This window comes from Rhodanobacteraceae bacterium, from assembly GCA_024234055.1.
Classification (GTDB): domain Bacteria; phylum Pseudomonadota; class Gammaproteobacteria; order Xanthomonadales; family SZUA-5; genus JADKFD01.
On sequence record JACKOW010000006.1, the window covers coordinates 1 to 115343 of the forward strand.

Here is a 115343-nt window from a genome sequence, read left to right on the forward strand (position 1 = left end):
ACCGACACCTGCTCCGACACCAGCACCTGCTCCGACACCAGCACCAGCACCAGCACCAGCACCCGCTCCGGCGCCAGCACCAACACCGTCTGCTGCACTGCCGGCGACCGCCCAGCTCGGGATGCTCAGCGGGCGCATCGAACTGTCCAGCAGCGGACGCATCAAGGTCGAACCCCGCGATCTCGGCGACACCCTGGTCTATTTCGTTCCCGACCAGGGCAATGTGCGGGCCAAGCCCGGGCGCTACACCATCTACACCCAGGGCAAGGCCTTCGATCCGCCCCTGCTGGTGATCCCGCAGGGCAGCACGGTCTCCTTTCCGAATAATGATCCAGTGCGCCACAACGTGTTTTCGGCCACGCCGGGGGCCAGCTTCGATCTCGGTTTCTACGGCGAAGGCGAGACCCGCGAGCATGTCTTTGACCAGCCCGGGCTGGTAGTCGTGAACTGCAATGTGCACCACGTCATGCAGACCCAGGTGATGGTGCTGCCGACGGCATTCCAGTCCAAGGTGGATGCCCAGGGTCGCTATCAGCTCAAGGATCTTCCGATCGGACGCGGCACCCTGTACGTGTGGAACCCGCGCGCCAATCTGCTGAGCCAGTCGATTGCCGTCACCGAGCGCGGCAATGTCGACCGCAAGCTGCTCCTGACCAAGCCCCGTGTCGGCGGCTGAGGACGATCAGGCATGAAAGGAATTTCCCACTGGTTGATCGGGCTCGCCGGGGCTGCGCTGTTGATGGGTGCCTGCTGGCTGATCGCGGCTCAACTGCAGTCCCTGCAACGGCAGACGGATGAGGACCGCGCAGCGCAGCTTCTGCAGACGGCCCAGGATCAGCTCGAAGTCAACGCCCGCTCGCAGCTGCGACTGCGCGCCGACCTGCTGGCAGCGGATGGTGCGACCATGGCCTATGTGGTCGATGCCCTTCAGCAGGGCTCGATACCGGGCGAGAATGTGGATGCGGCCTCGATCAGCGACGTGCTCGCCGAGCGACGCTCGCAGCTGGGGCTGGATCTGGTGGGTGTCATCGCCGTCGATGGCCGCTGGATCGCCGGCACCCGCCCCTGGACCGACGGCGGCAGCAGCCCGGCCCGCCATCCCTTGTTCCGGCAGGCCCGCGATAGCCACGAGGCAGCCACCGGTCTGGTGCTGGACGAGCGTCGGCTGTACCTGGCGTCAATCCAGCCGATCGTGCGCGCCGGCAATGTCGACGCCTACCTTTTTGCCGCCAACGAAATCGGCGCCGATTTTGTTGCCGCACTGGCAAGGCTGGCCCCGGTGGAAGTCAGCGTCTATGCCAGCAGTGATCCGCAGGGCAGCCTGCTGCAGTCCGCGCCAGAGCTGCTCGGAAAGGCCAGCGAAACCATGGTGCGGCCACTTTTCGCGGATGAAGCCACCGCCGAGCTGCGCTGGGCGCCGCTGATCGTGGGCGAGGACGACAGGGCCACGAACTGGCTGCTGGGCCTCGGTGCCGTGTTGTCCCTGGCCTGGATGGTGCTGGTGATCCTGTTCCGGCAACGGGTACTGGACCCGATGGACAACGCCTGCGATCTGCTCGAACGCGCCGCCCTGGGCGATTTCCACCTGCGCGCACCGGCCTGGCCCCGCGGCCGGCGCGGACGCTTTGCAGCGGCTTTTGACAGCCTGATGTTGCGCCTGGGTGCGCCCTGAGGCGCTCAACCATCCACCCCATCGGAGTTCTTCCATGTACAGATTGAATCGGCGCTGCGGCGCGCTGGCAGCGGCCATGCTGCTGTCTCTGGCCCAAGTGAATGCGGCTTCGGCGCAGAACCCTGACGACGCCTATTCGCCAGGCACCGGCGGCAAATTGCTGCTGACCGGCGGCGTCACCCAGATCGAGGGCGCGGGCGGCGGTGGACTCACGCCGTGGGCGCTGATCGGCGGCTACGGTTCGCGTGACCAGATCGGCGCCAACGCCTTCTACACCCGGGTCGATGTCGACGATTACGCGCTCGACGCCTATGGGGTGATGGTCGGCTTCTATGATCGCCTGGAACTCAGCTACGCCCGACAGTCCTTCGATACCCAGGACGTGGGCGCCGCGCTCGGTCTCGGTCGCGGCTTCCAGTTCGAACAGGACATCTTCGGCGCCAAGCTGAAGCTGGTCGGCGATGCGGTGCTGGAGCAGGACAGCTGGCTGCCGCAGATTGCAATCGGCATTCAGCACAAGCGCAACCAGCAGGGTGCGATCGTGCGCGCCGTCGGCGCAGAAGACGATTCCGGCACCGACGTTTATCTGTCGGCCACGAAGATCTTCCTGGAACAGAGTTTGCTGCTCAGCGGCACGCTGCGCTACACCGAGGCCAACCAGATCGGCATCCTCGGCTTCGGCGGCGATCGCAGTTCCGGCAGTTTCGAATGGGAAGGCTCCGCCGCGTATCTGCTGACCCGACAGCTGGCCCTGGGCGCCGAGTTCCGCACCAAGCCCGATCAGCTGGGCGTCGCCAAGGAAGACCTCTGGTGGGATGTGTTCCTGGCCTGGGCGCCGACGCGCCATGTCTCGGTGACGCTGGCCTACGTCGATCTGGGTAACGTCGTTGTCGCCGACCAGAGCGGTGCCTATCTCTCCGTCCAAGTGGGTTTCTGAGGAAAGATCATGAACATGCACAAGCATCTCCCGACGCTGGCCGCGCTCGTCTTCGCGCTCACGTTCAGCGCGACGCCGAGCTGGGCCGAGAACAGCAGCAGCGCAGAGATTCCGAACCCGGCGCCTGCCCATCCAGAGCTGCGGCCGGTCTTTGAAGCCTTCGGCGGCAAGGCCGGCATCACCGCGCTGATGGATGACTTCATGGTCATCCTGCTTGAGGATCCGCGCATGCGTCCCTTCTTCGAGAACGTCGATCAGCAGCGGGTCAAGGACAAGCTGGCCGAGCAGGTCTGCGTGATACTGGGCGGCGATTGCGAATACACCGGCATGGACATGGTCGAGGCCCATGCGGGCATGGAAGTGCGCCATGCCGATTTCAACATCCTGGTCGAAGACCTGCAGATCGCCATGGACCGCCGCGGCATTGCCACCCGCCACCAGAACAAGCTGCTGGCCAAGCTGGCGCCGATGCACCGGGAAGTGATCAATCGCTGAGACCGCGCACCGGCCATCAACGACCTTGTCAAACCGGAGCGGCTTCGAGGAGGGCCGCGCGCCTGCGCGGCCGCTCTGGTCGCTGGCAGTAGGAGCGCCCTCGCGGCGCGACCGCTGTGACGGACGTACGGCGTGCCGGTCGCGACGCGAGGTCGCTCCTATGGGCTAGCGCAGCTCCACCCGAATCGGCTGCGCGGCCCAGGGGAAGCGCAGATGCAGCTGCCCGCTGGCGCTGTCGTGCCAGGCGGCTGACTTGCCGGATTGCCAATCGGATTCATTGCCCAGCGCCACGGCCTGCTGGTCCACGCTCAGCGCCTGCGGTGCGCTCTTCCAGCCATGCACCACCAGCTCCATCTGCCGAACGGCGGGCTTGCCGGCGTAGTCGCCGCCTTCGCGCTTGAGTTCGATGGTCAGGCCGCCATCCTGCTGCCTGGCCGAAAACTCCAGCACCTCGTTGTGGCCATTGTCCGGCGCCAATCGACTGTGGCCATCGTCATCGTACATCCGGCCGCTGGCGCTGCTGACGCTGGCGTCTGCGTAGTAGTGCAGCTCCAGGCGTTCGGTCGTGTACTGCTCGGTGTGGGCGAAGGGCGCCACCATGGGAATGAAGGCACCGGCCCGTACCAGCACCGGGATGGTGGCCGAGGACACCGCAATGCTTGCGGCCTGCCCGCCCTCGTGGCGCGCGTCCGACCAGAAGTCGAACCACACGCCCTTGGGCAGCTCCACCGTCTTGCTCATCTGTCCCGGATCGGTGATCGGCGCCACCAGAAAGGCGTCGCCCCAGTAGTAGGCATCACTGCGCTCGATCAGGCTGGCATCGGCCTCGTCGCCAAAGAACAACGGACGCATCAGCGGCATGCCGGTGCGGCTGTTCTCCCAGGCCAGCGTGTACAGGTAAGGCAGCAGTCGATAGCGCAGACGGATGGCGTCGCGCGCCAGCGCCACGGTCTGCGGGTCGTGGAATACCGGCTCGGAGGCGATGTGATCCTGCGCGTGCGGTCGGAACACCGGCTGGAACACGCCGTATTGCAGCCAGCGCAGGTAGAGATCGGCGTCGAAACTCTCGCCGCCAGCGAATCCGCCCAGATCCGAATGGGTATAGGCCATGCCGAGCAGGCTCATCTGCAGGGCCAGTTCCACCTGTGGCTTCAGGCCGCCCCAGCTGCGCTCGACATCACCGGTCCACGGAATCATCCCAAAGCGCTGCGAGCCCGGCGCACCGGCACGCATCATGATGAAGGGACGGCGATCGGGATAGGTGGCCACATGGTTCTCGTACAGCAGCTTGGCCCAGGTGTGGCCGTAGGCGTTATGCACTTCCTCGGCGGTGCCGTTGACGTGGATGGTGTCGGCCGGATGCACTTCGGGTTCACCAAGGTCTCCCCACCAGCCAGCCACGCCCTGGCGCATCAAGCCAGCGTAGATGTTCCAGAACCAGCTCGCGGCCTCCGGCTTGAACACATCGATCAGCCCGGTGTTGCCGAAATAGAAATCGTAGGTCTTGGGCTGGCCGGCCACGTTCAGCGCCAGCACCCCGGCCTCGACGGCCTCTTGCCAGCGCGTGGATGTGGTCAGGATGAAAGGCTCGGTGACGAGGATGGTCTTGATGCCCTGCGCGCGTAGGTCAGCCAGCATCTGCTCTGCATTGGGGAAGGTCTCGCGGTCCCAGTCGAGCTTGCCCAGATGGCCCTGGATGTCCTTGCCGAACCAGTACAGATCGATGACCACTGCATCCAGCGGGATATCGGCCTGCTGGAATTTCGCCACCACCTCGCGCACCTCGGCCTCGCTGCGATAGCCAAAACGCGAGGCGTAGTTGCCGAAGGCCCAGCGCGGCGGCAGCGGCTGGGTGCCGGTGACGCGCACATAGTTGTGGATCAGCTCGGGGTAGCTGTCACCGGCAAACACCAGATAGCTGAGGCGCCCGGCCACCGCCTGGAATTCGAGAATGTCCGGATCGGTCTTGCCCAGATCGACCGTGCCGCTGGCGGAGTTGTCGAAGAGCAGCAGGTACTTGTGGCTGGACATCACCGCCGGCAGGCTGAAATACATCTGCTCGGATTCGGTGGTGTAGCCGTAGTGCGGCTTGTTGTAGAGCGGCAGCCGATGGCCGCGCCGGTTCATGCCGAGCACACGCTCGCCGGCGCCCATCAGCTTTTCGTCCGGATCCAGATGGAAACGGAAGCCGCGCACGGTTTCGAAGGCGTAGGCGCCCTGCTCTTCGGCCAGCAGCAGCTGGCCCTTGCGGTAGTAGCGGATGCGCAGCGGTGACTTGTCGATGCGCGCCTCCAGCTCGGTGCTGGCAAAGACCAGCTGGCCGGCGCTCTCGGTCATCGCCGTGGTCAGTGGCGGTGGCGCTGCGGCGATGCTGTAGGACGGCAGCTGCTTGACGCCTTTCGGTTGGTAGTGGGCTTCAATGGCCCCAGCTTGCTGAAAGGTCAGCGTGAGCGCGCCCTCGCTGGTCTGGATGTCGAGGCGGTTGCCGGATTGCTGGTGGCTCAGATAGTCGGCGGCGGCCGCGGAGACCGACAGCAGCAGCAGGAGCAGCGCAGCCACGTAGCGAAGGTGGGACGCCCATCGGGCCAGGTGCTCGCGGCCGATGTCACGTAGTTCCTGCGGGACAACATGATCTACGTCGGCGGTGGCGGAGCCTTGCCATCGGTTTCGTTGGGAGTCGATTGAATGTAGGTCACGTTGGCCGCGCAGCGGGCTACGTGACGTGATCTGGCACGAGGCTTCGATTCGACCGACGTGCCTACGGGCGATCGATGGCCGGCTCATGGCTGCACCTCAAACAGATAGGCCGCCAGCGGCGGCAGGGTGATCGGCAGCGAGGCTCCCGTCGGCGATACCACCAGCGGCACGTTCAATCCGCTGCCCAGTTGTTCGACCAGCGTGTGCGTGCCGCTGTCCAGATGCCAGTTGGCGACGATGTCCAGGGGAATCTCCAGATTGAGCTCGTAGCTGCGATCGCTGCGGAAGTTGGCGATGACCAGCAGGCGCTGCTCGGGGCTCCAGCGGGCAAAGGCGAACAGCCGATCATCGTAGCCCGGCGTCAGCGCACGATTGACCCGGTGGATCTCGGCGTAGGCACCGCGCATGGCCGGGCTGTCGGCCACGAAGCTCAGCAGCCGGGCGTGGTAATCGCGCAGGCTGCGTTCGTCCGGAGTGGACGCGCCACCGTCGAAGGCACCCTGGTTGTTCCAGCGCTGCTGGCTCGGTACGCCCCAGTAATCGAAGATCGTGGTCCGGCTGGCCTTGCCGAAACCGGCATCGCCGGCGCCAGGTTCGCCCAGCTCCTGAGCGAAATAGAGCATCGCCGGGCCACGATTGATGGTGGCCGAAACCAGCATCGCCGGGCGCCCGATCTCGGCGTTGCCGGCGAACTGCGGACTGGCGATGCGCTGCTCGTCATGGTTTTCCAGAAAGTGCAGCAGATGCTGATCGATATCGACGAAACGGTCCTGGATCTCGGCCAGCACATCGGTGCCGCCCCGATCCTGCATGACCAACTTCAGGCTGTCGTAGAAATCGACCTTGTCGTAGAGATAGTCCATGCGCCCCAGGCGCAGATAGTTGCGGTACTCGGCCGGGTTGTAGACCTCGGCCAGCAGGAAGGCCTCGGGATTGCGGCGCTTGATCGCCGAATTCAGATAGCTCCAGAACTCCACCGGCACCATCTCGGCCATGTCATAGCGGAAGCCGTCCACGCCCATGGCCTGCCAGTACTCGGCGATCTGCCGGAACTTGATCCAAGACGAGGGCACCGAGCGCCCTTCCCAGTAGGCGTAATGGTCGGCGATGTCGCGCTGCGCATAGTCGGGCGGCAGCGCATCGAAATCATGGCTGCCATCCGGACGCACGCCGAAGTTGATCTTGACCGTCTCGTACCAGTCATCGAATTTCGGCTGCGCGGCGCGAGAGCCGTTGCCGGTCCATTTGGCCGGATTCTCGTCGAATAGACCATCGACCAGCGGATGGGCCTCGCCGCCGAGCGGGCGATAGTCGGCCGGCCACTCGGGCACACGGAAAGGCTGACCCGGTACATAGTAGAAGTTGTTGTCGCGGGCGTATTCGACGCTGGAATCATCCGCGGCGCCGAAGTCCTCGATGCCCGCCGGCTTGGCGATCGAGCGATAGCCGCGCGCCACGTGGTTGGGCACGATATCGATGACCACGCGCATGCCGGCAGCATGGGTGCGCGCGATCAGCGCCTGGAACTCGGCCAGCCGCCGGGCCGGGTCCGTTGCCAGATCGGGATCGACATCAAAATAGTCGGTGATCGCATACGGCGAGCCGGCGCGGCCCTTGACCACGTCCGGATCGTCGGCCGGAATGCCGTAGTTCGAGTAGTCGCCCACCGAGGCATGCCGCGGCACCCCGGTGAACCACAGATGGGTGGTGCCCAGCGCCTTGATGCTGGCCAGCGCCGTGGCATCGAAATCGGCAAACTTGCCGACGCCGTTGTCAGCAATGGTGCCCCAGGCTTTGTTCCTCGTGATCCGATTGCCATGCAGGCGCGTGAACACCTGATAGACCACCGGCTTGCCGGTGATGGCCGGCAGCTCAATGGGCGCGGTCGGCGCCTGGGGTTCAGGCTCGGCCAGCGCGCTCCGCGGCGGCGGCGCTTGCTGACAACCCGCCAGACCCAGCATCAAGACGCCAGTCAGCGCCCCCCATCGATTGCCCATCATCCATCCTGCCTCCCAGCCGGTTGGCCGATGTTAGGACAGCCGCCGCCCCATCGGGGCACAGCGGCCAGCGATGCAATCGAATGCAGCGCCGCGTAGCCCCGCAAGCGGCACGCGCACCCGGGGAAACTGATCACACGCAGCGCTGCGCACGTGCGCGACCGCTGCTTTCCGTAGGAGCGCCCTTGCGGCGCGACCGCTGCCCTCGGAGCCTTGCGCCGAAACAGGTTCCAGGTCATGCAGGAGAAGATCCTCAACGCGGAGAACGCAGAGAGGCGCTGAGAACACGGAGAAGCGCTGATCGAGAGGGGCTTTTGGACTTTCTCCGCAATCTCTCTGCTTTTCCTTTGCGTTCTCTGCGTCCTGCTCCTGGCATCAGCTCAGCGCAAGTTCCGGTTTTCGCGGTCGCGACACGAGGTCGCTCCTACGAACGGGCGCAACGCACCTGGTCGCGACACGAGGTCGCTCCTACGAACGGGCGCAACGCACCTGGTCGCGACGCGAGGTCGCTCCTACGATCGGGCACGACGCACCCGGGGGGAATCAATTGGCGTGACAGCCGGGTTTGTCGATGCGCTCTGGAGGCGGCGTTTCGTCGAACACCGGATCCTCGCCCAACGCCGACTCGACCGAGGCCGCGGCCTCCGCCTCGACCGCCGGGTCGTAGTCCTCTTCAAGTCGGTGACCATAGATGTCGGCGTCGCGCCACTGTCCTTCGAACCAGACCAGCTTTTCCTCGAAGCTGATCGGCGCGTCGAAGAGGGTCAGGGAGGTGCGCACCAGGGTGGTTCTGGCATCGATAGGCTGCTCAGCCATGCGCACACTGGCCAGGATCTGGTCGGCATCGAGCCCGTAGATGGCCACCGCCTGCTTGGCCGAGCGCAGCGCCATGTCAGCCAGTCGCAAGCGCTTTTCAGGGCCTGACAAGGTCAGTTCCAGCGGGTGCGCGGCGCCGCTGGCCAGCACCCAGTCGCGGGCCAGCGTGAGCACCTGCTCGAAGTGCTTGCGGTCGGAAAAATCGGTGCGGGACATCCAGCCGGTCAGCGCCCACTGCAACTCGGTCAGCTGCATGCGCTCCAGCGGGCTCAGGCTGGTGCTGCTGGCGACGTGTTCACCGAGGGCGACCAGACCCATCTGGGCGCTGGCCAACGCCTGCGGCACGTAGGCTTGCCAGCTCGGATACCACAGCGCGCTGGTGCGAGCGACACCGTCGGGTTGCCGCAACAAAGTCCAGGTATCGATGAATTCCTGTTCACTGTCCGATTGCGGACCTTCGGCAATCTTGTCGGCGACCTCGGCCGGACTCAGGCCCAGGTCCTCGCTCAGCAAGGCCTGCAGCGCGGCGGGATCGATGCTCTCCAGATAGGCGGCGGCATCATTGCGTCGCAGCGCCTCGATCATCTTCAGCCGCGAATCGGTGGGGCGGCTGTCCGGCAGCTCGCTGGCAGCGGTTTCCGGCGTGGGGTGCAAATCCACCGAGGCCAGGGCCCCTATCGGCAGCAGCGATAACGCACACACAGCAGCGATCAGAATCTGGCGCATACCTTCCTCACCTCGTTGGGATCGGGAATCAGCTTGCAGTCTTGATCTGACCACGCCGAGTCTGGCTGCGGGCTGAATCGGGGCGGGCACGAGGCGAGGGCACGAGGGCAGGAGGGCACGGGGCACGGGGCACGGGGCACGGGGCACGGGCACGGGCACGGGCAAGGCTACGGGCTCCTGGCTCTTGTAGGTCCAGACTTGTCTGGACCTACAAGAGCATGGTCTTTCCGTCGCGCCCTCGCGGCTACCCCGCCCGCCGGGTACAGGTGAAGAAGCCGTTCAAGGTCAGTCGGCCAAGGGCGGGGTCGGCGCTGAGGCGTTGCGGTGCGGGAATGTCGCTGCAGTGAAACAGGTTGCCGTCGTAGAAGATCATGCGATTCCAGGCCGGCGCCACGCTCTGAACCTTCTCGAACCAGGCGTTGGACTCGGTCAGATAGCCCGGCGCCACGCCGTACTTGTCGGCGAACGCGGTGGCCGTCAAGGTGCCCGACTCATGCACCAGCAGATCGATCTCGGCCTGCGGTCGCCGCGGCACGAAGAAATTGGTGCCGCCCAGCGCCGGATCCTTGAACAGGTACAGCACCGACGCGCCGATGCGGTAGTGATCGCCCAGACCCATGCGGTCACGGTGGCAGATCCACTGCCGCGGCTGCAACTGCTCGGGCTGGAGCGTGACCAGAGCAAGGCGGCTGTGCACGCGCTCGGTGCGGCGGGCGCCGAGGCGGCTGCGGACATGCTGGGCGAAGTACTCGCCCAGGCGCTCGGAGATCAGATCCGGCATGCGCAGTTCCACGCCCGGGTAGGCGTTGTGGCCGGTCATTTCGAAATCGTCGCGATGCTGACAGGCACGATCGACCCAGGCCTGCGGATCCTGCAACACGTGGTCGATCACGTAACAGCGCTGGCCGGGTGTGATCGGAATCTCGCGGATATCGGGGTCGGGGTTGAACATCGGTGAGTGCTTGGGTGGATGACATCGGGATGCGTGCCGCGTGATTCTGTGGCATCGCGGTGGCGAGCGACAGAGGCGTCGCGCAGGCGCCTTGCTGCGGCGCCGCTTTGCAGGTGCCAAAAATCAGAAGCGTGCGCGCCGGCGCGCGTCCCTCCTCAAAGCCGCTTCGAGCCGGCACCGGGTTCATCGCCCGTGCGTCGTATCGGAGCTACTCCCGCGGCTCGGATGGGGATCACGCACGCAAGGTCTCGTACAATCATCTCGGGCATGTACGGAGGCACAAGCATGAAAGGGTTCTGGCTGCTGATTGGCTGCACCGTCTGGGCCATGGCCGCGGCGCAGCCCTTGCCACAGGTCAGCAGCGGCCGCATCGAGCGCCTCGATCCGATCGAGTCCGATCTGATTCCGTCGCGACCGGTGGACGTCTGGCTGCCGCCGGGCTATCCGTCGGCGGCGCCCTATGCGGTGCTCTACATGCACGATGGCCAGATGCTGTTCGACGGCGCCCACACGTGGAACGGTCAGGAATGGCGGGCCGACGAGGTGGCCAGTGAGCTGATCCGCAGCGGCAAGACCCGGCCTTTCATCATCGTCGGCGTCTGGAACATTCCGGCGATGCGCCACTCGGAGCTGTATCCGGAGAAAGCCTTCGAGCGCCTGAGCGTCGCCAAGCAAGCCGAGCTCTACCGAATCGATCGCGGCGACGAGTTGCTGTTCGGGCGGCCGGTGGATTCGGACGACTATCTGCGCTTCCTGGTCACCGAAGTGAAGCCGCGCATCGATGCCCGCTATGCGGTGGATGGCTCGCCGGCCAACACCGTGGTGATGGGTTCGAGCATGGGTGGCCTGATCTCGCTGTACGCAGTGTCCGAATACCCCGAGGTCTTCGGCGCGGCGGCCTGTCTGTCCACGCATTGGGTGGGCACGCTGGTGGGCGACGATACCGAGGTGCAGCAGGCTTTCTTCGCTTATTTCGACGCGCAGCTACCCTCGCCAGCCACACATCGGATCTATTTCGACCACGGTGATCAGACACTGGACGCCTGGTACCCGCCACTGCAGCAGCGCGCCGATGCCTTGATGCGCCGCCACGGCTACGACCGCAGCAACTGGCTCACGCTGTACTACCCCGGTACCGATCACAGCGAGAATGCCTGGTCGGCACGACTGCAGGTGCCGATGCAGTTTCTGCTGCCGCCGCGTTGACCTGAAACTGCCCATGGGCCATGAACCCTGGCAGGAACGAAGCGGCCTTGAGGAGGGACGGGCGCCTGCGCGGCCGCTCTTGATCTCCGCTCAGCGCAAAGCGGCGCCGCAGCGCGGCGCCCTCCACAGCAGCGACTCGATACCCCGGTGCCCGGCGCTGGAATGCAGTTCATGGAGCGCGTAGCGAAGCAATCCAGTGCTTCTCAGGGCGCGATTCTGGGCTGGGCCCGCTGAACCGCGATCTCTGGCGACATCGCCAGCCGACATCTTCGAGACGCTCTGCTTTGTGTGCTTTGCGGAAGATTTACTGATTCAGGTGCTTGCGGTGTATTTGGCGAAAGCCGCTCCCTGGACACGGCCCGTGATGTGCCACGGCAGGCACCGTTCTGTCGCAGAATGGGGTGTCTGCCGCTAGCCTTGATCTGTCCGATGTCGATCACCTTGACTGCCTTCGCCCGCACCCGCTTGTTTCCGCGCGAGCCGCGCCGCAACACCATTCAGGACTGCAGCGCCGACGAGTTCGAACAGCGGCTCAACGAACTGCAGCCGGTCAAGGTGCTGCCTGGCTACGCGCCCTTCTGCCAGCTTCATGTCTACCGCAACTGGACCTCGACGCGCTGCTTTGCGGTACCGATCACCGAGGACAACCGGCATCTGCTGCGCAGCGCCTACGAGGCCCGGACCCGGGATGAGCTGCCGGTGCTGGTGCGCTGGTTCGAAGGCCTGGAACCCCCGGTGGCGGCGTATCTGATCGTGATCCTCTACGACCGCGAGCAGCTGGCGAAAGAGGGCACCGACATCGACACCGAGTGGGGCGTGGTCGGCTGTCTCTACAGCGCCGAGCCGGAGGAAATTCCGATGGCGCCGATCACGATGATGCGCAATGCCCTCGGGGTGGAAGAGGGCGGCTCGGGCGTGCCGCTGGATCGCGCCGCCTACCGTCGCAGCGTGGAATTCTGGGACAGCCACGCCAATTGGCGCGGGTAGGCTCGAAGCGAGTTTCTTGCTGGGGGACGCGCGGCTGTGCTTGATCATGAGTCCAAGTGGCTCCGCAGCGCGATGCCGGCTTTGTTCACCGGTAGGAGCGCCCTTGCGGCGCGACCGCGGCTGCGGATCTGCGACTTGCCGGTCGCGACGCGAGGTCGCTCCTACAGGCCAGCGCGTGCCGGGCGCCGCATGCTTGCCGTCATCCGGCCCGATCAGTCACGACGGGCGCTGTGCCCTTCTGCGCGACCTCCGCGTCTCCGCGTGAATCCCAAGCATCGGACTCACCCGAATCACAGAGCTACTTTCTCAGCAGAGTCTCGATCATGGTATCGAGCTTGCCGGCATCGGCAGCGAAGGCGCGGATACCTTCGGCCAGTTTTTCGGTAGCCATGGCGTCGGCGTTCAGCGCGTAGCGGAAGCCGGCTTCGTCAAAATGGACTTCGTCCAGCTCAGCGGCACGGGCAGCCTCAACGTCGAGAGCCCGCGGCAACGGGGCCGACAGGGTCTGCAATTGCGCCAGCAGTTCGGGGCTGATGGTCAGCAGATCGCAACCGGCCAGCGCCTGGATCTGGCCGATGTTGCGGAAGCTGGCGCCCATGACCTCGGTGGCGATCCCGAAGCGTTTGAAATAGGTCCAGATCTGCGCCACCGAGCGCACGCCCGGATCGTTGACACCGGCGCTGGCGCTCTCGTCCCAGGCGCTGCCTGCGGACTTCTTGTACCAGTCGTAGATGCGGCCGACGAAGGGTGAGATCAGGCGCACGCCGACGCTGCCGCAGGCGACCGCCTGGCAGAAGGCGAAGAGCAGCGTCAGATTGCAGTGGATGCCCTCGCGTTCCAGTACCTTGGCGGCCTGGATGCCTTCCCAGGTGGCGGCGATCTTGATCAGCACCCGTTCGCGGCCGATGCCGGCCTGCTGGTAAAGGTCAATCAAACGACGCGCTCGGGCAACGGTCGCCAGCGTATCGAAGGACAGGCGGGCATCGACTTCGGTACTGACCCGGCCTGGGACTACCTTGAGTATCTCCAGCCCGAAGCGCACCAGCACCTGATCGACGATGTGCTCGTGGGCCAGACCCGAGTGCGCCGCCACGGTTTCCGCCAGCAGGGGTGCGTATTCGGGCTGCAACACGGCTTTGAGGATCAGGGAGGGATTGGTGGTTGCATCGCGCGGCGCAAACTGCGCCAGCTGTTTGAAATTGCCGGTATCGGCCACCACCACGGTGCAGGCCTTGAGTTGGTCGAGCTGGTTCATGGTTTGGGTTTGAGTCGCTGGGCAAGCCCGCAATGCTAGCGCGCCCGCTGCGGGCAGCGCGTGCTCGCACCAAACATACGGTATCCGATTGATCTATCGACCTAGCAAAGAAGGGGCAGGGGGCAGGGGGGCCAAGCTCGACGCCTGATCTGACCATGCGGCGACGTGGGTCCCCTGCCCCCTGCCCCCTGCTGCCAACCCTCTGTCAGTGGCCATTCGCTGGGGCACTCGTGAATGGCAGCAGGATGGCAGTAAGCTGCATCGGGTCGGAGAGGAGTCAGGTCGATGAAAGGGAAGACACGTTATTCCAACAACAAGGTGTCGGAATTCACCCAGGCGACCCGCTTCGAGGAGTTGCCCAATGTCGGTCCGGCGACCGCCGGCGATCTGCGACTACTTGGGCTTGTTCATCCGCGCGATCTGCGCGGCCGCGATCCCTTGCAGCTGTTTCGGGAACTGGAGCACCGCAGCGGCAGCCGCCAGGATCCGTGTGTGCTCGATGTGCTGATCGGCCTGACCCGCCAGGCCGGCGGCGACCCGCTGCAACCCTGGTGGCACTACACGGCCGAGCGCAAGGCGCTGTACGGCAATGCCGATGACAGCGCCGACGGGCTGCGCTGATGCGCCGCGGCGATCGCCTGTTTCAACTGCTGCTTGAACTCGGTCGCGGCCGCGTGCGTACGGCCAAGCAGCTGGGAGAGCGCCTCGGCGTGTCCGAGCGCACGGTCTATCGCGATGTCGCCGATCTGGCCGCGCAAGGCACGCCGGTGGAAGGTGCTGCCGGCATCGGCTACTCGCTGCGTGCCGGCTATCAGGTGCCGCCGCTGATGTTCGAGCGCGATGAGCTCGAAGCGCTGGCCCTCGGCGCGGCCTGGGTCTCGGCCTACGCGGATGAGGATCTGCGCGCCGCCGCCGATCGGGTGTTGAGCAAGATCGATGCGGTGCTGCCGCAGCGCCTGCGGCCAGAGCTCAAGGCTGCGGGCATGGAAGTCTTGGCTTTCAGCCATGATCCGCGCACCCGTCGAGCGCTGTCGGTGGCGCGCCGCGGCATGAAGGAGCGCCGCCGCATGGCCGCCGAGTATCTGGATGGCAAGGAGGCCGTCACCAGCCGCGTGCTGTGGCCCCTGGGCCTGTTCTACTGGGGCAAGGTCTGGACGCTCGCCGCCTGGTGCGAACTGCGCCAGGACTACCGCAGCTTCCGTATTGATCGCTTCGTGACCCTGGATCTGCTGCGGGATTCCATACCCGACAGCGCGGACATCAGCCTGCAGGGCTTCCTCGCTCATGTCCGTGATGGCGGCGACTGCCGCTAGGCAATCCGGGGGAAGAGCAGGACGCGAAGAAAGAGCAGCAAGGTCGCGAAGGAGAGCCGTTTCTGAATTGCCATCGTCGCCTGGCGCCCATGTCCGTGATGGCGACGACTGTCGCTGGGTATTCCTTGGCAAAGAGCAGGACGCGAAGGACGCGAAGAAGGAGCAGAAAGGTCGCGAAGGAGAGCAGTTTCTGATGTGCCATCGTCGCCTGGCGCCCATGTCCGTGATGGCGACGACTGTCGCCAGGCATTCCGTGGCAAAGAGCAGGACGCGAAGTTCGCCAGGGAAAACCCGAAACCACGCGAAATGGATTGCAGCCCTGACATCTTTCCCTTCGCGACCTTTCTGCTTCTCCTTCGCGTCCTTCGCGTCCCGCTTCTTGTTCCAGACCCAGCCGGGGCGTCGAATTGGGCCCGGCTGCGGGCACTGAACAGGCCCGGTGAGTTCTGCGGCGCCCGCACGCGACGGCATCGGCCAAGACGGCTATCCTCCATGACCCTGGCGCCCTGGGCGCGGTGCCCGCAAGAAATCAATCGGATCATGCACAAGGCTTGGAAGCGAGCACTCGATCGCCTCAGTACCGAACTGGTTGCAGAAGACGTGCAGACCTGGTTGAAGCCCATGCAGGCGCGCATGCGCGGCGGCAATCTGATTCTGCTGGCACCCAATGGCTTCGTCGCTGACCGTGTACGCCGTGATTATTTGCCGCGCCTGCGTGAGTTGATGGCCGAGCTCGATCCGGCCGTCGGCGAAGTGTCCGTGGAGCTCGGAACCGGGGATGCACCGCCAGCGCCGGCCAAGGCGAGCGAACGACCAGCGGAACTCGATGTTCGCTTTGACGGCAAGCTCGATACTCGATACCAGTTCGACAATTTTGTCGAGGGCAAGTCCAACCAGCTGGCGCGTGCCACCGCGCTGCAGGTGGCGCTGAAGCCGGGGCAGGCCTACAACCCCTTCCTGCTCTACGGCGGCACGGGCCTGGGCAAGACCCATCTGTTGCATGCGGCCGGCAACTTGATCCTGCGCAACAATCCGCGGGCCAAGGTGCTCTACGTGCGCTCGGAGGAATTCATCCGGGCCATGATCCATGCGCTGCAGCAGAACAAGATGGACCAGTTCAAGCGCAGTTATCGCTCGGTAGACGCGCTGCTGATCGACGACATCCAGTTTCTGGCCGGAAAGGATCGCACCCAGGAAGAGTTCTTCCATCTGTTCAATGCCCTCTACGACGCCAAGCAGCAGATCATCATGACCTGCGACCGATATCCCAAGGAGGTCGACAAGCTGGAGCCGCGGCTGAAGTCGCGTTTCGGCTGGGGCATCAGCGTGGCCGTGGATCCACCGGATTTCGAAACCCGGGTGGCCATCCTGCTATCCAAGGCCGCGGCGGCCGGCATGGATCTGAACGAGGAAGTGGCGGCCTACATCGGCAGGCGCATGCGCTCCAATGTGCGCGAGCTCGAGGGCGCGCTGAACACGCTGCATGCGCACGCGAATCTGCTCGGCAAGGTCGATGTCGATCTGGCCTTCGCGCAATCGACGCTGCGCGATGTACTGCGTCCGCACGAACAGCAGATCTCGCTGTCGAACATCCAGAAGACGGTGTCCGACTACCATCGCATCCCGCTCAGTGATCTGCTCGGCAAGAAACGCACGCGCTCGCTGGTACGGCCTCGGCAGATGGCGATGGCGCTGGCCAAGGATCTGACTGCCCACAGCCTGCCGGAGATCGGTCAGGCCTTCGGTGGACGCGATCACACCACCGTGCTGCATGCGTGCAAAGTCGTGCGTGAACTGGTAGACACCGATTCACGAATGCGGGATGACTGGGACAAGCTGGTGCGGATGTTGAGCGTATGACAACACGACCAGAAGAAACCGTGCGCAAGCTGTGGACAAGTCCGGGAGTGGCGGGGACAGAAAAGTTATCCACATTTGGTCCCCAGCTCCCAGCCCAGTTCATCCCGACCCAATTGTCAGAAGATTATTCGTAAAAACAAGACGTTGAAAGATTTGCACAGGCAGAACGGCTGATCATCATCATCAACATGTTCTACTGCTTTAAAAAGACTTAGAAGCTTAGGAGCTTGGCATCATGCGATTTAGCGTCCAACGAGAGGCTTTGTTGCGTCCCTTGCAGCAAGTGGTTGGCGTGGTGGAAAGACGGCAAACGCTACCGGTACTCGCCAATGTGCTGATCCGGGTCGAGGGTGACAACGCCAGTTTCACCACGACCGATCTGGAAGTCGAACTGTCGGCAAGAATGGCGGTGGACGGCGCAGAGGCGGGGGAAGTGACGATCCCGGCCCGCAAGCTGTTCGATATTGTCCGCGCGCTGCCAGATGGATCCAAGATCGATCTGAAACAGGAGGGCGAGCGAGTCAAGCTGAGCTCTGGGCGTTCGCGCTATACGCTGGCCACCCTGCCGGCCAGCGAGTTCCCGGCCACCGAATCGGGTGATATCCAGGAACGCATCGAAATCGATCAGGGCGGTTTCAAGAAGCTGCTTGAGCGCAGCGCTTTCGCCATGGCAGTGCAGGATGTGCGCTATTACCTCAATGGCTTGCTGGTCGAGGTTCGCAGCAATGGCTTGCGCACGGTGGCAACCGACGGTCACCGGCTGGCGCTGGCGGAGACGGCTGGCGTGGCCGAGGGCGAGATCCGGCGTCAGGTGATCGTGCCGCGCAAGGGCATTCTGGAGCTGCAGCGTTTGCTGGAGGGTGGCGAGGCGCCACTGGAACTGGCTTTCTCCAAGAATCATATCCGGGCCCGTCTGTCCGACAGCATCGTCGTCTCGAAACTGATCGATGGCCGCTTCCCGGATTACGAGGCGGTGATTCCGCTCGGTGCCGACAAGATCATCCTGGTCGACCGTGATGCGATTCGTCAGGCCTTGTCGCGAGCGGCCATTCTGTCGAACGAGAAATACCGGGGTGTCAAGATTGAGGTATCGCCTGGGGTCCTGCGGGTGATTGCGCACAATCCCGAGCAGGAAGAAGCGATGGAGGAGATTGAAGCCGAGACCACGGTGGACCAGCTCGGCGTCGGTTTCAACGTCAATTATCTGCTGGATGCACTGAGTGCTGTCGATGGTGAGCGGGTTCGGATTCGTTTGCGCGATGGCGCCAGCAGCGCGCTGGTGGAATCGCCGATCGACGACACCACGCGCCATGTGGTGATGCCGCTGCGGCTGTGATCCAGGGGTGAGCGCGATCGTGTCTTCCCGGCGGGGCCGTTTATGCGGCCCCGTTTTCATTGGAGCGTACGGGTGCATCTGACGCGTCTGACCATCGCCGGATTACGTTGTCTGCGGGAGGTCGAACTGGCGCCTGGGCGGGGTCTGAATCTGCTCCTGGGCGGCAATGGCGCCGGCAAGACCAGCGTGCTGGAAGCGCTGTATCTGTTGGGTTCGGGTCGTAGTTTCCGTTTCGGCGGGCATGAGGCGGTCATTGCGCGGGGCAGTGCAGCCTTGCAGGTCTATGCCGAGATCGATACCGATGGCCGTCAGGATCGACTGGGTTTCGAACGGGCACGTTCGAGCTGGCGGGCGCTGCGCAATGGTGAGCGCGTGGCGGACCTGGCGGAACTGGCGACACTGGTACCGGTGGTCTGCTTCAGTCCCGAATCCCATGAACTGATCGGCGGCGGCGCTGAGGTGCGCCGTCGTTTTTATGACTGGATCGTGTTCCACGTGGAACCGGAGTTCACCGAAGCCTACCGACGCTATGCCCGACTGTTGCGCCAGCGCAATGCGGTGCTGAAGCAATCGGCATCGGATGCGGAGTTGCGGGTGTGGACTTCGGATCTGGCTGATGCAGGGGAGAACTTGGCGAAACTTCGGGAGAGGCTGCTACCCGACTTTTCGTCGGCCATGGTGGGCGCCCTGGCATTGACCTTGCCCGAAATGGGTGCGGCCAGCATCAACTACAAGCGGGGTTGGCGCGACGATGTGGAGCTTTACGAGCGCCTGGAATCCCTGAGTGCCAGGGAGCGCGAGGTGGGTCATACCCTGGCCGGACCTCACCGAGCCGACTGGACGGTGTCCTTCGGCGGGCGCGAGATCCGCGAGCAGGGCTCCCGAGGGCAGCAGAAGCTGGTGGCGCTGGCCGCTGTCCTGGTGGCTGCGGGGATCTATCGTATGCGTCGCGGCCACGCGCCCATCGTGGCGCTGGACGATCTGGCCTCGGAGCTGGATGCAGAACACCAGCGGCGGGCGCTGAATTCCTGTGCAGACCTGGGCGCACAGCTCTGGGTGACCGGCACGCAGCACACCGCGGCCTTTTCTGAATGGGCGGGCGAGCAAGCGGTGTTTCACGTGGAACATGGGCAGGTTGCGTGATCGAAAGGTGGGTGGCAGCTCTCGCGGGCGCCGCGCCGCGGCGCCGCTTTCCCGGAGCCACAACATCAGGAGCCGCCGCGAAGGCGCGCGTCCGTCTTCAAGACCGTGTCGACCGCGCCACGTGGTACATGGCCCCTTGGCAGGGTTCGCGTCGACACACGTACTAAGCAATGCCGGCGGGAGGGCACGTCAAGCAAACCCTCAGTGGGTAATTCGCTTGGACTATCGACCTCAGCGGCAGAGCCGCCCTGTGGGCAGACCGACCGTTCGTGACCGGAATCAGAGCCGCCTCTGACCAAACATGTCTCAACCCGGCTGATTGTCTCAAGCAAGAAGGAGCGGGCAGGGATCCGACCTCGATGCATGATCTCACCGTGCCGCAACGTGGGTCCCCTGGGGCTGGTCTATGCGCGAACATGTGCACCTACAGGCCTTGGCGCGAGTACCGACAAACATACGCTGTTCCCATGAGCGTCCGGTTTCACGTGGAACATCACGTTTCCTTCGACTCGCTCCGGAATTGCCAGCCGCTGTCGACTGTACCGTAGGAGCGACTTCAGGTCGCGACCGATTCCCTCGCGACCTTCGCCGCACCCAATCGCGCCACAAGGGCGCTCCTACGCAGCGGCCACCGGACACCGAGATCCCAGCGGAGATAGGGGCGTTTGCCCAGCCTGACCGCGCCCGGCGGCAACGGAAGTGACACTCCCGCCCCTGCTATACTCGTCGGCTTGCGTTCGACGCCTCCCACGGCGCACGCCCCGGACCCAATGCCTGGACCATGAGCGAAGACATCAACGAAAGCCCCGACAGCAGCAAGCCGCAACCCAAGGCTTATGACGCCGACTCGATCAAGGTCCTCAAGGGCCTGGACGCGGTACGCAAGCGTCCAGGCATGTACATCGGCGACACCGATGACGGCACCGGCCTGCACCACATGGTCTTCGAGGTGGTCGACAATTCGGTTGACGAAGCCTTGGCCGGTCATTGCACGCACGTCTATGTCACGATCCACACCGACGGCGCAGTCACGGTCTCGGACAATGGTCGCGGCATTCCGGTGGCCATGCATCCCGAAGGCAAGTCCACCGCGGAAGTGGTGATGACCGTGCTGCACGCCGGCGGCAAGTTCGACGACAACAGCTACAAGGTTTCCGGCGGCCTGCATGGCGTCGGCGTCTCGGTGGTCAACGCGCTCTCGGAAAAGCTGCATCTCAAGATCGAGCGCGATGGCTATCTCTGGGAGCAGGAGTACAGCCTCGGCGATCCGGTCTACCCGTTGCGCCAGGTCAAGCCTTCCAGTGGCCGTGGCACCAGCATTCGTTTCAAGCCCAGCACCGAGATCTTCACTGATGTCGAGTACCACTACGACATTCTCGCCAAGCGCCTGCGCGAACTGGCCTTCCTCAATTCCGGTTTGCGCATCGAGCTCAAGGACGATCGCGCCGGCCGCAGCGACGTCTTCGAATACGAAGGTGGCATCCGATCCTTCGTGCAGCACCTCGCACAACTGAAGACCGCGTTGCATCCCAGCGTCATCAGCATCGACGGTATCAGCAACGAAATCAGCGTCGATCTGGCCATGCAGTGGACCGACGCCTATCAGGAGATGGTCTACGTCTTCACCAACAACATTCCGCAACGCGATGGTGGCACCCATCTGGCCGGCTTCCGCAGCGCGCTCACCCGCACCATCAATCAGTATGTCGAACAGTCCGGCCTGCTGAAGAAGGACAAGCTGGAACTCTCCGGCGACGACAGCCGCGAGGGTCTGATCGCGGTGCTTTCGGTCAAGGTGCCGGATCCGAAGTTCTCGTCGCAGACCAAGGACAAGCTGGTGTCGTCCGAGGTCAAGACGGCAGTCGAGAGCATCGTCGCCCAGAAACTGTCTGAATTCCTCGCCGAACACCCGGGCGATGCCCGTGCCATCACCAGCAAGGTCGTGGAAGCCGCGCGTGCCCGCGATGCCGCGCGTCGCGCCCGCGAGATGACCCGGCGCAAGGGCGCGCTGGACATTGCCGGCCTGCCCGGCAAACTGGCCGACTGCCAGGAGAAGGATCCAGCCAAGTCCGAGCTCTTCATCGTCGAGGGCGATTCCGCCGGTGGCTCGGCCAAACAGGGCCGCAACCGCAAGTTCCAGGCCATCCTGCCGCTCAAGGGCAAGATCCTGAACGTGGAAAAGGCCCGCTTCGACAAGATGCTGCAATCGGCCGAGATCGGGACGCTGATCACGGCCCTTGGCTGCGGCATTGGCCGCGATGAATACAATCCCGACAAGGTCCGCTACCACCGCATCATCCTGATGACCGACGCCGACGTCGACGGCTCGCACATCCGCACACTGCTGCTGACCTTCATCTACCGGCAGATGCCGGAACTGATCGAGCGCGGCTATATCTACATCGGGCTGCCGCCGCTGTACAAGGTCACCCAGGGCAAGCAGATCACCTACATCAAGGACGATGCCGCACTGGCTTCCTTCCTGCTCGCCGGCGCGGTCGATGGCGCCAGCCTGATCCCGGCCGAGGATGTGCCGCCAATCAGCGGTGTTGGCCTGGAACAGTTGATGCAGCGTTACAGCAATGTGCTGGCCCATCTGAAGCGACTGAAGCATCGCTTCGACCCGGCGCTGCTGGAGGCCCTGGTCGAACTGCCGCCGGTGGCGATGACCGCACCGGACAGCCGCGAGCAACTGCAACTGCTGGCCACCGCACTGGAAAAGCGCCTTAGTGGCACGGCTTTGGACCACCCGCGCTATCGCGTGCAGGTGATCGAGGAAGTCGTCACGGTACCGGTGGAAGAGGGCGCCGAAGCTCCGGCGATGCGCTATTCCCTCAGCGTCGAGCGCCTGCATCACGGATTGAGCAGCCACACGCTGCTGTCACCGGCCTTCTTCGAAGGCTCCGACTACGCTCCGCTGGCCGAACTGGCGCAGCAGCTGGGTGGCCTGCTGGGCCCGGGCGCGACCGTGACCAGGGGTGGAAAATCCAAGAACATCAACAACTTCGGTGAGGCACACGAGTGGCTGATGGAGCAGGCCAAGCGCAATCGCGAGATCGGACGCTTCAAGGGCCTGGGTGAAATGAACCCCGATCAGCTGTGGGAAACCACGGTCAATCCGGAAACCCGGCGCATGCTCAAGGTGGGCATCGAAGATGCGATTGCCGCCGACCAGATGTTCAGCATGCTGATGGGCGAAGCGGTGGAGCCCAGGCGCGAGTTCATCGAGGCCAACGCCTTGCGAGTTGCCAATCTTGACGTTTGAGCGACCGGCGCCGCGTGGCGCGCATCGCTGCCGACACGCCGCGCTAGCAGCCACAATCCTCGCCTGACGCCGCGCAGACCCACCCCAGGGTGGAGTTCGATTCCGCTCAACAGCGGAATCGGCCATTGCCTGATTCCGGTCCTTGGGATACCGTTCCAGCACTTTGGGCGTATGGGCGTCCGGTGTGGACAGGAGCGGAGCATGTTGAGGCAAATCGTAGGACTGACTTTGATGGCGGGACTGAGTTGCGGCGCGGCTATGGCTGCCTCGGTTCCAAAAAACGGCGACGCGCCGCTGGCCAGCGGCGTCTATCGGGGCCTGGTGCCGGTCGCGCATTTCGATGTGTCGCCGCCCTTGCGCGACATGAAGCCCACCGGCATTCCCCCGCTGGTGCTGACCCGCGCCAATGGCGAGATCGACGACGACCCGCCGAGCGGTCTGGAGTGGCAGTTCTTGCCGGGCCCCCAGCTTCCTGATCCGATCGTCCAGTCTGCCGTGGGCCCTCTCAATATTCCGGCTCCGAGTGTGTCCTTTGATGGCCAGAACAATATCTCCGGCGTCAACCCGCCGGATCCAGCGGGCGATGTGGGACCCAACCACTATGTGGCAATGAGCAATCTGCACACCGCCATCTTCGACAAGACCGGCAACCTGCTGCTCGGACCGGTGGCCACCAACACCTTCTGGGCCGGTTTCGGTGGCGCCTGCCAGACCGAAAACTCGGGTGATCCGATCGTGCTCTACGATCAGTTCGCCGATCGCTGGATCCTGACCCAGTTCACCTCGGCGGGCCCGACCTATTTCAACTGCGTCGCGATCTCGCAGACGCCGGATCCCACCGGTGCTTACTACCGTTATGCCTTCTCGACCGGCACCAATTTCCCCGATTACCCCAAACTCGGCGTGTGGTCCAACGCCTATCTGATCGCCAATCGGGAATTCGCCGGCAGCAGCTTCGGCGGTATCGGTGCCTACGCCATCAATCGCGCGCAGTTGATTGCGGGTAACCCGACCCCGCAGGTGATTTCCTTCGTCGTGCCGCCGGGCGCCACGCCCTACAACACAGGTGACGGCCTGCAGCCGGCCGATATCGATGGAACAACCCTGCCAGCACCCGGCACGCCTGCCTATTACGTCGGCGCGATGGATAACAACGGGCCCTATGGAGCCCCCCAAGACGCCCTGAACTTCTGGAAGTTCGTGATCGACTTCACGACACCCGCCAATTCCAGCTTCACGCTGACCCATGTGGTGCCCATTTCTCCCTACAACAGCATCTTCAGTGGCTGCTCGGGACGCTCCTGCATTCCCCAGCCGAGCACGACCAACAAGCTCGACCACCAGGGCTACCGCCAGCGCCCCCTGAATCGCCTGGCCTATCGCAACTTCGGCAGCTATGAGGCGCTGGTCACCAATCAATCGGTCGACGCCGGTGCCGGCCCGGGCGGCGCAGTTTCCGGCATCCGCTGGTGGGAACTGCGGGTCACAGGCGGTGTGCCGTCGCTGTTTCAGGAAGGAACCTATGCCCCAGGCGTGACCGATGGCATACACCGCTGGATGGGCTCCATCGCCCAGGACTCGGCCGGCAACATGGCCCTGGGTTACAGCGCATCCAATGAAACTGTCTTCCCCAGCGTGCGCTACACCGGACGCCTGGCGAGTGACCCTGTCGGCACCATGCCTCAGGGTGAGGGCGTGATCGTCGCCGGTACGGGCTCCCTGACCGCAGGTGGCAACCGCTGGGGTGATTACACCTCGATGAACATCGACCCCACTGACGATTGCACCTTCTGGTACGTCAACGAATACGCGCCCACGACCTCGACCACGGGCTGGCGTCTGCGTGTGGGTTCTTTCCGTTTCAATGAATGCGGCACGCCCACCTACACCATGAGCGTCACCCCGCAGGCACAGACGATCTGTGCCAATGGCAGTGCGGAGTACGGCATCAACATCGGCAGCATTTCCGGCTTCAACTCGCAGGTCACGCTGTCAGCCAGCAATGTACCCGCCGGCGCCAGCTCCAGCTTCACCAGCACCCTGGTGACGCCCCCTGGCTCCAGCAGCTTCCAGGTGACGCCGACCGGCGTGGCGGCGGGTACCTACATGATCGACATCAACGGTACCGCCAGTGGCCCGATCAACCGCCTGCAGACGGTTGACCTGACTGTGCAGACCACCGCACCGGCTGCCTCCACGCTGACCACTCCGGCCAACAGCGCCACCAATGTCGCCCCCAATGTGAGCTTCACCTGGGCGGCCGTGCCGAATGTGATCGACTACACCGTGCAGGTCGCAACCGATGCCGCCTTCACCAACATTGTCCGCACGACGACGACCAGCGCCACCACGTGGACGCCATCGCCGCAGCTGGATACCAGCACCAGTTATTTCTGGCGCGTGTTCTCGCGCAACGCCTGCTCCACCGCAGCCGAGTTGTTCGCGGACGGCTTCGAAGGCACGGCGCCGGCTGGCGGCCTGGGTACGGTCTCGGCCACGGGCACCTTCACCACGGCAGCCGCGCCTGGCGATTGCCCGGCGGGTCCGGCACCGACGATCGTGGCCAGTGAAGACTTTGAAGGCGCTGCCACCGGTTGGGTGCAGGAAGCGGGCGGTACCGGCACCAACACCTGGGCGATTACCAGCAACTTCCCCTTCGCCGGAACCAAGGCACTGCAAGGCCTGACCCCGGCTACCGCCTCTGATCAGCGCTTCATCAGCCCGGCCTTCGATCTGCCCACGGTAGGCAACGGCTTGACGCTGTCCTTCCAGAGCCGGCAGTTGATGGAATCGCGCACCGGCGGCGGTTGCTGGGATGGCGGCTTCATCGAAGTTTCGGTCGGTGGCGGGGCGTACTCGCAGATCACGACCGGCTTGTTGACGGATCCCTACGACGGCGCCCTGCAGAGTGGTAATCCAGCCGCGCCGGTCAACGCCTGGTGCGGTGATCCGCAGGCCTATCTGAAGTCGGTGATCGATCTGGCGCCCTATGCGGGTCAGAGCAATGTCCGCTTCCGCTTCCGCGTGACCTCGGACACCTCGGTCAATCGCGCCGAAGGCTGGAACATCGACAACGTCGAGATCAAGCGCTGCAACTGATCTCTGACTGAGTCACCGTAGCTCAAGGCCCCTGGGTGCAGATCCAGGGGCCTTTTTCATGGTTCGCCCCGCAGGGCGCACCCGCGGGGAGGTGAAAGTCCTCTACTCGCCCGACAATGGACGCAGGTAGTGTTGGAGTGGAAGGTGAATGAGTCGCGCCTTGTGGTTTCTGTGCTGGATGATGTCGCCGCTGATGGCCGCTGAGTTGCCGAGCAGTGCCCGGGCGGTGCAGGCTGAGCAGCGTGTGCGGGCGGAGCTGGGTGCGCGGCTGTCGGATCTTGGGGCGTCGTGGGGGGCCCCGGTCTATCTGCGCATTTTCAAGGAGAGCCGGGAGCTGGAGTTGTGGGTGCAGGTGGGCGAGGGCTATCAGCTGTTCCAGACCTGGCCGATCTGTACCTGGTCAGGTACTCTGGGACCGAAGTTGCGGCAGGGTGACTGGCAGGCGCCGGAAGGTTTCTATGCGGTGGCCGCCCGGCAGTTGAATCCGAACAGCCGCTTTCATCTGTCTTTCAATCTCGGCTATCCCAATGCCTACGACCGCGCCCATGGTCGCACTGGCGACTTCCTGATGGTGCACGGCAATTGCGTGTCGGTGGGCTGCTACGCCATGGGCGATGACGCCATCGAACAGATCTACACGCTGGTGGCGGCGGCCTTGGCGCAAGGTCAGGCCTTGGTGCCGCTGCATATCTTCCCCTTCCGCATGGAGGGCGATTGGGCGGCGGCCTACGCGAAGCACGAGTGGCTGCCCTTCTGGCGCGAACTGGAGCCGGCGTATCGCGACTTCGTGGCTGGCGGACAGCCACCCAGGGTGCGGGTGCAGGGAAAACGTTACGTGGTCGAGTGATTCGTAGGGAACCCGCCCAAGATCAGGCCCCGATCCTCGCGCCACGATCCCGCAGGCGGATTCCACCATCGAGGAAACGATGAGGCCATGAGCGGCCAACAGGCGGTGGAAACCGCCGGTGCCGCGGTGTCGCCTCATCAGATTGACTTCGCGGGCGGGTTCCACAACACATGGCCTCGCGGCAGGGCGTTCAATGCAGTCCCACGACAACCAAGCCAAGCAGAAGCAGCGGAGCAAGCTCCGCTCTACGAATGCGCCCCCGTTCGACCCGAGGTTGCGCGAAAATGCTCCGGCTTTCGAGCTTTTCCCTCTTCCTTTTTCCTTTTTCCTTTTTCCTTTTTCCCTTTTCCCGCTCCTGACCGTGCTCATCGCCCTCAACAAGCCTTACGACGTGCTTTGCCAGTTCACCGATCCGCAGGGGCGGGCGACGTTGGCGGACTACGTGTCGGTGCCGGGCGTCTACGCCGCCGGTCGGCTGGATCGCGACAGTGAGGGCTTGTTGCTGCTCAGCGATGAGGGTCCGCTGATCCAGCGCATCAGTCACCCGCGGCACGCACTGGCCAAAGTGTATTGGGCGCAGGTGGAGGGCGTTCCCGATGTGCAGGCACTCCAGCAACTGGCGCGTGGGGTACTGTTGAAGGATGGAATGACTCGACCGGCACAAGCGCGCCTGCTGGTTGCCGAGCCGCCGGACTTGTGGCCGCGTGATCCACCGATCCGCTATCGAGCGCAGATTCCCACGGCCTGGATGGAACTGACGCTGCGTGAGGGCCGCAATCGACAGGTGCGGCGGATGACGGCGGCTGTGGGCCATCCCACCCTGCGTTTGATACGGGCGGCGATTGGCGCCGTCACGCTGGGGGGACTGGCGCCGGGACAGTGGCGGGCGATGGATGAGCGAGTCTTGTTTCGTTGACGACATGGCGTCGCGAAGTCCCCACGGAACCCGATGATCTGCGACACACCGAGAGCCGTCGGTTAAACGGATGTATGCACAGCCTTAACGGAACGTCGACGGCGGTTGCACTCAGTCGCGATCGGCAGGATTCTTGTGACTACGACGACCTTCGTTGGCGGGGCTGCTCATGCGCAATTTGATGAAACTGATGTTGGCATCGGCCTTGGTGACGGCTGCAGCCTGCGCGCTGATCCAGCCGCAGCTGGGCCTGCAGGCCATACCCAAGCCACAGCACGAGCGCCCGGATGCGCCGGGTCAGCGGGCGGCCTTCGACAACGCCCGCCGCTTGCCGCCGGGAGCCAGCGCGATCAATCCGGCCTGGTATGCGGCGGCCGAGGCACAGGCTCGCCGCTTGCCCAGCTTCAGCACCGAAGCCGGTCGTTTTGTCACCGGTGAGAAGACCTCGCCGCGCTGGCAATGGCTGGGCCCCAGCAATGTCGGCGGACGCACGCGTACGCTGGTGTTTGACCCGCGTGATCCACAGCGCATGCTGGCCGGTGGAGTTTCCGGGGGCATCTTCGAAACCACCAATGGTGGCGTGTTCTGGAACTCTCTGAACGACGATGCCGCCAACATCAATATCGGTGCCCTGGTCTTCGACCCGGTGACGCCCGATACCATCTATGCCGGCACCGGCGAACTCTATCGCAACAACGAACGCCCCTTTGCGGCGATGTGGGGGCAGGGCATCCTGCGATCCACCGACAACGGCCAGAGCTTCCGCCAACTGGTCGCCACCGCCAATGACAATTTCCGCTACGTCTCCGATCTGGTGATCAGTCCGCTCGATCATCGGCGCATCTACGCCGCGACCAACACCGGCGTCTGGCGCTCGGACGATGGCGGCAACAACTTTGTGCAGATCCTGAGGCCGGTCGATGCCGGCGGCGGGCTGCTGTACGAGGGCTGCACCGATCTGCAACTGCTGCCGGGCAGCGACGCTTTGCTCGCCAGCTGTGCCTCGCGTTCAGAGGACGACCGCTACTGGCTGCCCAACACCGTCGTGCCGCCGGCCTGCAACGGTCCCTGCCCGGCCACGGTTTTCCGCACTGATGACGCCACCGGCACGCCGGGTTGGCAGGTGGTGCTGAGCGAGAACGGCATGGGTCGCACCTCGCTGGCGCTGGCGCCATCGAATCCGAACATCCTGTACGCACTGGCTGCCAGCACCGTGCCGGGCCCGGATCGCAACAATGATGGTCGCGGCGATTACGACAACGGTCTGCACGCCGTGTTCCGTTCCAACGATGGCGGGCGCACCTGGGAAGCGCGCGTGCGCAACAGCTCGGCCGATGTGCTCTCCACCTATCTGCTCAGCTACGCCGATGGTTTCGAGGCCGTGCGCTGCAATTTCGGCAGTTTCGATGCCTACAGCGCGGGCTGGTACAACCAGGCCATCGCCGTCAATCCACTCAATCCAGACAGCGTGTGGGTGGCCGGCATGGAACTGTATCGCTCCGACGACGGCGGTCGCAGCTTCGGCAAGGCCTCGTACTGGTGGCTGGATGGCGTTCATCCCGGCGGCGTCCACGCCGATCAGCACTCGCTGCACTTTCATCCCAACTACGGGCAGGGCACGCGCCGACTGTACACCACCAACGACGGCGGCGTGGCTTACACCAACGCTGATACGGCACCGGTCAATCGCGCCGCCAACGCAGCTTGTACGCCCAACAACGGCGGCGTGAGCTGGACCACGATCGAGGAAGGTCTGGGCTCCGTGCAGTTCTATACCGGCACCGTCAATGATCAGGGTACGGTCTGGATGGGCGGTGCCCAGGACAACGGCACCTTGCTGCAGAGCACCTTCTCCAGCGGCAACATCTTCAGCGAGATCTTCGGTGGCGACGGTGCCAGCGTGGCCATCGATCCGCGCAGCGAGAACACGCTGTACGTGAGCTATCAGAACGTCAACATCCATCGCTCGATCAACGGTGGGAACTTCGTCAGGGCCACCAACGGCATCGTCGACAACACCGTGTTCATCATGCCTTTCGTGCTCGACACGGCGAATCCTGATCGACTCTATGCCGGCGGTTCGCGGCTCTGGCGCACCAACGACCAGGGCCGCAACTGGGTGCCCGCCAGCGTATCGCTGGGCGGCTTGTTCACCGACTGGATCTCGGCCATCGGCCTGTCACCCACCGATCCCAATCGCATCCTGATCGGCAACCAGCACGCCATCTATCGCAGCAGCAATGCCGCCAGCAGCAACGGCAGCAGCGTCTTCGCCAGTGTCTCCCCGCGGATCGGTTGGGTGTCATCGCTGGGCTTCGATCCGGTCGATGCCAATATCGCCTACGCCACCTATTCCACCTTTGGCGGTCACCACGTGTGGCGCAGCAACGACGCCGGCGCCAGTTGGACGGCCATCGACGGCGAAGGCGACGGCGCCCTGCCGGACGTGCCGGTGCACCATCTGGTGGTCGATCCCAACGACCGCCAGCGCCTCTATATCGGCACCGACATCGGTGTGTTCGTCACCCTCGATGGCGGCGCCAACTGGGCCCGCGAGAACGGCGGCTTCGCCAATGTCATCGTCGAGCGCCTGGCCATCGCCAAACAGCCACAAAGCGGTGTGCCCGAGCTCTATGCCTTCACCTACGGACGCGGCGCCTGGCGCGCGCCGCTGGTGGATTTCGATGGTGTGCCTGACTATGAAATCGGCGCCGACATCTCCGGCGCCTTCTTCGATCCGACCCAGGACGGCCACGGCTGGTTCATCGAAGCCACCAGCATCGACGGCGTGCCCGGCGTGGTGGCCACCTGGTACACCTACCTCAATGGCGAGCTGGTGTGGATGGTCGGCACCGCGCCGGTGGATGGCCATAGCGCGCGGGTGCCGCTGGCGATCACCCAGGGTGGCGGATTCCCACCCAATCACGATCCAGCCCAGGTGCAACTACAGCCCTGGGGCGAAGTGCTGCTGGATTTCAGCAGCCGCGATCAGGGCACGGCCACGTGGACCACGAACATGCCCGGCTTCAGCAACGGCAGCATGGCGCTGAGCCGCATCAGCCGACTCAGTGGCAGCGTCAGCTCCGCCAGCGCCGGGCTCTCGGCCTGCCACAGCGGCACCTGGTACAACGCTGGCCAGAATGGCCACGGCCTGCAAGTGCAGATGATCGGTGCCCCTGGCAGCCAGCAGCTGGTGGTGATCTGGTTTGCCTATCTCAACGGCCAGCAGCGCTGGCTGCTGGGCGTGGGGCCGGTGGTCGGCGATCAGGCCAATCTGGCCATGACCATCACCCGCGGCGCCCAGTTTCCGCCGAATTTCTCAGCTGGGGATGTGATCCGTGAGCCCTGGGGCACACTGAGTTTCCGCAGCCTCGACGGCCAGAACGCCCGCATTGAGTGGAACAGCAGCTTGCCGGGCTACGGCAGCGGCGGCCTGAATCTGACCCGGCTGACGACCTTGCTGGGGAAGAGCTGTCCCTAGCACGGGGTGCGGGGCAGGGGGCAGGGGGCAGGGGGCAGGGGCCAACCTCGACGCATGATCTGACCATGCCGCGACGTGGGTCCCCTGCCCCTTTTTGATGCGCGAATAAGCACACCGCCAGGGGCGACCGGGACTTTAACAGAACATGCCGTAACATATTGATTTGCATAATAACAAAACAGCGGTTTGGGGCAGAAGTCCGGCATTCCCGGGCGGTCCGATTGTGCAGCAAGGCTGGGCCCCCGCCCCCCGCCCCCGTTGCCCCGTGCCCTCTCGTTCGATGCGCGAATCAGAGCTCCGCAGTCGCCACTCCGATCACGCGCCCATGGCCACGCCCGCCACCCCAAGCCACGTCGCGGCAGTTCAGGCCTTATGATCGGACGCACGCGCCGAGACTGATCCGGCCCGTGCTTCCTGCAGCCCGAAGGCCTGACCACCCGATGACTCTGCCGCAACTGCCACTGCCCTGGTTGATGACCGCTGCCGTGGTCCTTGGCGTGGGCGCCCAATGGCTGGCCTGGCGTATGCGCCTGCCAGCCATCGTGCTGCTGCTTGGCATCGGCATCATCGTCGGGCCGGTCTTGGGCCTGCTCAATCCGGACCATCTACTGGGTGAAGCCCTGTTTCCGATCGCCTCGCTGGCGGTGGCGATCATCCTCTTCGAGGGCGCGCTGACATTGCGTATCGAGGAAATCCATGGTCTGCGCGGACCGATCTGGAATCTGGTCAGCATCGGCGCGCTGCTCAACCTGGTGCTGATCGCGGCGGCTGCGCATCTGTTCCTGAAGGCACCGGTGCCGATGGCCCTGCTGATCGGCGCCATCTGCAGCGTCACCGGACCGACCGTGGTCGGACCGATGCTGCGCGCCATCCGGCCACGGCCCAGCGTCGACAAGGTGCTGCGCTGGGAGGGCATCATCATCGACCCGATCGGCGCGGTGCTGGCGGTGCTGGCGCTGGAACTGGCGCTGAGCGGCTACGGCGACACCATCTGGTGGCAGCTGGGACGGCTGATGCTGGTCGGCAGCGCTTTCGGCTTTGCCTTTGCCTGGGCCATTGGCATCTGTCTGCGCAGGCACTGGATACCCTGGTATCTGCGCAGCGCGGTGATCCTGGCGGCGGTGCTGCTGGCCTTCACCTGTTCCAATGAGATCGCCCACGAATCCGGGCTGCTGACCGTGACCATCATGGGGGTGGTGCTGGCCAACCTGCGCGACGTCGATCTCGAGGACGTGCTGCACGTCAAGGAAACCCTGACGGTGATGCTGGTCTCGCTGCTGTTCATCCTGCTGGCGGCGCGACTGGATGTGTCCAGCTTCGAGCGTCTGGGCTGGGGTCTGCCGCTGTTTCTGCTGGTGGTGCTGTTCATCGCCCGCACCGTCGCCGTCTTTCTGAGCACGCTGGGCTCCAGGCTGGACTGGAAGGAAAGGACACTGATCGCCTGGATGGGTCCGCGCGGCATCGTCGCCGCGGCCGTCGGTTCGCTGTTCGCCCTGCGCCTGGAAAGCGAGCAGGTGCCCGGCGGCGAGCTTCTGGTGCCGGCCGTGTTCAGCGTGATCATCGCCAGCGTGCTGCTGCAGAGCTTCACCGCGCGGCGCCTGGCACTGCGTCTGGGCTTGGCCGAAGCCGTTCCCAAGGGCGTGCTGCTGGTCGGCTCCTCACACTTCGCCTGCGCCTTCGGTCTGGCCCTGAAGGCTCGTGGCTTCCGAGTGCTGATGGCCGACGTCAACTGGGATTCCCTGCGCAAGGCGCGGATGCAGGGGCTGGATACCTATTTCGGGCGGATCGTCTCCGAACATGCAGACAAGCATCTGGATACCAGCGGCGTCGCCAAACTGTTTGCGCTGGCCAGCCGGCCCAACCAGAACGCGCTGGCCTGCCTGCATTTCAAGAGCGAATTGGGCACCGATGGCGTGCTGGCCTTGCGTACGGCCGAAGACAAGGGTCACAGCAAGGGCACGCTGGCCGGCAATTTGCGATCACCGTGGTTGTTTCGCAAGGATGTCACCCATGCCTCGCTGGAAGAGCTGATCGACCAGGGCGCGCGCATCCGCGGCCACAAGATCAAGGAAAACTTCGGATTGAAGGAATTCCGAATCCGCTTTCCCGACGCGCTTGGCCTGCTCGCCATCAGTCCCAGGCAGCAGCTGCTGGCCTTCACGCACCAGGGAGCACCGCCACTCAAGCCAGGTTGGGAATTGCTGGCCCTGCATCCCAAACCCGCCGACACCGATACCGCCATCGAAGTCGAAGCGTCAACGCCCTTCGACCCGGGCAAGGAACTGGTGGGGGATGAGCTGCTGCTGCCCAGGGAGGCCGCGGCGGACCATTAATACACGCCCCGCCCCTGCTGCGAGCGCAAGCTGCAGCTTTGGTCTACTTGAATTCGCCCGTGGCTTGACTCGGTGGAGTCGATTCCTGTTCCCAATCATTGGCATCGGTGGGCGCTGCTTTCGAAACCAGCCCAGACGCGTGTGGATGTGTCCGCCTGACTACCGTCGCCAGGACCGCGCTCGATTCCCTGATCTCCCACCAGCGCCAGACTCGGTACGCCAAACGACCCACCAGTACAATCAGCGCGATATAGCCTGCGCCGCTGCTGCCGAAAAAGGCCAGCCAGGAAAACGCGGCAATACCGAAATAGGTGTCGAGGACATCATCGGAGTCCAGAAACAGATCGACAGATCCTGGTGTGGTGGCTCGGGCGGCGATGATCTCCTGCGCCGTGGTGACCAGCCGCCAGCCCGTCACGAAAATCATGGTCAACGGCAGGAACCACTGTTCGAATATGGTCTTGCGAACGATGATCTCCATCGACTCCAGCGTCAGCCAGGTGGCAGGCAACAACACCAGCGTGCAAACCAGGGCGGCAATCAGGGTCCACAGGGGCTGCGGTCTGGGAAGCAGCAGACGGCGCCACGAACGACCACGCTCGATCTGGGTACAGGTGTCCAACAAGACCATCGCCCGATATTGGCGCGAATGACAGTAATGAATGGGGCGCTTCGCAAATGCATAGCGAAGCACGTCCAGCAACACCGTCAAGACGGCCAGAAAAACCAGGGCAGCCAGCAAAGCGCCCGGCGACCAGCCCATCCATGATCCGAAGGCCAGAAACAGAAATCCGCGCAATACCGCAAAGACCTTTCCACGGGCGCGTTTGAGACCCCGACCAAGGACATAGTTGAGTGCGCGCGGGCCATTGGTCGCGATGGAATCCCGGTCATCTTCGGTGATCGCCACCGTCGGGCGCGGTACCAACAGAGAGAGTGCACCCAATATCATTGGTATGGCTGTCGTTCTCGGCGAAAAGAGCTGGGACCGCTGAGTTTACAATACAGAACGCTCCCCGCCCGAACGATAAACCATTGCGAGCCGAGCATGCGATCGAAATCCGCCAGGGATGGGGCTCTATCGTCGATGGCCTCCGGCCTGCCGCCGCGTTGACCCTCTGCAGTCGCTGCGCCATGATGACCCGAAATCGCTGATCATCAGGCTGGAGGTATGGGTGCAAATCGGCAAGTTCGAGCGCAGCCGCCTGGTCATGTTCCTGTCGGCGGACGTGGTGGGTTCCACTGCCTTCAAGGCCGCGGCGCAGAGCGAAACCGGTCCGGACTCGTGGCTAGGGGCTTTTGAGACACTGTTTCGCGAACTACCGCTGATCTTTATCGGTCATCTGGCCCGGCAATTCATCGAGGAGGATGACCTGCCCGAGAGTGGCGTCTGGAAAGTCATGGGTGACGAAGTGGTATTTGCCGCCATGCCGCAGTCACTGGCACACGCGCAACTGATCACGGCGGCCTTCTGCGGCGCTGTGTCCAGCTACGACCAGCGGATCGCCGAGCGCTGGCCCTTGCGGATACGCGGCTGCTGCTGGGGCGCAGAAATCGGCGAACGCAACCGCGCCATCGAGATCCCGGAGATGCTCGGTGGCTCAGAGGACAGCCCCTATCTGGACTTCCTCGGTCCGGATATTGACATCGGCTTCAGACTGAGCGGGCACTCGCGTCCCGGCGAAGTCATCCTGTCGCCGAATCTGGCAGAAGCCTTTGCCGAGGAGCCTGATCAGCGCGATCTGCGCTTTCATTTCGTCGGTGAAGCCCCGCTCAAGGGCGTTTGCGCCGGTCAGCCTTTCCCCTTGGTACTGGTGTCGCTTGAATCGGCCGGTCAGACCGAATTCGCCATCACGGCAGCCCCGGATCTGGCCGCCAGATTGGCGGCCACACGCATCCGCATGCGGGATGAGCACGGCGCTTTCCCGGCACCGCCGGTCAGGCTCGATCAGGGCTGAGCGGCGCCGGACCTTCGCGGGTGCTTGGGTCAGACCGGTGCTTTGTGTCAAAGTGCGGTCTGGTCTGCATTTCGAGCGTTCTACGCCGGAGATGTCAGCTGAACAGAGGAAGTCAGCATGCAAATTGATCTGGTGCAGGAAGGCAATGTCACGGTGGTGGTGCCCATCGGGCGGATCGATTCGAACACCGCAGCGGAACTGGAGCGCGTCTGTGATGAGCAGATCGCTGCAGGACGGCGCAAGATCCTGCTGGATCTGGCCGGCATCGATTACGTCAGCTCGGCCGGACTGCGGGTGTTTCTGGTGGTTGGCAAGAAATTGCAACGCGAAGGTGGACGCGTTGCCCTGTGCTGCCTGACTCCGATGGTCAGCGAGGTGCTGGCGATAGCCGGCTTCGATCGCATTCTGACCACCGCCGGCAATCGCGGCGAAGGCCTGGCCAAACTGATCTAGTGCGGGCTAGCGCCTGCCGATCAGCACGCTGATGCCAGGTTGTGGATGCGCCAGCGACCACTGTCCGAGTGGTGCGGCGGATTGCGCGATGACCGCGTGGGGAAGAACCCCGTAGTTGAGAATGATGGTCGAGTCCCAGCCGCGTTCCACCACGCTGCGGATCAGACGATCATGAATGCCAGTGCGCTCGCCGCCGGGTGGAAAGGCGGAAAGCTGCGGCATCTGCAGGTAGTAGTTCTCATCGCGCTCGCCATCGTACAGATCCTCGGCACCGCCCCAGGGCGGATCGCCGAAGATGAGGTCCGGCGCCCGACGGGTGGCCGGCCAGGCGCTCAGATAGTCGCTCTGGACCAGGCCAATGTCGACGCCATGCAGTCGGGCGTTCTCGACGGCCAGCTCCAGCGCTGCCGCATCGATATCAATGCCGCTGACCGACCAATCCGGGTGCGCCAGCTTCACGGTGATGGCCAGGGTGCCAGCGCCCACACCGAATTCCAGGATCTGCGGCACCCGACCCTGCGCCGCAAACCCGCGCCCCTGCTCCAGGACCACTTCAGTCAGCCACCAGGTTTCCGGATCGGTGATGAAGGCCCGCGGGTCGATGTGAAAACGGCGACCACCGAAGCTCAGGAAACCGGCCGCGTAGGCCGGTGCCTCGCCTGCCTCCACTCGTCGGCGCAAGCTATCCAGCTGATCCGGATCACCGCGGGCCGCCAGCTGCAGCAGTTCATCGCCGACCGGATCGGCTGGCCGACTCATGTCTTCCCGGGCAGGATGCGCAGTGCCATCACGGTGATGTCATCCGCCTGATGGTGGCCCTCGGCGAAGTCGAAGACACTCTGCATGCTGGTTTCCACCCAGACCATCGCCCGCTCATTGGCATCGATCGCGCTCAACACCCGTTCCAGGCGCTCGTCGGTATAGAAGCTCTGGTCGGCTGCAATGGCCTCGGTAACGCCATCGGTATAGAGGAACAGCACATCGCCCGCTGCCAGCGTGGTCCGATAGATCGGGTAACTGGCGCCGGACATGATGCCCAGAGCCACGCCGCCGTCGAAGGCCATCATCTCTGGCTTGCCGCCAGCCCGGCGCAGGAAGGGGTGATTGTGGCCGCCATCGGAATAGACCAGTTCACCGGTGCGCACGTTGAGGATGCCGAGGAACAGAGTCACGAACTGACACATGGCATTCTGCGGAATCAGCAACTCGTTGGTCTGCCGCAGGATCTCGTCCGGCCGGCCGATATGCTCTGCCGTTGAGCGCGCACGCAGCACCGAAATCACGACGGTCATGAACAGCGCTGCCGGCATGCCCTTGTCGGAGACATCGCCGATGGCGAAGCAGAGATGGTCGTCATCGAGGTAGAAGTAGTCGTAGAGATCGCCGCCGGCTTCCTTGGTCGGCTTGATGGCTGCCGACAGATCCACGCCCAGGCGGCCGTCGTCATGCAATCGTGGCTTGAAGCCCTGCGGCAGCATGCTCAGTTGGATGTCGCCGGCGATGCGCAGCTCGTTGTGCAGACGTTCCTTGGTGGCCGTGGTCTCGGTCAGCTCGCGCAGATAGGTATTGAGCCGCGACTCCATGGAAATGAAGGAGCTGGCCAATTGTGCGATCTCGTCGCGACTCTGCGCTGGCATGGCACCAATCTGCCGGCGCAGCGGCAGGTCCTCCACCGGCTGAAAATCGGTGGCCGCCAGTTCCCGGGTGTAGTCCGCCAGCAGCGAGATCTTGGACGATAGTTTGGTGCCAATGTAGAAGCTGAACAGGAAAACCACGAAGAAGCTCAGGAAGCCGATGAGGATCGATTTGCGCAACGATTTGTCGAGTTTTGCGATCAATGCATCGATGGCCAGATCGGCACCGACGATGTAGCGAGTGCCCTTGGCCGTGATCCCTGGCTTGAACAGCGAATAGACCCGCCCCCACTCGTCGTTGACTTCGTCATAGATCGGCTGCTGGGTGTTCCAGGCCAGCTCGAGCTTGGGCTGTATGTACTCCTGCCAGTAGGCGGCATAGCTGTTGTCCTTCAGCTCCTCGGGCGTGGCATTGGAGGAGGTGGTGAAGAACACGCCATCGCGATAGGTATAACTGTAGAGGTACTTGAGACCGATATCGGAGCAGTACCTGGAGAGTTGATCCACCAGCTTCCGATATTCCTCCGGAGACACCGCAGTGGAACTCACGGCGCGATCGAAATAGCCGGGCGGCAGCATGTCCGGCAATGCCCGCGCGGCAGCCGCCAGTTTCTGCTCGACACCGGCAATGATGCTCTGCTTTTCCGCCAGATAATGGTTGGCGGCAAAGATCGCCGTGCCCAGGATGTTGAAGATCGTCAGGCCGACGATGATCTTGAAGCGCAGTCCGAATCGGATGCGTTCGGCTGCGGCAGTGGCGGGCGTAGGCTTGTCGGTCGCACTCATGAACTTCGCTCGCTTGCAGGGGCGCTCTTGAGATCGCACAGCACCAGTATGCCGCTGAATCGCGCTGCCATGAGTCCGGCGAGCTCATCGGCCACCTGTTCCAGCATCCGATCCGGAAACTGCTGGGAATAGGCGAGCGCCATGCTGGCGGCGTTGTCATCCAGCGTACCAAATATCAACCGTCCCCGGACCGAAGTCCACGGTCCCAATGAGGCCCCGTCGGGCGCCAGTTCGGCCAGGCGGGCACTGTCGCCATCGGCCGCAATTTCCACGATCTGCAGGCGATCGCAGGGAAAATCGGCCAATGCCTGTTCCCAACTCAGGTTGTGCATGGGATCTACAGCGGCGCCCAGCAAGTAGTCGCGGGCGGCATCGGCGTGGATCAGTTCCTGCAGCGGCGAGGGCAGCGTCGCATTGTTGCGAGTACGACCGAGCACCAGCACCCAGCCACTCGCACTCTCGCGCCAGCCACAGAAATCCGAAATTCCGGTGGCACCCAGGCGCCGGAAGGCGTAGCTGGCGGGCCCCAATTGCGCTGGCAGCGGATGCTCCAGATAGTTGCGATAACCCAGCGCCAGCTCACTCTGGCCGGGCAGCAACTCGGCTCTGAAGAAGGCGCGGCGGGTTTGATGACTTTCGTCGGCAAGCAGACTGGTCATCGTCAGCAAGGTACCACCCAGATCGTTCAATTCGCGGATGCGTCCCGGCGGCAATTGGGTTCTATAGCGGCCATGGGTGGCCTCCTCGGCCGCTGCGGTGAGTGCGCCCAGTTCACGGCGGGCCACGCGGGTGATCAGTTCGGCGGCGCCAATGCCCGCCAGCAGCAGCGCCAGCAGCAGGCCGATGAGGCGCAAGCGCAACGATGCCATGGCTTCGCGGAAACCGGTTTCACGTTCCGAGACGGCGACAACAGCGCGCACGCTGCCATCTGCAGCACGCACCGGGGCATAGCCCACGATCAGATCCCAGCTCTCCTCGCGCTGCGGAACAAAAGTCCAATCGAGCTCACCCTGCAAAAGTTGGCGGCTGATCTCTGCCGTTGGTGGTGGCGGCTGCGGCACGAACACCACCTGCGCGGAGAACAGATCGCGCGGGCGCCATTGGTCCTGCCCCTCCGGATCGAACCAGCGTACGCTCAGTCCGCCCAGGCGCTGGCTGTAGCGCTTGAGCAGGGCTGGGCGCTGGTCCTCGGGGCCCATCACATCCCAGAAGCCGGCCACACTGGCGGCCACGCCCTGGGCCCGTTCGCGCAGCCCCCAGCGCAACTCGTTGCGCTCCATCGTGTACACCAGCAGGCTGTTGACCAGCCCGAGGCCCACGAACAGCGGCAAGATGGCCAGGTAGTAGCGGATACGCAGCGTCATGAGCGGGCTTCGCCCGAATAGTCGACGCCCAGCAGCGGCATGCGGAAGAACCCGGCCAGCAGCAGCGGACATTCGTTGATCACCGTGAAGAACTTGCCGCGCGGCAGCGATAGCGCCAGATAGCCTTCAGGGCCAGCGGTGATGGCAAACGGGGCAGCCTTGCCGGTGAGCAGGATGGTGGTGCCGACGACCGGCTGCATTTCGGTGCCGTCCGGCCCCACGGCTGATCCTGACACCCTCACATACAGGCGGTTGATCACCCCGCCCTCCTCGCAGATCAGGTGGCCAGGCTTGAAGCGGTGTACGGCCATGGCCGCGGCGATGGTCAGCAGCTCTTCCGAGCGCAGCGCCGAGAACGGCGGCACCGCGTGCAGGGCCAGCAATTTTTCCGCCAGGGTCATCATGCGGTTGCTCCTGCGGTGGCCATGGTCCCACCAATCACGCAGTAGTCGTGCCAGTACAGGCGCTGACCGGGCGCCAGCAGCAGGCTCATCGAATCGGTGCAGTCCAGCCAGCGCTCGCTCCCGTCGGCTTCCAGCAGGCGCAGGCGGAATGGCCCGTGGCAACGGATGGCGAGGCTGCGCCGCACAGGTTCCCAGCAGGCGGCACGGGCCAGGCTGGGGGTGTTGGTGAACAGCAGATCCAGGCCCCGCTCCGCCGTGTGATTCGTCAGCAGCACGCGGCTCTTCTCCTGCGTCAATACGCGTTGATGGCGCAGTTCGATGCTGTCCTTGCCCGCGTCGTCGACCAGCCACAACAAGGCTGCGTCACCCAAACCCACGCGGCCGGACTCGACCGGTTCACGCGAGCACTCGATGTCCAGGTTGGCATCGGCACCGCATTCGTTGCCGATATCGATCAGGGCATGCTCCAGGGCGATCAACTCGCGCCCACGGGTCAGCGCTCGCTGATAGGTCTCCGACTGCCGCGCCTGCGCCGCCAGACGGCTGCTGAGCTCGTTCAGGCCCTGTGCCAGCTTGCCGATCTCGTCGCCGGCGGGATAGTCCACATGGGTGTCGTGATAGCCGGCGGCAATGCGCAAGGCCGAATCCTTGATGTTGCGCAAGGGGCGCATCAGGCTCTGCGACACCCGGTACGACACCGATCCTGCCAGCAGCAGCAGGCCGGCGCCGACAAAGAGCACCGCAAACAGCGCAAATCGGGTCTTGTCGCGAATCACGCCGATATCCACATCGGCCCCGGCCAGCGCCACGATCTTGCCACTGCTGCTGTAGATGGGTTCGGCCGAGACCTTGATCAGCCCCCATTCCTCCCACTCGCGGATATCGGATACGAAGGACTGTCCTCGGCTCTGTGCCAGGGTGACATCGGCGACCGAGTCTTCCGGAACCACATCCAGATAGCCCGGCGGCGAATGGTCATCACCGACCGAGCCATCGAGGATGTAGCGGATCTGGTCGGCGCCCAGATGCACTTCGGTGTAAAGGAAGGTCAGACCAGCTGCGACCCGGGTGTTCTGGTAGGCCGACACATAGCGCTGGAAGAAGGGGTGAGCTTCGCTGTAGTAGCCGGGTGCGAAGTTCTCGGTGAGGATGCCACTGTCTGGATTGACCGACAGCAGCGATTCGGCTGCCGCGTACAGCGTCCCGTCCACCCAGGCCAGCCCGCTCAGCTCGTAGCCGGCCGGGTTCAACGGCTGGCGCTGCAGCAACTTGCCCTGGGCATCGAACAGCAACAGGGCCTGCTCGTCGACCGCCAGGCCTGCAAACCGAGCCGGCGCAGGTGCCGGTGCCAGCGTGGCCACTTCCTGCGCCAGCGTCAGCGCCGGCACGTCGATGTCGACCCCCGACAGGGTCTGTCCATGGCGCGCCCACAAGGTTCCATCCAGATAGATCAGCTGATCGGCCGCCTCCGACATGGCCCGCAGCTCGGGGGCGGTCTGCTCCTCGGTCAGCGTCCATTCGTTGATCAGCTTGCCGTCGCTCGCCAGCAGCCAGACTCGGGGCTGTTCGCTGTCGCAGGCGATCGAAAGCCAATCGTTGTTGGCGAGTCGACGTTCCTCGATGGCGCCGCCATCCTCGGGATTGATGCGCAGCAACAGACCGCGCTCGGTGTCGAGCCCGTAGAGCTGGCCGTCGACGCCCGCGCAGATGGCCCCAACCTTGTAGGGACGCTGGAACTGGGCGTGGCCATCGCCGTCGGTGAACTCCGCCGCCCCGGCGCTCAGAGCTTCGAGCTTGCGGTCGAATCCGCGCAGGATGATGTCGTAGATCACCTGATAGACCGCCGCGCCCCAGATGGCGGTGGCAACGGCCAGAATGACCGTCATCGTCAGCAGGATCAGGGTCTGGAAATTGAAGGTCAGTTTCATGAGACCGCCGAGATGGTCTTGAACTGATACAGGCTGACGCCCATGGCCGGGAAGATTTCCAGCGCGCGCATGACCACGGCACCGGGCAACACCAACGCCCGACAACCGGCAGAGACGGCCCGCTCCTTGCGCGTCAGATCCCCCATCAACACGCGTTCGCCGAAAGTGGCACCGGCCGTGGCCTGGCGGACCACGCCGTTGCGGTGCACTTCGACTTCGCCTTCGGCGATGACGAACAACTCCTCGGTGGGGGTGTCCGTGTCGTAAACGATCTCACCCGGCGCCCAGCTGCGTTCGCTGGCGTGGGCCGCGAGATAGTCCAGCGCCAGGATGCGGGCATCACTGAAGAAACGTGCCCGCACCAGCGCCGCCACCCGGTCCACCGGATGTGCCTCCAGCTCCAGATTGATCGTGGACTGCGCGAAGCGCGGCAACAGGGCAACCAGCCAGTCGTTGATCCGGCCACCGTCGGGCTCGTCCAGACGCTGACGCAGCAGGCTCAGGCCACCCTCGATGTTGCGCTCCTGAAAGGCAATCAGCGCAGCCGAGGCCTCCAGCGCGATATTGCTGCGTGCGGCTCGCCGCAACACCGAATCGATCGGCTCGGCGCCGGCAACGCTCTCCTGCAGCCCCGACTCTGGCACCGTGGCCTCGATCAGCGCGCAGATGCGGCGGAACATCGCCCGCGAACAGCTCTGCTGGATGGTCTCGATGGCGTTGGCACGATCGCGTGGATTGGCAAAGGACAGCGAGGCCCGGATCAAATCGAAATCCGACAGCCGTCCGACCAGACTCAGCACTTCCAGCACAAACTCCAGCCCCTCGGCGGCGGCATCGCGATAGAAACGCGTGAGTACCGTCTGCCCGACGCCGGCGCCCGGATCCGCCATCAGCGCGCGATGCGAGATCACGGCCTGCTGGGCCCGGGTGAGCTCCTCCTCGATCAACTCATCGGTGATCAGCAGCAGCTGCGGCATCGCCAGGCGGCTGAGCGCGCGTACCGCGACACTGCGCGAATGGAAGGGCGCGGAAATATTGCGCAACAGGTGGATCACGCCGGGGATGGCTTTCAGACCCATGCCACAGATCAGCGCTTCCAGTCGGCGACTCTCGGAGGCCGAGAAATGCTCGGCCGCCCACAGCAAGGCCGGTATCGACGAGGTGTCGCTGATCTTCTCGGCAATCGCCAGGATCAACATGCGCTCTTCCGAGGAGGCTTCGGCCACCAGCGGCAACACGTGCGGCATCATGGCAGCTGTATCCGGCGATGCCAGCTTGCGCAGACTGCGCAAGGCCTCCAGACGCAGCGCCTCGTTGCCGTCGCTCAGAAAGGGCAACAGTTCCTTGGCGTGACGCGGCTGGTGGCAATCTCCAATCGCACGAATACCGAGGCGGCGGGATTCGTCGTCGCCCTCCAGCAGGCTGCCCACCTGTTCGATGGCCAGCGCCACCTCGTTGATGCGACTGCCATTCCAGCGAGCCACGGCAATGGCCGCCAGATGCGCCGGGTGGTCGGAGCGGCGCCAGTCCTGCAGACGCCGCATCGGGAAGGCGCCGGTCGAGGTGAACTCGTCGAGCACTTCCGGTTCATTCGGGCCATGGTCGCTTTCCAGCCACAGCAGGGTTTCGGCCAGGGCATCGGTGTTGCCGTGGGAGAGCAGCTCGGAAATGGCTGGCCGCAGCCGCTCGGCCTCCTCGGCGCTGGCAGTGGACAGGAAATTCAGCAGGGCCGCGCGGGCCGAGCTGTCCTGCAGACGCCAGAGCAGCTCCACCGCCAGCAGTTGCTCGCTGCGTCGGGCAGAAAAAGCCATCTTGCGCAGCTGGATGAAATCGGCATTGCTGAGGTGCAGCCGCCAGGCCTGTTCCGGATTGGCGAAATCGAGCCAGTCGGCGCGCAGGTTCACCGCCAGCGCGTGCACGTAGTTCTGGCGGATGAATGCGGCAATCACCAGCGCGCCGCAGGCGACCAGCAAACCGGCCAGCGCCAGATTGTCGGGATCGATGTGCGTGGCCGAATAGAACAGCAGCAGACCAGCGGTGGCACTGGCGGCGGGCTCGGCCAGGGCTTCGATGAAGGTTCGCAGCTGCCGTTTCACGCCGCCCGGCAGGGCGTTGTAAAGCAGGTTGATGTTGTTGAATTCAATCGCCACGAACAGGCTCTGATAGGCATAGAAAGCCACCAGCGCGGCGCCGAAGCCGTTGTGCAGATAGAAGAAGACGAAGGAGCCGAGATAAGCGAAGGGCACCACCAGTGCGGTACTGCCCACGCCCAGGCGGCCGACGATGCGGTTGAAGAAGAACAGATTGATCACCAGCGTCAGCGCGCCGGCCAGGGCATACAGACCACCCAGCAGCGAGGCCAGACCGTCGGCAGAGCGGTTCTCGGCAAACACCCCGAGCGTCAGGTATTCCAGACTGCTGGTCAGCGCCACCATGACGAAACAGATCATCGCCAGCGCCAGCGCAAAGCGTGAGCTTCTGAAGGTCTTGATGATGAAGGTGAGCAGTTCCGGCAGCGACAGCACTTCGTCGGACTGGGCGTCATCGGCGGAGATCGCGCGGAAGCGCCGCAGGATCACCAGCAGCACCGGGAAGGTCACCATGGCCACGATGGCCCAGACCAGGAACAGCTTGGGCGCCGGGACGATGCCGGACAGTCCCGTCACCAACCCGCCACCGAACATGGATCCGGCCGAACTGCCGGCGGCAATCAATCCGTACAGGCGCTTGCCGTCGAGGATCGAGAAATAGTCGTCGGCAAAGTTCCAGAACAGGGTGTACAGGGCAATGAACCACAGGCCCACGTAGAACTTGATGGCAAAGGGGAACCACCCGGTCTGACCGAAGTAGTCGCCGCCGAAACCGATCAGCAAGCCGCCGCCGACAATCACCGTCAGCGTGACCCGGAACAGCGCCCGGGTGCCGAGCTTGGCAATCAGCACCGAATACACCGGTGCGTACACCATCATGACCACCGGCATGAAGATGAACACCAGCGGCAACTTCTCGATGCCAAGCTGCGACAGGAACACCGAGTCTGCGGCAACGGTACCGATGGCCACGCCGGCTTGCAGCAGCCCCGCCAGCAGCGCGAACCACAACACCTTGCTGCCCTCATCGGGCAAGATCTGAAACAGACGGCGAAACTTGGACAGCATGCAGTTTCCGATTCTAGCCGCGGTGCTGCGGCGGTCTGCGCACGAGCAGCACATGGCTCACGTGCGTGTGTTCTTCGTCGCGGAAGCCCGGGTGCGGGGCCTCGCGCCACTCGCGGCGACCCGAGTGCACCACTTCAAAACCGGCATTCTCCAGCAGCAGCTGCGCGGCCTCGGGTTCGATGAAACGATAATAGTAAGTGCTCTGATAGAGAAAACTGTCGTCACCGATCTCGCGCATGTCCTGCCCGGCCACACCATCGTCATGACCCGGGATATTGCAGAGCAGCAGTCCGCCGGGTTTGAGCACATGGTAGAGCTCGGCCAGCACCGCCTCGGCATTGGGCAGGGTTTCGAACACGTCCAGCAGGGTGATGGCATCGAAGTGCTCACCCGGAAAGCCGGTGGCGGCCAGATCGCCCACGCGCAGCTGCAGCTGCGATCTCAGCGACGCCGGAATCTTCTCCAGCGCATGCGTGGACGCGTCCATGGCGTGCACTTCATCGGCTCCACAATCGAGCAGGAAGTGCAGGTTGCGGCCCTCGCCGACGCCGGCATCCAGCAGGCGCGAAGGTGATTTCAGGACCTGCCGGAATGCCTCGGCGAAACCGGCCAGGAAAGGCAGCGGCTCATGACCCCAGACCAGTTCGGCGGTCGAGGCGTAGAGCTCGTCCCAGGCACGCTGATTGGCGTCACTGATCTGCTCGACGTCGAAACCACCAGGTTGGATAGGGGGCAAGAGGTGCTCGGTCATTTCGTTCCGCAGGCAGTGCGCGCTGGCCATCGAGGCGCCGTAGCCGCCGGCGTTGAGGAAGCACAAGGTATCACCCTCACGCACCGCAGGCAGCGATTCATCCTCGGCCCACAGGTCCAGGGCCTCGTTGATGTTGCCGGCGATGGTGACACATTGCGGTGGCTCGGGTCGCAGCGTGGCCGGCGCAGGGATCAGAGGAAGGCGGTAATGCGCCGGTTCCGGATGGACGTTGAATCCGGCATTGACGCCGACGAAGAGTCGATCACCCTTGCGCTCCACCTGGGTGACTTCGGTCAGCAGGGCACCGGCATCCTTGACCAGATAGTCGCCCGGCTCAAAGCACAGCTTCAGCTTGCGATGGCCGAAGTAGCGGCGCACCAGCGCTGCCCACGCGGTCAGATCGAGTTCTTCGTCTGCCGCCACCAGGGGAATGCCGAGGCCGCCGCCCAGGTTGAGGGTCTTGATTTGCGGCGCCACCTCCAGAAACTCGCAGATGCGGGCAAAGACGCGCTCGACGGAGCCCAGTTGGGGCGTCAGGAATCCGCAACCGGCGTGGCAGTGCAGCCCGGTCAGATTCAGGCCAGAGCCGGCCGCCAGCTCGAGTGCCTCCTCGAAGCGATCGCGATAGACGCCGAACTTGCTGGCCTTGCTGCCGGAATAGCTGACCAGCTCGTTGTAGCCCAGCGCCGAGGCCGGATTGATGCGCAGCCCCAGCTCCCGCCCGGGGGACACTTCAGCGATTCGGCGCAGCTGGGTCAGCGAATCGGCATTGATCCAGATCTCCGGCCAGCCGGCGAGCGCCGCATAGTCTGCGCGGCTGAGGCAGCCGGCGGTAAAGGACAGCTGTCGGACCTCGAAGCCGTTGTTCAGGGCATGGCGGACCTCGCCCGGCGAGGTCACGTCCAGATCCAGTCCGAGTGCACGCAGGTGGGCCAGCAAGGGCGGGTAGCGATTGGACTTCATCGCGTACATCAGCCGCGTTGGCGCGCCGATGCTCTTCAGCGCCGTGCGCAGTCGGGCCACATTCTGGCTGACCCTGGCAGCACAATAGACATAGGCGGGTGTGCCGGTCGTCGCCACCAGCTCAGCCACCGGCCGCCCGGCCAGCCAGAGCTGGCCGGTCTGATCGTAGTGGCGATCAGGTCGCTCCCACCATGCCGTGACGCGTGTCTGGTTACCGTCCGCTTGCGGGTTTGCGCTAATGGCCTTGTGCCCTGTGCTTGGTTTCGCTGGGGTGCGTCGCCAGAATACTTGCGAGCACGTCTCAATCGACATTGTCGAGCGCTCTTTCAGCATAGGAAATACCGCACCGCTTGCGTCATTTTTTAGCCAAATCGACGCCTGCAGATCATCATCGTTGCAATTTGTCATCGGGGATAAGGAGGTAGGCACCAAGCGTGGGCCGCTGGCGGCCTTCGGCAAGTGATCGTCAGCGCACCCGTCCAGCCGCAGGACACACCGGCCTGGGCGACTAGGAGCTGCAGGAGAGCATCGAACATCCAGCGCGCGATCTGGCCCACTCCGGGCGCCGCGCGGCGTGGTGCTCGCGCCCGGGCTGCAGCGTGTAGGGCTGACGCAGGCTGTCCATCCATTTGTGCAGCACCGACAGATCACCGTTCTCTGCGGCGTCGATGGCCAGCTGCGCCAGATAGTTGCGCGGCACGTACAGCGGGTTGACAGCGTTCATGGCGGCGACCCGGGCGCTGGCGGGCCGGGGGTCGGCGAGACTGCGACGGGCATACCCGCCCAGCCATTGGTTCCAGCGCCCTGCTTCGGCAGCAACCCGATCGGGCTGGTAGAAGGCTGGTGCCAGGGTTTGCAGCTCGGGCGCCGCCAGATCCAGATCAGCGAGGTGGCGAAAGGCCAGCGTCAGATCGATCTCGTGATCGAACATCAAGGCGTGAAATTCGCGCACCAGCGGCAGATCGTCCTGGTCCAGCTGGGTCCAGCCGAAGCGCGCGGCAGTCAGTCGCGCATGCTCGGCACCGAAGACTTCGGCGTAACGCTGCAACCCCTGGTGCAGCGGCGCCTGATCCGGAAACAGACTCACCAGCGCGCCAGCCAGAGCCGACAGATTCCATTGGCCGATCTCCGGCTGGCGCCCAAAGGCATAGCGTCGGCCCTGGAAATCGGTGGTGTTGGGTGTCCAATCGGGGTCATAGGGTTCGAGCCAGCCATAGGGGCCGTAGTCGATGGTCAGGCCGAGGATGGACAGGTTGTCGGTGTTCATGACGCCGTGAACGAAGCCCACCCGCATCCACTGCGCAATCAGTCGCGCGGTGCGTTCGCAGATCTGGATGAACCAGTCCGCGCGCCGCTGATCCGGACTGCCGGTCATCTCCGGATAGTCCCGCGAGATCGTGAAATCGACCAGCCTGGTCAGCAGTTCGGGGTCCTTGCGCGCGGCTGGCAATTCAAAATGGCCGAAACGGAGAAAGGACGGAGCCACGCGGCAGACGATGGCACCGGGTTCGGCCTGCGGATGGCCATCGTAGAACATGTCCCGCACCACCTCATCGCCGCTGCCGATCAGCGACAACGCCCGCGTGGTCGGCACACCCAGGTGGTGCATGGCCTCGGAGCAGACAAACTCGCGCAAGGAGGAGCGCAGCACGGCGCGGCCATCGGCATGGCGGGAATAGGGTGTTGGGCCCGCCCCCTTGAGCTGCAGCTCGTGGCGACCGCCGTCAGCGCCGATGACCTCGCCCAGACTGATGGCCCGGCCGTCCCCAAGTTGCCCGGCCCAGTGCCCGAACTGATGGCCGCCGTAGTTGCTGGCCCAGGGCTGCATGCCCGGCCAGAGACGGTTGCCGGCAAACACTTCGGCGAAATCCGCAGACTCGACCTGCGCTGCGGTCAGTCCGATTGCAGCCGCCACCTCCGGTGACCAGGCCAGCAGGCGCGGTGCCGACACCGGCGTCGTTTGTACCCGCGAATACAGCGCGCCGTGCACCTGACGCGTGCGCGGACTGTCCTCGGGATCACCGGGAAGTTCGGCCAGAAAACGATTGTCGAAGTGCAGATCGGTCAAGCAGGGCTCCGATGCCGGGTCAGGACTGCAAGCTGGGGACGCCGCCAGCTTAGGGCAAGAGTGATGCCCGCGGCGTGAGCTTTCCGGTGGGAGTCCCGGAAGCCCCGTTCGGTGCGCATGTTCGCGAAACAAAGGGCCGGCGATCTCGGGGGCAATATTTCTTGTCCGCAAAGGACGCAAAGGACGCGAAGATTCAAAGGATGTCCGGCTGAACGCGATCCCTGGGGGCACCGCCAGCTGACATTTTCGAGTCGCTCTACTTTGCGTCCTTCGCGTCCTTTGCGGAAAATTTCTTGATCCAGGTGCTTGCGAGATGTTGGGTGCGCGCGGATTCAGTCGCGACCGGTAATCATCGTGACAGGCGCAACAACGATCGCGGACAGAGTCCGCTCCCACAGCGCCAGGCGGCCGCACAGGCTAGAATCCGCCCCTGTTTTTGAATCGGCTCCGCCATGCCCTCCTTTGATGTGGTTTCCGAACTGGACAAGCACGAAGTCCGCAATGCGGTCGACCAGGCCAATCGCGAGCTCGGCAATCGATTCGATTTCCGCGGTACCGGCTGCGCTTTCGAACTCGACGAGTTCGTGGTCACGCTCAAGGCCGAGGGTGAATTCCAGCTCAAGCAGATGCTGGAGATCCTGAAGCCACGGCTGGTGGCGCGCGGCATCGACATCCGCTGCATGGACGTGGCTGATCCGGAATCCAATCTGGCCGCGGCCAGACAGAAGGTGACGCTGAAACAGGGCATCGATCAGAAGAACGCCAAGGACATCATCCGCCAGTTTAAGGACGCCAAGATCAAGGTCGAGGCCCAGATCAACGGCGAGAAGCTGCGTGTCAGCGGCAAGAAGCGTGACGATCTCCAGGCCGCCATCGCCCTGCTGCGCGGCCTGGAGCTGGATCTGCCGCTGCAGTTCGAGAACTTCCGCGATTGAACGCACCGTCCGACACGCTTGAAGTCATTCCCGGTATCCATCTGTCGGAGGACGAGCTGGTCGAGCGTTTCGTGCGCTCGTCCGGCCCCGGTGGTCAGAACGTCAACAAGGTGTCGAGCGCCGTGGAGCTGCGCTTCGACGTCAAGCAGTCGCCCAATCTGCCCGAATGGCTGCGCCTGCGAGTGCTGGCGGCGCGTGATCGACGCCTGACCAACGAGGGTGTGCTGGTGCTGCAGGCGCAGCGTTTCCGCACCCTGGAGCGCAACCGCGTCGATGCCCGCGAGCGCCTGCTGGCGCTGTTGCGCACGCATACGATCGAGCAGAAAAAGCGCATCGCCACCGCACCCACACGCGCTTCCGAGCGTCGTCGCATCGAGGCCAAGAAAGCCCGCGCCAGCACCAAGCAGCTGCGCGGCAAGCGGGGATTCGACGAATGAGCTTCGGATTGACCGGCAAGCTGCTCGAACTCAATCCCTCCGTGCCGCGCATCCGCGGTCAGGGTTGGGCGCGGGCATTGGGACGCGCCCTGGTGGCCTGCAGTTCCTGGCGGGTGGTCGGCGAATTTCCGAAGATTCCGAAACTGGTGGCCATCGCGGCGCCGCACAGCTCCAACTGGGATGGCATCTACGGCATCGCGGCGGCCTACGCGATGGGTGTGCGCGCCACCTGGATGGGCAAGAACAGCCTGTTCCGCTTTGGACTGCGTCCGCTGATGCGCGGCCTCGGTGGTATCGAGACCGACCGCAGCAATCCGCGCGGCGCCGTCGGACAGATGGTCGAACTGTTCCGCAGCAGCGAGCAACTGTGGCTGTTCCTGGCTCCGGAAGGCACCCGCAAGCCGGTCCCGAAATGGCGTACCGGCTTCTGGCATATCGCCCACGAGGCTGGCGTGCCGATCCTGCTGGTACATGTGGATTTTGCCCAGCGCTGCATTGCGGTCGGGCCTCTGTTCCATCCGACCGGCGACAAGGAACGCGATCTGCAGTCCCTTTACGACTACTACCGCCCCTTCAAGGGCAAGGGCGGCAAGAGTGGCTTGCCGACCAGCGAGATCGGCAAGCCCGAATAGCCTCAGGCTGCGAAGCCGCGATCAGGGACAGAGGTAGGCGCGGAAGTGTTGCTCACCGGCCACGGCCTCGGTCTGCGGCTGCAGCGTATTGGCGCCCAGACCCGCAGCCTCGTTGCGCGCCAGCGTTTCCAGCTCGTCAGCCACCTTGATCGAATTGCGCTCAACGCCAACCACGCGATTGGTCACGGTGGTGGTGATGTCGCCCTTGAAAGTGCAGCCGGCCAGGGACTGCTGGGCGCTGACCACCCGCACCTGAGCGCCCGGTTTTTCCAGCTTGACCCAGGTGCAGGCGCCGAGCGTGGCCAGGCCACAGGCAATGACAAGAGACGGAAATTTCATGCGCAGACCCTGTAGTGCGTGATCCCGGCACGTTAGCAGTTTCCGGCGCCGGCGGGCAGCCGGGGGCGGGACTCGGGACTCGGGACTCGGGACTCGGGACTCGGGACTCGGGACTCGGGACTCGGGACTCGGGACTCGGGACTCGGGACTCGGGACTCGGGACTCGGGACTCGGGACTCGGGACTCGGGACTCGGGACTCGGGACTCGGGACTCGGGACTCGGGACTCGGGACAAGCGTGGCCTGCCTTTTCCGACACCCACAACCGACACCCGCTCTTGTGGGTCCAGACTTGTCTGGACGCTCTTGGCGGCGTGATGGAGAAGCGTCCAGACAAGTCTGGACCCACAAGAGCCCGAAGCCCGTAGCCTTTTCCCGTGCCCCGTGCCCCGTGCCCCGTGCCCCTCTAAACCACGCGCGAGAACCGTGCCGGCGCTGCTGCGGCCTGCTTGTCGCCGCTGACATAGGCGTCGAAGGCCATTGCCACCACTCGCAGCAGCATGGCGCCGGCGGCGGTGACCTGGAGCGCGTCTGCGCCCAGTTCGACCAGACCGTCCTGCTCGGCCTGCTGCAGCCGGGTCAGGGCCTGGCGGAAGTAGTCGCGGGTGTCGATGCCGTGCTCCTCGCCGAAACTGGTGTAATCGAGTCGGCCGAAACACATGATCCGGCCGATGGCATCGCGCCGCAGGCGGTCGTCGGCATCGGTGGCCAGCCCGCGCTGGATCGGCAAGCGGCCCTGATCGATGGCATTCAGATAGGGAATTTCGTTCTTTTCATTCTGGGCATAGACCTCGCCGACCTGGCCGATGGCGCTCATGCCGAAGGCCACCAGATCGCAACCGCCGTGGGTGGTGTAGCCCTGAAAATTACGCTGCAGGCTGCCGTCGATCTGTGCCCGCGCCAACTCGTCTTCGGGCAGCGCGAAATGATCCATGCCGATGTGCACATAACCCGCTTGAGCCAAACGGGCGATGGTCAGTTCCAGCAGTGCCATCTTGGTGTCGGCGTCCGGCAGCGTGGCTGGATCCATGACCGCCTGGGATTTGAACAGCTCGGGCAGATGGGCATAGCTGTAGGCGGCAATGCGGTCCGGGCGCAGTGTGACCACGGTGTCCAGCGTGCGCGCGAAGCTGTCGACATTCTGATGCGGCAGCCCGTAGATCAGGTCGAAGTTGATCGAGCGGATGCCAACGCTGCGGGCCTCGCTGACCAGACGCTCGGTTTCCTCCACCGATTGCACCCGGTTGACCGCCAGCTGCACCTGCGGATCGAAGTCCTGCACGCCCAGGCTGATGCGATTGATGCCGAGGTCGAACATGGCCCGCAACGAGGTCGGATCCGCCGTGCGCGGATCGATCTCGATGCCGTAGTCGCGCCCGGCGCCGCGATGCAGGCCGAAGCCGCGGTCGAGCTCGGCAAAGATCAGACCGAGTTCCTCGGGGTTGTAGTAGGTCGGTGTGCCACCGCCGAAGTGCATCTGGTTCACCGGTCGGCTGCGGTCGAAGAGCTCGGCCTGCATGCGAATCTCGCTCAGCAGGCGCTGCAGATAGGCTGCGCCGCGCTCGCGATTGCGGGTGATGATGCGATTGCAGCCGCAGTAGTAGCAGCTCGATCGGCAGTAGGGCACGTGCAGATACAGCGACAACGGTCTGGCGGCGACATTGCTGCGCCTGGCCTCGGCCGCGTAGTCCTCGGCGGCAAAGCCGGCATGGAACTGCGGTGCGGTCGGGTACGAGGTGTAGCGCGGGCCCGGCCGGTCGTAGCGGCGGATCAGTTCGGCATCGAATCGAGTGTCCATGGCGCCAGTCTAGCGGGGCTTTGCCCGCCAGCGCTTGATCGCAGTCAGCAGCAGCGCCCTGCCGCCACCGGAAAACAGTGAACAAGCGCAGCTTCTGGGCGCGCCTTCGAGCCCGGCGCTGATGGCGCGGGTGGGTCCGAGTTATGCTGGGGGTCCGCAGCCACAGAGCGACCGCCCATGGCCAAGCGCCCCTCGCGCCGGCTACCACGCGCTGAGCGCGCATCCGGGATACCGCTGGGACTCAAGATCGTCGGCGCCGTGGTCGGCGCGTTGATCGGCATGCATTTCTACCTGATGCATCAGATCAACCAGTTCGCCGACAGCCTGGTTCGAACGGCCGAAATGGTGTCCAACGCCAGCCATCGTGGCGGCTATTACACCTGGGACGGCAATCTCGGCATACGCCGCCTGCGCTTCGAAAGCCCGGATGGCGGCGCCCTGTTCACTGCAGCCGAGATCGAACTTGACACGCCCGGCTGGTGGTGGGTGCTGCAGCTGGCCAATCCTCTGGAAAGTCGCACGGACCGTCTGCGTCGCGCCTTCAGTGCCTTCGGCGGCAGCGAAGGCAGGAGCGATCTCTTGCCCGCCACCGACCAGCTCTACGTGCGCCTGCGCGGACTGGAGCTGGAGGTGAACACGCTGTTGCCGACCGGCTTGCCCGATATCAGTTTCGCCTCGGCGGCGCCCTTCGAAACCGCCGGATGCAGCAATGTCCGTTATTTCGTGCCACTGAACCTGGAGCGCGATCTCGGCCTGGCCTACAGCCGAACGGATCTGAGCCTGGGATACCGCACGGCAGGCCCCGATCGGGTCGTCGTCGACATGGACCTGAATGCGCCGGGCTCGATGAGTACCCGTTTTGAGATGGACTGGCGCAGCAGCCGCCCGAACCACTTTCTCGACAGCAGCGATGCCAACGACAGACCGCTGACGATGCGCTGGATCCTGGAGGATCAAGGATTCATCGGTGCACGCAATCGCTGGTGTGCCCAGCAGGCCGATATCGATGCCGACGAGTTTCAGCGCCGCCATATCACCACGGTGCGGCGCTTGCTCGAGGTCTTTGGCGTACAGCTGAGCCCGGAGAGCGAGGCCGTGTACTCGGGTTTCGCCGCCAAGGGCGGCAAACTGACCCTGGAGTTGACCCTGCCCGCACCCGCCGACGCCAAACAGTTTGCGGCCTATTCGGCAGCAGAGCGATGGGCTGCCATGGATCCGAAGATCTGGCACAACAACGAGCCCCGCTCAAGCTTCAGCGTGGACCTTGTTCGGGCTCGACCCTTGCCCAAGGCCTATGGCGGTAGCGTCTACGATCTGCTGGCACGTCAGGAGGACAACGCTGCAGCGGCCGCCGGATTTTCACCGATCGCCAGCATAGGCGCCCAACTCAGCCATCTGTCGCAACCGCCGTCCGCTGCTGCGGGACCGCCAGCGGCCGCCGAAGCCAGCGAAAAGCCCAAACCCTTTGCGGCCCGGCCGCCGCCGCCCAAGCCCACGCCCATTGCGCTCGACAGCGCCAGCCTGATCGCCGCCATCGGTGAACGCGTCGCTGTCGAGACCATCGACGGTCGTTCCCGGATCGGCGTGCTCACCGAGGTCGACCCCAAGGTGCTGACCATCCAGATGAATGTCAGCGGCGGCAAGGCCAGCCTGAACTTCACCCGCTCACGCATTCGCGCGGTGACTGCCAATCCGGATGGGCGCTGAGCGCGCCTGTGTCCTGGGTTTTCTTCTCGCCAAGCATGCCGCAAGTATTTGAATCAAAAGATTTTCCGCAAAGGACGCAAAGGTCGCAAAGTGGAGCGACGCCAAGATGTCAGCTGGCGATATCGCCACCGATCGCGCTCAGCCGGCCAAGCTTTGAAATCTTCGCGTCCTTTGCGTCCTTTGCGGACAAAAAACGAAACCCCGAGATCGCCGACAGTTTGCTAGCCATAGTCCAGCGCCCGGGCCTTGCCCCAGAACACGCGGTAGGCGAAGACGCTGTATCCAATGATCGCTGGCAGCGTGATCAAGGTGCCGATCAGGATGATCTTCAGTGATTCGGGCGCGCTGGCGGCATCGAAGATGCTGATGCGGTCGATCACCAGATAGGGGTACAGACTGTAGGCCAGACCGAAGAAGGCCAGCACGAACACGCCCACGGCACAGGCGAAGGGCGCCCAGGACCAGCGATCCAGTCCGCGCTGGTTGGTGCTGGCGCTGTCGTGCTGCAAGCGCCGCAGAAACAGCCAGGCCAGCGCGAACAGCGCCAGCGTGGCCAGCGGAATTGGCGCCAGGGCGATCACTTCCGGCAGCGAAAACCATTTGTCGTAGATGCGCTGGCTGACCACCGGCGTGGCCAATGACACCGCGGCAATGCCGATGGCCGTCAGCAGCAGACTGGTGCGAGCCCAGCGCACCGCCCGGTGCTGCAGCTCGCCCTCGGTCTTCATCAGCAGCCAACCTGATCCAAGCAGCACATAACCGGCGGTCAGGCAGGGGGCGATCAGCAGGGCAAAGGCGTAGCCAGCCAGGCTGTTGTCGAAGCCGACGATGTAATGGCCGAGCATGTAGCCCTGCGACATCGAGGCCAGCAGCGAACCGCCGTAGAAACAGCGATCCCACATCGGCTTTGAGCTCGCCGCAGCCTTGGCCCGAAGCTCGAAGGCGACGCCGCGCAGCATCAGACCGATGAGCATCAGCGTCACCGGCAGATAGAGCGCGCCCAGGATCACGCCATGGGCCTTGGGAAAGGCCACCAGCAACAGGCCCACACCCAGCACCAGCCAGGTCTCATTGGCGTCCCAGAAGGGGCCGATCGACGCGATCATGGTGTCGCGCTGCTCGGGCGTTGCCCGCCGCAGCAACACGCCAACGCCGAGGTCATAGCCGTCCAGCACCACATAGGCCAGCATGGCCACGCCCATCAGGGCCAGAAAGATGATGGGTAGTGCTTCGTTCATGGTCGTGCTTGCTCCAGACATTTCGAGATTCCCTGAGTTTCGGCCTGATCGAGCGGGGGCAGGGGGCAGGGGGCCAGGCATGAGGCATGATCCAACGCTGCGGCGAGGTGGGTCCCGCGGCGCTGGATGGATGCGCAACCAGGCGCATCGCGAGGAGGCGACCTGGAATCTCAGCAATCATCAGTCCTCCTGCGGGTTTCCGAGCGATCAACAAAGGCTGGTGAGGCTGGGGCCCGGTCTTCAAGTACGCCGCATCCTCCGATCGTGCAGCAAGGTCGGTCCCCTGCCCCCTGCCCCCTGCCCCCTGCCCCCTGCCCCCTGCCCCCTGCCCCCTTGTCCGTTCATCGAACCGCCGCACCGCCCAGGCCTGCAGGCACCGTTGCGACCCCGACAGCGCCATCGACAGATGCCGCCCCCGCCTTGCCCGCCAGCAGGAACAGTACCCGCACATAGGCCAGCAGCAGCAGCGCATAGATGCCGAGGTAGAGCAGCAGGCTGCCGCCGATCATCGGCGCCGGCACCGCCGAGGCCGCGTCTGCGGTACGCAGCACACCATGGACCAGCCAGGGCTGGCGGCCGATCTCGGTCACGTACCAGCCTGCCAGCGTGGCCACCCAGCCGGAGAAACTCATCGCCACCAGCGCCCGCAGGGTCCACACCGGCAGCTCGCCGTGATGGCGTCGCCACAGCCAGACGCTGGTCCAGGACAACGCCAGCATCAACAGGCCGACACCGACCATCAGCCTGAAGCCATAGAACAAGGGCGCCACCGGCGGATAGGCACCGACAAATTCGTCCAGACCGCGAATCTCGCCGTCCAGGGAATGGGTCAGGATCAGGCTGCCGAGTTTGGGAATCTCCAGCTCCAGATGGTTGCTGCGGCTGTCCTCGTCAGGAATGGCGAACAGGCGCAGGCCGGCACCGCGCTCGGTTTGCCAGATACCCTCCATCGCCGCAATCTTGGCCGGCTGGTGCTGCAGCGTGTTCAATCCATGCAAATCTCCGGCCAGGATCTGCAGCGGAATCAGCAGCGCCGCCATGACCGTACCGGTGCGCAGCGCATGGCGCACGTCGGCGCCGCGATCACCGCGCAGCCAGCGCCAGGCCGACAGACCGGCAATCAGGAAGGCCACGGTCAGGCCCGAAGCCAGCAGCATGTGCGTCAATCGGTAGGGAAAGGACGGGTTGAAGACGATCGCCGACCAGTCCAGCGCATGGGCCACGCCCTCGCGCATCTCGAATCCCGCCGGCGTCTGCATCCACGAGTTCAGCGCCAGTATCCAGAAGGCCGAGAGCGTGGTGCCAATCGCCACCAGCAGCGTCGCCAGCGTGTGTACGCGGTCCGATACCCGACCGGCGCCGAAGAGCATGACGCCTAGGAAGGCCGCTTCCAGGAAGAAGGCCGTCAGCACCTCATACGCCAGCAGCGGCCCGGCGATATTGCCCACGGTTTCCATGTAGCCGGGCCAGTTGGTGCCGAACTGGAAACTCATGACAATGCCGCTGACCACGCCCATGGCGAAGCTCAGCGCATAGACCTTGACCCACAATCGATAAGCCTGCATCCAGGCCTGATCGCCACTGCGCCGAAAGCGCCACTTGAAATACAGCAGCACCCAGGCCAGAGCGATGGTGATGGTCGGAAACAGGATGTGGAAACTGATGTTGGCCGCAAACTGGATGCGGGCGAGGATCAGGGCGTCCATGGTTCAGCGCCTTTGCTTGCAGAGAGATTCGGGAAAGGATCGGCCGGGGTGGCAGTCTCGGCTCGAGCGCCGCTGAAGCGATCCTTCAGTTCCAGCAGGCGCACCACGGCGCCACCCATCTTCAGCAGCTGCTGCTGGGTGCCGGGCGTGAGCTTGCGCACCTCGGCAAACCAGTCGGTCAACAGTTCGATGAGATCGTGCATCTGGCGCATGCGCGCCTGGGCGTGGCGCTCTTCGGGCGAGCCCGGTGTTTCCAGGATGGCGTCGCGCAGCACGCTCAGCGTGGGCTCGATCTCGCGTCGCTGTCGCTCTTCCGCCAAGGTTCGGAAGATCGCCCAGACGTCCTCGGGGGCCGAATAGTATTCGCGCCGGTCACCCGGCAGGTGCGACAGCCGCACCAATCGCCATGACTCCAGCTCCTTCAGGCCCATCGACACATTCGAGCGCGACACACCCAGCCTGGCTACCAACTCGTCGGCATTCAGCGGCTGCTCGGAGACGAACAACAGGGCATAGATCTGGCCCACGGTGCGGTTGATGCCCCAACGCCCACCCATCTCGCCGAAGTGCAGGACGAAGTTCTGGATCAAGGGCGATAGTTCCATGCTGAACCTTCAGAAATTTCTGAAAACAGAGCATACGCAGGCGCCGTGAGACGGATGTGCAGGATGGATTAACGCCAGATGGACAAATGGTTAGTGCGTGGAATCGGCACATTGACGGCCCATTCAGGCGGGCGTACACAGGAAGTGCCTCTGCCGTAGACCCGCATCGAGGAGATCACCATGAACAATCGAGTCGTTTTCGTTCTGGCCGGCGCAGCGCTGGCCTTGGCCGGATGCGCCAGCACCGGCAGCTATACCACTCAAAGCACGCGCTACGGACCGCCGCCGCTGGAGAACGACATGGCTTATGTCTATGCCGTCGAAACCGCGGCCAAGCGTCAGGGCGTGGATGTGCACTGGGTGCATCCGCCGCGCAAGGTCGCTGAGCCGGACGGCAAGTAACTGGCCCACGCTCGCACCTGATCCGCAGCGACGATTGAGCCGCAATGTCGCGGCCGGTTTCAGCGCCGGTCGGTGGTATCGGTCAGCGCCAGCAGCTGCTGCGCGTGAAAGCGCCGAGCGCCCTCGCCGTCCTCGGTGCCGTCATGCCGGCCGAGATCACTGGCCAGCACAAAGAAGCCGGGCGCCGGCAGGCCGCCGCGGGCTCGGCTGATCACTCGCGCAGCGATGAACGGCCGCCCCTGTGAATGATCCTCGCGCATGGTCCATTCCAGCGCCAGAATCAGGCGGTGGATGGTGTACGGCGGCTTTACGGCAAGTGCCCTCGCCAGCGCCTGGTAAGTCAGGGGTATCGCCGCAGTCGGCAGTGCCGACAGGTATGCCCGCACCCGCGCCGCGAGTGCAGCGGTGTCCTCGGCGGAGATGGATTCGAGTTGGACCGTCATGGACGGATGCTAGCAAGCCGGCACCAGCGGCTTCTGCAGGAACAGCAGCTCGTCGATGCGGCGCGCCAGGTACTCGAAGTAGCGCGCCAGATAGCTGATGCCGTTCTCGCGATCGATGAGGTAGGGATTCATCAGCGTATGCCGCAGGATCACCAGGCGGTCGGCACCCGGGTCATCGGGATTGATGCTGGCCGGGTCCAGACCCAGCTCGGCCAGCACCCGGGCCATATCCTGTTCGCCCAGCATTTCCGGTTGCAGCGTGGTCATCGAGGCGAAGAACTCGTGCACCTGCAGCGGCGTTGCGGGATCGGACTTCAGGCATTGGTACAGGCGCCGCACGAAACGGTTCATCGCGGCAATATCGCGGTTGCCGACCGGGTTCAGCGCCATGCACACCAGATTGCTGTCCGGCGCAAAAGGCACACTCACCCGTACCAGCGCGCTTTCGGATTCGGCAAAACGCCGAAGCGCGGCGACAAAGGCCTCGGTGCTGTGGATGGTCTGTTTCTGCAGCAGCCCGAAATGGGCGTAGTCCAGCGGGAGCACTTGATGGGTCACATAGACCGCCGCCGCCGCCGCACCGGGCTTGGAGCCCTCCGGCACATAGCGACCGAGCGCCCGGTAGCGCTGGAAGAAGTCGCCGGAATCGCTGTCGCTGAACACATAATCGGCCGCCTCGTCGAGCAGACCGATGGCACGGTGATCACGGCAGATGAAGGCGCCGGCACCAAAGGCGATGTAGCCGAGCTTGTGCGGATCGATGGTCACCGAATCGGTCTGCGCCAGCGCCGCGAAGGCCGCATGCACCGCGGGCGCCGGAAAATCGGCGAAGTCGGCGCGCATGTCAGCCAGCCCGCGCAATCCGCCATCCGGCTCGCGGAACAAGGTGCTCAGATAGCCGCCCCAGGCGGCATCGACGTGGACCGCGAAATCCAGGCCCAGCGCCCGGAAGCGTTCGCGCGCAGCCACCAGCCCGTCGATGGGATCGATGGTGCCGAACTCGGTACTGCCCAGTACGCCCACCGCCATCAGCACCGGTTGGCGCTCCGCCAGCGCTCGCTGCAGCATGGCGTCCAGCGCCTCAAGATCGGTGCGCATGCCCGATTCGGGCACCAGATGCAGCGCTTTGCGGCCCAGACCGATCAGCTTCAGACCCTTGCTCCAGGAATAGTGAGCCGTGACCGGCGCCAGCACGATCGGCGGTTTCAGCTGCGGGTGACGTTCGAAGAAGGCGTTCAGACCCAGCGTTTCCAAGCGCTCGGCCTCGATGCGTTTGCGCCACTGCCGCGCCTGCCCCGGCGAAAGGCTGCGCAGCCAGCGATCACAGTCGCCGATCAGCGCGATACGAGCGTCATGGCCGAGGTTGAAGGCCTGCCAGTCGTCGCAGCCGTAATCCAGCGCCGGGACGCCCGCAGCCCGCAGCGCCAATGGCCAGGCCTTCAGCGACAGCGCCAGCCGCAGCGCCTGATAGTTGGCCAGCGTACCGCCACTGGTCAGATGTCCGAAGGCGCAGTCCGGCGCCGCCGGATCGCTGCGATAGCCGAGCATGCGTGCCAGCTGCAGTCCGACCTTGAGCTCCAGATCGATGGTGATCGGCGCCGCCTCCTCGCTGACGTTGTTGGGGTTGTAGGGCAGCGTCAGGATCTGTGCGGCCAGGCCCGGAATCAGCAGATCCGAAACCATGTGGCCGAGATAGCGCGGACTGTGGAAGGGCACCGAGCGCTTCAGCGCCGCTGACAGGCTGTGCAGCTCGCGCCGCAGCCGTGCCTCGAAAGCCATGAACGCCGGCGTTTGCGCCGCGTGCGTGGGAACAGCTGGTGGATCCTCCGGATGGAAGTTGCGCCGCCAGTAGACGTGGTCGCGCAGGAACTCGACCACCAGACGCTCCAGCAGCGCGTCGTTCTCGCCGTAGGGTCCGAGGAAACAGGGGTAAAGGGCCGGGTCGCTCATGGGGCCAATGTTGGGCGCGTTTGGCTCCAGTCACCTTGACCTGGCTCAGGAACGGGAAAGGGGGAAGGGGGCACGGGGCACGGGAAGAGCCATGGGCATTTGTGGGTCCAGACAAGTCTGGACCTACAAAAGCGCCGAGTCGGGTAGCCTTTCCCCGTGCCCCGTGCCCCGTGCCCCGTGCCCCGTGCCCCGTGCCCCGTGCCCCCTGCCCCCTGCCCCCGCCTTCTCCCCCGATCCACCCCGAGCGCACCCCGCTGCCGCTATGCTCCAACGCCCCTGACTGACGGAGCCGGCCGACGCCCATGGCTTTGCCCTCGATCGAATCGCGTATTGCGACTGAAATCAACGCCCACAGCGCCCAGGTGCTGGCGGCCATCCAGTTGCTGGATGAAGGCGCCACCGTGCCCTTCATTGCCCGCTACCGCAAGGAAGTCACCGGCGGGCTGGATGACACCCAGCTGCGTAACCTGGAGGAGCGCCTGGGCTATCTGCGCGAGCTGGAAGAGCGTCGCGAGGCGGTGCTGAGCAGCATCGAGGAGCAGGGCAAGCTCAGCGATGCGCTGCGCGAGGAGATCGTCCACGCCGACACCAAGGCTCGGCTGGAGGATCTCTACCTGCCGTACAAGCCGCGCCGCCGGACCAAGGCGCAGATTGCGCGCGAAGCAGGTCTGGAACCCCTGGCCGACGCGCTGCTGGCCGATCCCACGCTCAGACCCGAACAAGCCGCACTGGACTACGTGAATGCCGAGCAGGGCGTGGCCGATGCCAGCGCCGCGCTCGATGGCGCGCGCGCCATTCTCTCGGAACGCTTCAGCGAAGATCCGGCCCTGGTCGGCGAGCTGCGCGAATGGCTGTACGAGCAGGGCCGGATCCACGCCAAGGTGATTCCCGGCAAGGAAAACGAGGGCGCCAAGTTCCGCGATTACTTCGATTTCGTCGACAGCCTCACCCAGATTCCCTCGCATCGCACGCTGGCGCTGTTCCGCGCCCGTGCCGAGGGTGTGCTCGATCTGGATCTGGAACCGGTGCCAGTCAAGCGCAACGACGCCCGCGGCGGGCAGGACGAGGCCGAGGCCATCGACAATGGCCATCGCCGCGCCGAGGGTCGGGTGGCCCATCGCGCCGGTGTCAGCGATCAGGGCCGACCCGCCGATGCCTGGCTGGTCGAAACCTGCCGCCAGACCTGGCGCTACAAGCTGCATGTGCGGATGACCCTGGATCTGTTCTCGCGCATCCGCGAGCGCGCCGAGGAGGAGGCCATCCGCATCTTCGGCGACAACCTCAAGGACCTGCTGCTGGCGCCGCCGGCTGGCCCGAAGGCCGTGATCGGGCTGGATCCGGGGCTGCGCACCGGGGTCAAGGTGGCGGTGGTGGACGCCACCGGCAAGCTGCTGGCTACCGAGACCATCTATCCGCTGCAGCCGAAGAATCAGCACGAGGCCTCGGCGGCGGTGATCGCTCGACTGGCCGAAACCCATGGCGCGCGCCTGATCGCCATCGGCAACGGCACCGGCTCACGCGAGACCGAGGCCTTTGTCGGCGAGTTGGCGCTGGCCCGGCCCGAGCTGAAGCTGACCCGGATCGTCGTCAGCGAAGCCGGGGCCTCGGTGTACTCGGCCTCGGAGCTGGCCTCGCGAGAATTTCCCGGCATCGACGTGTCTTTGCGCGGCGCGGTGTCGATCGCCCGCCGGCTGCAGGATCCGCTCGCCGAGCTGGTCAAGATCGAGCCCAAGGCGATCGGTGTCGGCCAGTATCAGCATGACGTCAACCAGGTGAAGCTCGGCGCCCGTCTGGACAATATCGTCGAGGACTGCGTCAACGCCGTCGGCGTCGATCTGAATACCGCCTCGGCGCCGCTGTTGGCGCGGGTATCCGGACTGTCGGTCGGCACCGCCGAGTCGGTGGTGCGTTACCGCGACGAACATGGCGCCTTCACCTCCAGGCGCAAGCTGCTGGAAGTGCCGCGTCTGGGCCCCAAGACCTTCGAACAGGCGGCCGGCTTCCTGCGCATCCGTGGCAGCGATGAGCCGCTGGATGCCTCGGCGGTACATCCGGAGGCCTATCCGGTGGTCGACCGCATCGCCCGCCACACCGGGCTGGCCGTGGATCAGCTGATCGGCAATGGCGCGGTGCTCGCCAAACTGGATGCCTCGGCTTTTGTCGATGAACGCTTTGGTCTGCCCACCGTGCAGGACATCCTGCGCGAGCTGGAAAAGCCGGGGCGCGATCCGCGACCGGAATTCAAGACCGCCCAGTTCTCGGCCGATGTGCACAAGATCAGTGATCTGGTACCCGGCATGGTGCTGGAAGGCGTGGTGACCAATGTCGCGGCTTTTGGCGCCTTCATCGATATCGGTGTGCACCAGGATGGACTCGCGCACGTTTCCGAGTTGTCCGATCGTTACATCAAGGATCCGCGCGAGGTGGTCAAGACCGGTCAGATCGTCAAGGTTCGGGTGCTGGAGGTCGATGCGCCGCGCAAGCGCATCGGTCTCAGCCTCAAGCTGAGCGCGCCCAAGGATGCGTCAGCGCCCACCGAGCGCCGCGGGGCACAGCCGGCTGGCCCGAATCGCGGCCAGGATCGCGGCAAGCCGAGGGCAAAGCCTGCAGCCGACACGCAGAAGTCACCGGCGATGGGTACACTCGGCGACTTGTTGAGTGCCGCCATGAAAGGAAAGCGTTGAGTGAGTCAGCGTCGCGCCAGCGCCAGTCGCAAGACCCGCTCCCGGGCGAGCATCCTCGGCGCGCAATACTCGAATGTGGAACGCTTCACGGTGCGCGCGCGGAACTCGCGGGCAAGCTCGCAGTCCAAGCCTGCACTGACGGAAGAGACTCCGATGCGCGCTTTCCGACTCCCGCGGATACTGGCTGGTGACACCGCTGCACCCTTGATGCTGGTGGCAGGCACCCGACTGGAAGCCCTGCGCTTGTTGCCGCTGTTGCGCCTGCTGCGGGCTCAGGGTCGCGGCGACGGTGCCTTGCTGGTCGACACCGGCGAGTCCGGCGCCGAGGTCCGCGAAGCGCTGCGCGAACATGGGCTCGCTCCCGATCTGCGATTGCCCGGTGCCAGCGGTACCAGTGCGGCGGCTTTTGCACTGCTGCGTCTGGCACTGCGTCTGCGTCCGGCGCTGATCGTTGCCGGTGGTGCCTCGCGCAGCGGACTGGCGGCGGCCATCGGCGCTCGCGGGGCCGGCATCGGCAGCGCCCTGATCGCCTCCAGTGCCGACAGTGCGCCGCGTTTGCGCTGGCGCCTGCTGGCTGGTCTGTGCACCTGGTTTTACGTCGGTCAGGAAGCGCCGCCGATGGAGCTTCCGCGCGGTCGCGCGCTGCAGACCGGCGATCCGCTGTTCGATCTGTGCCGGGAACAATGCGAAGCGGTAGCCAGCGGCCCGGAATCCACGCTGCCACGCGCGGTGCTGGCCAGCAGTCTGCCCGCGGCAGACGGCCAACGCCTGGTGGAAACCCTGCTCGCCCGCGATGCCGAACTGCGCGTCGACTGGGTGGCGGCTCCGAGTCTGGGCGAACAGCCGATCGATCAGCGCCTGCGCCGCCTCGGCCAGCTGCCGCACTGGCGCCGGCTGGCCCTGCTGCGCCGCAGTCGCGCCCTGGTCACCGATGATGCCCTGCTGGCGCTGGAAGCCCGCTGGCTGGGTCGTCACGTCTTGTGGATCGGCGCCAGCCCGGCCCCGCGCGGCTGCATCGAGTGCAAGCTTGGCGAGGTTGCCGAGCGCCTGCACCACGCCATCGACCAGACCCTGAGCCCCAAACCCCTGAGCGAGGACGGCCGCGCCGCCGCGCGCCTGGCCGCACACCTGCTCGACCGCATCGACCAACGCGCCTTCGCCGGCCTGCTGACCCGCGTACGGCCGCGCTGATCGTAATCCAGCGGACGTAGGTCACGTTGGCCGCGCAGCGGGCTACGTGGCAGTGGCAGCCCAGGCCAACAGCAGGACGCGAAGGTCACGAAGGAAAAGCAGCAAGGACACGAAGAAGGGCTGTTGAGACAAACAGCTTTCCTTGGCGACCTTTCTGCTTTTCCTTTTGCGTCCTTCGCGTCCCGCTTTTTCTGTCCGGCCCTCATTGACAGCCATGGTCGCGAGCGACGTCACGTAGCCCGCTGCGCGGACAACGTGACCTACAACAGCGGCGTAGCGCGGCTCCGGCGCGCGGTGGATGGGGGCTGGCCGCACGGCCGTTCGCGCCGGCGGCCGCGGCTTGGCTACAACAGCGGCGGGAGCTAGTGCGCCTCATCCCAGTTGGCGCCGATGCCGACATCCACCACCAGCGGTACTGCCAGTTCGGCGGCGGCGCTCATGCGTTCGGCGATGCCGTCGCGGTAGTGCGACAGCCGATCCTCGCGGATCTCGAACACCAGTTCGTCGTGCACCTGCATCAGCATGCGGATCTCGTCCTCGTGGGGTGACAGCCACCGGTCCATCTCGATCATCGCGCGCTTGATGATGTCGGCGGCGGTGCCCTGCATGGGCGCGTTGATGGCGGCGCGTTCGGCGCCCTGGCGGGCGGCAAAGCTCTTGGCGCGGATGTCGGGCAGATACAGCCGACGGCCGAACACGGTTTCAACATAGCCCTGCTCGCGAACCTTGCGGCGGGTGGTGTCCATGTACTCGCGCACGCCGGGATAGCGCGAGAAATACAGGTCGACGTAGTCCTGGGCCTCGCCGCGACCGATGCCGAGCTGGCGGCCGAGGCCAAAGGCGCTCATGCCGTAGATCAGGCCGAAGTTGATGGCCTTGGCGGCGCGGCGCTCATTGCTGCTGACCTCGTCCGGGGTCTTGCCGAAGACTTCGGCCGCGGTGGCGCGATGGATGTCCTGACCTTGCTTGAAGGCTCGCAACAGACCGGCATCACCCGACAGGTGCGCCATGATCCGCAGCTCGATCTGGGAATAGTCGGCCGCCAGCACCAGCCAGCCCTTGGGGGCGACGAAAGCCTGGCGGATGCGCCGGCCCTCGGGCGTGCGGATCGGGATGTTCTGCAAATTGGGATCGGATGACGACAAGCGACCGGTGGCAGCCACGGCCTGATGGAAGCTGCTGTGGACGCGGCCGGTGTCGGGATTGATCAGCTCGGGCAGCTTGTCGGTGTAGGTGCTCTTGAGCTTGGCCAGCGAGCGGTAGTCGAGAATCTTGCGCGGCAGCTCGTCGGCCTCGGCCAGCTCTTCCAGCGCCTCTTCATTGGTCGACGGTTGCCCGCCGGGCGTGCGCACCTTCACCGGCAGCCCGCGTTCCTCGTACAGCACCTGGGCCAGCTGCTTGGGCGAATCCAGGCTGAAGGGCCGGCCGGCAATGGCGTGAGCTTCTTCCTGCAATCTGATCATGGCATGGCCAAGCTCGCTGCTCTGCGTACGCAGCAGCGCGCCATCGATCAGTACGCCGGTGCGTTCCATCCGCGCCAGCACCGGCGCCAGCGGCATCTCGATCTCCGTGAATACCCGCGCCAGCGTCGGCTCGGCCTGCAGCCGCGGCCACAGCGTCTGGTGCAGGCGCAGGGTGACGTCGGCATCCTCGGCGGCGTAGGCGCAGGCCTCGTCCAGCCCGACCTGCGAGAAGCTGATCTGCCGCGCACCCTTGCCGGCCACATCGGCGTAGTGGATGGTGTCCACGCCCAGATACTTCTTCGCCAGCGCGTCCATGTTGTGCTGACTGGCGGTCGAGTTCAGCACGTAGGATTCGAGCATGGTGTCGTACCGGAAGCCGGCGACGTTGATGCCGTAGCGCATCAGCACGTTGATGTCGTACTTGCCGTTCTGGGCGATCTTGGCGCGGTCCGGATCCTCCAGCAGTGGCTTGAGCGCGGCCAGCACCTGATCCAGCAGTAGTTGCTGCGGCGCGCCGGCATAGTCGTGACCCACCGGGATGTAGCAGGCCGTGCCGGCCTCGATGGCGAAAGACAGCCCGACCAGCAGCGCCTGCTGAGCGTCGACGCTGGTGGTCTCGGTATCGAAGGCGAATTCGCTGGCCGCCGCAAGGGCTTTGACCCAGCGCGCCAGATCGGCCTCGGTCACAATCAACTCGCGCTTGAGTTCGGTGGGTGCTTTCGGCAGCTCGGCCGGCGCAGCCGGCGCCGATGATCCTGCCTCCGGCGCGGCGCCACCCAGTTCAGTCAGTGCCTGCTTGAAGCCGTAGCGCGCGTAGAGTTCCTTGAGCGGCTCGACCGCCGGCTCGGCGACCTTGAGGTCGTCGATGGTGACCGGCAGGGCGCAATCGGTCTTGACCGTGACCAGTTCGCGATTCAAGGGCAATCGCGGCAGTGCCGCGCGCAGGTTCTCGCCGAGCTTGCCGCCGAAATCGTCGGCGTGATCGATGACGCCCTGCAGGGTGTCGTACTGCCCCAGCCATTTGGCGGCGGTCTTCGGACCGCATTTGTCGACGCCGGGAATGTTGTCGACGCTGTCGCCCATCAGCGCCAGCAGATCGATGATGCGCTCGGGCGGCACGCCGAACTTGGCCTGCACGCCGGCACTGTCCAGACGCTCGCCACTCATGGTGTTGAGCCAGATGATGCCGGGCTCGACCAGCTGAGTCAGATCCTTGTCGCTGGTCGAGATCACCACATCCAGACCCGCAGCGCGACCCTGTCTGGCCAGCGTGCCGATGACGTCATCGGCCTCGACCCCGGGCTCGCGCAGGATCGGCACGCCCATGGCCTCGACGATCTTCAGCAGCGGCTCGATCTGCAGCCGCAGATCCTCCGGCATCGGCGGCCGGTTGGCCTTGTAGTCGGCGTACATCTCGTCGCGAAAGGTGGGCCCCGAGGCATCGAAGACGAAAGCCAGGTGTTCCGGCCGATCCTCCCGGAGGATCTTGCGCAGCATGTTGACCACGCCAAACAGCGCCCCGGTGGGCTCGCCGGCAGCATTGGTCAGCGGCGGCAGCGCGTGAAAGGCCCGGAACATGAAACTGGAACCGTCGATCAGATAGAGCGTGGACATGGCATTGGACGCTGGAGACCAGCCACAAGACTACGAGCATTTGCGCCGCTTCGCCCGCAGGCGCGGGGACCGGGCATTGGCGCGGGATGTTGGCAGAAGCGGGCCGCGAAGGACGCGAAGGAAGAGCAGAAAGGGCGCGAAGTAGAGCGATGGAAGGATGCGCTTGGCGCGGACGTGGTCCCGGCTTGCGCCATACCTGTGGGAGCGGACTCTGTCCGCGATCGAGGCTGCGGTCTACCGATGACTGTTTTCGCGGGCAGAGCCCGCTCCCACAAAGGCCCACGATCGCGATGGCGGCTGCATCGCTGGGCACGAAGTGCACCGACCCAATCAGAACGTTTTTCTTCGCGACCTTTCTGCTTTTCCTTTGCGTCCTTTGCGGCCGGCTCTTTCTCCAAACAGCGCGCCGCCCCGCCCCTCACCCAAAGGGCGCAATGCCAATCAGCCAGCGATGTGCCCAGAGTGCCATCAGCAGGTACACACCGATGCCGAGCACCACGGCGATGGCGTCGTTCCAGGCCGATGGCGGTGCCCCGGGCAAGGCTCGCGCCGGACGGGTGCGTGCCGAGGCCCAGTCGGCCAGGGCCCAGCCCAGGAAGCTGCCGAACAGCAGCAGATCGGCGCGGGTGGTGGTGCCGAGCAGATGGGCGCCGGCCCAGAGCACCGTGGCGATCAGCATGGGATGTCCGACGGCACGGCGGATGCGGCCGGGAAAATAGGTGGCGATCAACAGCGGGAACACCGGCAACAACAGCAAGGCTGCCAGATGGCGGGTCCACAGCGGCGGGCTGTAGACCAGCTGCGGACTCTGCCGCGCGGCGCTGTAGCCGATCAGGATCAACGCGAAACCGGCGATCGAGATCAGCGAATACAGGCCTTTCCAGCCCTTTTCACCCAGGCGCCGAAGCATGCGCTCGCGCCAACCCGGGGCCACGATCGAGATCGAATGCACGCCCAGGAAGATCAGCAGGCCGACGAACAGCAGATTCATGGCGTACTCCGCTTTGGGTACATCGGCGCCTAGGATAAGCTCAAGCCTCCGTCGCTGCTGGGATCTTGATGAGGAGGTCCAATTGAAAGTCGAACTCAAGTCCGATCATCCAGTCGGCGAAGGCAGCTGCAAGGCCGCTACCGGCAAAACACTGAGCGAATGGTTCGCGCTGATCGATGCCCGTGGCGGCCCCGGCCTGGGGCGACGTGAGATCGGTCAGTGGTTGTACCAGGAGATGAAGGTGGATCCCTGGTGGCCGGCCACCATCAACTGCGAATACGAGATCGCCCGTGGACAGCTGGAAAAGGATGGCAAGCCCAAGGGTTACACCATCTGCGCGACCAAATCGATCAAGGCCGATCCCGCCCGCTGCCATGCCAGCTTTGCCAGCGCAGCGGAACTGGATCGCTGGTTCGGATCCGGCAACCAGATCGAGCTCAAGGACGGCGGCAGCCTGACGAATGCCGATGGCAATCGCGCGACCGTCAGGAAGGTCAATCCCGGCAAGGTCATCCGCCTGATCTGGGAAGATCCGGATTTGACGGCGCCGACCCCCGTGGAGATCAAGTTCGCGCCGACCGGCGCCAAGACCACGGTGATGGTGACCATCGACCGATTGCAGACCCGCGCCGAGGCCGATGGCTACCGGCGCGCCTGGGGCGAAGCTCTGGACCGGCTCAAGGCGGTGCTGGAGGCGTAGCGGGCCCCTGTGGGAGCGGATTCATCCGCGATTGGCATGGCTCATCATTGAACCGACATCGCGGGCAGAGCCCGCTCCCACCGAGCTCCGCCCCCTGTGGGAGCGGATTCATCCACGATCGAGCATCTGTCAGCAACCAGCAACCAGCAACCAGCAACCAGCAACCAGCTACACGCCACCTGCAAGCCTCATCCGCTAAGCTTGGCGCCATCCACAAGCATGAGGAGCCCGCCATGTTGCAGATTGGTGACGCAGTACCGGATTTCAGCCTGGAGTCGGACAGCGCCGGCACGATCAGCTCGAAGAAGCTGCGCGGTCAGCGCTATGTGATCTATTTCTATCCCAAGGACGACACGCCGGGGTGCACCAAGGAAGCCTGTTCCTTCCGCGACAACATTCCCAGGTTCAAGGATCTGGGTGTGCCGGTCTTTGGGGCCAGCCCGGATGACGCCAAGGCCCACGGCAAGTTCGTGACCAAGTACCAGCTCAACTTCCCGCTGTTGATCGATCCGGAAAAGAAGCTGCTGGAGGCCTTTGGCGTCTGGGTCGAGAAGAGCATGTACGGGCGCACCTATTTCGGCGTGCAGCGGGCCACTTTCGTCATCGACGCCAAAGGCAAGGTCGAGCACGTCTGGCCCAAGGTCAAGGCCGAAGGCCATGCCGCGCAGGTGCTGGAGTACTTGCAGGGGGGCTGATCCGGGCTCGCCACACGGACCATCGCTGCGGGATCATCAGGGGACAGGGCGCCGCAGTTCGGCGCCGGGGAAATCCGTGTCGAATACAGCTTCGAATTCACGCTGGTCCCGTTGGCGTCGACTTCCAGTGGACGAGCGCAGCGTGGCGATCAAGCTGGCCATGTTGCTGCCCTTGCTTGACCTGTGCCTGCGCACCGTCGGCTTTCAGCGCACCTGGGCCTACCTGGGGCGCCGTTTGCCGGAGACGCCGCTGCGGAGTGAAGTCGGCTCGTCGCTGCCGTCGCCGGGGCGCATCGCCGATCTGGCCCGCGCGGTCGGTGCACATAGCCCGTGGCGCACCACTTGTCTGCGGCAGTCCCTGGCCGTGTGGTGGCTGTTGCGCCGTCGCGGGCTGGCGGCCGAGCTCAAGATCGGCATCGATCGCAAGGGCCCGCCCTTGCAGGCGCATGCCTGGGTGGAGCTGTCCGGCCAGGCGCTGGATCCGGATGCCGGCAGATACACGGCCTTCCCCCAAGTGCCCTCGAACTTGACGTCGATGCCCTGATGGGGCCTGCTACCGCCGTGCCCACGACCCCAATGGCCCATGGAAATTTCCGCTTCCCGACGTTTCCCCGACTGGCTGGCTGAGCTCGACATCAGCGTAGCTCTGAGTACCTATGAAGCCGGCAAGATCATTCTGGTCGGGCGCCGCAAGGATGGCGCGCTGGCTGCCAATGAGCGCAATTTTTCGCGTGCGATGGGCTTGTGGAGCGACGGTCAGACCCTGTGGGCGGCGACCGCCTTCCAGATCTGGCGTTTCGAGAATCTGTTGGCGCCGGGATATCTGGAAAAGGATGTCGACCGCATCTACGTGCCACGGTGCGGCCATACCACCGGCGATATCGATGTTCACGATGTCGCGATCGCACAGGGCCAGCTGCATTTCGTCAGCACCTTGTTCTCCACCATTGGCACCTTGTCGACGACCGCCAGCTTCAAGCCGTACTGGACTCCACCCTTCGTGAGTCAGCTTGCGGCCGAGGATCGCTGTCATCTCAACGGCCTGGCGGTGCGGGACGATCAGGTTCGTTACGCCACCGCGGTGTCGCCCAGCGACAGCGCCGAGGCCTGGCGTGATTTTCGCCGTGACGGCGGCATCGTGATGGATATCCAGTCCAACGAAATCATCGCCCGCGGTTTTTCGATGCCGCATTCGCCGCGCTGGTATCAGGATCGCTTGTGGCTGCTGGATTCGGGCAACGGCCGCTTCGGCTATCTGGATCAGCAACAGCGATTCGAGACGGTAGCCTTCTGCCCTGGCTACGCGCGCGGACTGGCTTTCGTCGGCAACTACGCCATCCTCGGTCTGTCCAGGCCGCGCGAACAAACCTTCAACGGCCTGGCACTGGACGCCGAGCTGGAGAAGCGCGGTGCCAAGGCGCGTACCGGCCTGGTCGTGGTCGATCTGAAAACCGGCAATCTGGTGCATTCGCTGTACCTCGACGAGCGCATCGGCGAGCTCTATGACGTGATCGTGCTGCCCGGCGTTCGGCGCCCCCGATTGCTCGGATTCAAGACGGCCGAAATCCGTCACACGCTGAGCATCGAAGGCCGAGCCGAGGTCTGGCGGTCCGCGAACGGAGATTGATCCTGCGGCCTCCCATGGTTCTCCACATTCTGTTTGTAGCCTTGACCCTGACATAGCCGACGTTGCCAAGCCGCTGCTGCTCGCAGCGCACCTGGCTGCTTCGGACCGATAGCAGGGGACGGCGCATGAAGGCCAGAAAACATCCATTGACGCAGGCCATTCGGGCCACGCTGTGTGCGGCTGTGATCGTATCGCCGTCCTTGCCGCTGCCAGCACATGCCGCGCGGGCCGATTGCGGCATTGCTGCCGATGCTGGCCTCTCGCCGTACGCGACCAGGACGGTGCGCGGCAGGCTGCGCGTCGCGGTTGTCGGCGACGGCCCTGCCGATCCGCTCCAGAAACCGTGTGCGAAGGCCGGTGCCGTCCGGATTGAGCGGGTCCAACTGAACGATGGTCGCGGCAAGCTGATCCAGGTCGCCGTTTCTTCCACGCCCCGAGTCGAGTCTGCGAAAGTGAGCAGCGGCATCGCCGTCGATTACGGCGATGCACCGGTGCCGTACCCCACTTTGCAAGCCAGCAATGGCGCCAGCCACGTGCTTGCGGGCCCCACGCTGGGCGCATTGCGCGACGCCGAGACCGATGGCGTTCCCTCGGTGGCGGCAGATGGCGACGACCTGGCCGGCAGCGATGATGAGGATGGCGTCAGCTTTGGTGTCGCTCAGGTGGGTGCGACCGACAACGGCGTGGTGGTCAACGTCCAGGGCGAATCGGGCAAGCTCGATGCCTGGATCGACTTCAACGGTGACGGCAGCTGGAACGGCGCGGACGAGCACATCTTCGACAGTGTGGATGTGGCGGTGGGCGACAACACGCTGTTCTTCGACGTGCCTGCCGAGGCGCGATCGATCACCACCCTGAGCCGCATGCGTATCACCCGCGCAGGCGGCATTGGCGTCGGTGGCAGCGTCGACAACGGCGAAGTCGAGGATCACATCCTCAGCCTGCAGGCACCGAACAGCAGCAGTGGCCAGTTCGTTCAGAGCGAGCAAGTACTGGAAACCGACACGACCACCAGCACCCAGGTCACGGTTCTGGCCGATCTGGACGGCGATGGCGATCTGGATCTGTTCACCGGCGGCTATGGCGGCTTTACGGCGGGCAAGAGCAACCGGGTCTACCTCAACGATGGCGCCGGCAATCTCATCGATACCGGCCAGCGACTGGGGACCGACGATACCTTTGGCGCCGACGCAGCCGACGTCGATGGCGACGGCGATATTGACGTGGCGGCGATCAACCTCGGCCAGCCGATTCGGCTCTATGCCAATGATGGCAGCGGTGTACTCAGCCTCGTCCAGAGCCTCTCAGCAGGAAACGCCGCCGACGGCCGCTTCGCCGACGTCGACGGCGATGGCGATCCCGATCTGATTGTCGGCGTGCTGGGCAACCCGGACCGGATCTACCTCAACGACGGCACGGGCACGTTCAGCGATTCCGGTCAGCGGCTGGGGACCGACTCGCGCACGCTGGGTATTGCGGTGGGCGATGTCGACAACGATGGCGATATCGACTTCATCGAGGGCAACGATAGAAATGACCGCAACGCGGTGTATCTGAACGACGGCACGGGCACTTTCAGCGATTCAGGTCAGCAGCTGACCAATGCTCGCACCAACGGCGTGGTGCTGGGCGATGTCGACGGCGACGGCGATCTGGATCTGATCGAGGCCACCACGGGCGGCTCGATTCTGCGCCTGAACGACGGCAGCGGCGGCTTCAGCGCCGGCAGCAGCGCGCTCCCCGGCAGCGACAACATCTACGATGTGGCGCTGGCCGACGTCGATGGTGATGGCGACCTGGATCTGGTCGAAGCGAACTACTACGGCTCCAACCGGGTGCAGCTGAACGACGGCAGCGGCAACTTCAGCGACAGCGGGCAAGCGCTGGGCGCGACCGACTCCGTGACCACGTCCATCTCCGTGGGTGATCTGGATGGCGATGGCGACCTGGATCTGGTCGCAGGCAACTACCGGCAGCCTGAAAAAGTGTGGATCAATGGCGCCAGCCCGGTCGAGCTGAGCGTCAGCGCCAGCAGCGGCAGCGAAGCCGCGCAGAGCGTGATTACCGTGACCGCCACAGCGACATCGATGGTGGCAAGCGATCAGAGCGTCGACCTCAGCGTCGACGGCACCGGCATCACCAGCGGCGACTACAGTTTGTCCGCGATGCAGATCGTGATTCCGGGTGGCAGCAGCAGCGGCAGTGTGAGCTTCACCGTGCTCGACGATGCGCTGCTGGAAGGCGATGAGACCGCGACCATCAGCATCACTGACTACTCGGTGGGGCTGGTGGCCGGAACCGTCCTGACCCAGGACATCCTGATCAGAGACAACGACGCGGCGCCGGTGCTGGCTGGCCTGTCCATCGCGCCCGGCAGCTTCAGCGAAAACGGCGGCAGCACCGTGCTCACCGCCAGCATCGTCACCGAGTCCAGCCAGGCCGGCTGCTTCGATCTCGGTTTTTCCGGCAGCGCCGTGGTCGGCATCGACTACAGCAGTGACGACGACGATGCCGGCACTGCTGGCAAGCAAGTGTGTGTCGCCGCGGGCGATCTCTCGGGAACAGTGACCCTGACCGGCATTGATGACAGCATCTTTGAAGGCGACGAGAACTTGAGCGTCAGCAGCGGTGCTTTCAGCGCCACGGCGACGCTCAGCGACGACGACAGCGAGCCGGTGCTCACGGCACTGTCTATCATCCCCGGCAGCTTCAGTGAGAACGGTGGCACGGCGATTTTGACTGGCACGGTGTCCAACACCTCGATCAGCGACACCTGCTACACCCTGAGTTTTGGCGGTGCAGCCACGCTCGGTAGCGACTATTCCAGCACCGATGCTGATGCCGGCACGATAGGCACCCAGCTGTGCGTGGCGGCGGGTGCTTCCAGCGGAACCCTGACGCTGACCGCCATCGACGACGGCGTCTACGAGGGCGACGAGAATCTGACTGCCAGCAGCGCTGGCCAATTAGCCAGCGCCACGATCAGCGATGACGAACCCGCACCCAGGGTGCAGTCGCTGGCCTTCACCGAGGCCAGCTTGTCCGAGACAGATTCGGATATTTTTCTGGTCGTCACCATCGATCAACTGTCGGATGTTGAAAGCTGTCAGACCATCAACCTGACTGGCACGGCTACCGCGAGCGTCGACTACAGCATGAGCGACGACGATCCCCTGACCGCAGGCATTCAGGCCTGCGTGGAAGCCGGCAGCCTGGAAACCGATCTGGCCCTGACGCCTATTGACGACAGTGTGTTCGAGGGCGACGAGACGATCATCGCCAGCAGCGGTGCCGGATTGGCCAGCGTCACGCTGGTCGACAACGAGTCGGCTCCGGCCATCACTTCGCTGGCGATTGCCCCCACCAGCTTCGCCGAGAACGCCGGCACCGCAGTCCTGACGGCCATCGTATCCAATGCGGCGACGGTCGACAGCTGCTTCGATCTTGGCTTCAGCGGTGCGGCAATTCTGGGTACCGACTACAGCAGTGCTGACGACGACGCTGGTACAGCCGGCACGCAGCTGTGCGTTGCGGCGGGCGATACCAGCGGAGCACTGACGCTGACGGGTATCGATGACAACATCTTCGAGGGCGACGAGAACCTCAGCGTCAGCAGTGGCAGTTTCAGCGCGGCGGCGACGGTCAGCGACGACGACAGCGCACCGGTGTTGACGGCTCTGGGCATCGCACCGCTGAGTTTCGGCGAAAACGGTGGCGTCGCCGTGTTGGCAGGATCGATATCCAACGCATCCACATCCGACGCCTGCTTCGACATGAATTTTGCTGGCGCGGCCCAGCTGGATGCGGACTACTCCAGCGCCGATGATGATGCCGGCAGCGCCGGTATCCAGTTGTGCGTGGCCGCCAGCGATCTCAGCGGCATGCTCGATCTCACGGCCATCGATGACACGGTGTTCGAGGGCGACGAGACACTGACGGTCAGCAGCAGCGGACTCAACGCGACAGCGACCATCAGCGACGATGACACGCGGCCGATGATCACCGAACTGGTGATCATGCCGGCATCATTCAGCGAAAACGGCGGCGTCGCGCTGGTGACCGCTTCAGTCTCCAATACCGCCACGACGGACACGTGCCTGGATTTGAGTTTTGCGGGTGCCGCCGCCGTCGGCATCGATTTTTCCAGCGGCGACGATGACGCTGGGAGTGCCGGTGTGCAGTTGTGTGTGAGTGCCGGCGACGGTACCGGTGATCTGCAACTGACCGGCATCGACGACAGCATCTTCGAGGGCGATGAAGCTCTCACCGTCAGCGCCGAAGGCTTCAGCGCCAATGCCACGCTCAGCGATGACGATGCTGCCCCGGTGCTGACCGGATTGCAGATCAATCCCGCCAGTTTCTCGGAGAATGGCGGTATGGCAGCGCTGACCGGCTCGGCCTCAAACGCCTCGACCACGGCCACCTGCTTTGATTTGAGCTACTCGGGCACGGCGCTGCTCGGCACGGATTTCAGCAGTACCGATGACGACGTCCTCACCCCCGGTATCCAGCTGTGTCTGGATGCCGGCGCCAGCAGCGCAGAACTGACGCTGTCGGGCATCGATGATCCGACATACGAGAACGACGAGCGCATCGTCGTCAACTCAGGGGGTTTCAATGCGTCGGCCATCCTCAGCGACGATGACCCGGCACCGACCATCACGTCCCTGCAATTCAGTCCCGCCTCGCTGGCAGAGAATGGCGGCAGCAGCAGCCTGCTGTTGCAGCAGTCATCCAACGCTGCGGTGGTCAACTGCTTTGACATCAGCTACACCGGACAGGCGCAACCGGGCATCGACTATCTCAGCGGCGACGACGACCCGATCCGGTCCGGTACGCAGCTGTGCGTGTCTGCAGGTGACACGGAGTCATCCCTGACCATCACCGCGATCGACGATGCGGTCTACGAAGGTAGTGAGACCCTCACGGCCAGCAGTGGCGGCGCACAGACCAGCGCCCAGTTGCTGGACGATGAAACGGTGCCGGTCATTTCCGGCGTCGATGTGGACACGGCGAAGCTGCCGGAGACCGGCGGGCTGGCAACGCTGCAGGCGCAGACCAGCGGACCGGCCTCCACGACGCGCTGCTTCGACGTGAGTTTTGCCGGCACTGCAAGCTTCAATCAGGATTACCTGAGCGAGGACCAGGATCCGGGCAGCGCCGGCATCCAGATCTGTGTGAACGCGCTGTCGCAGGCCTCGGATCTGATCATTGCAGCTGTCAGTGACAGCGAGCCGGAGCCGGACGAGACCATCAGCCTGCAGATCGGTGCCGATCCGGGATCCTCGGCAACGCTGTTCCTGATCGATGATGACCTGGAGCTTGGTCTGTTCCGTGATGGCTTCGAAGATCCTGTCCCGACGCCGCCCGTTACGCGCCATGCGCCTGACTGAATGCAGGTCACGCAGGCCGCGAATCGGCCTTCGTGACTCGCCGAGCCTGATCCTGGAGCGTTCATCCGCGGGTCTGATGAGCTGCTCAGCAGAAACGGATTCGCGAAACGGCGCATCTCCAGGGGCGGTGAGATGCCCACCGCGCCTGCAGTTCAATGCTCGCCGGGAGCTCGCAGCAGGATAGGGCCGCTGCTGTCCATGATCCTGGCGCCGTCCTCAGCTGCGCCACCGAAGTTGTTCGGACCGGCTGTTGGCGCCAGAGCCCGATAGCCGCCGTCATAGTCCCAGGTATTCACGTAGATCCGGGCGCCGGTCAAGGTCTGCGGACGGCCGAGCGCGGCGCGCGTCAGGGTGAAGGTGACGGTACGCGCCTCGGTGTCGGTGCTGATCTCGGCGGTTGGCGTCACCGCCGTTCCCTCCCTGTCGATGCTGGCGCCCTCTGCGCTGAACAAGGCATTGGACCAGCCGTGCGCCCGCACTCGATAGTGCCAGCGCATCTGCTGCGGCAGCTCGCTGTTCTGCAGCGGCATCTCGCGGGCGCCGCACTGGGACCGGCGCGAAGCAGAATCGGCACTGCAATCACGGTCATCAGGCAGTTCCACGAACAGCGTGAACGCCACATGGTCGAAGCCATTGGGTGGATTCCACGGGGTAAGGAGCTGATGCATGGTCAGTTCGACCCGCAGCGAGCCACCGGAACCGAACACGCGCACGCGCTGGATGTCGGCCGGACGCGCCAGCCGCCACCCGGGGTCGTCGGGATATTGGTAGCCGCCATCGGGGCCGTGATCATCGCCCTCCGGGTCGGGCAGATCCGCCAGCAGCTGCCATTCGCGCTGAACGTGAAAATTCAGGCCCGCCGACGCCTGTCCGGACTCGCCATCCCAGGCGACCACATGATGCTCGATGCCCGGATCGAGCATGTCACCGGTATCGACGGTCGTGGTCCAGCGGCCGCTGGCGTCGGGCTCGACGGTCTGCGCCTGGTCCAGCTGTCCATCGACGACGATCTGAATCGCGCGGCTGGCACGACCCGCGATGACAAAGTCCTCACGGTGGACCGAGTTCGAGATTGGCTCCAGCGTTGGCGCCATCCGTGCGGGCGCCGTGACCGCTTCCAGGTCGCCCGGCTGCCAGACGTAGCCACTGCGTGGCGGCAGTTCCAGACTGATCCGACCGGCACCATCGCTTTGCAACCGTGGCGCCTTGCCATCGATGGCGAACAGCGGTCGCAGGCGTGTCCCGGGCGCCAGCGCCGTGGGCAATCGATCGAGCAGCGTGCGCTCATCGCTGCTGTTGAAGACGACGATTGCCTGTTCGCCTTCGAGAGACATGCGCCAGGCCAGCGCCCCGGCGCCGGCCGGATTGCGATGCAGAATCTCGGGCGTGCCGCGCGACAGCACGGGATGACTGCGGCGCAGCGCGATCGCGGACTTGAGGTACTGGAACCAGGGCGACTGGGTGTCGAAGTGGTCTCGGCCGCCGGAGCCATAGCCGGCGGCAAACATCGCCGCGCGTGGCTCGCGGAAACCCTGCTCGGTGCCGTAGTAAATGGTCGGAATCCCCGGCAGCGTCAGCATCGCCAGCAGGGCCTGACGCAGCGCCGCCTCGCTGCCGCCGGCGAGAAAGCGGTCGACGTCGTGGTTGTCGATGAAGCTCGGCATCAGGTGCGGCTGGGTGTGGATGCGCATCATTGCCTCGATGCGCTCGGCCAGATCAGCGGTCGGTCGGCCACGGGCGTAGACATCGACCAGACTGCCGTAGAGCGGAAAATTGAGCATCCCGGGCATGCGCGGTTGGCCGTTCTCACCGCGCATATAGCGGTCGATCTTGCGCATGCCAGCCTCGCTGCCGGGCGCGTCGAGCACGAAGCCCTCGCCGAAGACATGGAACTGCTCGCGGCCGGCAGCCCGCGCCACCCGGTCGATGCCGGGATATCTCGTATCCGCCGAGTACAGGAAATCCTCGAAAAACGCCGGCGGCACATAGAAGGCGGTATCGACCCGGAAGCCATCGACCCCGACCTCGCGGATCCACCAGCCATAGCTCTGGCGCAGGGCCTGGCGCACGCGCGGGTTCTCGGTGTTCAGATCGTCGAGCCCGGACATCTGGAAATTGGCTTCCTGCTCGGGATCGGCAAAATCGCGCACATTCGGCGTGTAGTGATAGATCGCCGCCGCGCGCTGCGCCGGGTCCAGCACATTGTTGAGATCGAAGGGTGGCTGGGTGGGTGCGCTGTTGCCGTCGGGGTCTGGATGGCGGCGGAAATTCCGGGTGGGATCGGCCGGATCCCAGGGCCCGTCGTAACCGAAATAGTCGCCGGTGTGATTGACGACGATGTCCTGCAGCAGATACATGCCGCGCTGGTGCAGGGACTCGCTCAGCTTCCGATAATCTGCCAGCGTGCCGTAATGGGCATCGACGGCCATGAAATTGCTGGCCCAATAGCCGTGGTAACCGGTGTGCTCACGGGTCGGGTTCCACCATTGGTTGGCCACCGGCGGCGTGATCCACAGCGCGGTGGCGCCCAGATCGTGAATATATTCGAGTCGCTGCGTCAGTCCGCGCAGATCGCCGCCGCTGTAATGGCCGCCGCGGCCGGGATCGTATTCGCCCACACCCTGATCGTTGTTGCCAGGATCGCCGTCGTCAAAACGATCGATCATGGCGAAATAGATGATCTGATCGCGCCAGTCCGGCGATGGCATCGCCGGTGCGAGGGTGACTTGCGCAGCCGGTTGATTTTGCTGCGGTGCAGCACAGGCGGCCAGCAGAGCACTCAATCCCATGGTCAGCCATCGAACCGACATTGGCATCTTTTGCAGCGGCAATGGGTACCCCCTGGGCGCGATCCGGAACGGGTCGTTCGTCGTCGCGCGATTGCGTCAAGAGGGCAGTCTTGCCGCTCCTAAGCGACGACCGGTAGTGCAGGCACCCAAGTTTCACCATGAATACGTATACAACGAGTCCTTAACAGATGGCCGCTGCGGCTACCATTTTCGCCACGTCGCAGAGGCAGGGGTCGCCGCTGACGTAATCGAGTCTGGAGACAGTGCAAAGCCCGGTTTTCTGGCTGTCTCCAAGTGCCCAAAGAAACGCCCAGCAGTGGAGGGGGAGATGTTGAAACTCAAGCGCAACATGTTGTTCATGGCGTTGGCTTCGGCGACCTTGATGGTTTCCGCAGGTGCCTACGCGCAAAACGCCGATGACCAGGACCAGACCATGACCGCCAAGGAGCGCGAAGCTGCGCGCAAGGCGGCCGCGGCTGAGAAGGCCAAGGAAATGGACGTGGTCGAAGTCACCGGCATTCGCCGCGGCATCGAGAGCGCCATTTCGATCAAGCAGGAATCGACCTCCATCATCGAGGCGGTATCGGCCGAAGACATCGGCAAGTTGCCGGACTCCAGCATCGCCGAATCGATTGCCCGTCTGCCGGGTCTGGCCGCGCAGCGCGTGGCCGGTCGTGCCACCACGATCAGCATCCGCGGTCTGGCGGGCGACTTCTCGACCACTCTGCTGAACGGTCGCGAGCAGGTCTCCAGTGGCGACAACCGCAGTGTCGAATTCGATCAGTACCCCTCGGAACTGCTCAATCAGGTCGTGATCTACAAGACCCCCGATGCCAATCTGGTCGCCCAGGGCATCTCCGGCACCGTCGATCTGCAGACCGTGCGTCCGCTGGCCTTCGGCAAGCGGGTGGTCTCGGTCAATGGCCGCTACGAGAAGAACTCGGTCGGCGAGGTCAATCCGGGTTATGACGACACCGGTTACCGTCTCAGTGCTTCCTACATCGACCAGTTCGCCGACAACACCATTGGCCTGGCCATCGGTTTTGCCCGTCTGGACTCGCCCGGTCAGGCCGAGCGCTGGAACGCCTGGGGTTACCCGACCGACACCGTCGGTGGTCAGGCCAACACCCTGATCCTCGGTGGCTCGGAGAGCTTCGCCACGTCCACCTCGAATGTGCGCGATGGTCTGATGGCCGTGCTCGAATGGCAGCCCAGCGAGAACTACAACGGCGCGCTGGACCTGTATTACTCCAAGTTCGAGCGCGTCGAGACCACCCGCGGCCTGCAGACCGGCTTGCATTGGTCCGGTGCGCCGCTGACCAATGCCGTGGTCGAGGACGGTCTGGTCGTTGCCGGCACCTACGACGGCGTGCGCCCGGTCTTGCGCAATGACCGCAACAAGCGCGAAGACGACATCTTCGCGATTGGTTTCAAGAACGAGTTCACTTTCAACGAATACTGGACCGGCATGGCCGACTTCAGCCATTCCAAGGCCAACCGCGACGAGTCCATCCTCGAAACCTATGCCGGCGCCGCTGGCTCGGACATCGTCAATTTCACGCTGAACCGTCGTACCGGCCTGCCCAATCTGGATTTCGGCATCGACTACACCGATCCCAATGTCATCCAGCTGCGCGATCCGGGCGGCTGGGGCCAGGACGGCTACATCAAGTATCCGAAGTTCGAGGACAAGCTGGATTCGGCGCGCTTCTCGCTGACCCGCTCGCTCGACAGCGAGATGTTCAGCAGCTTCGATTTCGGTTCCAACTGGTCCAAGCGCAGCAAGAGCCGCGCCGTGGCCGAGGCTTTCCTCGACCTCGCCAACAACCGCCAGCCGCTGCCGATTCCCTCGAACATCCTGCAGAGCGCCGGCAATCTCAGCTTCACCGGTATCCCGGGCACCATTGCCTACAGCGTCCCCGGTGCCTTCAATCTGTATACGCCGCGCACCAACATCAACCAGGACATTCTCAACAAGGACTGGGAAGTCAACGAAACCGTCATCACCAGCTACTTCAAGCTGAACATCGACGGCCAGATCGGCGACATTCCGGTACGCGGCAACCTTGGCATCCAGTACGTCAATGCCGATCAGGAGTCCGAGGGTTTCGCGGTGCCCGGCGGCAATGCCACCCAGGCCCAACCGTTCAAGGGCGGCAAGGACTACAACGATGTGCTGCCGAGCTTGAACCTGATCTTCTCGCTGACCGATGAGCAGAGTCTGCGCGTGGGTGTGGCCAAGCAGCTGGCACGTCCGCGTATGGATCAGATGCGCGCCAACAACGGCTTCGGCATCGACACCACCCGCGGCGAGTGGTCGGGCGGCGGCGGTAATCCAGAGCTCGAGCCCTGGCGCGCCACCAGTTTCGATCTGTCCTACGAGTACTACCTGTTCGGCGGCAAGGGCTATGTCAGCGCGGCCGGCTTCCACAAGGACCTGAAGAACTACATCTACGATCAAGGTGTGGACTTCGACTTCAGCGTCTTTGACCTGAGCGGCTTCACCGGCCAGATTCCGACCTCGACCATCGGTCGCTTCACCCGTCCTGTGAACGGCGAGGGCGGCTCCATCAACGGTTGGGAACTGGCACTGTCGCTGCCCTTCGGCGAGTTCGTGCCCATGCTGGACGGGTTCGGCATGCTCGGCAGCTACTCCGATACCCGCAGCGGTGTCCGGCCGCAGGGTCCGGGTACCAGCCAGCCACTGCCGGGTCTGTCGCGCTATGTCTCCAACATCACGCTGTACTACGAAAAGTACGGCTTCTCGACCCGAGTCAGTCAGCGCAGCCGCTCGTCCTTCATCGGCGAGATCCAGGGCTTCGGTGCGGATCGCGAAACCCGCTACGTCGAGGGTGAGGATCTGATCGACTTCCAGGCGGGCTACTCCTTCAGCGGCGACCTCGATGGTCTGACCGTGCTGCTGCAGGTCAACAACGTCACCAACGAAGCCTATCGCGAGACCTTCCGCGATCCAGGCACGCCGGACCGTCCGCGCTCCTACAACGAGTACGGCCGTACCTACCTGCTCGGCGCTTCCTACAAGTTCTAACAACGACCCCAGGCAGCACCCTTCCCCAGCCCCTGTCGACCGCAAAGTCGACAGGGGTTTTTTCTGTGCGTAGGAGCGACCTTGTGTCGCGACCGGCGTCCCATCCGCCGGCGCGAAAACCGGAAACCGCGTTGGTCTGTTACCAGAAGCAGAACGCAGAGAACGCTGAGAGGCGCAGAGAACGCAGAGAGAAGCTGAAACAAGATTGCCGTTGCTCTTCTCCGCGTTCTTTGCGCCTCTCTGCGTTCTCCGCGTTGAAGATTTTTCCCACATCGCTCGACGGTGGAATCGCCTGCGGCGGTTCCACCCTGCAATCATGCGATTCTCGAACTGGATACCTGGAACACAGCCATGAGCGATCAACGCATCCAGACCGTCGTCATCGTCGGCGGCGGCACCGCCGGTTGGATGACCGCGGCCACGCTGGTGAAGCTGATGGGGCCGCTGCTCAAGATCCAGCTGATCGAGTCGGAAGAGATCGGCACGGTCGGCGTTGGCGAGGCCACCATTCCGCAGATCCGAAATTTCAACGGCACGCTGGGGCTGGACGAGAACGAGTTCATCCGCGAGACCCAGGGCAGCTTCAAGCTGGGCATCGAGTTTGCCGACTGGCTGCGCGAGGGCCATTCCTACCTCCACGCCTTCGGTGTGGTTGGCGGCCGCGATCTCGGTCTGGTGCAGTTCTATCACTACTGGCTGAAGCTGCACCGCGCCGGCCTGGCGCCCGCGCTCGGCGCTTACACCTTCAACCACATCGCCGCCCGCAACAACAAGTTCATGCGCCCGGTGAACCGGCCGAATTCGCCGCTGGGCAGCATTTCCTACGCCTTCCATTTCGATGCCGGTCTGTATGCCCGCTTCCTGCGTCGCCGCAGCGAGCCGGCGGGCGTGGAGCGCATCGAGGGCAAGGTGGTCGATGTCGCCCTGAATCCGGAATCGGGATTCGTCGAATCGGTGCAGATGGACAGTGGCGCGCGCATCAGCGGCGATCTGTTCATCGATTGCTCGGGATTTCGTGGTCTGTTGATCGAGCAGGCGCTGCAGACCGGCTATGAAGACTGGAGTCATTGGTTGCCAGCCAACCGGGCGCTGGCCGTGCCCTGTGCCTCGGCCCAGCCGTTCACGCCCTACACCCGCTCGACCGCGCGCGAGGGCGGCTGGCAATGGCGTATTCCGCTGCAGCATCGCACCGGCAACGGCTATGTCTATTGCAGCGATCACGTCAGCGACGATCAGGCGGCGGCGACCTTACTCAGCCATCTGGACGGCGCCGCCCTGGCCGACCCGCGCCCGCTGCGTTTCGTCACCGGCAAACGCAAGCAGTTCTGGAACAAGAACGTGGTCGCCATCGGCCTGTCCAGCGGATTCCTGGAACCGCTCGAATCGACCAGCATCCATTTCATCCAGACCAGCATCAGCAAGCTGATCGAGTACTTCCCCGATCGCCGCTTCGATCCGGTGGCGATCGCCGAATACAACCGCCAGGTGCAGTTCGAATTCGAGCGCAGCCGCGATTTCATCATCCTGCACTACAAGGCCAACGAACGCGGTGGCGAATTCTGGCGTCGTTGTCGCGAAATGAGCATTCCCGATGCGCTGGCTCAGAAGATCGAGCTGTTCCAGCGCAACGGCCGCATCCACCGCGAGAATCAGGAGCTGTTCGCCGAGGTCAGCTGGCTGCAGGTGATGGTCGGCCAGGGCATCCTGCCCGACACCTGGCATCCGATGGTCGACCTGCTGCCAGAGACGGAACTGCGGCAGATGGTCGAAGGCACCCGCGCCGTACTCGAAAACTCGGTGTCAGTGATGCCCACCCACGCGGAGTACATCGCCCAGAATTGCCGCGCACACCCGTTGTAGCGGCTTCGCGTCGCGACCGGCGCGCCATCGCGAACACCGGGAATCGCGGCGGTCCGTTGCCAGAAGCAGAACGCAAAGAACGCAGAGAGTCGCCGAGAACGCGGAGAACAGCAAAGCTGTCTTGAATCAGCTTCTCTCTGCGTTCTCTGCGAACCTCAGCGTTCTCTGCGTTGAGGATTCTTCCAACAGGCGCCTCACGCTGCCATCCCGACGGCGGGTTCCACCCTACTTCAGCAGCGGCGTGTCCAGCGATTTGAGCTTGCCGCCGGCCACCTTTTCGGCGGTGGCGATGAACTCGGCGGTGCTGATCTTGCGCTTTTTCATCAGCGAACGAGTGACATCGTCCAGGTTCTTGCGGCCCTTGCTGGCCTTCTGGATCTCGCGATCGACGTCGTGCAGCAGCATCGCCGCGCGGGCGGTAATCGGTCCGCTGGAGCGCTCGCTGCGCAGGGTCTGGATGTCCTTGCCCCAGTCGGCCAGCCACTGCAAGGTGCGCTCATGGCGGGCCTCGGTCATGCCGCCGCTGCGATACAGCAGTTCGACCGCATAGAACTCGGCCAGACCCTCGGCCAGCCAGTCGTCATCGGGCTGGGCGCCGCGGATGCGGGTGATCACGTGGGTGAGTTCGTGCAACAGCGTACTCGTGGCGTTCTCGCTCACCATCGGTCGATCCAGATGCAGGTACAGCGAGCGCGGCGCCGACAGGCCGCCGCGCCACATCGGATCGGGCCCCGAGACAATCAGGATCTTTGGCGGCAGCATGCCGAAAGCATCCTTCATCGCCGGCAGCGTGTAATTCAGGAAGGCCAGCATGTCCATGCGCCGCATGCCCTCGTCCTTGGGCGCGCCCAGGGCCACTTCGGTGCCGGCGATGACCTCGCGGCGGGTGCCGATATCGCCGACCAGCATCCAGCCCACGGGGCGATCGAAAAGGCGGTCGGCATCTTCAACCACAAAGCTGCCATCCGGCGCCGGCAGATAAGGGGTGTCCAGGTGCCAGGCCTTGGGGACCTCCAGCTCCAGGCGCGCCCGCGAGGAAGCGCCCTTTTCCGCCCGCACCTTGGCACTGGGAAAGACCTGATCGCCACGAAACAGCGCCCAGTCGCCGGGGAAATAGCTGCGATAGGCGCCGTTGGCGCGGCGCTCGTCGATCTTCACCCGCCAACGGATGACGCCGCCCTTGGCGGGTGGCACCCAGATCGCGCGCGCGCCCTTGCGCGTGAGCTCACCGTTGGCGCTGATCTCCGAATAGCGTGCCGGCGGGAAGTTGAAATCGAGCTGGCGCAGCTGCTCGCTGCCCGGGCCCAGGGTCAGCGACCCCAGCGCCGTGTGCGTCTTGGTATCGAAACTCAGGCGCCAGGTCAGCTCATACGGGACGGCGGCGGCCTGACCGGCCACCAGCAGCAGCATCAGTGCGACGATTCGAAGCATCGTTCAGGCTTCCGTCAACGGCAGGAAAGAGCGCGATTCTGCGGGCAAACAGCTGAACCCTGCTTGCTTGTTGAAAATCCCGGAGTGTCCCGGTCGTCCCTGGTGGTGTGCTTGTTCGCGCATCAAACTGTCGGCGATCTCGGGGCTTCATTTATTGTCCGCAAAGGACGCAAAGGACGCGAAGATTTCAATAGCTGTCTTGTTGAGCACGATCTCTGGCGACACCGCCAACCGAAATCTTGGAATCGCTCTACTTTGCGTCCTTTGCGGAAAATGATTATTGATTCAAGCACTTGCGGAAAATTTGTTGAGAGAGTGGGCTCTGCCCGCGATCAGGCGTTCCAGCTGCGCGAGCGATTATCGCGGACGAAGTCCGCTCCCACAGTATCGGCCGTGCCGGCTCTTGGTCTTACGTGCCCTCTCGCCCTCTCGCCCTCGTGCCCTCGTGCCCTCGTGCCCTCGTGCCCTCGTCACCCAACTCACTCCAGCAGCGACAGCCAGTCATCCGGAGTGAGGCCTGCGGCCAGACTCTGGCCGGACTCGTCGAACAAGGCATCGGCCAACTCGCGTTTGCGCGCCTGCAACGCCAGGATGCGTTCTTCCACCGTGTCGGCGGCGATCAAGCGATACACGAACACCGGCTTGTCCTGACCGATGCGGTGAGCGCGATCGGTGGCCTGGGATTCTACGGCGGGATTCCACCAGGGGTCGTAGTGGATGACGGTGTCGGCGCGGGTGAGGTTCAGGCCGAAGCCGCCGGCACGCAGGCTGATCAGGAACACCGGCACCTCACCGCGCTGGAAGCGCTCGACCGGGGTCGCCCGGTCTTCGGTCTGACCGGTCAGCTTGACGTAGCGGATGCGCTCGGAGGCCAGCTCGGCCTCGACCAGTTCGAGCATGCTGGTGAACTGGCTGAACACCAGAATGCGCCGACCGGCGGCGATCAGCTCGTGCAGCATGTCCATCAGATAGTCGAGCTTGGCCGAAGGCACGGCGCGACTGCTGTCGCGCGGAATCAGCCGCGGGTCGCAGCAGATCTGGCGCAGGCGCATCAGCCCTTCGAGCACGCGCATGCGGTTGCGGTCAAAGCTCTGAGCGGCAATGTAGCCGCGGATCTCCTCGGCGTAGCTGTCGCGCAGCGTGTCGTAGAGATCGCGTTGCCGCCCCTCCAGGGCGATGCTGCGGGTGACTTCGGTCTTGGGCGGCAGATCGGCAACCACCTGGTCCTTGGTCCGGCGCAGCAGGAAGGGGCGAATACGCCGGCGCAGGCGTTCACGGGTGTCGCGGTCGCGACTCTTCTCGATCGGCTTGCGGAAATGGCGGGTGAAATCGGCCCTGGAACCGAGCAGCCCGGGCAGCAGAAAATCGAACTGGGCCCAGAGCTCACCCAGATGATTCTCCAGCGGCGTGCCGGTCAGGCAGACGCGCTGGCGGGCCTCCAGCTTGCGCGCGGCGCGGGCCGCCAGCGTGGCCGGATTCTTGACCATCTGCGATTCGTCCAGCACCACCACATGCCAGGGCTGCGCCACCAGCGCCTCGACATCGCGCGCCAGCACCGGATAGGTGGTCAGCACCAGATCGGCCTGCGGCAATTGCTTGCGACGCTTGCCGCGTTCGGGTCCGGCCAGCACCAGCTGGCGCAGGCTGGGGGCAAAGCGCGCGGCCTCCGCCGCCCAGTTCGGCAGCACGCTCTTGGGACAGACCACCAGACTGGGTCGGTCGTTGCGGCCGGCCTCCTGCTCGCCGACCAGATAGGCCAGCACCTGAAGGGTCTTGCCCAGGCCCATGTCGTCGGCAAGGATGCCCGACAGCCCGGATTCACCCAGAAAGCGCAGCCAGGACAAACCCTCGATCTGATACGGCCGCAGCTCGGCCTTGAGACCCTGGGGTACTGGCGTTGCCGGCAAGCCGGCGTAGCGCGCCAGTCGCTCGGCCAGCTCACGCACGGCGCTGTTGCCGGTCCACAAACGCCGGCTTCCGCCGAGCTCCTTTTCCAGATCGATCAGGGCTGCGGCGCGCGCGCGCGGCAGCGTCAATCGGCGTTGATCGACGGCGCCGGCCTCACCCAGTTCGTTGAGCGTGTCCAGAATGAAGCGCAGGCGTCCGGCGGCGATCGGCAGGCGCCGCTCGCCCGGCAGTGTCAGGGCGACGATGGCATCACTGGCATTGGGCAGATCGTTGAAACGACCATCGCGCAAGCCCTCGCGCAGGGTCGGCAGCAGATTGATGCGCTCGCCGTCGACGTCGATGCCGAGCTCGACGGTGAGTGCCGACTGCAGCGAGTCGGCGTCGATCTCGCCATAGAAACGGTATTCGGTGTCGATCAGCTTGAGCGGGAAGCGCGGGCCGTATTCCAGGCGCCAGCCCTCGCTGCGCAGCCGCGGCAGCATCACATAGCTGAATTCGTTCAGCGCTTGCGGATCGCCGTCCGGGTTGATGACCCAGTCGTGCTGCTGCAGGCCTGGATGATCGAGTTGGGCATGGCGATTGGAAATCAGGCCCAGCTGCTTCAGGCGGGTGGCCAGCTCGCGTTCGCGACCACGGTCGCGCGCGTACAGCCGCACCTTGTGGCCATCATAGACGTTCAGTTCCATGCTCGGATCGGCCTCACCCACGCGCGCCGGTCCGTAGCGGAAGGACAGACGGGCGAAGGCGATCAGGCGCGCCGTGCGTTGCCCGCGGGCCTCGTGGGCGGCGGCGCTCTGGTGCAGCGTCAGGATCGGCACCGGCGATTCCACCGGCGGCTGCTCGATGTCCAGATGCCGCGGACGCGGAAATTCGGGCGGCAGCTGCTCAGCGTGGCGTTGCAGGAAGGCGTCCACGGCGCTGGCGGCCAGCGGCGCCAGTCCGGCCAGTTCACTGATCAAGGTCGGCGCCAATGGCGAGTCGATGCGACCGATCTGGCGTTGGATCGGATCGGCATAGAGCCAGGTATCGCCGGTGTGCAGCACCGGGGCGCCGTCTGCGCTCACACCCAGGTGCTGGCAGCCGCGGGCATCGATGCTCCAGGCCCAGTCCAGCGTGCGATCCGGCCCGGGCGTGAGCAGCACGCCCGCGCGCTGCCAGGCGCAAACGCCTTCGCCTGCCACGCCGAGCACGGCTTCGAAGGCAGTGGCGCCAGGTATGAACCAGTACTGGCCCTCGAACCAGACCGGTTTGGCGCGGCTGGCCACGCCCAGCAGCAGCCTGGAATCAGCCGACAAGGTCTCCCGCAACTCGGCCTTGAGGCCGCTGGCCGCCAGTGCCTCGAAGCGCCAACCGCCACCGCCGGAGGAAACGACCCAGCGTCCTAGCCGAAGACCGAGTACACGCTGGTCGCCCAGGCTGTCGGCCAGCCAGCCGATACGCCCCTCCAGCGGCAGTTGCTCAGGCTGGGTGGGCGCCCGGGCAACGCTGGCCGGCTCCGACCCGACATCGCCACCTGCGTGCAGCAGCAATGCCACGGCATGCTTGCAGGCCACCTGCACCGGACAGCTGCAATGCGATTCGATGCGCCACCGCTCGTTGCGCAGCCAGGCCCGCACATGTACCCGATAGGGGGTGCGCCGCGAGCCGCGCACCTCGCCCACCAGGATCCGTTCCTGCCCGCTCTCGCGGCGCTCGATCCACAGCACCCGATGCTCGCGCGCATAGCGCAGCCCACGTCGCAGATCGACATCGGCGAAACTCGCGCGCAACTGATCGAGCCCAGGTCGCCACATGATCGAAAGGTCTACTCCGGGTTGGGCAAACCTTGAAGCTTACCATCGGCGCAGCATGGCGATGGTGAGGGCGGGCGGGGCGTGACGGTGGTCGCGACGATCCTGTCCTGAGGCAGCGGGGTGGCCAGAAGCTGGACGCAGAGAACACAAAGGAAAGCAGAGAGAACGCGAAGTCCGAAAGGCGTAGGTTGGGCTAAGCGCAGCGTGCCCAACGATTCGTACCGATGATGGGCACGCTGCGCTTCGCCCAACCTACGGTTGATGCCCCTTTTGCAGTGTCGGGCCGACACAGATGGCTCGCAATGACGCATTGGATGCTGGCGGCATGGGTCAACGGAGTGCACGGCGCGGCGAATGCTTGGGGAGCCGAACAAACAACGTCCAGACAAGTCTGGACCGACAGATCCCTCAGATCCGGGGCAAGAGCGGCTTAGCCTTCCCCGCGCCCTCGCGCCCTCGCGCCCTCGCGCCCTCGTGCCCTCGTGCCCCCGTGCCCCCGTGCCCCCGTGCCCCGTGCCCCGTGCCCCGTGCCCCGTGCCCCGTGCCCCGTGCCCCGTGCCCCGTGCCCCGTGCCCCGTGCCCCCGGAACCGCTGCGTAGCCCCCAGCCCGCACGCATTCTTAACCGCAACCTGAGGAACAGTTCGCAAACCGCGGTTCTGCAAGGAATATATGCTGTGGTATCTTGGCAAGGCGGGGTCGAATGGGCGCGGTGTCGGCGGTTCAGGCGCCATGTGCTTCAATAGACCCGAAAGTCCGTCGTTGCGCGGACCGTGGCCGCAGCGCAACGAACCCACGGCAGAAACCGGGCCGAGGTCGATTCAAGAACCAGTCCGTGACTGGAGCGCGGTGTCCAAACGGGAACTCCCAGGCGGATCCAGCTCGGCGGATAGAGGGTAAAGAACATGAACAGAATCCTCGTCTTACTGCTTGCCTTGACACTGGCACTGCCAATGGCGGCCAAGCAGCCGACCATGCCGGACAAGGCCAGCCTGGGCGGCCCGGCCTTTACCACCATCACTGGCAGCCCATTGACCATCAATGTCGGTGCCGACCAGTCCTATCAGGTGTTCAACGACACCGTGCCGGGATCGGGTCAGATCTATCCCAGTGATGCCACCGAGACCGCCGACATGGGCTGGATGGTCGAGATGGGCGGCACCCTGTACACCCCGAATTTCAGCACGCATCCGGGCGGAACGGCCACTGGCGGATTGGGCGCCACCACGCCTTTCACCGAAGTCTCGCTGTCACCGGTATCGGGCGCCGGCACCACGGCTTCGCCCTACACGGTCGAGGTGGTGAGTGCCTTGGGCAGCACCGGGGTGAGTGTGATCAAGGAAATCACCTACGCCAACGGCGACAATTATTTCGTCGAACGCTTCCGGGTGGTCAATCTCAGCGCCACATCACAGACAATCACGGTCTTTCTCGGCAGCGACATCTACCTGGCCAGCAGCGATAGGGGTATCCCCTTCAAGGAACCGATTTCGAGCAGCCCCGGTGGCCGCACCTGCGCCGGCGTGGTCCCCGAGTACACGATTCTGCATCTGCCGCTGACCCCCGCGACCCGATATACCGCCAGCGATTTCTCGAGCGTCTGGTCACAGATCGGCTCGGGCAGTCTGAACAATCAGGTAGCCACCGGCTGCATCGACAACGGCGCGGCGCTGGAGTGGGTGTATCTGCTGCCGCCCGGCAGCAGCCGCTTCATCCAGGCCGGCACCTCTTTCGGCGCCATTCCGCCCATCGCCACCTTCAACATCACCAATGTCGATCCCTTCCAGGGTTCGATCGGGACCGAGATGGATGTGACCATTTCGGGCTACGGCTTCCTGTCGAACACCACCTTTGACTTCGGTGCCGGAGTCACCGTGCTGAATCTCTCGGTGGCCAACACCAACACGGCCCTGGCCCGCCTGCGCATCGATCAGGCGGCTCCGCTGGGCTTCCGCGACGTGCAGGCCACGCAGACGCCGGGCGGCTTGACGGCCACGCTGATCCGCGGATTCGTGGTTGGCGATGCCCCGGTCTGGGTCTACACCATCAACGGCCTGTCCAATGTCAGCCAGACGGCGGTGAATTGCGTGCGCCAGCGCTTCCCGGCCAATCCCTCGACCAATCCGCAGGGCTGGGCGCCGGGCGAGGGTGAGTTCTATCACGAGGATCCGAACAATCCCTTCGGGCCGCCGGCCACACCCTATGGCTTGGCGCGTGCGGTGCTCGATTGCTTCCTGAGCCCCTCGGCGTGGAACGCCAACAGCGGGCAACTGTACGAACAGTACTGCTGGGATGCCGACAGTCCGCGCTATATCGGCGAGTATCCGGATATTCGCGATATCGATCTGCGGATCTACTTCTCGCTGGACTTCCAGTGCAACGGGCCGCCACCCGGCACGCCGGTTTTCCAGCAGAACGTCAATATCACGCGGCAACTGTTCTCACCATTGCCGTTGGTACGCAGCGGCTTCGAATTACCCTGATGGGCCCAGCTGCCGCAGTCAGTTGCGGCAGTCTCGGGGGCAAGATGCAACGGCCGGCAATCGCCGGCCGTTGTCATGTTTGCGGTGAGTCCTTGCTCAGCCGGTGTTCTGCAATCCGCGGGCAATGCCGTTGACGGTGGAAACCAGACCCTCGAACAGATCCTCATCCTTGCGCTCACCGGCGCGCCAGCGCTGCAGCAGATCCAGCTGCAGCACGCTGATCGGATCCACATAGGGATTGCGCAGGCGAATCGTGCGCTGCAGCCGGCGATCGTATTCCAGCAGTTCGCTGCTGCCTTTCAGACGCAGGATGTAATGCACCGTGCGTTGCCACTCGGCTTCGATGATCGGCCAGTAGCGCTCGTGCAGCGGCCCGGCCAGCTGCGAATACAGCGCGGCAATGCCGACATCGCCCTTGGCCAGGACCATCTCCACGTCCTCCAGCAACAGCCGGAAGAATGGCCAATCTCTGGCCATGTCGACGATCGCCGCCTCGCCTTCGCTGGCGCAGATTTCCTCCAGACCGGTGCCCAGCCCGAACCAGCCCGGCAGGGCGTGGCGACTCTGCGACCAGGAGAAGACCCAGGGAATGGCCCGCAGCTGTTCGATGCGGAAGGCCGCGCCCTTGCGCAGCGAGGGCCGCGAGCCGATCTTCATGCGCTCGATGACGTCGATGGGTGTGGCCGCGCGGAAATACTCGGCAAAGGCGATATCGCCGTAGACCAGCTCGCGGTAGGTGTCGCGGCTGCGGTCGGCGATGCGGGCCATCCAGCTGCGCCATTGCGCATGGCGCGGATCCTGCGGTGCCGGATTCAGCGTGGCATGCAGCAGCCCCGAGAAGGCCTGCTCGATGTTGCGCAGGGCGATGGCGCGGATCGAATACTTGCGGTGGATCACCTCGCCCTGCTCGGTCAGCCGCAGATGACCATTCACGCTGCCATGCGGCGCGGCCATCACCGCGCGCTCGGTGCGTCCGCCGCCGCGGCTGGCGGTACCGCCGCGACCGTGGAAGAAGCTGAGGTCTATACCGGCCTCGCGGGCGATCTCACTGAGCGCGATCTGCGCTTCCTGCAGCGCGAAGCGCGATGCCGCGATGCCGCCATCCTTGTTGCTGTCGGAATAGCCGAGCATCACCACCTGGCGGTCATCACGGCCGCGCAGATGCTGGCGGTAGACCGGATCAGCCAACAGTTCGCTGAGGATGCGCGGTGCCGCCTTCAAGTCGCCGACGGTCTCGAACAGCGGCGCCACATCCAGCGTCAAAGGCTCCGTACCGGGACCGGCGGCGATCCGCGCCAGCGCCAGCACCGCCAGCACGTCTTCGGCGCTTTCGCTCATGCTGACAATGAACACGCCGATGGCCGCGGCACCGTAGCGGGCGCGGCTCTCGGCCAGCGCGTCGAAGACTTCCAGCGTGCCGGCGGTGCCGTTGGCGGGTGCCTCAGGCCGCGCGTAGTCGCCGGCGATGGCCCGGTGCAGCTGCTCCAGGCGCTGCGCCGGCTGGCGCTCCTGCCAGGCCGGACCGGTGATGCAGTCGGCCAGGGCATTGCGGTGTACTTCGGCGTGCTGACGGATATCCAGTGCCGCAAGATGGAAGCCGAAGGTGCGGGCGCGGGAGACGAAACGTTCAAAGGGATAGAGACCGGCATGGCGGGCGCCATTGCGCGTCAGTGACAGCCGGATCAGATCCAGATCAGCCAGGAATTCGTCCGGTCCGGCATAGCCGCCGTCGCGATCATCCAGACTCAAGGTCAGCCGCGCGGCCATCAGGATCAGCAGGCAGCGGTAGGGCATGTCGCGATGGCGCAAGGGAATGCCACGCCAGGCCCGACGCAGGTGCTTGGAGTACTCGACGACGCGACGTTCCAGGGCCGGATCCACCGCCACCCGCGTGCGCGACTGGCTCAGGATCAACGACAGCTCCCTGAGCTCACCCAGGTAACGGCCGAACAGCACTCGTCGGTGTGCGGCCAGCGCCTCGCGGATGGTGTCGGCGCCGACATTGGGATTGCCGTCCATGTCGCCACCCACCCAGGTGCCGAAGCGCAGCAGCGGACGCATCGGCGCGCCGGTGACCAGCTTTGGGTAGGTGGCTGCCAGGCAGCGTTCGAACTCGGCGTAGCAGGCCGGCACTGCGCGGAACAGCACATCGGACAGGTAGAACAACACGTGTTCACGCTCTTGCTCGACACTGGGTCGCACCGGCGAATATTCGGCGGTCTGCCAGGCGGCAGTGATGTGCATGCGCATCTGCGCCAGCCGGGTGCGCTCTTCTTCCGGCGTGCGGCTGCTGTCGAGTCGATCGATCAAGGCGCGGACGATGCGCTGCTCTTTTTCCAGCATGGTCCTTCGGGTCGCTTCGGTGGGATGCGCGGTGAACACCGGCTCCAGCAGCAGCTTGCCCAGAGCCTCGCGAACGGCATCGGTGCTGACGCCGGCATCACGCAGACGGGTCAGACCATCCATGACGCCACCCGGCTGTGGACCGGAATCGGCTGCCTGATGTTCACGTCTGCGGCGAATGCGATGCACCTGCTCGGCCAGATTGACCAGCTGGAAGTAGCTGGAGAAGGCCCTCACCAGATCCACCGCCCGATCCACCGGCAGATCGCCGAGCAGCGAGGACAATTCCCCCAGTCGATCGGCTTCGCCCTCGCGCCGGGCAATGGCGCAGCGGCGCACCTGTTCCAGCAACTGGAAGAAGCTGGAACCGAGCTGATCGGACAACATTTCACCGACCAGCTTGCCGAGCAGGCTGACATCTTCCCGCAGGGGTTGATCCTGCGGTTCAAAGACGACGGAACGGGTCATGGTGGCGCCTGAGCTGGAAACTGAATCCCAGTTTAGGCTACTGATCCGTTTGTTGCAGCGCACCAGCGCCGCCGCGAAGGACTACGCATACGAATGCAGGGTGGATTGGGCCAAGCAGACCCATCCGCCCTCCCGTCAGGCCGCGCGTCGGGTCTCCAGCGCCTGGATCTGGCGCTTCAGATCGTAGGCCGGTTCGGTGACGATCTGCTCCAGCGTGGCCACGCGCTCGCGCAGGGCTGCGACTTCCTGACGCAAGGCCGCGTCTGCCCCGGCGTCGCGATGATGTGCTTCGGTCTCGCGCTTGTGCCGGCGATTGGCAATCTTGGCGACGGCGCCGATGCCAACCAATGCGACCACCATCGTGAAAACGTCCATTGCCGACTACTCCCGTGCTTCGCCCCAATGAAAACAGACGGTAACACCCCAATGCTCTGGGCTACACCTGATGAAAGTCATGTGTAGAGGAGGCTTCTCCGCCATCGGCGTCGTCCTCGTGTCTGGCTTCACCTCGACATCGTCAGCGCCGGCTGCGCCCAGGCCGTATGATCCGACCCATGTCATCCCGTCCGCTCACCACACTCGACGCCCGCCAGGGTCTGGTCCTCGCCAGCGCTGTCGCCGCGGTGCTGCTGTGGTCGGCCATCGGTCCCACCGATCGCCTGACCTGGCTGATGGAAGTCATCTGGGTACTCATCGGCGTGCCCCTGCTGATGCTGAGCTGGAAGCGCTTTCCGCTGACCCGGTTGCTGTACGTGCTGATCGCGCTGCACTGCGTGCTGCTGATCGTTGGTGGCCACTACACCTATGCCAAGGTTCCACTCGGCATCTGGGTGCAGGAGTGGCTGGATCTGTCGCGCAACCATTACGACCGGCTCGGCCATTTCACCCAGGGTTTCGTGCCGGCCATCCTGGCGCGCGAGTTGCTGCTGCGGCTGACACCACTGAAGCGCGGCGGCTGGCTGTTCTATCTGGTGCTGGCGGCAGCCCTGTCTTTCAGCGCCTTCTTCGAGTTGATCGAATGGTGGGCGGCACTGATCTGGGGCGGCGATGCCGACGCCTTCCTCGCCACCCAGGGGGATCCCTGGGATACCCAGTGGGACATGTTCCTGGCCCTGATCGGCGCCTTCAGCGCGCAATTGCTCCTGGCGCGGTGGCACGACCGCGAGCTCGGGCCGACGGTCTGAGCCGGTCGAGAAACGGGGCTCTAGTGGATCCGCTCATTCATCAGCGCCACAGCACGGCAAGATCAAGGCTCTTGTAGGTCCCGGACTTGTCCGGACGCTTTGGGTGACGGGCCGAAGAAGCGTAATAGGAGGATGGACAGCCTGGCACTCGGGAGGGGCAGCATCAGAAGCACTGGATTGCTTCGCTGCGCTCTCCATGAACCCATATCGCAAGTTGTTGATGCGTCATTGCGAGGAGCGCAGCGACGAAGCAATCCAGGGTATCGCCGCACATCCCTGGATTGCTTCGCTACGCTCGCAATGACGCCGAGGGTTCATGGCCCGTGAGCAGTTTCAGGCCGATACAGGTGGCTCGCAATGACGCAGCATCTGATCATCTTCCGAGCCCCGAGCCCCGAGCCCCGAGCCCCGAGCCCCGAGCCCCGAGCCCCGAGCCCCGAGCCCCGTGCCCCGTGCCCCGTGCCCCGTGCCCCGTGCCCCGTGCCCCGTGCCCCGTGCCCTCACGCCCCGTGCCCTCGTGCCCTCGTGCCCTCGTGCCCTCGTGCCCTCGTGCCCCCGCATCGCCCGCGCATTGCCCCTTTCCTGCAATCGAATGCAATCCCACCACGTGCTTTTGCAGGCCATACTTTTTGCCTAAGTCCTTGGGAAACCAAAAATGACAGCGCAGTCAGCCAGTTTGATGGTGATCTTTGGCGCCACCGGTGATCTTGCCCAGCGCATGCTGTTGCCCTCGCTCTACGGATTGCAGCGCGACGGCTATCTGCGGGCCGACCTCAAGGTGCTCTGCACCGGGCGCAGCGAGCTGACGCCGGATGCGTTCAGGCAGTCGGTGATCGAGGCCATCGAGCGCCGCTACAGCGCGGCGGAACGTGACGCCGGGCAGCTGTCGGCGCTGCTGGATCGCATCCATTACCAGGCTGCGGGGCTCAACGACGAGGCCTCCCTTGGCGCCCTGATCGAGACCATCAAATCGATGCGCAACGGTGATGTGGTCTATCACCTGTCGACCGCGCCGCGCTTCTATGCACAGATCTGCGCCGCGCTGGGCGCTGCCGGCTTGGCGGGCCCAGGCACCCGCGCCTTGCTGGAAAAGCCCATCGGCCATGATCTGGCCAGTTCCATCGAGATCAACGATGGCGTCGGTCGGGTCTTCGACGAGGAGCGCATCTTCCGGGTCGACCATTACCTCGGCAAGGAGGGTGTGCAGAACCTGTTGGCGCTGCGCTTCGGCAATGCCCTGTTCGAGCCGCTGTGGAACGCGCGGCACATCGCCCAGGTGCAGATCACCGTGGCCGAAACCGTGGGCGTGGAGGGTCGCGGCGACTATTACGACACCTCTGGTGCCATGCGCGACATGCTCCAGAATCATCTCTTGCAGCTGCTCTGTCTGACGGCGATGGAGCCGCCCTCCCAGTTTGATCCGAGCGCCGTACGCAACGAAAAACTCAAGGTGCTGCGCTCGCTGCGGCCCATCGATCGCGACGACGCTGCCAGCCACAGCGTGGCCGGTCAGTACACCGCCGGCGCCATCGACGGCGTTGCCGTACCGGGTTATCGCGATGAACTCGGCAGGGACAGCCAGACCGAGACCTTTGTCGCCTTGCGCGCCCACATCGACAACTGGCGCTGGTCGGGCGTGCCTTTCTACCTGCGTACCGGCAAGCGCATGCCGCGGCGCTGCACCGAGATCTTCCTGCAGTTCCGCAAGGTGCCGCATTCGATCTTCGGCGAGGATGCGCGCATCCAGCCGAATGCGCTGGTGATTCAGCTGCAGCCGGAAGAACGGATCTCGCTGATGCTGATGAACAAGACCCCGGGCCTGGATCGCGACGGCCTCAAGTTCTCGCAGGTGGCGCTGGATCTGGATCTGCACGAGACCTTCGAACATGTCCACCGCCGTCTGGCCTACGAGCGCCTCTACCTGGATGCCCTGGAAGGCAACGGCACCCTGTTCGTGCGCCGCGATGAAACCGAAGCCGCGTGGATCTGGGTCGACGGCATCTTCAAGAGCTGGGCGGACGCAGGCATGAAGCCCAAGAGCTACCCCGCCGGCACCTGGGGACCGGCCAGTTCCGTCGCCCTGATCGAAAGGCATGGCGACAGCTGGCGGGAATGAGTCGGAAGTGGGAAAAAGGAAAAGGGAAAATGGAAAAGGGGAGCGTGGTGGAGAGGGTTCCTGCACGGCCCGAAGCTCGGGTCGATGCTGACGCAGAGTCTGTGTCAGCGGGGCGCAGCAAGACCTCGCGCGCTGGTTCCCGCGGGCAGCCCGTTGTTCCCCTTTTCCTTTTTCCTTTTTCCCTTTTCCAGACGCTCAGCAGCCCATGACCTGGACTACCCACACCCATTCCACGCCGGCCGCGCTGGCCGGCGCCGTCGCCGACCGCATCGCCGTCGCCATGGATCTGGCCTTGGCCGAGCGACGACAGGCGCTGCTGGCGCTGGCCGGAGGTCGCACTTCGCCGCCAGTGTTCAGGCAATTGGCGAGTGCTCAGCGCGACTGGAGCCGGGTCACCATCCTGCCCAGCGACGAGCGTTGGGTGGCCGCCGACCATGCCGACAACAATCTGCGACAGATGCGCGAGGCCTTTGCCGGCGCAGACGGGATTCACTGGCTGTCGCTGGTGCCGGCGCTGCCCACGGGTGATGCCGATGCGGGTTACGCCAACGCCGCATTGGCCGAATACCCGCAAGCCTTCGATGTCGCCATGCTCGGCATGGGCGCCGACGGTCACTTCGCCTCGCTGTTTCCGGGCGCGCCCAATCTCGCCGCCGCGCTCCAGGTGCCAGCCACTGTGGGAGCGGACTCTGTCCGCGATCAGGGCCCTTCACCCACAGCGTCCGCTGTCAAAGATGCGGTGGCCATCCTGCCCGACCCGATGCCCGCCGCCGGGCCCCATCCGCGCGTCAGCCTGAGCCTGGCCCGTTTGCTGCGCAGCCGTTTGCTGCTGCTGGTGATCACCGGAGCAGACAAGCGCGCCGTGCTTGAACAGGCCCGGGCACAAGGCGATGCATCGATGCTGCCAGTGGCGGCGCTGTTGCGGGCGGCGCATCCGGCGGCCGAAGTGCACTGGAGTCCGTGATGCAACTACGGGGCAGGGGACACGGGGCACGGGGCACGGGAAGAGCGGTAGCGGCGAGCCCTGTGGGAGCGGGCTCCGCCCGCGAAGGCTCTTCGCCGTCTGCCCTGTCGCCGCCACAAGCATCGCGGGCAGAGCCCGCTCCCACAGGGACTTTCGCCCTTCCTCACCGCTACCGGTCCACGATCATCTTGCGTGCCCTCGTGCCCTCGTGCCCTCGTGCCCTCGTGCCCTCGTGCCCCGTAACTTCGAGTCCAAGCCATGAGCCTGCATCCTGTTACTGAACGCGTCACCGCCCGCATCGTCGAGCGCAGTCGTACCACGCGCGCGGCCTACCTGGCACGCATCGACGCCGCGCGCGAACAGGGCACAGCCCGTGCCCGCTTGAGTTGCGGCAATCTGGCCCACGGCTTTGCCGCCAGCGGCGACGACAAGGCGCCACTGCGGGCTCTTCGTGCGGCCAATATCGGCATCGTCAGTGCCTACAACGACATGCTCAGCGCCCATCAGCCGATGGAGCACTACCCGGCGCTGATCAAGATGGCGGCCCGCAACGTCGGCGCCAGCGCCCAGTTTGCTGGCGGCGTGCCGGCCATGTGCGATGGCGTCACCCAGGGCCGTATCGGCATGGAGCTGTCGCTGTACTCGCGTGACGTCATTGCCATGGCGACCGCGGTCGCCCTCTCGCACGAAATGTTCGATGCCGCCGTGATGCTGGGCGTGTGCGACAAGATCGTCCCGGGCTTGCTGATCGGGGCCCTGTCCTTCGGTCATCTGCCGACCATCCTGATCCCAGCCGGGCCGATGACCTCGGGCCTGCCGAACAAGGAAAAAGCCCGCGTCCGCCAGGCCTATGCCGAGGGCAAGGCCACGCGCGAGGAGCTGCTCGATGCCGAATCGGCCTCCTACCACGGCCCCGGCACCTGCACTTTCTACGGCACCGCCAACAGCAACCAGATGCTGCTCGAAGTCATGGGGCTGCATCTGCCCGGGGCCGCCTTCGTCAATCCGAATACGCCGCTGCGCGATGCCCTCACCGTGGCCGCGGCTGAGCGCGCCTGCGCCATTACCGCACTCGGCAGCGAGTACACGCCGATCGGTCATACCATCGACGAGAAAGCCATCGTCAACGCCATGGTGGGCCTTGCCGCCACGGGTGGCTCGACCAATCACGCCATTCATCTGGTCGCCGTCGCCCGGGCTGCCGGCATCCGCATCGACTGGGATGATCTCGACGAGTTGTCGCGGGCCACGCCGCTGCTGGCGCGCATCTATCCCAACGGCAGCGCCGACGTGAATCATTTCCAGGCCGCCGGTGGCCTCGGCATCGTCATTCGCGAGCTGCTCGATGCCGGCCTGATGCATGCCGACATCCGCTGCGTGCACGGCGGCGATCTCCGCGCGCAGGCGCAGGAACCCTGGCTTGATGAGCTCCAGCTGCGATGGCGCGAGGCCCCGCTGCGTTCGCTCGATACCCAGGTACTTCGGGGCACCACTGAACCCTTCGACATCGAAGGCGGATTGCATTGCCTGAAGGGCAATCTCGGCCGGGCCGTGGTCAAGATCTCGGCGGTGGCACCCGAGCATCGGCGCATCCAGGCGCCGGCCAAGGTGTTCGACTCGCAGGATGCACTGTTGGCGGCTTTCAAGGCCGGGTCGTTGGCCGGAGACTTCGTCGCCGTGATCCGTGGCCAGGGCCCTCGCGCCAACGGCATGCCGGAACTGCACAAGCTCACGCCGACACTGTCGGTGATGCAGGACCGCGGCCAGCGCGTGGCCCTGTTGACCGATGGCCGCATGTCCGGCGCTTCGGGCAAGGTGCTGGCGGCGATCCATGTATCGCCGGAAGCGGTCTGCGGCGGCGCCATCGGCAAGGTGCGCGATGGCGATCTGATCCTGATCGACGCCGATGCCGGAATCATGCAGGCTGAAGTCGATCCCGGTGTATGGGCAGCACGCGCCCATGCCGAGATCGATCTGGGCGGCAACCGCCACGGCGTCGGCCGCGAACTCTTCGGCCTGATGCGAGCCCACGCCTGTTCCGCCGAGGAGGGTGGATCGGCGCTGTTTGTGGAGGGATGAGCGATGGAAGCAGCAGCGGGGCACGGGGCAGGGGGCAGGGGGCACAGGAAGCGCGCCGAGCGTTCAAACGTAGGTCACGTTGGGCGCGCAGCGACCTACGTGACATCGCAGCCGCGTCGAACCGCAGGCCACCGTTCGCGGGCGGAGCCCGCTTCCACACGTGCCGGCTTACTGTGGGAGCGGGCTCCGCCCGCGAACGGGTCTGGCCTGGAGTCCAATCCATGACCGCCCTGCTCGCCGACATCGGTGGCACCAACGCCCGCTTTGCGCTCTGCGACACGCAGACGGGCGGCATCAAACTGAGTGCCCAGCGCACCCTCAAGACGGCGGATTTCGGCAGCTTGCAGCATGCCGCCGAGCATTATCTGAAGCTGGTCCGGGTGCGCCCCAAGCGCGCCAGCATGGCGGTGGCCTCGCCGGTGGCTGGTGACGAGATCCGCCTGACCAATCGCGCCTGGTCATTCTCACAAAGCGAGTTGAAGCGCAGTCTGGGCCTGGCCGAGCTCAAGGTCATCAACGACTTTGGCGCCGTGGCCTACGCCGTGCCGGCACTGCAGCCGGAAGACCGCGTGCTGCTGCACGGCGCCGATGCGCTGCCGCCCACCGGACCGGTCACCGTGATCGGCCCTGGCACTGGACTCGGCGTGGCCTTGCTGATCGGCGATCCCGAAGCCGGTTGGCGCGTGGTCGAGACCGAAGGCGGTCACGTCAGTTTCGCCCCGCAGGGCGAGGAAGAGACCCGCATCGGCCGCTGGATCTCGGCCCGATTCGGTCGTTGCTCAAACGAGCGCCTGCTCTGCGGCGCGGGCCTCGCCCACATCGACGCCGCCATCGCTGCTGGCGATGAGACCTCTGTGCCGGCTGACTGGGCCAGACACTTGCGCGATCCCGCCGCCATCGTTGCCGCCGCGCTCGATGGCCACGATCTCAACGCCCGCCGCACGCTGGCCCGCTTTTGTGCGGTGCTCGGCAGCGTCGCTGGCGACGCCGCGCTGATTCACGGCGCCCGCACGGTGATGATCGCCGGCGGCATCGTGCCCCGCTTCATTCCCTTCCTGAGAGCCAGCGCCTTCCGCGAGCGCTTCCTCGCCAAGGGCCGCTTCGCCACCTACCTGGAGGGCGTGTCGATCCAGGTGATCACCCACCCGCAGCCGGGATTGTTGGGGGCAGCAGTGGCGCTGGGAGAGCAGGAAGAAGGGAAAGGGAAAATGGAAGACGGAAGAGCTGCAAGCCGGAAGATGTCGCGGTGATGGGCCTTGCGGACGACCGGGAAGCAAGGCGCCTCCAGACCTTGTTCCCTGTGGGAGCGGGCTCTGCCCGCGATCTTTTCCGGGCCATGGCGGCGGCCCTGGTCGCGGGCAAAGCCCGCTCCCACAAGGACCCGATGCCTTCCCCTTTTCCATTTCCCCTTTTCCCTTTTCCTTCTTCTCAGCCAAGGACCACCCCATGCCCAGCTGGACCCCTGAATCCCGCGCCGCCGCTGTCGATGCCATCCTGACCCGGGCCCCCGTCGTTCCGGTGATCAGCATCGAGCGACTGGAAAACGCCATCCCGCTGGCGCGAGCCCTGGTCGTCGGCGGTTTGCCGGTGCTGGAAATCACGCTGCGCACCGCGGTGGCGCTGGAGGCCATGCGTCTGATCGTTGCCGAAGTACCCGAGGCCATTGTCGGCGCCGGCACGGTGTTGACCCCGGCTGATCTCGACGCCGTCGTTGCCAGCGGTGCCGCCTTCGCCATTTCCCCCGGTGCTACTCCCAGGCTCTATGCCGCCGCGGCGCAGTCCCCGATCGCCTGGATTCCGGCCATCGCCACTGCCAGCGAGCTGATGCTGGGTCTGGAATACGGGCACCAGCGCTTCAAGTTCTTCCCGGCCGAATCCTCCGGCGGCATCGCCGCCGTCAAATCCTTTGGCGGCCCCTTCGCCCAGGCCCGTTTCTGCCCCACTGGCGGCATCGATGCAGCCAGGGCGCCGGCCTACAAGGCCCTGGCCAACGTCATCACTGTCGGCGGCTCCTGGATGTTGCCCAAGGCGGCCATCGACGCTGGCCGCTGGGACGCGATCACAGCCCTTGCACGCCAGTCCGCCGATCTCTAGCGGGAGAGAAAGATCCTGCACCTCTTCAGTTCACTTGAAGTCAACGCAGCAGAGACCTTGGAGACACTGGTCTGACCGGCATGCTGCCTCTGACAGAGAGTGTCATGAACCGGGTGTGCCTGCCTTGTCTTCCCATTCCGACGCCGCTAAGGTGCGCTCGGGTCTTCTTGCGTAATATCGGCGCTTGGTTCTGTCAGGAGGCGAGTAGCGTGTTCTTCGTCAAGTCCATTCGGGGCTGATCGCCGACCAATTGGCCCATTTCCATCGACAAGGTCGCCAATGCGGGGCCAGGTTCGCCTCTGATCAGGAGCGGAGACGTGCATGAAGGCACATAGATGATCACTGGTCCGTTCCCCGATCCGGCACCCCTGATCAGTGTGATCGTGCCCGCCTACAATGCAGAAGCCACGATCCGCGCCTGCCTCGCGCCGCTGCTGCAGATGCGGCGGCGCGGTGAAGTTGCAGAGGTCATTGTGGTTGATGATGGGTCTACCGACTCGACAGCCGCCGATGCCATCGCGGCGGGCGCCCAGGTCATTGAATCGGGAGGCCGCCTGGGGCCTGGGGCGGCTAGAAATGCCGCCGCGCGCATTGCTCGCGGCAAGATTCTCTGGTTTGTGGACGCTGACTCTGTTGCTCACGAGGACGCCGCGCAGATCCTGACTTCGGCGATGGCCCAAACCGGCGTCGATGCTGTCTTTGGGGCGTACGACGATCGCCCTCCGGCGACGGGTTTCTGGTCGCAGTACAAGAATCTGGTCCATCACCACTACCATTGCCAGAGCAATCGGGAGGCGGAGACCTTCTGGGCCGGATGTGGCGCTGTCCGCAAATCGGTGTTTCTCGACGTCGATGGATTCGACGCCCAGGTCTACACGGAACCCTCGATCGAGGACATCGAACTGGGTTGGCGGCTGCGCCAGAGTGGATCGCGAATACTGCTGGTTCCGGAACTGCAGGTCACCCACCTGAAGGTTTGGCGGCTGACCAATCTCCTGCGCACGGAGATCTTCTGTCGAGCTCTGCCGTGGTCGCGTCTGATTCAGTCGCGGACGGGATGGGTTGACACGCTCAACGTCAGTCGCGGTGAGAGGCTACGAGCCTTCGTTGCACTGGTGTTCCTGCTGAGCATGCCCCTGTCGTATGTGCCGACCTGGGTATCCGTGGCTGCCCTGGCAGTTGCAATCGCGGCAAACAGTGCGCTGATGACCTTGTTCCTCCGCCGCCGTGGTCCGTGGTTCGCCGTGCGCGGCATGTTGTTTCACCAAGTCTATTACCTCTACTGCTCGGGCGCGGTGTTCTGGTCCTGGCTGGAACAGCTCTGGGGGTCAGCGCGCGCGCGACTTCAGGGCAAGAACAACGCGGAGTCTGCAGTTCCCGCTTGTCAGCCCTTCGCCGAGAATGCCCGCGGCCGATTGCTGACCGCGGCGGAGGAATAGGCACATAGACCCGGGCCAGTGCGGGTGCGGCCCGCTTGTCCGCTTCGAATGTCCTCGCCCGGGACAGCGGGTGGGTCGGAAGCGGCCATGGCCGACCGATCTTCCTTGGCCAAGGTTTCTCCGGCGTTTGCTGGCGTTGAAAGGTGAGCGAGTTCGTACTCGATCTGTTTGGTTGACAGTAGCCGGTCCAGGTATGGGAATTGGTTCTACTGTTGCCCGATGGTTTCAGGATAGACAAAGGACAACATGGCAGAGAAGGAAAAAACCGCCCTGATCATCGGTGCGGGGCCGGCTGGACTGACGGCTGCCGTGCAGTTCCTGCGCGAGTCCAACATCCGACCGATCGTCATGGAAGCGTCAGATTCGGTGGGCGGCATTTCGCGGACCGTCAATTTCCAAGGCTATCGAATGGACCTCGGCGGGCATCGCTTCTTCTCCAAATCCGACTGGGTCATGGACTGGTGGCAGCAAATGCTGCCCCTGGATCCTGCGGTAGCAGCGGCACCCGAAGAGATCACGCTGAGCTACCACAACCGACATCGCCGCTTGAAAGGACTGAACGCGTCGTCGGCCGCCGCCGACGCTCCGCACAAGGTCATGTTGCTGCGTAATCGTTTGTCTCGCATCCATTTCGGCCGCAAGTTCTACGACTATCCGGTCAGCCTCAACTGGCGCCTGGTCCGCAATCTCGGACCTCTGCGCTGCCTGCTGGTGGGGCTGAGCTACCTGCGGGCGTCCGTCAAGCCGCGTCACCCGGAACGTCATCTGGAAGACTTCCTGGTGAATCGGTTCGGCAGCGAGCTCTACCACGCATTCTTCAAGTCCTACACGGAGAAAGTCTGGGGCGTTCCCTGCACCGAAATCAGTCCCGAATGGGGTGCGCAGCGCATCAAGGGGCTGTCGCTGATCGGTGCCGCGAGGCACGCCTTGCGGCAGGCACTGTCGGCAACACCGCGGGGTGCGCGTCAGGGTCAGCATGTCAGCCTGATCGAACGCTTTCTCTATCCCAGGCTGGGGCCGGGCCAGCTTTGGGAGCAGACGGCAGAGACAATTCGCACGCTGGGTGGGGAGATTCTCCTGTCACATTGCGTCGACAAGATCGAGCTCTCGCAAGGACGGGTCACTCGCGTGTCCGCCCGGAATCTCGCCAGCGGTGAAAGCACGTGTGTCAGTCCTGACTGGGTTGTCTCGACGATGGCGGTCAAGGATCTGGTGACGAGTTTCGATCCGCCAGCGCCTGAGGAAATCCTGCGCACAGCCCGATCCTTGCCCTACCGCAACTTCGTCACGGTCGGCGTGATCCTGTCGCGCATGAAGCGCAGGCCAGGTCAGATGGCCGACGACGGCATCAACCTGTTGCCGGACAACTGGATCTATGTCCAGGACCCGGACGTGCGCATGGGTCGCTTGCAGATCTTCAACAACTGGAGTCCGGCGCTGGTTGCCGACCCCAACACGGTATGGCTTGGTCTTGAGTATTTCTGCACCGAGGACGATGAGCTCTGGCGGCTTTCCGACGCTGAAATGCAGGCTCTGGCCGTGCGCGAGCTGGAACAGATCAATCTGGCGGATGCCGCGGACGTGATTGCCGCGACCGTGATTCGGGTGCCCAAGGCCTACCCTGCCTATTTCGGCGCCTATGCCGATTTCCCGCAGATACGCACTCACGTCGATGCCATCGCCAACCTGTTTCTGGTGGGTCGCAACGGCATGCACCGATACAACAACCAGGATCATTCGATGCTGACCGCCAAGACGGCGGTGGAGAACATCATTTCCGGTCGTGTCGACAAGAACAACATCTGGGACATCAATGTAGACGACGATTACCATGAAGCCCGGGTGGTTGCGTGATCAGAAAAACCGCTGCCACAAGCCAGAACCACAACAGTGCCGCTTCCAGCCAGGCGGACCGGACCAATGAAGTCAATGGCAGCCACACACTGGCGCCGAAGACGGCTGCGACTGCATAGCAGGCCGCGCTCCTGCGCTGCAGGGTGATGGCCAACAGAGCAATCAGAGCCGGAAACAGCATGATGTTGTCGTAGGCCCGGTGTGGCATGAACACCCGGCCCAGGATCGCGCACAGCGCCAGCAGAATCATCGGCGATTGCCCATCGCCTCGTCGCCAGATCCAGATGGCGAGCGCCATGGCGGCCACCAGACTGATCGATACCGCTGCGCGAGGATCCAGTCCCGATACGGCAAGAACACCTCCCGCACTGGAGCCCTGGCTGTCGCCAGCGGAGATGAAATCCAGTTCCGCGAATCGCAGCCAATAGTCCAGCACGGCTAACGGCGAAACATGCGTCTGGGTACAGGCCCACGCGCTCAACACTGCCAGGATGCCCAGGCCCAATGCCAGTCCCCGCCAGTTCCTGTCGACCAGAAAGGGCAAGGCGAAGGCCAGTCCGATCTGGGGCTTGATCATGGCCAGGGCCCAGCAGAGGCCGGCTGCCAGCACTTGCCCGCGACGGAGGCAGAGCATCTGCGCAACCACAAGACCCATGCTGATGATCGAGAATTGACCAAAGGCCACGGCGCTGGAGTTGTGGGCAATGGCGAGGCCGGACATTGCGCCCAAGATTCCGGCCTGCCAGCCCAGGAACCTCAGGTCGAGATACCCCATCACGCCTATCGCCCACAGAGCGGCAAAGGTGAGCAGGCCGAAAATCAGAGCTGCTGGAACCGTGGGTTCCCAGGCAAAGACCGGCGCGAGCATCGGAAACGCGTACGGAGGGTAGACGGAATTGGGCAACATCTCTCCGGGCAGGGCATTCGACGCGATGATCTGATTGGGATAGACCCCAACTGAATACAGGCGGTACTCGAGCCCCCGGGTCGAGAGGTCAAAGCTCCCGCGTTCACTCGATGCAAACTGGATGCCGCGAACCAGATAGGCTGAAGCAGCCAGGGCCAGGAAGATGGCGAGGACCAGGACCAGGCGCGACTGCATCGAGTTCGTCACGCGACAGTCCGCGGCAGGTCGGGGATGTGGCTCACCAGGCCTGGATTCGCTGCGCCCCGAGGTCGAGACCGCGCCGTGCACGCCGCACGCGCCGAGACCGGGATCAAAGGTCCTCCGGCCGGGTTTGCAGCACGTTAAGGTGGTAGAGGTTCTGAAGGAAATAGCGGCTGTTCCCGGCCGTAATGTCGTGCACTGGTTTCATGCACTTCACCTCGAAGAAATCCACCGGAAAGATGTAGTCCTTCCAGTTCTCGATGCGGCCGATGCCGGTCAGCTCCTGAAACTCGTTGGAGATGGTGAGATTCTCGAAGTCCTGCAAGGGCAGGTCGATGGTCTTCAGGAACTGCAGGATGAAACCCTGGCGACGCAGCACGTGCAGGAAATCTCCCAGGTCCGGCACGTTGTAGTGATAGGCAGCGTTGATCTTGTGTATCTCGGCGTCGATCCTCGCCGCGTGCGCATCGATGGCCGGCACCTTGCGGAACAGATCCTTGATGTACAGCGTGCCGCCCGGCTTCAGTATCGACCAGGCCGAACGGAGCGTCCGCTCGATATCGTCGGAATGGCCAAAAGACTCGAGGAAATAAATCACGTCAAAGCTGTCCGCTGCGAATTCGCTGGCAAGATCCTGGTAGCTGGCGCGACGCACGGCGATGCGTTCGGACAGCCCGGCGGCCGCAATGCGCGTCTGGGCCTGCTCGACCTGCACTGCCGACACCGTGACCGCCTGCACCGTCACATTCGCATGGCGACAGAAATACAAGGCCGGACCACACACCCCACATCCGGCGTCCAGCACATGCTGGCCAGCTGTGAAGCCGATACTCGCCATCTGGTAGTCGAGCAGCGCCGAGACGTCACGGGTCCGGAAAGCCTGGATGACGTCGCCATAGACCTGCAGAAACGCGTCGTTGTTGCGATCGTAAAACGCCCCAACCTGCTCCGGCGTGTCGGCCATGGCCAAAGACCGCGGTGAGCCGGCCGGCGACGGCGCCGAGGCAGCGTGTTCGGGGACAGATCTTGCCTTGGACAGAAATTTCAACCAGCGCATGACCCATCCCTTCTGTTGGTGACCACGGGTGCCGCAGGGCTACAAGCTGTTACCGCGGAGGCACGCCGCCGCCGGCGACAAACAGCGAACTCCCGATCCGATTTGCCGGTGCCGAACGAAACCGCTGCCGCAATCGCCGCGACGGGGTCAGATGGTATCTTCCATCGTCGGCGGTCGCAGCCCCCTGCTGCCGACCACGCCAGAGCAATTGGTCGACCCCATGAAATGTTGCCTGCTGTCCTCTTCATTCGCAGGGCTGTCGGACCGGGCGGGCAATCCGCCCGGGTCGACCGTGTTGCCGGCAGGGCGGCAGAATCGACTGTCACTGGCGGAATCTTCGTGTCGATTCAAGGCTGCACCTGGCCGGATTCGCTCGGGAGTCTACTTCACTACGTACCCCGCATCGGCGCCAGGCATGAACCAGAGAGGAACCGCGATTGAAGAGTGACGCCATGCTTGCCGCGGTTACGGGAGTCGATCAGCTGCACCGCCACTTCGCACCGGAAATTGCCGAGATCGACCGCATGCTCCTGGCCTATCTGGACGGCCGCGGCCCACCGGGCACTCACTACGGCATGCTGAACTACCATTTCGGCTTCGCCGACGCGTCGCTGCAGGCCTTGCCCGAAGGTGGCTATTTGCCACGCGGCAAACGCCTGCGGCCGCTGATCTGCATGCTGCTCTGCCGCGTCTTCGGGTTACCCAGGAACGTCGCCGCTCCCTTGATGACGGCGGCCGAAGTCATGCATTCCGCCAGTCTTGCCCACGACGACGTCCAGGACCGCGACGCCGTGCGTTGGAACCGTCCCACCTTGCACGCTGCCTTCGGTCTGGAACAAGCCATCAACGTCGGTGACGCACTGATCGGGATGGTCTACCACGTGCTGCTGGGATTGGCTGCCGAGGGAGTATCGCCGGCGCATACACTCGAAGTGGTTGCCGCCTTCAACCGAGCTCATCTGCTGATGTGTGAAGGTCAGCATCTGGACTTGTCCACTCGCTACGATCTGGTGGCGGGCGCCGAGGCCTATTTCGACATGGTCGAGCGCAAGACCGGGGCGGCCTGCGTCTGCATCGGCGAGAGCATTGCGATTCTGGCAGCGACATCGGCGCAGGCGCGCTCAACCTTGATCGAGTTCGGACGGTCGCTCGGTGTTCTTTACCAGATCTGCGACGACGTGCGGGGGATCTGGAGTCCCCCGGACGCCTTGGGTCGCGATATTGGTCACGATCTGGTCCTGCAACGTCCAACCCTGCCACTGCTCCATGCGAGCCAGCATGGTTCGGCCGAACTGAAAGCGATGCTGTCGCGCGAAGCGGGGCGGGAATCCCCTCTCAGCACCGACGCGCTGGATTTCATTCGCGCCGAACTGGCAGCCTGCGGTGCGGGTCGTTACTGCCTTGACGCTGCCCTTCTACATCATGAAGCGGCCCATGCGGCCTTGATCGGCATGGATCGGGAGTGCGCCGAGATGAATGTGCTGCGGGGTATGCTCGACGCCTGCATTGCTTCGGTCGAGTCTCTGGTCTGACCCATGTACCCATCGATATTCGCGCGGGTTCCTCGTCGACTCTGCCAGGCCGCGGCCGGCAGAGGATCGGCCTCGCGCCAGCTGGAGTTGGACCTTTGACCGAGAACTCGGGACTCAGTCCGCTACGACGACCTCGCCGATTCCTGGTCGAGATGTGGGCGGAAGCGACGAGAACCATCAGCCTGGCGCGCCTGCTCCTGAGCGTCCGACTGAACCAGCTCTACCGGCACTCGTCCCTGGGGCTGCTCTGGGCCGTTGTGCCCACGCTGGTCATCACAGTGGGCGTTACCTTGGGCATGCCCGATGCTCGCGATCAGGTCCTGCGGCCTACCGACGTCGTCCCCATGCAGGTACACGTGGCTTTTGGGGTTGTGTTGATGCAGACCTTCGTAGAGGCCTTCAACGGTCAGCGCAGCATCTTCAGCGTGCACCTGTCATTGCTGCAGCGCATGCGTTTTCCGCTGGAAGCGGTGACGATGGCGCAGATCGCGGAAAGTACCTTCCATCTGATCGCCAAGATGCCGGTGCTCCTGTTCGTGCTGATGATTTTTGGAGTGCCATTGAAGCCCCAACTGCTGCTGGCGCTGCTGGCTTGCCTGCCGATATTGCTGGCTGGCATTGCTCTGGGCGCATTGCTCGCGCCGGTCAGTGCGCTCGGCAAGGATCTGGACCGTGCCATGGTCTTTCTGCCGTGGCTGGTCTTTCTGCTTACCCCGGTTTTCTATCGGACGCCAGCGCTGGGTTCCTGGGCTGCGGTCCAGATGTTCAATCCGCTGACGGCAATGCTGGATGTCGTGCGCTACCTTGCCTATGGCGGCGGCAGCCCGCATTGGTCCACCTTCTGGACCGCGCTGGCCGTCGTGGTCCTGGTTCTGCCTGTAGGCCTGGTCGTCTGCAAGCTGGCGCCGCCACATCTGGCAGAGAGGCTGGCACCATGATGCTGGCCATCAGCAGATGAAAGCCCTCGGTGAAACACTGATCCAGATCGAATCGGTCTCGAAGCGCTTCTGCCGACGCGCTGATCGGATGGCGCGCTATGGACTCCAGGACCTCCTGGGCGACCTGCTCCTCAGGCAGCCGCGAGACACGCTGCGCGACGGCGAGTTCTGGGCCTTGCGCGACATCAACCTCACCGTCCGGCGCGGCGATGTCATCGGTCTGGTTGGCCACAACGGTGCCGGCAAGAGCAGTTTGCTCAGGCTGCTGTCCGGCATCTACAAGCCGACATTGGGTTCGATCACGGTTCACACCGACAGGATCGCGATACTCGATCACAGTGCAGGCCTGAATCCGGCACAGACCGGTCGCGAATGCATTCATACCAAGCTGGCTTTGTTGGGTTTGCAGCCTGGTCAGATTTCCGAGCGCGTGGACAGCATCATTGCGCTGGCCGAACTCGACGATTTCATCGATACGTCGGTCAGTACCTTCAGCACGGGCATGCGCGTGCGGCTGGCTTTCGCCATCTACGCCAGTGTCGAGATTGACATCTTCATCGTTGACGACAGCCTCGGTGTCGCCGATGTGCGCTTTGCCCAGCGCATGCAGCGTTATTGGCAGGATTACGTTGCCGCCGGAGGCACGCTGTTGCTGGCTTCACACGAGATGTACCTGATGCGTACTTTGTGTCGTCAGGCCTTGTGGTTGGACCATGGGCGCATTCTCGCCTCGGGCGATACCGATTCGGTGGTGGCTGAGTACCTGCTCAAGGCCCTGCCGTCGGCAGGCTCCGAGGCCACGCCACCAGACAACGGCCGGCCCGATCAGCCGATTCCGGACGGGGCGGTCCCGAAGGCCTGGGCGGCCCAACATTCGGATCCTCATGCAGGCATCGAAAATGCCGAGCGCTATCTCCGGTTTTCGCATCCCGCCACGTTTCCCGTGAGGATCACGGCGATCGAAACCAATGCGCACCCCGACATCGGTGCGCGATCCGCTCAAGTGTTGGGGCAGTTGTGCGTGGGTATCCAGTGTGTCTCCGAGGTCGACGTTGACGAGGTGACATTTGGCCTGGAAATCGTCGACGCCCAGGGGCGGGTGGCCATTCATGTCATGGGACCCGATGCGGCACCTCATTTCAGTCTGATGAAAGGCGCGAACACGATCCGCGCGACTCTGTTGAATCTGCCGCTGATGCCGGGCAACTACACGATACGAGCGGGGCTGACTGATTTTCGCGACAATTCGATCCTGGGCATGTATGGCTGGGAGGAAGGCGCAGAACCGCTGCACGTGAAGGCAAGTTTCAGCAACGATCTCCTCGGTGCCATCGCCCGGGGAGCCCTGATGACCGCGCCCGTGGTCTGGCAGATCGGCAACAGCGGCGAGCTTGCGGGCATCTGCATGGCCTGCAATGCTGCGCCGATCACGACTCAGGATTCACCGCCAGCAGGCTGATTCCATCCGCCTTGGCGCGTTACTCGAATACCGGACCTGTCCATCGCCATGAGAGCCCTGTTCAAATCCCCCCAGCTGCAAGCGGACTTCGATCGCGACGGCTATGTCATCGTGCCCTTCCTGGACACGGACCAGGTGGCCGAGCTGAGCGCGCATTACGCCTCGCTCGACCATGACCACAAGATCGAGCAGGGCTTCCACGTCAGCCTCGACAACCGCGATGCAGCATTCAAGCGGGCGGTGATGGACAAGCTGCTGAGCGTGACTGCGGCACCGGTCGACACGCTTTTCGATCGTGCCCGCAGCTTTGTGGCGAGCTACGTGGTCAAGGAGCCGGGCCCGCGCGGTATCGTGCCACCGCATCAGGATTGGACCTTCGTCGACGAAAGCCAGTTTGTGTCCTGCACGGTCTGGATTCCGCTTGCGCCGACCACGGTGGATAACGGTGCCCTGGGTGTGATCAAGGGCAGTCACCGGCTGTTCGATCAGAACCGCGCTTCGCCCTCACCGCAGTGCCCGACGCCCATCGGCGACTTGATGTTCCAGGTATTTCCTTTTCTCGACGTCAAGGAAATGCAGCCTGGTCAGGCCCTGATCTTCAATAACCGTACGCTGCACGGATCGCCACCGAACCTGAGCGACGTCGCGCGCATCGCGGTCGGCATCGGCATCACCCACGCAGAGGCCGAGTTGCGGCATTACTACCTGTTGCCCGATGCCGATCCGCAGGAGCTTGAGTGCTATCAGGTCGAGCCCGAGTTCTTTCATCAGTACAGCAACGGCGCGCTCTCGCAGCTGTACCAGGAGGGCCGGCGCCCGCAGGGACAGCAGTGCATCGGTCGTACGCCCTTTGTGCGCAAGCCAGCGGATGGCGCTGCACTCTCGGAGTTGTTTCTGCGCGATGGCAATCGCTTCGATGGCGCCCTCGCCGAGCGCATGGCCAGGCTGTTTGCTCCTGCCCGCCGCGAGCAGCCGGTTGAAGCCGTCTCGACTGCGAAGTACGTTTTCGACGCGGAGTTTCCGCCGATGAAGCGGGTCTTTCGCGATCTGGCGCATCAACAGGCGCTGGAGCGCGATGGCTACGTCATCGTGGATTTCCTCGACTCCACCCAGGTCGCCACGCTCGAGCAGCACTACCGCGAGACCCATCCAGAACCCGTCAGGGGCTTTTACGCCAGCACCTTTGCTCCCGACAAGACCTATCGCGAAGCCGTCGATCGACGGCTTCGCGAGATCGCCAAGGCGCGTATCGAAGCGCTCACCCAGGACATCAAGATCATCTTCGGCAGCTACATCGTCAAGGGCAGCGACGAGGGCAGCCAGATGAACATCCACCAGGACATGACCCTGGTCGACGAGAACCAGTTCAACGGCATCAATATCTGGTGTCCGCTGACGGATCTGGATGAACACAACGGAGCGATCCATGTTCTGCCCGGTAGTCATCGATTGCTGCGCACGCTGCGAGGATCCACCCTTCCTGCCATCTACGATGGCGTGCGTGAGGAGCTGATGCAGATTCTCGAGCCGGTGCATCTGCGCGCCGGCCAGGCCATCATCTTCGATCAGAGCATCATCCATTTCTCGCCGCCCAATCGCTCGGGCAGGGATCGGGTTGTCATCAACATTTTTTTCGCGCACCAGGACGCGCGCATGATGATCTGCTACCACGACCGGTCTCAGCCGGAGCGGACCGTTGAGGTCTTCGAAGTGGACGATTCCCTGCTTCATGTCTATGAGCACTTTGGCAGCGACATCAACGCACGTCCCAATGTTGGCCGAAGCCTGGGAACAGTCGAGTACGCCTTTCCGACCTTGACACCGGAGTGCCTGCGCGAGCGCTATCCTGAGCGAGGGGCGGCAGCTGCACACTCGGCACATGCCGGCGATTCCGCCCGAACCCCCGCTTCGGCCGAGCCGGTGGTGTCAGGTTGGCGCAAGTGGTTGCGGCAGCTCTTGGCTACCTGAGGAGTGGCGGCACGATGACACCCGCGATGACCGAGATGGCGCCTCTACTGCAAGACGCGGCGCTCTGGAGTGGCTTCAGG

The 115343-nt window shown here is 64.4% G+C and carries 77 protein-coding genes (1 of these 77 running past the window's edge); 47 read left to right on the forward strand and 30 right to left on the reverse strand.

Features of this window, described 5'->3' with window-relative positions; translation table 11 throughout:
* Positions 1-121 precede the first annotated feature (121 nt).
* The 4 genes from H7A19_11855 to H7A19_11870 are packed head-to-tail and all read left to right on the forward strand — an operon-like array spanning position 122 to position 3104.
* Entirely contained in the window at positions 122-676 is a 555-nt protein-coding gene (locus H7A19_11855) for a hypothetical protein (GenBank protein ID MCP5475520.1), read from the forward strand.
* 12 nt (positions 677-688) lie between these two features.
* A complete protein-coding gene (locus tag H7A19_11860) occupies positions 689-1672 on the forward strand; it encodes a hypothetical protein (GenBank protein MCP5475521.1) in 984 nt (327 codons plus the stop codon).
* 34 nt (positions 1673-1706) lie between these two features.
* Positions 1707-2609, forward strand: a complete 903-nt coding sequence (locus H7A19_11865) for a DUF3034 family protein (GenBank protein ID MCP5475522.1) — start codon at positions 1707-1709, stop codon at positions 2607-2609.
* Between the two features lie 9 nt (positions 2610-2618).
* Positions 2619-3104, forward strand: a complete 486-nt coding sequence (locus H7A19_11870) for a group 1 truncated hemoglobin (protein MCP5475523.1) — start codon at positions 2619-2621, stop codon at positions 3102-3104.
* A gap of 165 nt (positions 3105-3269) precedes the next feature.
* Here H7A19_11870 and H7A19_11875 read toward each other — a convergent pair whose 3' ends face one another.
* The 4 genes from H7A19_11875 to H7A19_11890 form a co-directional block, all read right to left on the reverse strand.
* The gene (locus H7A19_11875) at positions 3270-5888 is read right to left on the reverse strand and encodes a DUF5110 domain-containing protein (GenBank protein ID MCP5475524.1); all 2619 of its coding nucleotides are present in this window, start codon (positions 5886-5888) and stop codon (positions 3270-3272) included.
* The gene (locus H7A19_11880) at positions 5885-7762 is read right to left on the reverse strand and encodes an alpha-amylase (protein ID MCP5475525.1); all 1878 of its coding nucleotides are present in this window, start codon (positions 7760-7762) and stop codon (positions 5885-5887) included. The genes H7A19_11875 and H7A19_11880 overlap by 4 nt, the downstream gene beginning before the upstream one ends.
* Positions 7763-8341: 579 nt before the next feature.
* Entirely contained in the window at positions 8342-9340 is a 999-nt protein-coding gene (locus tag H7A19_11885) for a hypothetical protein (GenBank protein MCP5475526.1), read from the reverse strand.
* 244 nt (positions 9341-9584) lie between these two features.
* Positions 9585-10292, reverse strand: coding sequence for a hypothetical protein (locus H7A19_11890; protein MCP5475527.1), 708 nt, complete (start codon positions 10290-10292; stop codon positions 9585-9587).
* A 285-nt stretch (positions 10293-10577) separates the two neighbouring features.
* Between H7A19_11890 and H7A19_11895 the strand changes: the two genes are divergently transcribed.
* Together H7A19_11895 and H7A19_11900 are read left to right on the forward strand one after the other, a co-directional pair.
* A complete protein-coding gene (locus H7A19_11895) occupies positions 10578-11498 on the forward strand; it encodes an alpha/beta hydrolase (protein ID MCP5475528.1) in 921 nt (306 codons plus the stop codon).
* A 429-nt stretch (positions 11499-11927) separates the two neighbouring features.
* Positions 11928-12485, forward strand: a complete 558-nt coding sequence (locus H7A19_11900) for a DUF3228 family protein (GenBank protein ID MCP5475529.1) — start codon at positions 11928-11930, stop codon at positions 12483-12485.
* 298 nt (positions 12486-12783) lie between these two features.
* On the opposite strand, the gene tal is transcribed toward H7A19_11900, so the two are convergent.
* Positions 12784-13740, reverse strand: a complete 957-nt coding sequence (gene tal, locus H7A19_11905; GenBank protein MCP5475530.1) for a transaldolase — start codon at positions 13738-13740, stop codon at positions 12784-12786.
* 285 nt (positions 13741-14025) lie between these two features.
* Here tal and H7A19_11910 point away from each other — a divergent pair, with 285 nt between their 5' ends.
* From H7A19_11910 to H7A19_11960, 11 genes are all read left to right on the forward strand, one after another.
* Complete coding sequence (locus tag H7A19_11910; GenBank protein ID MCP5475531.1) at positions 14026-14361, forward strand: helix-hairpin-helix domain-containing protein; 336 nt, start codon at positions 14026-14028, stop codon at positions 14359-14361.
* Positions 14361-15053 (forward strand): YafY family transcriptional regulator, encoded by a 693-nt coding sequence (locus H7A19_11915; GenBank protein MCP5475532.1) that lies wholly within the window; start codon positions 14361-14363, stop codon positions 15051-15053. Before H7A19_11910 ends, H7A19_11915 begins: the two co-directional genes overlap by 1 nt.
* 540 nt (positions 15054-15593) lie before the next feature.
* On the forward strand, positions 15594-16913 hold the full coding sequence (gene dnaA, locus H7A19_11920; GenBank protein ID MCP5475533.1) for a chromosomal replication initiator protein DnaA: 1320 nt from the start codon (positions 15594-15596) through the stop codon (positions 16911-16913).
* Between the two features lie 235 nt (positions 16914-17148).
* Positions 17149-18249 (forward strand): DNA polymerase III subunit beta, encoded by a 1101-nt coding sequence (gene dnaN / locus H7A19_11925; GenBank protein MCP5475534.1) that lies wholly within the window; start codon positions 17149-17151, stop codon positions 18247-18249.
* 72 nt (positions 18250-18321) lie between these two features.
* Entirely contained in the window at positions 18322-19392 is a 1071-nt protein-coding gene (gene recF / locus H7A19_11930; GenBank protein ID MCP5475535.1) for a DNA replication/repair protein RecF, read from the forward strand.
* A gap of 781 nt (positions 19393-20173) precedes the next feature.
* Positions 20174-22657, forward strand: coding sequence for a DNA topoisomerase (ATP-hydrolyzing) subunit B (gene gyrB / locus H7A19_11935; protein ID MCP5475536.1), 2484 nt, complete (start codon positions 20174-20176; stop codon positions 22655-22657).
* A gap of 201 nt (positions 22658-22858) precedes the next feature.
* Positions 22859-25756 (forward strand): hypothetical protein, encoded by a 2898-nt coding sequence (locus H7A19_11940; protein ID MCP5475537.1) that lies wholly within the window; start codon positions 22859-22861, stop codon positions 25754-25756.
* Between the two features lie 148 nt (positions 25757-25904).
* A complete protein-coding gene (locus H7A19_11945) occupies positions 25905-26603 on the forward strand; it encodes a murein L,D-transpeptidase (protein ID MCP5475538.1) in 699 nt (232 codons plus the stop codon).
* A 193-nt stretch (positions 26604-26796) separates the two neighbouring features.
* Complete coding sequence (locus tag H7A19_11950) at positions 26797-27519, forward strand: pseudouridine synthase (protein MCP5475539.1); 723 nt, start codon at positions 26797-26799, stop codon at positions 27517-27519.
* A gap of 169 nt (positions 27520-27688) precedes the next feature.
* The gene (locus H7A19_11955; protein MCP5475540.1) at positions 27689-31000 is read left to right on the forward strand and encodes a hypothetical protein; all 3312 of its coding nucleotides are present in this window, start codon (positions 27689-27691) and stop codon (positions 30998-31000) included.
* A gap of 440 nt (positions 31001-31440) precedes the next feature.
* The gene (locus tag H7A19_11960) at positions 31441-33333 is read left to right on the forward strand and encodes a sodium:proton antiporter (protein MCP5475541.1); all 1893 of its coding nucleotides are present in this window, start codon (positions 31441-31443) and stop codon (positions 33331-33333) included.
* A gap of 43 nt (positions 33334-33376) precedes the next feature.
* Here H7A19_11960 and H7A19_11965 read toward each other — a convergent pair whose 3' ends face one another.
* Positions 33377-34243: a hypothetical protein gene (locus H7A19_11965; GenBank protein ID MCP5475542.1), complete on the reverse strand. Its 867-nt coding sequence runs from the start codon at positions 34241-34243 to the stop codon at positions 33377-33379.
* Between the two features lie 265 nt (positions 34244-34508).
* Here H7A19_11965 and H7A19_11970 point away from each other — a divergent pair, with 265 nt between their 5' ends.
* Positions 34509-35291 carry a hypothetical protein gene (locus tag H7A19_11970; protein ID MCP5475543.1) on the forward strand — a complete coding sequence of 261 codons (783 nt, stop codon included), beginning with the start codon at positions 34509-34511 and terminating at the stop codon, positions 35289-35291.
* A 117-nt stretch (positions 35292-35408) separates the two neighbouring features.
* A complete protein-coding gene (locus H7A19_11975) occupies positions 35409-35744 on the forward strand; it encodes an STAS domain-containing protein (GenBank protein MCP5475544.1) in 336 nt (111 codons plus the stop codon).
* A gap of 6 nt (positions 35745-35750) precedes the next feature.
* Here H7A19_11975 and H7A19_11980 read toward each other — a convergent pair whose 3' ends face one another.
* The 8 genes from H7A19_11980 to H7A19_12015 form a co-directional block, all read right to left on the reverse strand.
* On the reverse strand, positions 35751-36503 hold the full coding sequence (locus H7A19_11980; GenBank protein MCP5475545.1) for a methyltransferase: 753 nt from the start codon (positions 36501-36503) through the stop codon (positions 35751-35753).
* Positions 36500-38164, reverse strand: coding sequence for a SpoIIE family protein phosphatase (locus H7A19_11985; protein ID MCP5475546.1), 1665 nt, complete (start codon positions 38162-38164; stop codon positions 36500-36502). Before H7A19_11985 ends, H7A19_11980 begins: the two co-directional genes overlap by 4 nt.
* On the reverse strand, positions 38161-39528 hold the full coding sequence (locus tag H7A19_11990) for a hypothetical protein (protein ID MCP5475547.1): 1368 nt from the start codon (positions 39526-39528) through the stop codon (positions 38161-38163). The genes H7A19_11985 and H7A19_11990 overlap by 4 nt, the downstream gene beginning before the upstream one ends.
* Positions 39525-39932 carry a Crp/Fnr family transcriptional regulator gene (locus tag H7A19_11995; GenBank protein ID MCP5475548.1) on the reverse strand — a complete coding sequence of 136 codons (408 nt, stop codon included), beginning with the start codon at positions 39930-39932 and terminating at the stop codon, positions 39525-39527. Before H7A19_11995 ends, H7A19_11990 begins: the two co-directional genes overlap by 4 nt.
* A complete protein-coding gene (locus tag H7A19_12000; protein MCP5475549.1) occupies positions 39929-41860 on the reverse strand; it encodes a HAMP domain-containing protein in 1932 nt (643 codons plus the stop codon). Before H7A19_12000 ends, H7A19_11995 begins: the two co-directional genes overlap by 4 nt.
* Entirely contained in the window at positions 41857-45018 is a 3162-nt protein-coding gene (locus tag H7A19_12005) for a cyclic nucleotide-binding domain-containing protein (protein ID MCP5475550.1), read from the reverse strand. The genes H7A19_12000 and H7A19_12005 overlap by 4 nt, the downstream gene beginning before the upstream one ends.
* Positions 45019-45031: 13 nt before the next feature.
* On the reverse strand, positions 45032-47044 hold the full coding sequence (locus tag H7A19_12010) for a methyltransferase domain-containing protein (protein MCP5475551.1): 2013 nt from the start codon (positions 47042-47044) through the stop codon (positions 45032-45034).
* A 196-nt stretch (positions 47045-47240) separates the two neighbouring features.
* Entirely contained in the window at positions 47241-48800 is a 1560-nt protein-coding gene (locus tag H7A19_12015) for a YdiU family protein (protein ID MCP5475552.1), read from the reverse strand.
* A 452-nt stretch (positions 48801-49252) separates the two neighbouring features.
* On the opposite strand from H7A19_12015, the gene H7A19_12020 reads away from it, so the two are divergent.
* The 3 genes from H7A19_12020 to H7A19_12030 are packed head-to-tail and all read left to right on the forward strand — an operon-like array spanning position 49253 to position 50804.
* On the forward strand, positions 49253-49735 hold the full coding sequence (locus H7A19_12020; GenBank protein MCP5475553.1) for a YajQ family cyclic di-GMP-binding protein: 483 nt from the start codon (positions 49253-49255) through the stop codon (positions 49733-49735).
* Positions 49732-50172 (forward strand): aminoacyl-tRNA hydrolase, encoded by a 441-nt coding sequence (arfB, locus tag H7A19_12025; protein ID MCP5475554.1) that lies wholly within the window; start codon positions 49732-49734, stop codon positions 50170-50172. The genes H7A19_12020 and arfB overlap by 4 nt, the downstream gene beginning before the upstream one ends.
* The gene (locus H7A19_12030; protein MCP5475555.1) at positions 50169-50804 is read left to right on the forward strand and encodes a 1-acyl-sn-glycerol-3-phosphate acyltransferase; all 636 of its coding nucleotides are present in this window, start codon (positions 50169-50171) and stop codon (positions 50802-50804) included. The genes arfB and H7A19_12030 overlap by 4 nt, the downstream gene beginning before the upstream one ends.
* Positions 50805-50825: 21 nt before the next feature.
* On the opposite strand, the gene H7A19_12035 is transcribed toward H7A19_12030, so the two are convergent.
* Together H7A19_12035 and hemN are read right to left on the reverse strand one after the other, a co-directional pair.
* Entirely contained in the window at positions 50826-51143 is a 318-nt protein-coding gene (locus H7A19_12035) for a DUF4156 domain-containing protein (protein MCP5475556.1), read from the reverse strand.
* A 405-nt stretch (positions 51144-51548) separates the two neighbouring features.
* Positions 51549-52940 carry an oxygen-independent coproporphyrinogen III oxidase gene (gene hemN, locus H7A19_12040; GenBank protein MCP5475557.1) on the reverse strand — a complete coding sequence of 464 codons (1392 nt, stop codon included), beginning with the start codon at positions 52938-52940 and terminating at the stop codon, positions 51549-51551.
* Between the two features lie 177 nt (positions 52941-53117).
* On the opposite strand from hemN, the gene H7A19_12045 reads away from it, so the two are divergent.
* A complete protein-coding gene (locus tag H7A19_12045) occupies positions 53118-54647 on the forward strand; it encodes a hypothetical protein (protein ID MCP5475558.1) in 1530 nt (509 codons plus the stop codon).
* Positions 54648-54868: 221 nt separating this feature from the next.
* Here H7A19_12045 and H7A19_12050 read toward each other — a convergent pair whose 3' ends face one another.
* From H7A19_12050 to H7A19_12060, 3 genes are all read right to left on the reverse strand, one after another.
* Positions 54869-55906 carry a cytochrome d ubiquinol oxidase subunit II gene (locus tag H7A19_12050; GenBank protein ID MCP5475559.1) on the reverse strand — a complete coding sequence of 346 codons (1038 nt, stop codon included), beginning with the start codon at positions 55904-55906 and terminating at the stop codon, positions 54869-54871.
* A 320-nt stretch (positions 55907-56226) separates the two neighbouring features.
* Positions 56227-57591, reverse strand: a complete 1365-nt coding sequence (locus H7A19_12055; GenBank protein ID MCP5475560.1) for a cytochrome ubiquinol oxidase subunit I — start codon at positions 57589-57591, stop codon at positions 56227-56229.
* Positions 57579-58196, reverse strand: a complete 618-nt coding sequence (locus tag H7A19_12060; GenBank protein ID MCP5475561.1) for a GbsR/MarR family transcriptional regulator — start codon at positions 58194-58196, stop codon at positions 57579-57581. The genes H7A19_12055 and H7A19_12060 overlap by 13 nt, the downstream gene beginning before the upstream one ends.
* Positions 58197-58376: 180 nt before the next feature.
* Between H7A19_12060 and H7A19_12065 the strand changes: the two genes are divergently transcribed.
* Positions 58377-58598, forward strand: coding sequence for a hypothetical protein (locus H7A19_12065; protein MCP5475562.1), 222 nt, complete (start codon positions 58377-58379; stop codon positions 58596-58598).
* 59 nt (positions 58599-58657) lie between these two features.
* On the opposite strand, the gene H7A19_12070 is transcribed toward H7A19_12065, so the two are convergent.
* Both H7A19_12070 and H7A19_12075 read right to left on the reverse strand, forming a co-directional pair.
* Positions 58658-59041, reverse strand: coding sequence for a hypothetical protein (locus H7A19_12070; protein MCP5475563.1), 384 nt, complete (start codon positions 59039-59041; stop codon positions 58658-58660).
* 9 nt (positions 59042-59050) lie between these two features.
* Entirely contained in the window at positions 59051-60991 is a 1941-nt protein-coding gene (locus H7A19_12075) for a pyridoxal-dependent decarboxylase (GenBank protein ID MCP5475564.1), read from the reverse strand.
* A 302-nt stretch (positions 60992-61293) separates the two neighbouring features.
* Here H7A19_12075 and H7A19_12080 point away from each other — a divergent pair, with 302 nt between their 5' ends.
* Both H7A19_12080 and H7A19_12085 read left to right on the forward strand, forming a co-directional pair.
* Positions 61294-63675, forward strand: coding sequence for an RNA-binding transcriptional accessory protein (locus H7A19_12080; protein ID MCP5475565.1), 2382 nt, complete (start codon positions 61294-61296; stop codon positions 63673-63675).
* Positions 63676-64866 carry a hypothetical protein gene (locus H7A19_12085; protein ID MCP5475566.1) on the forward strand — a complete coding sequence of 397 codons (1191 nt, stop codon included), beginning with the start codon at positions 63676-63678 and terminating at the stop codon, positions 64864-64866.
* Between the two features lie 362 nt (positions 64867-65228).
* Here the strand turns inward: H7A19_12085 and polA are convergent, their stop codons facing one another.
* Complete coding sequence (gene polA / locus H7A19_12090) at positions 65229-67943, reverse strand: DNA polymerase I (GenBank protein MCP5475567.1); 2715 nt, start codon at positions 67941-67943, stop codon at positions 65229-65231.
* Between the two features lie 418 nt (positions 67944-68361).
* Complete coding sequence (locus H7A19_12095; GenBank protein ID MCP5475568.1) at positions 68362-68934, reverse strand: NnrU family protein; 573 nt, start codon at positions 68932-68934, stop codon at positions 68362-68364.
* Positions 68935-69016: 82 nt separating this feature from the next.
* Here H7A19_12095 and H7A19_12100 point away from each other — a divergent pair, with 82 nt between their 5' ends.
* The 5 genes from H7A19_12100 (at position 69017) to H7A19_12120 (ending at position 77349) form a co-directional block, all read left to right on the forward strand.
* Positions 69017-69634 carry an SRPBCC domain-containing protein gene (locus H7A19_12100; GenBank protein ID MCP5475569.1) on the forward strand — a complete coding sequence of 206 codons (618 nt, stop codon included), beginning with the start codon at positions 69017-69019 and terminating at the stop codon, positions 69632-69634.
* A gap of 233 nt (positions 69635-69867) precedes the next feature.
* Complete coding sequence (gene bcp, locus H7A19_12105) at positions 69868-70329, forward strand: thioredoxin-dependent thiol peroxidase (protein ID MCP5475570.1); 462 nt, start codon at positions 69868-69870, stop codon at positions 70327-70329.
* Between the two features lie 142 nt (positions 70330-70471).
* A complete protein-coding gene (locus tag H7A19_12110; GenBank protein ID MCP5475571.1) occupies positions 70472-70873 on the forward strand; it encodes a lasso peptide biosynthesis B2 protein in 402 nt (133 codons plus the stop codon).
* A gap of 39 nt (positions 70874-70912) precedes the next feature.
* A complete protein-coding gene (locus H7A19_12115; GenBank protein ID MCP5475572.1) occupies positions 70913-71956 on the forward strand; it encodes a TIGR03032 family protein in 1044 nt (347 codons plus the stop codon).
* A 125-nt stretch (positions 71957-72081) separates the two neighbouring features.
* Positions 72082-77349, forward strand: a complete 5268-nt coding sequence (locus H7A19_12120) for a VCBS repeat-containing protein (GenBank protein ID MCP5475573.1) — start codon at positions 72082-72084, stop codon at positions 77347-77349.
* Between the two features lie 152 nt (positions 77350-77501).
* Here the strand turns inward: H7A19_12120 and H7A19_12125 are convergent, their stop codons facing one another.
* Positions 77502-80159 (reverse strand): alpha-amylase, encoded by a 2658-nt coding sequence (locus tag H7A19_12125; protein MCP5475574.1) that lies wholly within the window; start codon positions 80157-80159, stop codon positions 77502-77504.
* A gap of 307 nt (positions 80160-80466) precedes the next feature.
* On the opposite strand from H7A19_12125, the gene H7A19_12130 reads away from it, so the two are divergent.
* Positions 80467-83187 carry a TonB-dependent receptor gene (locus H7A19_12130; protein ID MCP5475575.1) on the forward strand — a complete coding sequence of 907 codons (2721 nt, stop codon included), beginning with the start codon at positions 80467-80469 and terminating at the stop codon, positions 83185-83187.
* A 351-nt stretch (positions 83188-83538) separates the two neighbouring features.
* Entirely contained in the window at positions 83539-85047 is a 1509-nt protein-coding gene (locus H7A19_12135) for a tryptophan 7-halogenase (GenBank protein ID MCP5475576.1), read from the forward strand.
* A gap of 225 nt (positions 85048-85272) precedes the next feature.
* On the opposite strand, the gene H7A19_12140 is transcribed toward H7A19_12135, so the two are convergent.
* Together H7A19_12140 and H7A19_12145 are read right to left on the reverse strand one after the other, a co-directional pair.
* Entirely contained in the window at positions 85273-86478 is a 1206-nt protein-coding gene (locus H7A19_12140) for a hypothetical protein (GenBank protein MCP5475577.1), read from the reverse strand.
* A gap of 479 nt (positions 86479-86957) precedes the next feature.
* On the reverse strand, positions 86958-90179 hold the full coding sequence (locus H7A19_12145; protein ID MCP5475578.1) for a DEAD/DEAH box helicase: 3222 nt from the start codon (positions 90177-90179) through the stop codon (positions 86958-86960).
* A 903-nt stretch (positions 90180-91082) separates the two neighbouring features.
* Here H7A19_12145 and H7A19_12150 point away from each other — a divergent pair.
* Entirely contained in the window at positions 91083-92660 is a 1578-nt protein-coding gene (locus H7A19_12150) for a hypothetical protein (GenBank protein MCP5475579.1), read from the forward strand.
* Between the two features lie 96 nt (positions 92661-92756).
* Here the strand turns inward: H7A19_12150 and ppc are convergent, their stop codons facing one another.
* Both ppc and H7A19_12160 read right to left on the reverse strand, forming a co-directional pair.
* Positions 92757-95471, reverse strand: coding sequence for a phosphoenolpyruvate carboxylase (gene ppc, locus H7A19_12155; protein ID MCP5475580.1), 2715 nt, complete (start codon positions 95469-95471; stop codon positions 92757-92759).
* Between the two features lie 135 nt (positions 95472-95606).
* Entirely contained in the window at positions 95607-95846 is a 240-nt protein-coding gene (locus H7A19_12160; protein MCP5475581.1) for a hypothetical protein, read from the reverse strand.
* Positions 95847-96025: 179 nt separating this feature from the next.
* Between H7A19_12160 and H7A19_12165 the strand changes: the two genes are divergently transcribed.
* The 8 genes from H7A19_12165 (at position 96026) to H7A19_12200 (ending at position 107201) form a co-directional block, all read left to right on the forward strand.
* A complete protein-coding gene (locus tag H7A19_12165) occupies positions 96026-96655 on the forward strand; it encodes a DUF2238 domain-containing protein (protein ID MCP5475582.1) in 630 nt (209 codons plus the stop codon).
* 655 nt (positions 96656-97310) lie between these two features.
* The gene (zwf, locus tag H7A19_12170; protein MCP5475583.1) at positions 97311-98771 is read left to right on the forward strand and encodes a glucose-6-phosphate dehydrogenase; all 1461 of its coding nucleotides are present in this window, start codon (positions 97311-97313) and stop codon (positions 98769-98771) included.
* A 205-nt stretch (positions 98772-98976) separates the two neighbouring features.
* Positions 98977-99735 carry a 6-phosphogluconolactonase gene (pgl, locus tag H7A19_12175; GenBank protein ID MCP5475584.1) on the forward strand — a complete coding sequence of 253 codons (759 nt, stop codon included), beginning with the start codon at positions 98977-98979 and terminating at the stop codon, positions 99733-99735.
* A gap of 258 nt (positions 99736-99993) precedes the next feature.
* Positions 99994-101814, forward strand: coding sequence for a phosphogluconate dehydratase (locus H7A19_12180; GenBank protein MCP5475585.1), 1821 nt, complete (start codon positions 99994-99996; stop codon positions 101812-101814).
* Between the two features lie 221 nt (positions 101815-102035).
* Entirely contained in the window at positions 102036-103064 is a 1029-nt protein-coding gene (gene glk / locus H7A19_12185) for a glucokinase (GenBank protein MCP5475586.1), read from the forward strand.
* Between the two features lie 196 nt (positions 103065-103260).
* Complete coding sequence (locus tag H7A19_12190) at positions 103261-103908, forward strand: bifunctional 4-hydroxy-2-oxoglutarate aldolase/2-dehydro-3-deoxy-phosphogluconate aldolase (protein ID MCP5475587.1); 648 nt, start codon at positions 103261-103263, stop codon at positions 103906-103908.
* Positions 103909-104243: 335 nt separating this feature from the next.
* Positions 104244-105347 carry a glycosyltransferase gene (locus tag H7A19_12195; GenBank protein ID MCP5475588.1) on the forward strand — a complete coding sequence of 368 codons (1104 nt, stop codon included), beginning with the start codon at positions 104244-104246 and terminating at the stop codon, positions 105345-105347.
* A 246-nt stretch (positions 105348-105593) separates the two neighbouring features.
* Positions 105594-107201: an NAD(P)/FAD-dependent oxidoreductase gene (locus tag H7A19_12200; GenBank protein MCP5475589.1), complete on the forward strand. Its 1608-nt coding sequence runs from the start codon at positions 105594-105596 to the stop codon at positions 107199-107201.
* Here the strand turns inward: H7A19_12200 and H7A19_12205 are convergent.
* Together H7A19_12205 and H7A19_12210 are read right to left on the reverse strand one after the other, a co-directional pair.
* On the reverse strand, positions 107158-108315 hold the full coding sequence (locus H7A19_12205) for a DUF2029 domain-containing protein (protein ID MCP5475590.1): 1158 nt from the start codon (positions 108313-108315) through the stop codon (positions 107158-107160). The genes H7A19_12200 and H7A19_12205 overlap by 44 nt on opposite strands.
* 103 nt (positions 108316-108418) lie before the next feature.
* Positions 108419-109366, reverse strand: coding sequence for a class I SAM-dependent methyltransferase (locus tag H7A19_12210; GenBank protein ID MCP5475591.1), 948 nt, complete (start codon positions 109364-109366; stop codon positions 108419-108421).
* Positions 109367-109818: 452 nt separating this feature from the next.
* On the opposite strand from H7A19_12210, the gene H7A19_12215 reads away from it, so the two are divergent.
* The 5 genes from H7A19_12215 to H7A19_12235 all read left to right on the forward strand — a co-directional run.
* Complete coding sequence (locus H7A19_12215; GenBank protein MCP5475592.1) at positions 109819-110898, forward strand: polyprenyl synthetase family protein; 1080 nt, start codon at positions 109819-109821, stop codon at positions 110896-110898.
* A gap of 95 nt (positions 110899-110993) precedes the next feature.
* Complete coding sequence (locus tag H7A19_12220) at positions 110994-111836, forward strand: ABC transporter permease (protein MCP5475593.1); 843 nt, start codon at positions 110994-110996, stop codon at positions 111834-111836.
* A 16-nt stretch (positions 111837-111852) separates the two neighbouring features.
* The gene (locus H7A19_12225; GenBank protein ID MCP5475594.1) at positions 111853-113295 is read left to right on the forward strand and encodes an ATP-binding cassette domain-containing protein; all 1443 of its coding nucleotides are present in this window, start codon (positions 111853-111855) and stop codon (positions 113293-113295) included.
* Between the two features lie 48 nt (positions 113296-113343).
* The gene (locus H7A19_12230) at positions 113344-115263 is read left to right on the forward strand and encodes a phytanoyl-CoA dioxygenase family protein (GenBank protein ID MCP5475595.1); all 1920 of its coding nucleotides are present in this window, start codon (positions 113344-113346) and stop codon (positions 115261-115263) included.
* A 14-nt stretch (positions 115264-115277) separates the two neighbouring features.
* Positions 115278-115343: the beginning of a phytanoyl-CoA dioxygenase family protein gene (locus tag H7A19_12235; protein MCP5475596.1), read on the forward strand. The gene runs 834 nt beyond the window's last position; the window shows 66 of its 900 coding nt (coding positions 1-66); its start codon is at positions 115278-115280; its stop codon lies beyond the right edge, outside the window.

Excerpts from the sequence above, each read along its gene's own strand:
- H7A19_11855 (MCP5475520.1), top strand. The coding sequence starts at position 122 with ATGCTCAGCGGGCGCATCGAACTGTCCAGCAGCGGACGCATCAAGGTC.
- H7A19_11860 (MCP5475521.1), top strand. The coding sequence starts at position 689 with ATGAAAGGAATTTCCCACTGGTTGATCGGGCTCGCCGGGGCTGCGCTG.
- H7A19_11865 (MCP5475522.1), top strand. The coding sequence starts at position 1,707 with ATGTACAGATTGAATCGGCGCTGCGGCGCGCTGGCAGCGGCCATGCTG.
- H7A19_11870 (MCP5475523.1), top strand. The coding sequence starts at position 2,619 with ATGAACATGCACAAGCATCTCCCGACGCTGGCCGCGCTCGTCTTCGCG.
- H7A19_11875 (MCP5475524.1), bottom strand. The coding sequence starts at position 5,888 with ATGAGCCGGCCATCGATCGCCCGTAGGCACGTCGGTCGAATCGAAGCC.
- H7A19_11880 (MCP5475525.1), bottom strand. The coding sequence starts at position 7,762 with ATGCTGGGTCTGGCGGGTTGTCAGCAAGCGCCGCCGCCGCGGAGCGCG.
- H7A19_11885 (MCP5475526.1), bottom strand. The coding sequence starts at position 9,340 with ATGCGCCAGATTCTGATCGCTGCTGTGTGTGCGTTATCGCTGCTGCCG.
- H7A19_11890 (MCP5475527.1), bottom strand. The coding sequence starts at position 10,292 with ATGTTCAACCCCGACCCCGATATCCGCGAGATTCCGATCACACCCGGC.
- H7A19_11895 (MCP5475528.1), top strand. The coding sequence starts at position 10,578 with ATGAAAGGGTTCTGGCTGCTGATTGGCTGCACCGTCTGGGCCATGGCC.
- H7A19_11900 (MCP5475529.1), top strand. The coding sequence starts at position 11,928 with ATGTCGATCACCTTGACTGCCTTCGCCCGCACCCGCTTGTTTCCGCGC.
- tal (MCP5475530.1), bottom strand. The coding sequence starts at position 13,740 with ATGAACCAGCTCGACCAACTCAAGGCCTGCACCGTGGTGGTGGCCGAT.
- H7A19_11910 (MCP5475531.1), top strand. The coding sequence starts at position 14,026 with ATGAAAGGGAAGACACGTTATTCCAACAACAAGGTGTCGGAATTCACC.
- H7A19_11915 (MCP5475532.1), top strand. The coding sequence starts at position 14,361 with ATGCGCCGCGGCGATCGCCTGTTTCAACTGCTGCTTGAACTCGGTCGC.
- dnaA (MCP5475533.1), top strand. The coding sequence starts at position 15,594 with ATGCACAAGGCTTGGAAGCGAGCACTCGATCGCCTCAGTACCGAACTG.
- dnaN (MCP5475534.1), top strand. The coding sequence starts at position 17,149 with ATGCGATTTAGCGTCCAACGAGAGGCTTTGTTGCGTCCCTTGCAGCAA.
- gyrB (MCP5475536.1), top strand. The coding sequence starts at position 20,174 with ATGAGCGAAGACATCAACGAAAGCCCCGACAGCAGCAAGCCGCAACCC.
- H7A19_11940 (MCP5475537.1), top strand. The coding sequence starts at position 22,859 with ATGTTGAGGCAAATCGTAGGACTGACTTTGATGGCGGGACTGAGTTGC.
- H7A19_11945 (MCP5475538.1), top strand. The coding sequence starts at position 25,905 with ATGAGTCGCGCCTTGTGGTTTCTGTGCTGGATGATGTCGCCGCTGATG.
- H7A19_11950 (MCP5475539.1), top strand. The coding sequence starts at position 26,797 with ATGCAGTCCCACGACAACCAAGCCAAGCAGAAGCAGCGGAGCAAGCTC.
- H7A19_11955 (MCP5475540.1), top strand. The coding sequence starts at position 27,689 with ATGCGCAATTTGATGAAACTGATGTTGGCATCGGCCTTGGTGACGGCT.
- H7A19_11960 (MCP5475541.1), top strand. The coding sequence starts at position 31,441 with ATGACTCTGCCGCAACTGCCACTGCCCTGGTTGATGACCGCTGCCGTG.
- H7A19_11975 (MCP5475544.1), top strand. The coding sequence starts at position 35,409 with ATGCAAATTGATCTGGTGCAGGAAGGCAATGTCACGGTGGTGGTGCCC.
- H7A19_11980 (MCP5475545.1), bottom strand. The coding sequence starts at position 36,503 with ATGAGTCGGCCAGCCGATCCGGTCGGCGATGAACTGCTGCAGCTGGCG.
- H7A19_11985 (MCP5475546.1), bottom strand. The coding sequence starts at position 38,164 with ATGAGTGCGACCGACAAGCCTACGCCCGCCACTGCCGCAGCCGAACGC.
- H7A19_11990 (MCP5475547.1), bottom strand. The coding sequence starts at position 39,528 with ATGACGCTGCGTATCCGCTACTACCTGGCCATCTTGCCGCTGTTCGTG.
- H7A19_11995 (MCP5475548.1), bottom strand. The coding sequence starts at position 39,932 with ATGATGACCCTGGCGGAAAAATTGCTGGCCCTGCACGCGGTGCCGCCG.
- H7A19_12000 (MCP5475549.1), bottom strand. The coding sequence starts at position 41,860 with ATGAAACTGACCTTCAATTTCCAGACCCTGATCCTGCTGACGATGACG.
- H7A19_12005 (MCP5475550.1), bottom strand. The coding sequence starts at position 45,018 with ATGCTGTCCAAGTTTCGCCGTCTGTTTCAGATCTTGCCCGATGAGGGC.
- H7A19_12010 (MCP5475551.1), bottom strand. The coding sequence starts at position 47,044 with ATGTCGATTGAGACGTGCTCGCAAGTATTCTGGCGACGCACCCCAGCG.
- H7A19_12020 (MCP5475553.1), top strand. The coding sequence starts at position 49,253 with ATGCCCTCCTTTGATGTGGTTTCCGAACTGGACAAGCACGAAGTCCGC.
- H7A19_12030 (MCP5475555.1), top strand. The coding sequence starts at position 50,169 with ATGAGCTTCGGATTGACCGGCAAGCTGCTCGAACTCAATCCCTCCGTG.
- H7A19_12035 (MCP5475556.1), bottom strand. The coding sequence starts at position 51,143 with ATGAAATTTCCGTCTCTTGTCATTGCCTGTGGCCTGGCCACGCTCGGC.
- hemN (MCP5475557.1), bottom strand. The coding sequence starts at position 52,940 with ATGGACACTCGATTCGATGCCGAACTGATCCGCCGCTACGACCGGCCG.
- H7A19_12045 (MCP5475558.1), top strand. The coding sequence starts at position 53,118 with ATGGCCAAGCGCCCCTCGCGCCGGCTACCACGCGCTGAGCGCGCATCC.
- H7A19_12050 (MCP5475559.1), bottom strand. The coding sequence starts at position 55,906 with ATGTCTGGAGCAAGCACGACCATGAACGAAGCACTACCCATCATCTTT.
- H7A19_12055 (MCP5475560.1), bottom strand. The coding sequence starts at position 57,591 with ATGGACGCCCTGATCCTCGCCCGCATCCAGTTTGCGGCCAACATCAGT.
- H7A19_12060 (MCP5475561.1), bottom strand. The coding sequence starts at position 58,196 with ATGGAACTATCGCCCTTGATCCAGAACTTCGTCCTGCACTTCGGCGAG.
- H7A19_12065 (MCP5475562.1), top strand. The coding sequence starts at position 58,377 with ATGAACAATCGAGTCGTTTTCGTTCTGGCCGGCGCAGCGCTGGCCTTG.
- H7A19_12070 (MCP5475563.1), bottom strand. The coding sequence starts at position 59,041 with ATGACGGTCCAACTCGAATCCATCTCCGCCGAGGACACCGCTGCACTC.
- H7A19_12075 (MCP5475564.1), bottom strand. The coding sequence starts at position 60,991 with ATGAGCGACCCGGCCCTTTACCCCTGTTTCCTCGGACCCTACGGCGAG.
- H7A19_12080 (MCP5475565.1), top strand. The coding sequence starts at position 61,294 with ATGGCTTTGCCCTCGATCGAATCGCGTATTGCGACTGAAATCAACGCC.
- polA (MCP5475567.1), bottom strand. The coding sequence starts at position 67,943 with ATGTCCACGCTCTATCTGATCGACGGTTCCAGTTTCATGTTCCGGGCC.
- H7A19_12095 (MCP5475568.1), bottom strand. The coding sequence starts at position 68,934 with ATGAATCTGCTGTTCGTCGGCCTGCTGATCTTCCTGGGCGTGCATTCG.
- bcp (MCP5475570.1), top strand. The coding sequence starts at position 69,868 with ATGTTGCAGATTGGTGACGCAGTACCGGATTTCAGCCTGGAGTCGGAC.
- H7A19_12115 (MCP5475572.1), top strand. The coding sequence starts at position 70,913 with ATGGAAATTTCCGCTTCCCGACGTTTCCCCGACTGGCTGGCTGAGCTC.
- H7A19_12120 (MCP5475573.1), top strand. The coding sequence starts at position 72,082 with ATGAAGGCCAGAAAACATCCATTGACGCAGGCCATTCGGGCCACGCTG.
- H7A19_12125 (MCP5475574.1), bottom strand. The coding sequence starts at position 80,159 with ATGTCGGTTCGATGGCTGACCATGGGATTGAGTGCTCTGCTGGCCGCC.
- H7A19_12130 (MCP5475575.1), top strand. The coding sequence starts at position 80,467 with ATGTTGAAACTCAAGCGCAACATGTTGTTCATGGCGTTGGCTTCGGCG.
- H7A19_12135 (MCP5475576.1), top strand. The coding sequence starts at position 83,539 with ATGAGCGATCAACGCATCCAGACCGTCGTCATCGTCGGCGGCGGCACC.
- H7A19_12140 (MCP5475577.1), bottom strand. The coding sequence starts at position 86,478 with ATGCTTCGAATCGTCGCACTGATGCTGCTGCTGGTGGCCGGTCAGGCC.
- H7A19_12145 (MCP5475578.1), bottom strand. The coding sequence starts at position 90,179 with ATGTGGCGACCTGGGCTCGATCAGTTGCGCGCGAGTTTCGCCGATGTC.
- H7A19_12150 (MCP5475579.1), top strand. The coding sequence starts at position 91,083 with ATGAACAGAATCCTCGTCTTACTGCTTGCCTTGACACTGGCACTGCCA.
- ppc (MCP5475580.1), bottom strand. The coding sequence starts at position 95,471 with ATGACCCGTTCCGTCGTCTTTGAACCGCAGGATCAACCCCTGCGGGAA.
- H7A19_12160 (MCP5475581.1), bottom strand. The coding sequence starts at position 95,846 with ATGGACGTTTTCACGATGGTGGTCGCATTGGTTGGCATCGGCGCCGTC.
- H7A19_12165 (MCP5475582.1), top strand. The coding sequence starts at position 96,026 with ATGTCATCCCGTCCGCTCACCACACTCGACGCCCGCCAGGGTCTGGTC.
- zwf (MCP5475583.1), top strand. The coding sequence starts at position 97,311 with ATGACAGCGCAGTCAGCCAGTTTGATGGTGATCTTTGGCGCCACCGGT.
- pgl (MCP5475584.1), top strand. The coding sequence starts at position 98,977 with ATGACCTGGACTACCCACACCCATTCCACGCCGGCCGCGCTGGCCGGC.
- H7A19_12180 (MCP5475585.1), top strand. The coding sequence starts at position 99,994 with ATGAGCCTGCATCCTGTTACTGAACGCGTCACCGCCCGCATCGTCGAG.
- glk (MCP5475586.1), top strand. The coding sequence starts at position 102,036 with ATGACCGCCCTGCTCGCCGACATCGGTGGCACCAACGCCCGCTTTGCG.
- H7A19_12190 (MCP5475587.1), top strand. The coding sequence starts at position 103,261 with ATGCCCAGCTGGACCCCTGAATCCCGCGCCGCCGCTGTCGATGCCATC.
- H7A19_12195 (MCP5475588.1), top strand. The coding sequence starts at position 104,244 with ATGATCACTGGTCCGTTCCCCGATCCGGCACCCCTGATCAGTGTGATC.
- H7A19_12200 (MCP5475589.1), top strand. The coding sequence starts at position 105,594 with ATGGCAGAGAAGGAAAAAACCGCCCTGATCATCGGTGCGGGGCCGGCT.
- H7A19_12210 (MCP5475591.1), bottom strand. The coding sequence starts at position 109,366 with ATGCGCTGGTTGAAATTTCTGTCCAAGGCAAGATCTGTCCCCGAACAC.
- H7A19_12215 (MCP5475592.1), top strand. The coding sequence starts at position 109,819 with ATGCTTGCCGCGGTTACGGGAGTCGATCAGCTGCACCGCCACTTCGCA.
- H7A19_12225 (MCP5475594.1), top strand. The coding sequence starts at position 111,853 with ATGAAAGCCCTCGGTGAAACACTGATCCAGATCGAATCGGTCTCGAAG.
- H7A19_12230 (MCP5475595.1), top strand. The coding sequence starts at position 113,344 with ATGAGAGCCCTGTTCAAATCCCCCCAGCTGCAAGCGGACTTCGATCGC.